Source organism: Actinokineospora sp. NPDC004072, assembly GCF_053604195.1.
This window is the reverse complement of record NZ_JBSGHB010000016.1, coordinates 1-115,343: the sequence shown is the minus strand read 5'-3', so window position 1 is coordinate 115,343 and position 115,343 is coordinate 1. Positions and strand designations below refer to the sequence as shown.

91 protein-coding genes (1 of these 91 running past the window's edge) are annotated in these 115,343 nt (G+C 74.3%); 25 read left to right on the top strand and 66 right to left on the bottom strand.

What is annotated here, in order from left to right; translation table 11 throughout:
- Both ACWEPX_RS24130 and ACWEPX_RS24125 read left to right on the top strand, forming a co-directional pair.
- On the top strand, positions 1-41 hold the 3' portion of the coding sequence (locus ACWEPX_RS24130; RefSeq protein WP_451899496.1) for a TIGR02680 family protein. The gene continues 4,030 nt to the left of window position 1, outside the view; the window shows 41 of its 4,071 coding nt (coding positions 4,031-4,071); its start codon lies off the left edge, out of view; it ends in the stop codon at positions 39-41.
- Positions 31-1,569 (top strand): DUF2399 domain-containing protein, encoded by a 1,539-nt coding sequence (locus ACWEPX_RS24125; protein WP_451899495.1) that lies wholly within the window; start codon positions 31-33, stop codon positions 1,567-1,569. Before ACWEPX_RS24130 ends, ACWEPX_RS24125 begins: the two co-directional genes overlap by 11 nt.
- Before the next feature lie 537 nt (positions 1,570-2,106).
- Here the strand turns inward: ACWEPX_RS24125 and ACWEPX_RS24120 are convergent.
- The 7 genes from ACWEPX_RS24120 to ACWEPX_RS24090 form a co-directional block, all read right to left on the bottom strand.
- On the bottom strand, positions 2,107-3,246 hold the full coding sequence (locus ACWEPX_RS24120; RefSeq protein WP_451899494.1) for a phosphotransferase family protein: 1,140 nt from the start codon (positions 3,244-3,246) through the stop codon (positions 2,107-2,109).
- A 174-nt stretch (positions 3,247-3,420) separates the two neighbouring features.
- Positions 3,421-6,774 carry a fibronectin type III domain-containing protein gene (locus ACWEPX_RS24115; protein WP_451899493.1) on the bottom strand — a complete coding sequence of 1,118 codons (3,354 nt, stop codon included), beginning with the start codon at positions 6,772-6,774 and terminating at the stop codon, positions 3,421-3,423.
- Between the two features lie 318 nt (positions 6,775-7,092).
- A complete protein-coding gene (gene nudC, locus ACWEPX_RS24110) occupies positions 7,093-8,241 on the bottom strand; it encodes an NAD(+) diphosphatase (RefSeq protein ID WP_451899492.1) in 1,149 nt (382 codons plus the stop codon).
- A 23-nt stretch (positions 8,242-8,264) separates the two neighbouring features.
- On the bottom strand, positions 8,265-9,617 hold the full coding sequence (locus ACWEPX_RS24105; protein WP_451899491.1) for a M16 family metallopeptidase: 1,353 nt from the start codon (positions 9,615-9,617) through the stop codon (positions 8,265-8,267).
- 33 nt (positions 9,618-9,650) lie between these two features.
- Positions 9,651-10,931, bottom strand: coding sequence for a M16 family metallopeptidase (locus ACWEPX_RS24100; RefSeq protein ID WP_451899490.1), 1,281 nt, complete (start codon positions 10,929-10,931; stop codon positions 9,651-9,653).
- 100 nt (positions 10,932-11,031) lie between these two features.
- On the bottom strand, positions 11,032-12,423 hold the full coding sequence (locus tag ACWEPX_RS24095; RefSeq protein WP_451899489.1) for an LPXTG cell wall anchor domain-containing protein: 1,392 nt from the start codon (positions 12,421-12,423) through the stop codon (positions 11,032-11,034).
- 86 nt (positions 12,424-12,509) lie between these two features.
- On the bottom strand, positions 12,510-14,204 hold the full coding sequence (locus ACWEPX_RS24090) for a DUF2207 family protein (RefSeq protein ID WP_451899488.1): 1,695 nt from the start codon (positions 14,202-14,204) through the stop codon (positions 12,510-12,512).
- Positions 14,205-14,270: 66 nt separating this feature from the next.
- Between ACWEPX_RS24090 and ACWEPX_RS24085 the strand changes: the two genes are divergently transcribed.
- Positions 14,271-15,470, top strand: a complete 1,200-nt coding sequence (locus ACWEPX_RS24085) for a neutral zinc metallopeptidase (protein ID WP_451899487.1) — start codon at positions 14,271-14,273, stop codon at positions 15,468-15,470.
- On the opposite strand, the gene ACWEPX_RS24080 is transcribed toward ACWEPX_RS24085, so the two are convergent.
- Genes ACWEPX_RS24080 through ACWEPX_RS24065 form a run of 4 tightly spaced genes read right to left on the bottom strand, consistent with a single transcriptional unit; the run spans position 15,467 to position 23,510 of the window.
- Entirely contained in the window at positions 15,467-15,874 is a 408-nt protein-coding gene (locus ACWEPX_RS24080; RefSeq protein WP_451899486.1) for a hypothetical protein, read from the bottom strand. The genes ACWEPX_RS24085 and ACWEPX_RS24080 overlap by 4 nt on opposite strands.
- Before the next feature lie 42 nt (positions 15,875-15,916).
- Positions 15,917-16,972, bottom strand: coding sequence for a potassium channel family protein (locus ACWEPX_RS24075; protein WP_451899485.1), 1,056 nt, complete (start codon positions 16,970-16,972; stop codon positions 15,917-15,919).
- A 59-nt stretch (positions 16,973-17,031) separates the two neighbouring features.
- The gene (locus ACWEPX_RS24070) at positions 17,032-20,292 is read right to left on the bottom strand and encodes an ATP-dependent helicase (protein ID WP_451899484.1); all 3,261 of its coding nucleotides are present in this window, start codon (positions 20,290-20,292) and stop codon (positions 17,032-17,034) included.
- Positions 20,289-23,510, bottom strand: coding sequence for an ATP-dependent helicase (locus ACWEPX_RS24065; RefSeq protein WP_451899483.1), 3,222 nt, complete (start codon positions 23,508-23,510; stop codon positions 20,289-20,291). The genes ACWEPX_RS24070 and ACWEPX_RS24065 overlap by 4 nt, the downstream gene beginning before the upstream one ends.
- Before the next feature lie 15 nt (positions 23,511-23,525).
- Between ACWEPX_RS24065 and ACWEPX_RS24060 the strand changes: the two genes are divergently transcribed.
- Positions 23,526-24,263: an alpha/beta fold hydrolase gene (locus ACWEPX_RS24060; protein WP_451899482.1), complete on the top strand. Its 738-nt coding sequence runs from the start codon at positions 23,526-23,528 to the stop codon at positions 24,261-24,263.
- Positions 24,260-24,553, top strand: a complete 294-nt coding sequence (locus ACWEPX_RS24055) for an MGMT family protein (protein WP_451899481.1) — start codon at positions 24,260-24,262, stop codon at positions 24,551-24,553. The genes ACWEPX_RS24060 and ACWEPX_RS24055 overlap by 4 nt, the downstream gene beginning before the upstream one ends.
- Here the strand turns inward: ACWEPX_RS24055 and ACWEPX_RS24050 are convergent.
- From ACWEPX_RS24050 to nirB, 7 genes are all read right to left on the bottom strand, one after another.
- On the bottom strand, positions 24,550-24,744 hold the full coding sequence (locus ACWEPX_RS24050) for a hypothetical protein (RefSeq protein ID WP_451899480.1): 195 nt from the start codon (positions 24,742-24,744) through the stop codon (positions 24,550-24,552). The genes ACWEPX_RS24055 and ACWEPX_RS24050 overlap by 4 nt on opposite strands.
- Before the next feature lie 207 nt (positions 24,745-24,951).
- A complete protein-coding gene (locus ACWEPX_RS24045) occupies positions 24,952-25,317 on the bottom strand; it encodes a tetratricopeptide repeat protein (RefSeq protein ID WP_451899479.1) in 366 nt (121 codons plus the stop codon).
- Complete coding sequence (locus tag ACWEPX_RS24040; RefSeq protein ID WP_451899478.1) at positions 25,314-26,258, bottom strand: pirin family protein; 945 nt, start codon at positions 26,256-26,258, stop codon at positions 25,314-25,316. Before ACWEPX_RS24040 ends, ACWEPX_RS24045 begins: the two co-directional genes overlap by 4 nt.
- A gap of 77 nt (positions 26,259-26,335) precedes the next feature.
- Positions 26,336-26,998 carry a sirohydrochlorin chelatase gene (locus ACWEPX_RS24035; RefSeq protein ID WP_451899477.1) on the bottom strand — a complete coding sequence of 221 codons (663 nt, stop codon included), beginning with the start codon at positions 26,996-26,998 and terminating at the stop codon, positions 26,336-26,338.
- The gene (locus ACWEPX_RS24030; protein ID WP_451899476.1) at positions 26,995-28,152 is read right to left on the bottom strand and encodes a uroporphyrinogen-III synthase; all 1,158 of its coding nucleotides are present in this window, start codon (positions 28,150-28,152) and stop codon (positions 26,995-26,997) included. Before ACWEPX_RS24030 ends, ACWEPX_RS24035 begins: the two co-directional genes overlap by 4 nt.
- Positions 28,149-28,475, bottom strand: coding sequence for a nitrite reductase small subunit NirD (gene nirD / locus ACWEPX_RS24025; RefSeq protein ID WP_451899475.1), 327 nt, complete (start codon positions 28,473-28,475; stop codon positions 28,149-28,151). Before nirD ends, ACWEPX_RS24030 begins: the two co-directional genes overlap by 4 nt.
- A complete protein-coding gene (gene nirB, locus ACWEPX_RS24020; protein ID WP_451899474.1) occupies positions 28,472-30,964 on the bottom strand; it encodes a nitrite reductase large subunit NirB in 2,493 nt (830 codons plus the stop codon). The genes nirD and nirB overlap by 4 nt, the downstream gene beginning before the upstream one ends.
- Before the next feature lie 208 nt (positions 30,965-31,172).
- Between nirB and ACWEPX_RS24015 the strand changes: the two genes are divergently transcribed.
- Positions 31,173-31,748: a hypothetical protein gene (locus ACWEPX_RS24015; protein ID WP_451899473.1), complete on the top strand. Its 576-nt coding sequence runs from the start codon at positions 31,173-31,175 to the stop codon at positions 31,746-31,748.
- Between the two features lie 57 nt (positions 31,749-31,805).
- Positions 31,806-33,404, top strand: coding sequence for a condensation domain-containing protein (locus ACWEPX_RS24010; RefSeq protein WP_451899472.1), 1,599 nt, complete (start codon positions 31,806-31,808; stop codon positions 33,402-33,404).
- Here the strand turns inward: ACWEPX_RS24010 and ACWEPX_RS24005 are convergent.
- From ACWEPX_RS24005 to ACWEPX_RS23975, 7 genes are all read right to left on the bottom strand, one after another.
- Positions 33,389-34,762, bottom strand: coding sequence for an MFS transporter (locus ACWEPX_RS24005; protein WP_451899471.1), 1,374 nt, complete (start codon positions 34,760-34,762; stop codon positions 33,389-33,391). The two genes, ACWEPX_RS24010 and ACWEPX_RS24005, sit on opposite strands and share 16 nt — an antisense overlap.
- Positions 34,763-34,787: 25 nt before the next feature.
- Positions 34,788-36,221: an FAD-dependent oxidoreductase gene (locus ACWEPX_RS24000; protein WP_451899470.1), complete on the bottom strand. Its 1,434-nt coding sequence runs from the start codon at positions 36,219-36,221 to the stop codon at positions 34,788-34,790.
- Positions 36,218-38,284 (bottom strand): molybdopterin oxidoreductase family protein, encoded by a 2,067-nt coding sequence (locus tag ACWEPX_RS23995; RefSeq protein ID WP_451899469.1) that lies wholly within the window; start codon positions 38,282-38,284, stop codon positions 36,218-36,220. The genes ACWEPX_RS24000 and ACWEPX_RS23995 overlap by 4 nt, the downstream gene beginning before the upstream one ends.
- Positions 38,285-38,458: 174 nt before the next feature.
- Positions 38,459-39,247, bottom strand: a complete 789-nt coding sequence (locus ACWEPX_RS23990; RefSeq protein WP_451899468.1) for a TIGR02569 family protein — start codon at positions 39,245-39,247, stop codon at positions 38,459-38,461.
- 113 nt (positions 39,248-39,360) lie between these two features.
- Positions 39,361-40,539, bottom strand: coding sequence for an adenylyltransferase/sulfurtransferase MoeZ (gene moeZ / locus ACWEPX_RS23985; protein WP_451899467.1), 1,179 nt, complete (start codon positions 40,537-40,539; stop codon positions 39,361-39,363).
- Positions 40,540-40,641: 102 nt separating this feature from the next.
- Positions 40,642-41,652, bottom strand: coding sequence for a DUF3152 domain-containing protein (locus tag ACWEPX_RS23980; RefSeq protein WP_451899466.1), 1,011 nt, complete (start codon positions 41,650-41,652; stop codon positions 40,642-40,644).
- A gap of 46 nt (positions 41,653-41,698) precedes the next feature.
- Positions 41,699-42,646, bottom strand: coding sequence for an alpha/beta fold hydrolase (locus tag ACWEPX_RS23975; protein ID WP_451899465.1), 948 nt, complete (start codon positions 42,644-42,646; stop codon positions 41,699-41,701).
- A 170-nt stretch (positions 42,647-42,816) separates the two neighbouring features.
- Between ACWEPX_RS23975 and ACWEPX_RS23970 the strand changes: the two genes are divergently transcribed.
- From ACWEPX_RS23970 to ACWEPX_RS23960, 3 genes are read left to right on the top strand one after another with little or no spacing between them, the layout of a single operon-like run.
- Positions 42,817-43,449, top strand: a complete 633-nt coding sequence (locus ACWEPX_RS23970) for a TetR/AcrR family transcriptional regulator (RefSeq protein ID WP_451899464.1) — start codon at positions 42,817-42,819, stop codon at positions 43,447-43,449.
- Between the two features lie 51 nt (positions 43,450-43,500).
- Positions 43,501-44,205 carry a PP2C family protein-serine/threonine phosphatase gene (locus tag ACWEPX_RS23965; RefSeq protein WP_451899463.1) on the top strand — a complete coding sequence of 235 codons (705 nt, stop codon included), beginning with the start codon at positions 43,501-43,503 and terminating at the stop codon, positions 44,203-44,205.
- A complete protein-coding gene (locus ACWEPX_RS23960) occupies positions 44,193-44,894 on the top strand; it encodes a hypothetical protein (protein WP_451899462.1) in 702 nt (233 codons plus the stop codon). Before ACWEPX_RS23965 ends, ACWEPX_RS23960 begins: the two co-directional genes overlap by 13 nt.
- Here the strand turns inward: ACWEPX_RS23960 and ACWEPX_RS23955 are convergent, their stop codons facing one another.
- Positions 44,895-45,902 (bottom strand): alpha/beta fold hydrolase, encoded by a 1,008-nt coding sequence (locus ACWEPX_RS23955; protein ID WP_451899461.1) that lies wholly within the window; start codon positions 45,900-45,902, stop codon positions 44,895-44,897.
- Positions 45,903-45,936: 34 nt separating this feature from the next.
- The gene (locus ACWEPX_RS23950; protein WP_451899460.1) at positions 45,937-46,848 is read right to left on the bottom strand and encodes an AurF N-oxygenase family protein; all 912 of its coding nucleotides are present in this window, start codon (positions 46,846-46,848) and stop codon (positions 45,937-45,939) included.
- A 77-nt stretch (positions 46,849-46,925) separates the two neighbouring features.
- On the opposite strand from ACWEPX_RS23950, the gene ACWEPX_RS23945 reads away from it, so the two are divergent.
- Positions 46,926-47,648, top strand: a complete 723-nt coding sequence (locus ACWEPX_RS23945) for a TetR/AcrR family transcriptional regulator (RefSeq protein ID WP_451899459.1) — start codon at positions 46,926-46,928, stop codon at positions 47,646-47,648.
- Between the two features lie 9 nt (positions 47,649-47,657).
- Entirely contained in the window at positions 47,658-47,984 is a 327-nt protein-coding gene (locus ACWEPX_RS23940) for a DUF4873 domain-containing protein (RefSeq protein ID WP_451899458.1), read from the top strand.
- 63 nt (positions 47,985-48,047) lie between these two features.
- Here ACWEPX_RS23940 and ACWEPX_RS23935 read toward each other — a convergent pair whose 3' ends face one another.
- On the bottom strand, positions 48,048-48,272 hold the full coding sequence (locus tag ACWEPX_RS23935; protein WP_451899457.1) for a DUF3107 domain-containing protein: 225 nt from the start codon (positions 48,270-48,272) through the stop codon (positions 48,048-48,050).
- Between the two features lie 128 nt (positions 48,273-48,400).
- Positions 48,401-49,060: a ferritin-like fold-containing protein gene (locus ACWEPX_RS23930; RefSeq protein ID WP_451899456.1), complete on the bottom strand. Its 660-nt coding sequence runs from the start codon at positions 49,058-49,060 to the stop codon at positions 48,401-48,403.
- 213 nt (positions 49,061-49,273) lie between these two features.
- Here ACWEPX_RS23930 and ACWEPX_RS23925 point away from each other — a divergent pair, with 213 nt between their 5' ends.
- The 3 genes from ACWEPX_RS23925 to ACWEPX_RS23915 are packed head-to-tail and all read left to right on the top strand — an operon-like array spanning position 49,274 to position 53,202.
- Positions 49,274-50,917 (top strand): DEAD/DEAH box helicase, encoded by a 1,644-nt coding sequence (locus tag ACWEPX_RS23925; protein ID WP_451899455.1) that lies wholly within the window; start codon positions 49,274-49,276, stop codon positions 50,915-50,917.
- 4 nt (positions 50,918-50,921) lie between these two features.
- On the top strand, positions 50,922-52,301 hold the full coding sequence (locus ACWEPX_RS23920) for an Rv3212 family protein (RefSeq protein WP_451899454.1): 1,380 nt from the start codon (positions 50,922-50,924) through the stop codon (positions 52,299-52,301).
- Positions 52,302-52,335: 34 nt separating this feature from the next.
- The gene (locus ACWEPX_RS23915) at positions 52,336-53,202 is read left to right on the top strand and encodes an alpha/beta fold hydrolase (RefSeq protein WP_451899453.1); all 867 of its coding nucleotides are present in this window, start codon (positions 52,336-52,338) and stop codon (positions 53,200-53,202) included.
- A 26-nt stretch (positions 53,203-53,228) separates the two neighbouring features.
- On the opposite strand, the gene ACWEPX_RS23910 is transcribed toward ACWEPX_RS23915, so the two are convergent.
- Together ACWEPX_RS23910 and ACWEPX_RS23905 are read right to left on the bottom strand one after the other, a co-directional pair.
- Positions 53,229-53,813, bottom strand: a complete 585-nt coding sequence (locus tag ACWEPX_RS23910) for a hypothetical protein (RefSeq protein WP_451899452.1) — start codon at positions 53,811-53,813, stop codon at positions 53,229-53,231.
- A complete protein-coding gene (locus ACWEPX_RS23905; protein WP_451899532.1) occupies positions 53,810-54,616 on the bottom strand; it encodes a RecB family exonuclease in 807 nt (268 codons plus the stop codon). Before ACWEPX_RS23905 ends, ACWEPX_RS23910 begins: the two co-directional genes overlap by 4 nt.
- A gap of 85 nt (positions 54,617-54,701) precedes the next feature.
- On the opposite strand from ACWEPX_RS23905, the gene ACWEPX_RS23900 reads away from it, so the two are divergent.
- Positions 54,702-55,046: an ArsC/Spx/MgsR family protein gene (locus tag ACWEPX_RS23900; RefSeq protein WP_451899451.1), complete on the top strand. Its 345-nt coding sequence runs from the start codon at positions 54,702-54,704 to the stop codon at positions 55,044-55,046.
- Here ACWEPX_RS23900 and ACWEPX_RS23895 read toward each other — a convergent pair.
- Genes ACWEPX_RS23895 through ACWEPX_RS23880 form a run of 4 tightly spaced genes read right to left on the bottom strand, consistent with a single transcriptional unit; the run spans position 55,043 to position 57,292 of the window.
- Entirely contained in the window at positions 55,043-55,651 is a 609-nt protein-coding gene (locus ACWEPX_RS23895; RefSeq protein ID WP_451899450.1) for a MarC family protein, read from the bottom strand. The two genes, ACWEPX_RS23900 and ACWEPX_RS23895, sit on opposite strands and share 4 nt — an antisense overlap.
- Positions 55,651-56,511 (bottom strand): PHP domain-containing protein, encoded by an 861-nt coding sequence (locus ACWEPX_RS23890; protein WP_451899449.1) that lies wholly within the window; start codon positions 56,509-56,511, stop codon positions 55,651-55,653. Before ACWEPX_RS23890 ends, ACWEPX_RS23895 begins: the two co-directional genes overlap by 1 nt.
- Positions 56,512-56,541: 30 nt before the next feature.
- Complete coding sequence (locus ACWEPX_RS23885) at positions 56,542-57,111, bottom strand: PH domain-containing protein (RefSeq protein ID WP_451899448.1); 570 nt, start codon at positions 57,109-57,111, stop codon at positions 56,542-56,544.
- Positions 57,112-57,130: 19 nt separating this feature from the next.
- On the bottom strand, positions 57,131-57,292 hold the full coding sequence (locus ACWEPX_RS23880) for a hypothetical protein (protein ID WP_189208286.1): 162 nt from the start codon (positions 57,290-57,292) through the stop codon (positions 57,131-57,133).
- A 166-nt stretch (positions 57,293-57,458) separates the two neighbouring features.
- Between ACWEPX_RS23880 and ACWEPX_RS23875 the strand changes: the two genes are divergently transcribed.
- Positions 57,459-57,860, top strand: coding sequence for an NUDIX hydrolase (locus tag ACWEPX_RS23875; RefSeq protein WP_451899531.1), 402 nt, complete (start codon positions 57,459-57,461; stop codon positions 57,858-57,860).
- Positions 57,861-57,865: 5 nt separating this feature from the next.
- Here ACWEPX_RS23875 and ACWEPX_RS23870 read toward each other — a convergent pair whose 3' ends face one another.
- Positions 57,866-58,981 (bottom strand): DUF2332 domain-containing protein, encoded by a 1,116-nt coding sequence (locus tag ACWEPX_RS23870; protein ID WP_451899447.1) that lies wholly within the window; start codon positions 58,979-58,981, stop codon positions 57,866-57,868.
- Positions 58,982-59,019: 38 nt separating this feature from the next.
- Positions 59,020-59,526, bottom strand: coding sequence for a MaoC family dehydratase (locus ACWEPX_RS23865; protein ID WP_451899446.1), 507 nt, complete (start codon positions 59,524-59,526; stop codon positions 59,020-59,022).
- Between the two features lie 355 nt (positions 59,527-59,881).
- On the opposite strand from ACWEPX_RS23865, the gene ACWEPX_RS23860 reads away from it, so the two are divergent.
- The gene (locus tag ACWEPX_RS23860; RefSeq protein ID WP_451899445.1) at positions 59,882-60,967 is read left to right on the top strand and encodes a magnesium and cobalt transport protein CorA; all 1,086 of its coding nucleotides are present in this window, start codon (positions 59,882-59,884) and stop codon (positions 60,965-60,967) included.
- A gap of 128 nt (positions 60,968-61,095) precedes the next feature.
- On the opposite strand, the gene ACWEPX_RS23855 is transcribed toward ACWEPX_RS23860, so the two are convergent.
- The 6 genes from ACWEPX_RS23855 to ACWEPX_RS23830 form a co-directional block, all read right to left on the bottom strand.
- Positions 61,096-61,917, bottom strand: a complete 822-nt coding sequence (locus tag ACWEPX_RS23855; protein WP_451899444.1) for an ESX secretion-associated protein EspG — start codon at positions 61,915-61,917, stop codon at positions 61,096-61,098.
- Positions 61,917-62,255 (bottom strand): hypothetical protein, encoded by a 339-nt coding sequence (locus tag ACWEPX_RS23850; protein WP_451899443.1) that lies wholly within the window; start codon positions 62,253-62,255, stop codon positions 61,917-61,919. Before ACWEPX_RS23850 ends, ACWEPX_RS23855 begins: the two co-directional genes overlap by 1 nt.
- Positions 62,256-62,266: 11 nt before the next feature.
- Positions 62,267-63,541 carry a hypothetical protein gene (locus tag ACWEPX_RS23845; RefSeq protein WP_451899442.1) on the bottom strand — a complete coding sequence of 425 codons (1,275 nt, stop codon included), beginning with the start codon at positions 63,539-63,541 and terminating at the stop codon, positions 62,267-62,269.
- A gap of 67 nt (positions 63,542-63,608) precedes the next feature.
- Entirely contained in the window at positions 63,609-64,385 is a 777-nt protein-coding gene (locus tag ACWEPX_RS23840; RefSeq protein ID WP_451899441.1) for an ESX secretion-associated protein EspG, read from the bottom strand.
- Positions 64,385-64,639 carry a hypothetical protein gene (locus ACWEPX_RS23835; protein WP_451899440.1) on the bottom strand — a complete coding sequence of 85 codons (255 nt, stop codon included), beginning with the start codon at positions 64,637-64,639 and terminating at the stop codon, positions 64,385-64,387. Before ACWEPX_RS23835 ends, ACWEPX_RS23840 begins: the two co-directional genes overlap by 1 nt.
- A 2,351-nt stretch (positions 64,640-66,990) precedes the next feature.
- Complete coding sequence (locus ACWEPX_RS23830; RefSeq protein ID WP_451899439.1) at positions 66,991-68,082, bottom strand: WXG100 family type VII secretion target; 1,092 nt, start codon at positions 68,080-68,082, stop codon at positions 66,991-66,993.
- A 149-nt stretch (positions 68,083-68,231) separates the two neighbouring features.
- Here ACWEPX_RS23830 and ACWEPX_RS23825 point away from each other — a divergent pair, with 149 nt between their 5' ends.
- Entirely contained in the window at positions 68,232-68,903 is a 672-nt protein-coding gene (locus tag ACWEPX_RS23825; RefSeq protein ID WP_451899438.1) for a metallophosphoesterase family protein, read from the top strand.
- The gene (locus tag ACWEPX_RS23820; RefSeq protein WP_451899437.1) at positions 68,893-69,756 is read left to right on the top strand and encodes a chromosome partitioning protein ParB; all 864 of its coding nucleotides are present in this window, start codon (positions 68,893-68,895) and stop codon (positions 69,754-69,756) included. The genes ACWEPX_RS23825 and ACWEPX_RS23820 overlap by 11 nt, the downstream gene beginning before the upstream one ends.
- A 43-nt stretch (positions 69,757-69,799) precedes the next feature.
- On the opposite strand, the gene ACWEPX_RS23815 is transcribed toward ACWEPX_RS23820, so the two are convergent.
- The 9 genes from ACWEPX_RS23815 to ACWEPX_RS23775 all read right to left on the bottom strand — a co-directional run bounded on the left by ACWEPX_RS23815 (position 69,800) and on the right by ACWEPX_RS23775 (position 77,730).
- Entirely contained in the window at positions 69,800-70,144 is a 345-nt protein-coding gene (locus tag ACWEPX_RS23815; RefSeq protein ID WP_451899436.1) for a peptidase inhibitor family I36 protein, read from the bottom strand.
- Positions 70,145-70,242: 98 nt separating this feature from the next.
- Positions 70,243-71,424: an ABC transporter ATP-binding protein gene (locus tag ACWEPX_RS23810; RefSeq protein WP_451899435.1), complete on the bottom strand. Its 1,182-nt coding sequence runs from the start codon at positions 71,422-71,424 to the stop codon at positions 70,243-70,245.
- Between the two features lie 3 nt (positions 71,425-71,427).
- Positions 71,428-72,258: a carbohydrate ABC transporter permease gene (locus ACWEPX_RS23805; protein WP_451899434.1), complete on the bottom strand. Its 831-nt coding sequence runs from the start codon at positions 72,256-72,258 to the stop codon at positions 71,428-71,430.
- The gene (locus tag ACWEPX_RS23800) at positions 72,258-73,202 is read right to left on the bottom strand and encodes a carbohydrate ABC transporter permease (protein WP_451899433.1); all 945 of its coding nucleotides are present in this window, start codon (positions 73,200-73,202) and stop codon (positions 72,258-72,260) included. Before ACWEPX_RS23800 ends, ACWEPX_RS23805 begins: the two co-directional genes overlap by 1 nt.
- Entirely contained in the window at positions 73,199-74,455 is a 1,257-nt protein-coding gene (locus ACWEPX_RS23795) for an ABC transporter substrate-binding protein (protein ID WP_451899432.1), read from the bottom strand. The genes ACWEPX_RS23800 and ACWEPX_RS23795 overlap by 4 nt, the downstream gene beginning before the upstream one ends.
- A 139-nt stretch (positions 74,456-74,594) precedes the next feature.
- On the bottom strand, positions 74,595-75,101 hold the full coding sequence (locus tag ACWEPX_RS23790; RefSeq protein WP_451899431.1) for a general stress protein: 507 nt from the start codon (positions 75,099-75,101) through the stop codon (positions 74,595-74,597).
- 48 nt (positions 75,102-75,149) lie between these two features.
- Positions 75,150-75,932, bottom strand: coding sequence for a hypothetical protein (locus ACWEPX_RS23785; RefSeq protein WP_451899430.1), 783 nt, complete (start codon positions 75,930-75,932; stop codon positions 75,150-75,152).
- Positions 75,929-76,498 carry an RNA polymerase sigma factor gene (locus ACWEPX_RS23780; protein ID WP_451899429.1) on the bottom strand — a complete coding sequence of 190 codons (570 nt, stop codon included), beginning with the start codon at positions 76,496-76,498 and terminating at the stop codon, positions 75,929-75,931. Before ACWEPX_RS23780 ends, ACWEPX_RS23785 begins: the two co-directional genes overlap by 4 nt.
- A gap of 35 nt (positions 76,499-76,533) precedes the next feature.
- Complete coding sequence (locus ACWEPX_RS23775; protein WP_451899428.1) at positions 76,534-77,730, bottom strand: acyl-CoA dehydrogenase family protein; 1,197 nt, start codon at positions 77,728-77,730, stop codon at positions 76,534-76,536.
- A 243-nt stretch (positions 77,731-77,973) separates the two neighbouring features.
- Here ACWEPX_RS23775 and ACWEPX_RS23770 point away from each other — a divergent pair, with 243 nt between their 5' ends.
- Positions 77,974-78,678 (top strand): carboxypeptidase regulatory-like domain-containing protein, encoded by a 705-nt coding sequence (locus tag ACWEPX_RS23770; RefSeq protein WP_451899427.1) that lies wholly within the window; start codon positions 77,974-77,976, stop codon positions 78,676-78,678.
- A gap of 8 nt (positions 78,679-78,686) precedes the next feature.
- Here the strand turns inward: ACWEPX_RS23770 and ACWEPX_RS23765 are convergent, their stop codons facing one another.
- The 11 genes from ACWEPX_RS23765 to ACWEPX_RS23715 all read right to left on the bottom strand — a co-directional run bounded on the left by ACWEPX_RS23765 (position 78,687) and on the right by ACWEPX_RS23715 (position 108,205).
- Positions 78,687-84,134 carry a non-ribosomal peptide synthetase/MFS transporter gene (locus tag ACWEPX_RS23765; RefSeq protein WP_451899426.1) on the bottom strand — a complete coding sequence of 1,816 codons (5,448 nt, stop codon included), beginning with the start codon at positions 84,132-84,134 and terminating at the stop codon, positions 78,687-78,689.
- A 568-nt stretch (positions 84,135-84,702) separates the two neighbouring features.
- Positions 84,703-87,804 carry a non-ribosomal peptide synthetase gene (locus tag ACWEPX_RS23760; protein WP_451899425.1) on the bottom strand — a complete coding sequence of 1,034 codons (3,102 nt, stop codon included), beginning with the start codon at positions 87,802-87,804 and terminating at the stop codon, positions 84,703-84,705.
- Positions 87,801-87,980 carry an MbtH family protein gene (locus ACWEPX_RS23755; protein ID WP_451899424.1) on the bottom strand — a complete coding sequence of 60 codons (180 nt, stop codon included), beginning with the start codon at positions 87,978-87,980 and terminating at the stop codon, positions 87,801-87,803. The genes ACWEPX_RS23760 and ACWEPX_RS23755 overlap by 4 nt, the downstream gene beginning before the upstream one ends.
- Positions 87,977-88,921, bottom strand: a complete 945-nt coding sequence (locus ACWEPX_RS23750) for a TauD/TfdA family dioxygenase (protein ID WP_451899423.1) — start codon at positions 88,919-88,921, stop codon at positions 87,977-87,979. Before ACWEPX_RS23750 ends, ACWEPX_RS23755 begins: the two co-directional genes overlap by 4 nt.
- A 9-nt stretch (positions 88,922-88,930) precedes the next feature.
- Positions 88,931-94,216, bottom strand: coding sequence for a type I polyketide synthase (locus ACWEPX_RS23745; protein ID WP_451899422.1), 5,286 nt, complete (start codon positions 94,214-94,216; stop codon positions 88,931-88,933).
- A 2-nt stretch (positions 94,217-94,218) separates the two neighbouring features.
- On the bottom strand, positions 94,219-97,500 hold the full coding sequence (locus ACWEPX_RS23740; RefSeq protein ID WP_451899421.1) for an amino acid adenylation domain-containing protein: 3,282 nt from the start codon (positions 97,498-97,500) through the stop codon (positions 94,219-94,221).
- Positions 97,497-99,755, bottom strand: coding sequence for a lantibiotic dehydratase (locus ACWEPX_RS23735; RefSeq protein ID WP_451899420.1), 2,259 nt, complete (start codon positions 99,753-99,755; stop codon positions 97,497-97,499). The genes ACWEPX_RS23740 and ACWEPX_RS23735 overlap by 4 nt, the downstream gene beginning before the upstream one ends.
- Entirely contained in the window at positions 99,752-102,712 is a 2,961-nt protein-coding gene (locus tag ACWEPX_RS23730) for a thioesterase domain-containing protein (protein ID WP_451899419.1), read from the bottom strand. Before ACWEPX_RS23730 ends, ACWEPX_RS23735 begins: the two co-directional genes overlap by 4 nt.
- Positions 102,712-106,005 (bottom strand): beta-ketoacyl synthase N-terminal-like domain-containing protein, encoded by a 3,294-nt coding sequence (locus tag ACWEPX_RS23725; protein WP_451899418.1) that lies wholly within the window; start codon positions 106,003-106,005, stop codon positions 102,712-102,714. The genes ACWEPX_RS23730 and ACWEPX_RS23725 overlap by 1 nt, the downstream gene beginning before the upstream one ends.
- A gap of 254 nt (positions 106,006-106,259) precedes the next feature.
- Complete coding sequence (locus ACWEPX_RS23720) at positions 106,260-107,135, bottom strand: HpcH/HpaI aldolase/citrate lyase family protein (RefSeq protein WP_451899417.1); 876 nt, start codon at positions 107,133-107,135, stop codon at positions 106,260-106,262.
- Positions 107,132-108,205: an HpcH/HpaI aldolase/citrate lyase family protein gene (locus ACWEPX_RS23715; RefSeq protein ID WP_451899416.1), complete on the bottom strand. Its 1,074-nt coding sequence runs from the start codon at positions 108,203-108,205 to the stop codon at positions 107,132-107,134. Before ACWEPX_RS23715 ends, ACWEPX_RS23720 begins: the two co-directional genes overlap by 4 nt.
- A gap of 100 nt (positions 108,206-108,305) precedes the next feature.
- Between ACWEPX_RS23715 and ACWEPX_RS23710 the strand changes: the two genes are divergently transcribed.
- From ACWEPX_RS23710 to ACWEPX_RS23700, 3 genes are all read left to right on the top strand, one after another.
- Entirely contained in the window at positions 108,306-109,175 is an 870-nt protein-coding gene (locus ACWEPX_RS23710) for an aminoglycoside phosphotransferase family protein (protein ID WP_451899415.1), read from the top strand.
- A 61-nt stretch (positions 109,176-109,236) separates the two neighbouring features.
- Positions 109,237-110,502 carry a magnesium transporter MgtE N-terminal domain-containing protein gene (locus ACWEPX_RS23705; protein WP_451899530.1) on the top strand — a complete coding sequence of 422 codons (1,266 nt, stop codon included), beginning with the start codon at positions 109,237-109,239 and terminating at the stop codon, positions 110,500-110,502.
- Positions 110,495-111,004: a DUF1003 domain-containing protein gene (locus tag ACWEPX_RS23700; RefSeq protein WP_451899414.1), complete on the top strand. Its 510-nt coding sequence runs from the start codon at positions 110,495-110,497 to the stop codon at positions 111,002-111,004. The genes ACWEPX_RS23705 and ACWEPX_RS23700 overlap by 8 nt, the downstream gene beginning before the upstream one ends.
- A gap of 7 nt (positions 111,005-111,011) precedes the next feature.
- On the opposite strand, the gene ACWEPX_RS23695 is transcribed toward ACWEPX_RS23700, so the two are convergent.
- Positions 111,012-111,473 carry a MarR family winged helix-turn-helix transcriptional regulator gene (locus ACWEPX_RS23695; protein ID WP_451899413.1) on the bottom strand — a complete coding sequence of 154 codons (462 nt, stop codon included), beginning with the start codon at positions 111,471-111,473 and terminating at the stop codon, positions 111,012-111,014.
- Positions 111,474-111,621: 148 nt separating this feature from the next.
- Here ACWEPX_RS23695 and ACWEPX_RS23690 point away from each other — a divergent pair, with 148 nt between their 5' ends.
- A complete protein-coding gene (locus ACWEPX_RS23690; protein WP_451899412.1) occupies positions 111,622-112,767 on the top strand; it encodes an Mrp/NBP35 family ATP-binding protein in 1,146 nt (381 codons plus the stop codon).
- Between the two features lie 175 nt (positions 112,768-112,942).
- Here ACWEPX_RS23690 and tatB read toward each other — a convergent pair whose 3' ends face one another.
- A complete protein-coding gene (gene tatB / locus ACWEPX_RS23685) occupies positions 112,943-113,329 on the bottom strand; it encodes a Sec-independent protein translocase protein TatB (protein WP_451899411.1) in 387 nt (128 codons plus the stop codon).
- A 42-nt stretch (positions 113,330-113,371) separates the two neighbouring features.
- Positions 113,372-114,853 carry a S1C family serine protease gene (locus ACWEPX_RS23680; protein WP_451899410.1) on the bottom strand — a complete coding sequence of 494 codons (1,482 nt, stop codon included), beginning with the start codon at positions 114,851-114,853 and terminating at the stop codon, positions 113,372-113,374.
- Positions 114,854-115,343 lie beyond the last annotated feature (490 nt).

Here is a 115,343-nt window from a genome sequence, read left to right as displayed (position 1 = left end):
CGACCTGGGACGGCGCGACATTGGACCGCGATGACCCCTGATCCGCGTCGGCCCGAGTACGAGGTGCTGTGGCGGCAGGCCAGGAAGGCGGTCCAGCGCGGGCAGGTGAAGCTGGGCTACAAACCATCCACAGGCCCGGCCGCGGCCGCCGTCTCGGCGCTGCTGGGGCGTACAGTCGAACTCGGGGTCGGCTCCACCATCCGCGTCGCGGATCTCGACGAGCGCGTCCGCGCAGTCTTCCACTGTGGACTGGCGGACGTGCTGGCCGCCGTGCACGGCGAACCGGCGCGCTTCCAGCCGGACCAGGCGTCGGTGGACGCCGCGCGCCGGGAGTGGACGGACTCGCTGCTGCGGTCCGCCCTGGCCGCCGCCGGCTTGGACGACGCACCGTGGGCCTCGGCGTGGATCGACCAGGTCCGCCGCTACGCCAAGATCGCCCCCGAACGCCTCGCGGTCCCCGCGAACCAGGCCGCCACCATCCTCAGCCACCTCAACCTCACCCCATCCCGCCCCACCCGCTGGCACTCCCGCGTCGCCCTGGCCCGCGCCGCGGGCGACGAGCACGCCTTGGACCCCGGCCGCAAGACCGCCGCCCTGGTCCTGCGCGCCGCCGCCCTCGCCCACGGCCTCCCCCTCCCCCGAACCCGCCAGGAGGAAACCCACCTCTGGGAACGCTGCGGCCTCACCGACGCCTTGGCCCACCCAGTCCTGGTCCACAACTTCCCCGGCACCCCCTACCCCGTCCACCTCCCCCTACGAGCCCTCCCCGAAGCCACCCCAGCACGACCCCTTGATCCAGCCGAGCCGGCGGCTACTTCGCCGGGTGGGCTGTCGACGGATGGGACGGCGGCGGGCGGCTCGCCGACGGATCGGTCGACGATGGCCGGCTCGACGGCGGGTGGATCGGCGCCTGGATCGACGGCTAGTGGGATGTCGGCGGATGGGTCGTCGGTGAGCGGGTCGGCGGCAGGTGGGCCGACGTTGGCTGGGTCGCCGGCGGATGGATTGTCGGGGGGCGAGTTGTCGCCGGGTGGGTCGACGGCTAGTGGGATGTCGGCGGGTGGGGTTCCGGTGGGCGGGTCGGCGACGGCGTGGTCCGCAGGTGGGGGGTTGGTTGGTGCGGGGGTGCTTGGGGTGGTGGGGATGCCTCGGGGGACGGTGTGGGTGTGTATGCGGGCTCGGGTGGTCGAGGCTGGGGTGGATGTTGGGGTGGGGGTGCCGATGGTGTGCTTGGGTGGACGGTTGAGTCCGGCTGCTCGGGTGTTGTTGGGGCGGTTGGTGGACAGCGGGTGCCGGGTGATGGCGCATGGGGACTTCGACGCTGCCGGGTTGGTGGTGATGCGGGAGGTCGTCGCGCTCGGTGGGGTGCCGTGGCGGATGGGGGCGGAGGATTACCGGGAGGCGTTGGAGTTCGCGCGGGAGCGGGACATCGACCTGCCTGCGTTGGACGGGGAGCCGGGGGCGGCGCCGTGGGATGCGGGGCTGGAGGCGGCGATGCGGGCTGGGTGGGCGGTGCCGGAGGAGGTTGTCACCGAGCTGTTGGTGGAGGACCTGCTAGCCCAGAGCTGAGTAGGACAGGGTGCCCGCCTGCGCATGCTGAAGGGAAGGCCGCCACACCCTGCAGTTGGTGGACCAGCTAGCCCGGAGCTGAGCAGAACAGGGCGCCAAGCTGGGCATACTGAAGGGAAGCCTTGGCACCCAGGCGGGTGCTGGCCGGGGCGAAGTCGGGCGCCGCGGTTGGGCGGGGTGGGGCCGGGCGTCGCGGTTGGGCGGGGCGAGGTCGAGCGCGACGGTTGGACGGAGTGGGGCCGGGCAACGCGGTTGGGCGGGGCGAGGTCGGGCGCGACGGTCGGGCGCGACGCTTTGGGCGGGGCGAAGTCGGGCGCGACGCTTGGGCGGGGTGGGGTTGGGCGCGGCGCTTGGGCGGGGTGGGGTTGGGCGGGGCGGTTGGGCGGGCGTGGGGGTGGCGGGGTGTCCGGACCGGCTTGCCAAGGTGGGGTGGGGCTTGTGGCGCGGGGTGATTCGTGGGTTTCTGGCCGTCGGGGGTGGGGTTCTCGGTGGGGTCCGGGTGCAGGGTTTGAGTACGGGGGCTGGGTGCCCAGCGGTTTATGGGGGTGGGGGGAGGTTTGGCTGGTCTGAGCTGAGCCAGGTGAGCAGGGCGTCTGCTTGGGCGCGTTGGAAGGGGCGGAGGGTGGGGAGGCCGGGTGGGGGTGGGGTGCGGGCGGCGTCGGTGAAGAAGCCTGCTAGGGCGGCGAGGGTGGCTACCAGGTCGAGTCGGGGGGTGTTGTGGGTGTGGGCGCGGGCGGTGAGCAGGGCGCTGGTGTTGTGGGTGTGGACGCGGGTGGTTGGCAGGGCGCTGGTGTTGTGGGTGTGGGCGCGGGTGGTTGGCAGGGCGCTGGTGTTGTGGGTGTGGGCGCGGGTGGTTGGCAGAGCGCTGGTGTTGTGGGGGTGGGAACGGCTGGTTAGCGCGGTGCTGGTGTTGTGGGGGTGGGTGCGGGTGGTTAGGACGGTGTTGGTGTGGGGGTTGTGGAGGCAGACGTTGACCAGCAGGAAGGTGCTGTCCAACCAGGACGGGCCGCGGCAGGCCCAGGGCCAGTCGACGAGGGTGGTGTGGTTGCCGATGAGGATGTTGTCGGCGCGGAGGTCGAGGTGGCACAGGGTGTCGCCGGTGAGGGTGGACAGGCTGTGGTCTGTTAGGGCGCGGAGGGTGTCTAGGTGGCGGGCTGCCCACGGGTGCAGGTCGGGGGGTGGGGTGTCGGCGATGCGGTGCCAGCCTGCGAAGTCGACCGCTAGGCGCTCGGCGGCGGTGGGCAGGTCGGGGACCGGTGACGGGGTTGCCTTGGCGGCGAAGTCGTCCAGGGTTGCGAGGACCGCGTTCAGCTCGTCGGGGCGCCACGGGGTGGTTGGGTGTTTGCCCTCGATGTCCTCGAACACCAGGGCCACCCAGTCGCCGTCGTCGTGGTGGCCGAGGAGGGTGGGTACGGGGGCCCACGCGGGCATCGCGGCGGTGATGCGGGCTTCTCGGCGGTGCAGGCGCGGGCTGTGCTCGTTGAGCGCCGTGCCGACCGCCTTGACGAAGGCGCGCCCGCCGCTCGCGGTGCGCACCCGGTCGGCGGTTCCCGGGGAGAAACCGCCGGGCTGCGACACGGCCTCGACGATGGTGTCGCCCAGGATCGCCTCGACGGCGGCCTGGACGTGTGCTGGGAGGTTCGCCCAGCCGATCCGCACTCCCGATGCCTCCGCCATGCGGCGATGGTGGCATCGCGGGGTGCTCTGAGCATCCGGATATACCGGGGAATGGGTGCCGACCCGCTTTCAGCTTACGGAGTTGGCGACGGGTGCGGGGTGGGTGCGAGATGGGCTGTGGATAAGTGTGGCCCCGCCGCTGGGAAGCGGCGGGGCCACGGGGTTGGGAAGAGATCAGCGGATGGGGCGCGGGGTCAGGGCGACCTCGATGGTGTTGCCCGGACCGGCGGTCAGCGCGCTGATCAGGCTGTTCAACACGCCGCAGCCCTGCAGGGCCGGGAGGGTGTAGGTGCCGGTCAGGGTGCCGCCGGACAGCGGGTCGAAGTTGGGCTTCGACTGCAGCGGGATGGTGGCCGGGCTCTTCGTCTGGCAGCTCGGGCTCGTGCTGATCGGGAAGCCGACCACGGCGACGCGCGGCATCTTCACGATCACCTTCGACGTCGACTTGAGCACCCCGCCCGCCAGCGAGCCGGTGGTGCGGCCCGCCTGCGCGAACTCGATCTTCGCCGAGACCGGGATGAAGCCGAAGATGCGGAAGTTGCCGCTCGTCGGGTTCAGGCCCAGGTCGGCCTCGAACGCGCCCGTGGCCAGGTCCAGCTCGGCGTCGATGCCGCCCGCGAGAGCGACCGTGCCGTTGGCGGCCTTGATCTTCGTCTTGCCGGTCAGGTCGTAGCCGTACTCGATGATGGTCGAGTCGCGCGGGGCGGTGCGGGCGGTGACGGGCGCCGACTTCGGCGAGACGTTGCCCGCGGCGTCCTTGGCCACGACGGTGAAGGTGTACTCGGTGTCGGGGGTCAGGTTGGCCACCGTCGCCGAGGTGCCGGTCACCGACGCCACCACGGTCGTCCCGTTGAGCACGTCGTAGCCGGTCACGCGGACGTTGTCCTGCGCGGCGTCCCAGGCCAGCGTGATGCTGGTCTGCGAGGCGCCCGTCGACCGCGGGTTGCCCGGGGCGGTCGGCGCCTGGGTGTCCGGGGCGGGAGCGGTGCGCGCGGTCAGCGGGGCGCTCGCGGCGGAGGTGTTGCCCGCGGCGTCGCGCGCCACGACCGTGAACGTGTAGGCGGTGTCAGCGGTGAGGCCCTCGACCAGCTTCGACGTGCCCGTCACCGTGCCCAGCGACGTGCTTCCCCGGAACACCTCGTACTCGGTGACGCCCACGTTGTCCCGCGCGGCGTCCCAGGCCAGCGCGATGCTGGTCGGGGTGGTCGCGGTCGCGCGCAGGTTGGCGGGCGAGTCCGGGGCCTGGGTGTCGGGCGCGGGCCGGGTGCGGGTGTCGACCTGGTTGCTGGGCGCGGAGGTGTTGCCCGCGGCGTCCTTCGCCACAACGGTGAAGGAGTACGCGGTGTCCGGCCGCAGACCGTCCACAGTGGCCGTCGTCCCGGTGGTGGTCTTGACGACCGAGCCGCCGGAGAGCACGTCGTAGCCGGTGACGCCGACGTTGTCGCTCGACTCGCCCCAGCTCAGCGTGACGCTGGACTGCGTGGTCTCGGTGGCGGTCAGGCCGGTCGGCGGGGTCGGGCCCTCGGTGTCGGGGGCCTGCTCGGTCCGCGCGGTCAGCGGACCGGCCGCCGCGGAGGTGTTGCCCGCGGCATCCCGGGCCACCACGGTGAACGAGTACTCGGTGTCGGCGGACAACTCGGTGATCGTGGTCGACGTGCCCGCGACCTCGACCGACTCCGAGCCGTAGGCCACCACGTAGCCGGTGACGCCGACGTTGTCCGAGGAGGCGTCCCACGCCAGGCCGATGCTGTTCTGCGAGGCGCCGGTCGTGCGCAGGTTGCCCGGCGTCGTCGGGGCTTCGGTGTCCGGCGCGGCCAGCGTGCGGACGGTGACGCCCGGGCTCGGCGCGGAGGTGTTGCCCGCGGCGTCCTTCGCCACGACGGTGAAGGTGTACTCGGTGTTGGCGGTCAGCCCCTCGACGGTGGCCGACGCGCCGGTGGCGGTGGCGACGACGGTGTCCCCGGAGAGCACCTCGTAGCCGGTGACGCCCACGTTGTCGCTGGAGGCGGCCCAGGTCAGCGCGACGCTGGTCTGGGTGATCGCGCCCGCGACCGGGGTGCCCGGGACGGTCGGATCCTGGGTGTCCGGGGCGGCCTGGGTGCGGGCGGTGACCGGCGCGGAGGCGGCGGAGGTGTTGCCCGCGGCGTCCTTGGCCACCACGGTGAAGGTGTACTCGGTGTCCGGCTCCAGCCCGTCGACCACCGCCTCGGTGCCGGTCGCGCTCTTGACGACCGCGCCGCCGGAGAGGATGTCGTAGCCGGTGACGCCGACGTTGTCGGTCGCCGCGCCCCACGACAGCGCGATGCTGCTCTGGGTGGTCGCGCCCGCGGTCGGGGCGCCCGGGGCGGACGGGGCCTCGGTGTCGGCGGCCGCGGTCACGGTGAAGGTGTGCAGGACGGTGGTCTGGCCGGTGGCGGGGGTGCAGTCGGCGGTGAAGGTGCCCAGGCCGGTCTCGGTGCCGTCGGCGCGGCGCGGGGTCATGGTCAGCACCAGGTCGTGCACGGACAGGGTGGCGGTGCCGGGCTCGTCGAAGCGCAGCGCGGGAGCCGTGCCCGCGGCGTCGACCACCAGGTCGTTGCCCACCGGCGGGATGGCCTGCTTCGGCACGGTCGTCGCCACGGCCACGGCCAGGTGGCCCTGCGGCGACTTCACCAGCGAGGTCGCCACGGCCTTGCCCTCCACCGTCTCGGCCCCGACCAGGCGCAGGCCCTGGGTGGCGGTCGCGCCTGCGTTGGAGATCGCGCTGATGTTGATGGCCGGGGTGAACTGGCCCGCGGCGATCTCGGTGGGCAGGTCCGCGTCGATGTCGACGGTGACGGTCTGGTTGCCGATCAGCGGGAACGGGCAGGTGTAGGTCTGGCGCAGCGGCGGGGTGTTGCCGACGCCCAGCGGCTCCTCCGGGGTCACGGCCGCGCCGGTCACCTGGTAGGTGTGCAGGGTGGTGTCCTGGCCGCTCGCCGGGGTGCAGTCGGCGGTGAAGGTGCCCAGGTCGGTCGGCGTGCCGTCGGCGCGCAGCGGGGTCATCTCCAGCACGAGGTCGGTGACCTCCAGGGAGGCGGTGCCCGGCTGGTCGAAGCGCAGGCCGGGGGCGCTGCCGCTGGCGTTGAGGATGAGGTCGTTGCCCACGGCGGGGATGGGCTGGTTGGGCACCTGGGTGGTGACCTGGACGGTCTGGTCGCCCTGGCCGCCGGGGCCCTTGACGGTGGAGGTCGCCCGCGCGACGCCCTGGATGGTCTCCGCGCCGACCAGGCGCAGGCCCTGGGTGGCGGTGGCGCCCGCGTTGGAGACGGCCGTGATCTCCAGCGCCGGGGTGAACGCCCCGGCTGCGGTGGTGTCGGGCTGCTCGGTGCGGATGTCGATGGTGACGGTCTGGTCGCCGATCAGCGGCAGGGGGCAGGAGTAGCTCTGGGTCAGCTCGCCCTGGGCGGCCGAGCTCATGCCCTGGCCGATCACGAGACCGGCGACCACCAGCACGGCGGTCCCCGCGGCGGTGAACGCCAGTCTCCGGGTATGTCTGTTGAGTCTCACGGTCATCCTCCCTGACGCCGAGCACGCGCCAGAAATAGGTCGGGGCGAAATAACGTGTTACGGGCACGCTACGGATCGCCAAATTAGCTACCGAGGAGTCAACGGCACAAGACCTCGGAATGCAGGGCGCAGAACGGTCAGCGTAATTGTCATTTCCAGCCAATTCCGGACGGCCGTCATTGCGCAGGTGAGACACCGTATGAGCTGGTCAGAGCAGCATGGACGGCTCAACCGCCAGAATAGGCCGGACGGCGCAGTTGCGCATTAGTCCGAGCATGGAGGATTAGCAGCAGGTGAGCAAGAAAGCGGAGAAGATTGTCACCGGGTGCGCAGATCGTTCTCGGCTTGGGCCCAGCCCGCGAGCATCTGCCCGGCAATGGAGGTCGCCCCCGGCAGCCGCAGCCCGGGGAGCTCCCCGCCCGCGGCGATGGCGGCGCGCACCCGCTCCCGGGGCGCCCAGAGCGCGTCCTCGATCTCCCCGTCGGCCGGGCGCAGCGGGGCGGCCCGGTCGGCCTGGGCGGCGAAGGCGATCATGACCGAGCGGGGGAAGGGCCACGGCTGGCTGCCCAGGTAGCGGATGCCGTGTACGGCGACCCCCACCTCCTCGGCGATCTCCCGCTCGACGCACGCCTCCAGCGACTCCCCCGCCTCCACGAACCCGGCCAGCACCGAGTACCGCTCCGGCGGCCAGACCGGCTGGCGGGCCAGCAGCACGTGCTCGCCGTTGACGCCCTCGCCGTCGTGGACGAGGCAGATGACGGCGGGATCGGTGCGGGGGTACTCCTCGCGGCCGCAGCCGGTGCAGACCGTCGCCCAGCCCGCGGCGATGCGCTCGACCGGGGCGCCGCAGCGGGCGCAGAAGCGGGCGCGGGCGTGCCAGCCCTGCAGGGCGACGGCGGAGGTGAACAGGCCAGCGGCGGTGTCGTCGAGGAGGCCGCCGATGGCGCGGAGGTCGTGCCACTCCTCGCCGGAGGTGGAGCGGGCCCCGGACCACATGCCCCAGGAGTTGGGCGGGGGCACGGCGTCGGCGGTCATGTCCTCGTCGGCGGGCACGGCCCAGTAGCCGACGCCGTCGACGGTGCCGAGGAGGACGGCGTCCTCGGGCCGCTCGGCCTGGATGTCCGCGGCGGGCCGCAGCGCGAGTGCCACATCGCCGCGCTTGGCCGCGCCGACCCGTCCACCCGCGACGGAGGGCTGGGACTGCCCCAACGACAGGGCGGCGGTGGCGTGCGCCGTCCCGCCCGGTGCGCCCGCCTGCTCGGCGGCAGGCGCACCGGCGGGGCCGGTCGCATGCTCGGGGGTCGGGGGACGCTGGATCGGCGTCCGGCCCTTGGGGTCGACGAGGAGGACTTGTCCGGTGGCCCAGAGGTTGTCCAACTCCGTCGGGGACTTGCGGGTGGTTTCGTCCCGGGTGTGGGCCGAGCGGGAGAGAGCGGGTGTTTCGGCCAGGCCGAAGGGGCGAACCACCGACGCGAGGTCCTTTCTCGTTGTCAGGCTTGGGTTACCTCGCCCAGCAGTTCCAGGTCCGGGAAGGTGGCGGGGTCGGCGACGATGACGCCGGTGAAGCGCGACGGGTCGAAGTAGCGCGCCGCCTCGGCTAGCTGGTCCCGGGTGACGGCCTTGATCCGCTCGGGGTGCTGGAGCAGCCAGTCCAGGCCGAGGCCGAGGGGGGCCAGGCCGGAGAGCTGGGAGGCCAGGCCCGCCTGGGAGGCCGTGGAGGTCAGCAGCAGGCCGATGGCGTACTGGCGGACCGTCTCCAGTTCGGACTCCGTGGGCGGGAACTCCACCAGGCGCGCCAGTTCGTGGCGGATCTCCTTGAGCGCGCCCGCCGTGACGCCGCTGGCGGTGTCGGTCTCGACCAGGAGGGTGGCGCCGCTGGGGGTGAACTCCGAATAGGACCGGGCGTGGTAGGTGTAGCCCTTGTCCTCGCGGATGTTCTCCACCAGGCGGGAGGAGAAGAAGCCGCCGAAGGCCAGGTTCGCCAGCTGCAGGGCCGCGTAGCCGGGGTCGGTGCGCGGGATCGACTGGGCCGACAGGCGCAGCTGGGACTGCACGGCGCCCGGGCGGGCGACCAGCTTCAGCGGGCCGGGGACCAGCTCGGGCAGCGGGGGCAGCACGGTGGCGGCCCGGTCGGCCGACCAGCCGGACAGCGCGGCGTCCACCCGGGACACCACGTCGTCGGGGTCGAGGGCGCCGACCACGACCAGGACCGAGCCGCGGGGCACGACCTGCTCGGCGTGCAGCGCGCGGACCTGGGCCGGGTCCACCCCGGCCACGTCGTCGGCCTCGGGCATCTCCCGGGTGAACGGGTGGTCGCCGTAGCGGTGCTTCTGCAGCGCCCTGCGCGCGATGACGCTGGGCTGCGAGCCCGCGACGGTGATCCGCTCGACCAGCCTGCCGCGCTCGCCCGCCACCTCGTCGTCGGCGTAGACCGCGCCGGTGAGGAGGTCGGCGAGGACGTCGAGGAGGGTGTCGAAGCCGTCGGCGAGGGCGTTGGCGGTGACCGAGAGCAGCTCCGGGTCCACCGACGCCGACATCTCGCCGCCGACCAGGGCCAGCTCGGTGTCCACGGCCACCCGGTCGCGCCGGGCGGTGCCGGTGGGCAGGGCCGCGGCCAGCACCTCGGCGCGGGCGGCGTGCAGCGGGTCGGTCCCGGCGAACGGCACGCGCAGCCGGACCTCGACCATCGGGACGGTCGGGTGGTGCACGGCGATCACCCGCAGGCCGCTGGCCAGCACCGCGTCGACGGCCGCGGGCGGCGTCGGCGGGCGCTGCTCGCCCAGCGGCGGCAGCGGGCGGGGGCCGAGCTCGGTGCGCCCGATCTCCTCGGCGGTACGGGTCACTGGGCTCCTCCTGCACACGTGCGAATGGTCATCTCAGGCTCCCGCAGGGGACACGGTCAGCACCGCGCGCGAGTCCGGGCGCAGCGACTTGGCGGCCGCGGACACCGCGTCGGCGCTGACGGCGGCGATCCGCTCGGGCAGCCTGTCGATCAGGGTGGGGTCGCCGAACATCAGCTCGAAGGCGCCGAGGGCCAGCGTGCGGCTGACGATGCGGTCGTGCTCCTTGTGCAGGCTCGCCTGCCAGCGCGCGGTCACCTTGGCCAGCTCGCCCGGCTCCGGCGGGGCGCCTGCCAGCCGGTCCAGCTCCTCGTCGACGGCGCCGAGCACGCGGTCGACGTGCACCTCAGGCGAGTGGATGGCGGTGATGGTGAACGTGTCGGGGTCGCGGGCCTCGAACGGGCCGAACAGCCCGCAGCCCGCGTTGACGTCGGTGACCAGCCGCTCGCCGTAGACCAGCCGCTGCTGCAGCCGGGAGCCGTCGCCGTCGGTCAGCACGCCCGCGAGCACCAGGTGGGCCAGGTAGCCGTCGAGGTCGGACAGCGGGTCGGGCACCCGGTAGCCGATGGCGACCGCGGGCAGCGGGGCCAGCGGGTCGGGGTGGTCGGCGCGCAGCTCGCCTGCGGGCGGCGGCTCGGCGAACGACGGGCGCGGCGGCCGCGGCCGGGCGGGCACGTCGCCGAAGTGCTTCTCCACCAGGGTCTTGGCCTGGTCGACGGTGAAGTCGCCCGCGACGGTCAGCACCGCGTTGGCCGGGGCGTAGTAGGTGTCGAAGAAGGACGCGCAGTCGGCGACGGTGGCGTCCTCCAGGTCCTCGAACCCGCCGTAGCCGTTGTGGGCGTTGGGGAAGGTCTGGAACAGCACCGGCGGCAGCAGGATCCACGGGAACCCGCCGTAGGGCCGGTTGAGCACGTTGAGCCGGATCTCCTCCTTGACCACATCGATCTGGTTGCGGAGGTTCTCCTCGGTGAGCTTCGGGGCGCGCATCCGGTCGGCCTCCAGGAACAGCGCGCGTTCCAGGGCGGCCGAGGGCAGCACCTCGAAGTAGTCGGTGTAGTCCGGGTGGGTCGACCCGTTGAAGGTGCCGCCCGAGGACTGCACGTGCCGGAAGTGCGCCAGCTTCTCCAGGCTCTCGCTGCCCTGGAACATCAGGTGCTCGAAGAGGTGGGCGAACCCGGTCCGCCCCTCCGGCTCGGAGCGGAAGCCCACGTCGTAGTGCACGCTCACCCCGACCACCGGCGCGGTCGGGTCCGGCGCGAGGACCACCCGCAGGCCGTTGGCGAGGGTGTACCGGTGCAGCTTCTCGGAAACGGTCACGGTTGCGAGCCTACGGGAGCGGCGGGAGTCTGCGGCACAGCGACTTCGCCGCCTGGGGACAACTCCGGGGACGCCCAGGTCGGGGCGTCCCCGGAGGGTCTTAGGCGCGCTTGCGGCGGGCGAGCAGCACCAGCCCGCCGCCGAGGCCGAGCGCGGCCAGGCCGAGCAGGACCATGCCGGTCACGGCCGCGCCGGTGTTCGGCAGGTCGTCCACCGGGTCGGGGCGGCCCTGCGGCGGCGGGGCGGTCGTCGTGCTCGGCGGCGTCGAGGTGCCGGTGGTGGGCGGGGCCGTCGTGGTGGTGGGCTGGCCCGCCACGCAGTCGACGGTGAAGTCCTCGCGCACCTGCTTGTCCGGTCCGGTCAGGGTGGCGGTGTAGGTGCCGTCCTCGATGCCCTCGTGCCGGATCCAGTCGTAGAAGCCGTCGCGGTCGGGGGCGACCACGGCGTCGAACTCCGGCCTGCCCGCGACCTTGAAGACGCGCCGCTCGTCGGAGGGGAAGAACCGGACGGTGACGATCGAGCCCTCGTCGACGCAGCGCACGGCGATCTGCAGGCCGTCGTCGTCCGGGACGACGTCGGCGCAGTGGTCGACCAGCACGTGCGCGGGGGTCTCGGTGCCGTCGGAGCCGATCACGGTCATGGGGTAGACGCCGCCGTCGAACGGCCCGACGTCCAGGGTCTCCTGCCACCCGCCGGTCACGCGGACCGACTTGGTGACGTCGCCGACGGTGACGGTGTACTCGGCGTCGTGGCGGTTGGGGTTGCCCACCGTCACGCTCACGATCGCGGGTGCGGTCAGGTCGGGCTTGTCATCGCACCGCGCGGTGGCGACCACGGTCGGCTGGTCCTTGGGCGCGCACTTGACGGTGAATTCCTTGCTGATCGGCTCCATGCCGTCGGCGCTGAGCACTGCGGTGTAGAGGCCGTCGTCGTAGAGGTTCTCCGAGATGCGCAGGAACATCCCCGGGAAGAGGTCGGGGATCCGGTACTCCTGGAACTCCTCGACGATCTCCAGGGTGTAGGCGCGGCGCTCCCCGGTGCTCGGGTTGGTCACCACGAACGTGGCGATGCCCCAGCCGCCCCGGCACGCGACCTCGACGGACAGCTGCGGCGCGGTCGGCCCGGTCTGCGCGCACGCGACGACCTTGACCGGCACCCCGTCGGACGCCTCGTGGTGCCCCTTCACCGACACGACGTACTCCCCGATCGGGACGTCGGCGAACACCGTCTCGTAGACGTAGTTGTCCTCGTTGAAGGTGGTCTCCTGCGGCTCGCGGTCGAGACCCGACAGGGTGACCAGGTACGGCCCGAGGTCGTCCAGGATGACCGACACGTCCGCGACCCCGTCGACCGCGCACTCGGCGACCGCGCGCACGATCGTGGTGGGGGGCGGGGTCGTGTCCTCCTGAGCTGCGGCGACGGGCGCTGCGGCGGCGGCCAGGGTGAGGCCTGCCGTCGCGGCGAGGACCGCTCTGGTCACGGTGGTGCGCAACGAGCCCTCCCTGATCGGGTGACGCAAATCCCGCGCACGGTACCCCGATCAGTGATAACGACTCGACACTCACCCGGATGAACCAGTCACCGCCTGCCGAACACCGCATCCAGCTCGGCCACCAGCGCCGGGAACCGCGCGGCGAAGCGCCGCGGGTCGAACCGGGGCTCCTGGGTGGCGTACCAGTACAGGCCCGCGGCCATGGTCTGGGTGTTGCGCTCCAGCCACTGCCCGGTCTCGTCCAGCGCGACGGCGTAGGGCAGCGACCTGGAGAAGACCATCTCGCGGTCTGCGGGCGGGACCTGGTCGGGACGGGCCGCGCGCAGGTAGCCGTGCAGGCCGCGGATCTGCTGGAGCAGCAGCCCACCGCGCTTGGTCCGGGCGGGCAGCAGCCGCGCGCCCAGCACCAGGCCGATGCCGCCGATCACCACGGCGACGCCCAGCAGCGCGGGCCCGCCGCTCAGCGCGAGGGCGGTGGTCAGCGCCGCGCCCACCGCCGCGACGGCGACCCCGGTGATCCCGACCTTGCCGAGGCCGCCGGGCTTGTGGGACAGCCAGTTTCGGGAGACCGCGTCGGCGTAGACGGCCGACTGCGCCTCGGCCAGCCGCGGCGGGGCCGAGCGCAGGGCGGAGACCGTCACCGCGTCCGTGCCCTCGGGCAGCAGCGCGGTGTAGACGGCGCGTTCGTAGGCGGTCAGGGCGTCGTCGGGGGCGTTGCGGCGCACGATCTGCCAGTCCGGCCCGGCTTCGGTGATCCACAGGTAGTTGCGCACCGCGAGGTCGACCACGGTGGCCGTCAGGTCCCGGGGGTCGACGCGCTCGTCGACGACCGTCCCCGCCTGGCCGGGCAGGATGCCGTCCGGGGAGGCGAACGCGACCCGCTCGCCCTGGCTGACCAGCACGTCGACCGGCGCGCCCTCGGCGGCCAGCGCCCTGGTGTCGCGCCCGCGCGCGGTCAGCACCACGGCGAACCCGCCGATCAGCAGGAGCAGGACGAGGCCGAGGCCGCCGCCGCTGAGCGGGGTCAGCGCGAACGGGCCGGTCCCCGCCCCGCCGCTGGTGAACTGGGCGGTCGCCGGGACCAGCCCGGCGTCGAGGCTGGCGGTGACGTCGACCCGGGCGCCCGCGTCGAGATCGGCGTGGACCACCCGCAGGATGCCCGCCGCGTCGGTCACCGCGGAGTCGCAGCGGTCCTCGGTGGTGGGCGCGCCCGCGAGGCAGACGAAGTCGTAGCCGGGTTTGGGCGAGAGCAGCGAGGCGCGCAGGAACACCAGCTTGGTGTCCCAGCCGCTGGCGACCTGCCAGCGGAACTGGAGCCGGTCGCCGAGGTCGGCGACGGCGCCGCCGAGCTTGTAGGTGACCGTGGACGCGCCTTCGCCGAGCTTGATCACCAGCTGCTCGCCTGCGACCTCGGCCGTGCCGTTGCCCTCGACCTTCGGTTCGGTGACGGTGAATAAGCGGTCGCCGACGCGCAGCGGCGCGGTGCGGGTCATGGTGCTCTTGGCCTGGACGATGACCTGCTCGACCACGCTGACGCTGCCGTCGCGCTCCAGCTTCAGCTGGACGGTGACGCTGCGCGGCAGCACGACCGGCACGCCCGGCGGGCGGGTGGGGCGCACCTCGCCGGTGGGCGGCTGCGGCTTGAGGTCCGGCGGACCCGTCGGCTCGACCGGGGTCGGCAGCGGGAAGTCGAAGGTCGGCGCGTCCGGCGGCGGCGAGAACGTCGGCTGGCCCGCGAGCGCGGCGACGAGCCCGGCGGCGATCCCCCATTTGGTCAACACGGCAGCGAACGATAGCCGAGCCCGCCTATGCTCACCGGCGATCTCGGACAAGTGGGGGAACCAGCCATGCACCAGCCGCCGCACGGACCTTGGCACCAGCAGCCGCCGGGCGGGCACCGGCCGCCGATGCCGCCGCCGCGGCCGGTGGCTCCCCCGCCGTACGCGCGGCCGCTGCCCCCGGGCATGCACCATCCACAGCAGACCTACGGGCAGCCGCAGTACGGCTACGCGCAACCGTGGCCCGCCTACCGCCCGCCCATGCCGCCGCCGAAGTCCAACGCCGGGGTGATCACTGCGGTGTCGCTGGTCGGCGTGCTCATGCTGGCCGCAGGCCTGTTCGGCGCCATCAGCATCGCCGACGCCTACGACTACGACGACGTGGGCTACTCCTCCCCCACCTACACCACGTCGTACACCGGCTACTCCTCCGCGTCGGCCTACCCGTCCACCACGTCATCGGAGTACCCGACCTCGACCACCACGGACTATCCGACGACGACCAGCACGACCACCACCGACCCGACGACCGAGACTCCCTCCGGGCCGCAACCGGTCTACACGCTCGCCGACAACCCCCTGCACGGCGACAACGGCACCAACGCGGCCAGCTGCACCATCAGCGGCTGGCCGAGCGACCCCGCCGCGGCGAAGGCGTTCTTCACCCGCGTCCTGCCGTGCATGGAGGCGGCGTGGGCGCCCGCGATGGAGCGGGCGGGCCTGCCGTACGAGACGCCCGGGCTGGAGTTCCCGAGCGGGACGAGCTGGGAGAGCCCGTGCGGCAGCACCAGCGGGGCCTCGGCGGCGGCGTTCTACTGCTCGCGCAACAACACCATCTACATGCCGTTCGAGGGGTTGCAGACCGGCGACATCGGCAACCAGCCGGGCAAGTACCTGGCCCTCTTCGGCCACGAGTTCGGCCACCACATCCAGTGGCTGGCAGGCGTGCTGCCGACCTACCACGAGGCCAAGTACGAGGCGGGCGACCAGACCGCCGCAGGCCTTGAGCTGTCCCGCCGCGCCGAGCTGCAGGCGTCCTGCCTGGGCGGGATGTGGTTCGCAGGCGCGTGGAACGGCGACGCAGGCCTGGCCGATGCGCACGTGCGCCAGTTCCTCGCCGACGGCTACGAGCGCGGCGACTGGAACTCCAACCTGCCGCGCGACCACGGCTCGCCGCAGAACAACGGCGCGTGGCAGGAGCACGGCTACCGCAACAACCGGGGCAACTACTGCAACACCTGGGCCGCGGACTCCCAGCACGTGTCCTAGGCGCGCCGGTACAGCGCGACGAACCCGGCACCCGCCATCCCGGCGAAGACGGCCAGCACGACGCCGAGCACCCGGGCGTCGGTCGCCGCTCCGGTGCGCGCGCTGGCCAGGTGGACCGAGTCGTCGGTGACCGACAGCAGCACCTCGTCGCCCGCGCTGTGCCCGCAGGCGTCCAGCTCGGCGCGCACGGTCTCGCCGTCGAGCTGGTACTCGACCTCCTCCGGCCCGCTCTCGGCGCACGACACCGCGGCGGTGACCGTGCCGGTCGCCTCCCAGGACTCCGCGGACACCGACCACATGCCGTAGGCGCCGAACACGGCCATGACGACGGCCACGACGACGCTCAGCAGCGCGACGACGCCCGCCTGCCCGGCAGGCGTCCCCAGAACCGGCGGCACACGCACCCCCGGATCGTCGCACCCCGGGCAAGCCCGGCGGGGGGCGGCTCAGTCCGACGCGGGGGTGACCTTGCGGATGTAGAGGAGCCGGTCGCCGCGCTCGATGGCGTCGGCCTCGGCGGAGTCGACCCGGTAGAGGGTGCCCGCGCGGACGATGCCCAGGACGATGTCGGCCAGGTGGCGCGGGGAGCCGCCGATCTCGCTCTCCTCGACCTCGCGCTCGGAGATGGCCAGGCCCTCGTCCGGGGTGATCAGGTCCTCGACCATGTCGACCACGGTCGGGGTGTGGGTGGCCATGCCGAGCAGGCGGCCCGCCGTCTCGCTGGAGACCACGACCTGGTTGGCGCCGGACTGGCGCAGCAGGTGCACGTTCTCGGTCTCCCGGACCGCGGCGACGATCTGGGCCTTGGGGGCCAGCTCGCGCGCGGTGAGGGTGATCAGCACCGCCGAGTCGTCGCGGTTGGCGGCGACGACGATCGAGCGCGCCCGCGGCACCCCGGCCACCCGCAGCACGTCGGAGCGGGTGCCCGAGCCGTGCACGGTGACCAGGCCGAGCAGCGACGCCGCGTCGAGCATGGCCTGGTCCGGGTCGACCACGACGATCCGGCTGGGGTCCACCCCGTCGGAGAGCACGGCGGCCACGGCCGACCGGCCCTTGGTGCCGTAGCCGATGACCACCACGTGATCCCGCACCTTCGACCTCCAGCGTTGGATCTTGAACGCCTGCCGGGAGCGCTCGGTGAGCACCTCCAGCGTGGTGCCGACCAGCACGATCAGGAACAGCACCCGCAGCGGCGTGATCACCAGGATGTTGACCAGGCGGGCCGACTCGCTGGCGGGGGTGATGTCACCGTAGCCGGTCGTGGACAGCGACACCGTGGCGTAGTACACCGCGTCGAGGAGGCTCACGCCGTCCTCGTTGACGTCGCGGTAGCCGTCGCGGTCGAGGTAGACGATCAGCACCGTGGCGGTCAGGGCGAGCAGCGCGCCCAGCACCCGGCGCATGATCGCGGCCACCGGGGTCACCCGGGACTCGGGCATCCGGATGATCCCGACCAGATCCTGCTCGGCCCGCTCCTGGATGAGCTTCCTGATCGATCTCACCGGCGTCCCCGGGCGATCTGCGTCACGGCGGAAGGTTAACCCCCGCGCCCACGCCCTGGTCAGTCGAGGGGCACCGAGCGCAGCAGGTCGCGCAGGCCGTCGGCGTCGAGCAGGTCCGCCGGGCGCAGGGTGCGGTCGCTGCGCACGTAGTGGAAGGCGGCGCGCACCTGGTCCGGGTGCACGCCGACCAGGCCGGCCCAGGCCAGGCGGTAGGCGGCCAGCTGCACGGTCAGCGCGGGCAGGCGCTCCTCGTCGGGCAGGGCGCCGGTCTTCCAGTCGACCACGGTCCAGCCGCCGTCCTCGTCGCGGAAGACGGCGTCCATGCGGCCGCGGATGGCGAAGCCGTCGATCTCGGTGGCGAAGGGGACCTCGACGTCGTGCGGCACGCGGTCGGCCCACGCCGAGCGCAGGAACGCCGCCTGCAGCGACTCCAGGTCCGCGTCCGGGGCGGCGTCGTCGTCGGCCGCGCCGGGCAGCTCGTCGAGGTCGATCAGGGTGCGGGAGCCGAAGCGGCGCTCCAGCCAGCTGTGGAAGGCGGTGCCGCGGCGGGCGACCGGGTTCGGCGGGTACGGCAGCGGCCTGCGCAGCCTGCTGGCCAGCGCGTCGCGGTCGGTGGCCAGCTCGACCAGCTGGCTGACCGAGAGCTGGTCGGGCAGCGCGACCCGCTCGCGCCGGGCCGCGGCCGCGGCGCGCTCGGCGAGCAGGACGTCGGTGTCGCGGACCCAGCCGTCGGGGTCGTCGGGCGGGTCCGGCGGCGCGTCGGCGAGCCGGGCCAGCTCGGCGCGGACGAGCTCGGCCCCGGCCACCACGTCGGTGCGGCGCCCGCCGAGCGGGTCGGCTGGCCACTGGGCGGTGGTCACCTTGGCCGCCAGCGGGTTCTCCGCGCCCTCCTGCGGCGCTGGCTCCCACAGCTCGACCGCCCCGGTGCCGTCGACCAGCTCGGCCAGCTCGGTGAGGAACTCCGACGGGCCGCTCGGGGTGGCCTTGGTCTTGCCCCACCAGTGCCCGGAGACGATCAGCGAGCGCTCGGCGCGGGTGATGGCGACGTAGCAGAGCCTGCGCTCCTCCAGCAGCGCGCGTTCGGCGAAGGCGTCCTTGTGGTCTTCGAGCAGGGCCTCCACCTCCTTGCGGTTGGCCGCCGCCGCCAGGTCGAGCCGGGGCAGGTCCTGGGCGTCGCCGCGCAGGTGGGCGGGCAGCTCGGTGACCGAGGTCAGCCAGGAGCCGCCGCGGCGCTTGCTCGGGAAGACCGAGTCGACCAGGTGCGGGACGGCGACGATGCGCCACTCCAGGCCCTTGGCCGAGTGGACGGTGAGGATCTGCACGCGGTCGGGGGCGACCTCGACCTCGCCGGGCTCCAGGCCGTCCTCGGCGTCCTCGGCGGTGCGCAGGTAGTCCAGCAGGGCGGGCAGGCTCGCCGACGGGGCGGCCCGCGCGTAGTCGGCCACCACGTCGGCGAAGGCGTCCAGGTGCGCCCGGCCCGCGCCGCCGCGGCGGGCGGTGGCCTCGATGTCGAGCTGCATGGTGCGCTCGACGTCGGCGACCAGCTCCGGCAGCGGCTGGTCCAGCCTGCGGCGCAGCGCGCGCAGCTCGCCGCCCAGGGCGCGGATGCGGCGGTAGCCCGACGGCGAGTACGCCTCGCGCTCGCCGGGGTCGTCGATGGCGTCGACCAGCCCCGCCTGCTCGACCCCCTCCCCCGCCAGCACGTCGAACGGGCCGTCGGGCTGGGGGGCGTAGGTTCCGGAGAGCTCCTTGGCGCGGGCCCACAGCGCGGCCAGGTCGGCCGCGCCCAGCCGCCAGCGCGAGCCGGTGAGCAGCCGGGCGGCCGCGGTGCCCGCGAGCGGGTCGATCAGCACGCGCAGGGCGCTGACCAGGTCCCGGATCTCCGGCTCGTCCAGCAGCCCGCCGATGCCGACCACCTCGACGGGCAGCCCGCGCTCGCGCAGCGCGGTGGCCAGGTCGGCCATGTCCGCGCGCCTGCGGACGAGGACCGCGGCGGTCGGGGCCTGCCCGTCGGCCTCCTTCGCCGCGTACCAGCGGTCGGCGACCTGGTTGGCCACCCACTGCACCTCGGTGTCCACATCGGACAGCAGGGCGAGCGCGATGTCGCCGGGCGGCGCGCCCGCGCGCGGGCGCAGCTCCTCGACGTCGAGGCCGTGGGCGCGCAGCGGCGCGGCGATCGCGTTGGCCAGGTCCAGCACCTCGGCGGGGTTGCGGAAGCTGGTCAGCAGGCCGTACTTCGCGGCGGGGACGAGCGATCCTCCCACCCGGCGCGGGAAGTCGGTGGCGAAGCGCGGCAGGTTGGCCGCGCTGGCCCCGCGCCAGCCGTAGATCGCCTGGGCGGGGTCGCCGACGGCGGTGACGGCCATCGGCTCGGCGTCCGGGTGGGCCTGGGACAGGCCGAACAGCGCGCGCAGCAGCACGCGCTGGGAGTGGCCGGTGTCCTGGTACTCGTCGAGCAGGACGGCGCTGTAGCGCGCCCGCTCCCCCGCCACCACCTCCGGGTGGGCCTCGGCGAGCCGGGCGGCCAGCGACATCTGGTCGCCGAAGTCGATCGCGCCCTCCCGGCGCTTGCGCTCGGTGTAGGCGTCCACCAGGGCCAGCAGCGCCACCCGGAAGCGCTGGGTGACGATGACCTCCTTGAGCTTCTGCGAGAGGTCCTGGCGCTGGCCCTTCGCGCGCGGCGCTGACTCGATGAGCGCGCACAGCTCGTCCGCCGCGCGCCGCAGGGCGTCCTCGTCCACCAGGTGCTCGGCCAGCTCGCCCGCCAGCTGGAGCACGCGCTGGGTGATCGTGGCAGGCACGAGGTCGGTGTCGAGGTCCTGGCTCCACGTGGCGACGACCCGGTGCGCGGCCTGCCAGGACGCGGTCTCGGTGAGCAGCCGCGCGCCCGGTTCGACCGGCAGCCGCAGGCCGTGCTCGGCGACCAGCCTGCCCGCGTAGGCGTGGTAGGTCAGCACGGTCGGCTCGCCCGCGTACACCGCGGCGCGGCGCTCGCCGCTGGGGTCCAGCTTGTCCAGCAGCCGCGCGCCCGCGAGCCTGCGCAGCCGGGCGCGCACCCGGTCGGCGAGCTGGCGGGCGGCCTTGCGGGTGAAGGTCAGGCCCAGCACCTGATCCGGGGTGACCAGGCCGTTGGCCACCAGCCACACCACGCGCCCGGCCATCGTCTCGGTCTTGCCCGCGCCCGCGCCCGCGACGACCAGCGCGGGCTCCGGCGGCGCGGCGATCACCGCGGCCTGCTCCGGGGTGGGCGCGGCGATGCCCAGCTCGTGGGCCAGTTCGGCGGGGCTGACCAGCGCGAGGCCCGGCAGGGGCAGGCTCATTCGGTCACCTGGCGCCCGCTGGGGTTGAGCGGGCAGGCCGTGCGGACCGGGCAGCGCGGGCAGTCGGGGTTGGCCGTGGCGAGGTAGTCGGGGCCGACGGTGGACCGGGCCGCGTCCTGGACGATCTTGAGCCAGTGCTCGCGCGCCTCGGCGTCCAGCGGGGCCTGGCCGCGCTCGGTCGCCTTGCCGCGCGCGCGTTTGGCCACGTAGAGCAGCTTCGCGCCGCCCGGCTCGCGGCTGAGCCCGTCCTCGGCGAACGCGCCGTAGGCCACGGCGAGCTGGTACACCGCCAGCTGCGGGTTCTCCTGGGCGGTCTCGGCCGACACCGGCGACTTGCCGGTCTTGATGTCCACGATCACCGGGCGGCCCTCGGCGTCGGCCTCCAGCCGGTCGACCCGGCCGCTGACGCCGACCCCGCCGGGCAGGTCGACGCGCACGTCCCGCTCCACGGCGACCTGGGTCAGCTCGCCGCGGGTCGCGTGCAGCCAGTCCAGGAACGTGTCCACCATCGCGCGGACGCGGTTCTGCTCGCGCTTGGAGAACCAGGGCGCGCCCGCGTCCACCGCGGACCACGCGCGGTCGAGCTCGCGCATCAGCTCCTCGCGCGACGCGCCCGCCGCCGCGGCCTGGGCCAGGGCGTGCACCAGGGTGCCGGTCACCGCGGCCAGCTCGGCCGGGTCGGCCCCGCCGTGGCGCTCGACCAGCCAGCGCAGCGGGCACTTGACCAGCACCTCGACCACCGACGGGGAGACCAGCACCGGGCGGGCGGCGTCGCGCAGCGGCGCCACCGTCGACATGTCCGGCAGGCCGTACCACTCGTCGGGGTGCGCGCCGGGCACGCCCGCGGCGGCCAGCCGGGCGAGCTGGCGGGCGGCCAGCGCCCGCCTGCCCGGCTCGGTCGCGCCGTCGCAGACCACCTGGCGCAGTTCGCCCACGAGGTCGGCCAGCACCAGCGCGCGCTCGGGCTTGGCGAGCGGGACCGGGTCGTCGGACTCCTCGGCCTCGACCCCCGCGACCTCGGCCAGGAACCGCGACGGCTGCTCCTCCTCCCCGCGCACGGCGCTGACCAGCAGCTTGCGCCGGGCGCGGCTGGCGGCCACCAGCAGCAGCCTGCGCTCCTCGGCCAGCAGCGGCGCGGTCGCCGAGACCTCCTCGGCCAGGTCGACCCCGGAGAGCAGGTCGACCATGCGCTCCACGCCGAGCAGCGAGCCGCGCAGCCGCAGGTCCGGCCACGCCCCCTCCTGCACGCCGGGCACCGCCACGACCGTCCACTCCCGACCGGCGGCGGCGTGCGCGGTCAGGATCGCCACAGCCTCGCCCTGGGGTGCGCTGGCGGCCAGCGTGTCGCCCGCGATCCGGTGGCCCACCAGGTGTTCGACGAACTCGCCCGGGCCGGAGCCGGGCAGCCGGTCGGCGTAGCGCTCGGCGGTGTGGAACAGCGCGACGATGGCGTCGAGGTCGCGGTCGGCCTGGGCGCCGACCGGGCCGCCGCGCGCGGCGGTGGCCACCCAGCGCGCCTCCAGCCCGCTGCCCTGCCAGAGGTCCCAGAGCACCCGCTCCAGGCCGATCCCGTCGGCGATGCCCCGGCGGGCCGCGGCGAGCAGCGCCGCGACCCGGCGCACCGGGCCTGCTTCGGCGTCGTCGAGGGCGGCGAGGCGGTCCTCGTCGTCGAGCACCTCGACGAGCAGCTCGTCGCTGGGCCGGTCGCCGCCCGCGGCGATCTCCAGCCTGCGCAGGCCGCGCCGCAACCGCCGCAGCGCCAGCGGATCGGCCCCGCCGAGCTGGGAGGACAGCAGCAGCTCCGCGGTGGCGGGGTCGAGCTGGTCGGGGGCGGCGGCGCAGCGCAGCAGCGCCAGGAACGGCCGCACCGCGGGCTGCTGGGCCAGCGGCAGCTCGTCGCCGGGCGCGGCGACCGGCACGCCCGCCGCGGCGAGGGCGCGGTGCAGCACCGGGACCGAGCGGGTCGCCGAGCGCACCAGCACGGCCATCTGCGACCACGGCACGCCGTCGATCAGGTGGGCGCGGCGGAGCTGGTCGGCCACCCAGGACGCCTCGGCCGCGGCGGAGGCGTGCAGCCGGACCAGGACGGTGCCGCCCTCGCCCTTCTCCTTCTCCGCGCGGGGGCGCGCGCCGGGCAGCCGGGCGGCCAGGTGGGCGACCGCGCGGCGGACCGCGGGGGCCATCCGGTGGCCGCGGCCGAGCACGACGGTGCGGTCGGCCTCGACGTCGCGGATCAGCCGCACATCCGCGCCGCGGAAGGAGAACACGCCCTGGTCGGGATCACCGGCCAGGACGAACTCCGCCGCCGACTCGCCCAGCGCGGTCAGCAGGCGGAACTGCAGCGGGTCGAGGTGCTGGGCGTCGTCGACGAGCAGGTGGCGCACGCGGGCGCGCTCGGCGGCCAGCAGCTCCTCGTCGGTGCGGAAGGCGAGCAGGGCGCTGGCGACCAGCTCGGCGGCGTCGAGCGCGGGCGCGGTGGTCTGGGCGATGCCGCTGTCCGCCGCGCCCTGCAGCAGCGTGACCTCTTCGTACTGCTGGCCGAACACGCCTGCGGCGACCCATTCGTCGCGCCCGTGCGCGCGTCCGAGCTCGATCAGGTCCTCCGGGCCGAGCCCGCGCTCGGCGGCGCGCAGCAGCAGGTCGCGCAGCTCCTCGGCGAAGCCGGGGACCTTCAGCGCCGGGCGCAGCCGCTCCGGCCACGCGCCCGCCCCGTCCTCGGCGTCGCCGTCGAGCAGCTCGCGGATCACCGCGTCCTGGTCGGGGCCGGTCAGCAGCCGGGGGCCGGGGCCGCCGTGGATCATCGCCTGGATGCGCAGGACCGCGAAGGCGTAGGAGTGGACGGTGCGCACCAGCGGCTCGCGGACCGTCCGGTTGCCCTCGCCGCGCTCGGTGAGCAGGGCGGTGACGCGGGCGCGCAGGTCGGCTGCCGCGCGCCTGCTGGTGGTGATCAGCAGCACCTGGTCGGGGCGGACCCCGCCCGCGATGCGGTCGGCGGCGGCCTCGGCGAGCAGGGTGGTCTTGCCGGTGCCCGGCCCGCCCACGACCCGGACGAAGCCGCCCGCGCCGTCGAGGACCGCCTGGGCGTCGGGCTCCCAGCGGGTGGCGCGACCGGCGACCGCAGGTCGACGGACGAGCTGCGGCGCGAAGGGGGAGCTTCCGCCTGCCACGCCCCCGATTGCACCACGCCGCCGCCGCGGACCCGCGCGCGGCACGCCCATGCGAGGATTCCGGCCATGGCCGACGTCCTGCACGTGCACGAGTTCGGACCGCCGGACGGGCCGCCCGTGGTGGTCCTGCACGGGGTCACCGGGCACGGCGGGCGCTTCCGCAGGCTGGCCGCCGAGCAGCTGCCCGGCCACCGGGTGATCGCCCCCGACCTGCGCGGGCACGGCCGCTCGCCGTCGCTGCCGCCGTGGACGCTGGAGCAGCACGCCGCCGACGTCGCCGCGGTGATGCAGACCCGCGGCCTGGGGCCGACGCCGGTGGTGGGGCACTCCTTCGGCGGGGTCGTCGCCCTGCACCTGCCGCCGGAGCGGGTGAGCGCGCTGCTGCTGCTCGACCCCGCGGTGTGCGTGCGTCCGGAGGACGCGCTGGCGAACGCGCTGGCCGCGGGCGGGGCCGTCGCGGATCATGCGCAAGCGCTTGCGGCCCAGCGCGGCGACTGGCCGACGGCCAGCGACGAGATCGTCGCCGAGGAGGTCGCCGAGCACTGGACGCGCTCGGATCGCGGATGGCATCCGCGCTACTGCCCGCCCGCGATCGCCGCGGCGTGGGGCGAGATGTGCAGGCCCGCGCCCGCGCCCCGCGTGCGCGCGGTGATGGTGCGCGCGCTGGGGGCGCAGTACGTGGGCGCGGAGTACCTGGCGGCGTGCGCGGGCGCCGATGTCGAGGTCGTCGACGTCGACTGCGGGCACGTCGTCTACCTGGAGCGGCCCGAGCGCGTGGGCGAGCTGGTGGGCGCGCTGGCGTGAACGAGGAACTGCACGAGCGCATCCGCGAGCTGGTCAGCGCCATCCCGCCGGGGAGGGTGTCGACCTACGGCGACATCGCCGCGCTCGCGGGCGCGTCGACGCCGCGGCTGGTCGGGCGCGTCCTGCGCGAGGACGGCCACGACCTGCCGTGGCACCGGGTGCTGCGCGCCACCGGCGTCCCCGCGCCGCACATCGTCCGGCGGCAGCTCGAACTGCTGCGCGCCGAAGGCGTGCTGGCGGACGGGGACCGGGTGGACTTGCGCCGCTACCGCTGGTCGGGTGGGGGTTAGGTCGTCTCGGACCCGCGGTGGCTGGCGTCGAGGCCGAGCATGTCGAGCAGCAGCCTGCAGTCCGTCGCGTCGGTGGCGTGGTCGGCCACCGTGCGCATCGCCTGGGCGCAGGCGCGCGCGTGGTGCCGTGTCTCCTGCTCGCGGGCCGCGGCACGACCGGTCACGGGAGCCGCATCATGGGCAAGCGTCATCGATTCCTCCTCGCGCAGGCCGCCGGGGAGAGCGTCGAGGTCGCTCTGGGGGAAACCCCACGGCGAAGCCTGCCGTGAACACAATTCACTCTTTCAGGGGAAAGTGATCGATTCAACCCCCCGAACAGACTCACCTCGCACCGTTATGGCCGAGTCACCGCGCGCAATCGTTTCCGATATGCGGCGCCACCGTGATCCCAGCGCTTCCTAGTCCGCTGTGGACACCCGCGATTCGGCGGTGGCGACGAGCTCGGCGAGTTCGGGGTCGGGGTCCATCGCCGCGGCCAGCCGCAGGTGCGGCAGGGCCTCCCGGTGCCGGTTGGCGCGCGCCAGCGACCGCCCGAGCAGCAGGTGGGCGTAGGCGTCGGAGGGGTCCATCGCCACCAGCCTGCGCGCGGTGCGCTCGGCGGGGCCGAGCGCGGCGGACTGGAACTGGGCCAGCGCGAGCTCGGTGAGCACGGCCCGCTCCGGGGCCAGCTCGGCGGCTTCGGCCAGCAGCCGGGCCGCCGTCGACGGGTCGCCGCTTTCCCGGTAGAACCGGCCGCGGGTGACCAGCTCGAGAATGTCGGTCATTGTTCTGCTCCCTTGTGGACGGGGATCTGGCCGAGCCTGCCCGCCTCGTAGTCCTCGACCGCTTGAATGATCTCCTTGCGCGTGTTCATCACGAACGGGCCGAATCGCGCGACCGGCTCGTTGATCGGCCTGCCGCCGAGCACCAGCACCTCCCACGCGGTCCGGGCGCGCAGGGTGATGGCGTCACCGCGGCCGAGGACCGCGAGCCTGCCCTCGCCCAGCGGCCTGCCCTCCCGGCCGACCTCCCCGTCGCCGGAGAGGACGTAGACCAGCGCGGTGAAGTCCGCGGGCCACGGCATGGCCAGCCGCGCGCCCGCGGCGACGCTCGCGTGCACGTAGGTGATCGGCGTCTGGGTGACGCCGGGCCCGCTGTGCCCCGCGAGGTCGCCCGCGATGAGCCGCACGAGCGCGCCGCCGTCGTCGCTGGACAGCAGCCGCGCGGCCGCCGCCGGGATGTCCTGGTAGCGCGGCTGGGCGAACTTCAGCGCGCGCGGCAGGTTGACCCACAGCTGCACGCCGTGGAACAGCCCGCCCTTGGCGACCATCTCCTGCGGCGGCATCTCGTTGTGCAGGATGCCTGCGCCCGCGGTCATCCACTGCGTCGCGCCGTCGGTGATCAGACCGCCGCCGCCTGCGGAGTCGGTGTGCTGCATCGCCCCGTCGATCATGTACGTGACGGTCTCGAAGCCGCGGTGCGGGTGCCACGGCGCGCCCTTGGCCTCGCCCGGGGCGTACTCCACCGCGCCCATGTGGTCGAGGAGGAGGAACGGGTCGGCCATGGCGAGGTCCACGCCCGGGAACGGGCGGCGCACCTGGAACCCCTCGCCCTCCAGGAACCGCTGGGCCACCACGGTCTTGGCGGTGGGCCGCCACGCGGTGGCGGCCTCCGGGAGCAGCGGGAGGCGGGGCAGGGTCAGGGTGTCGGCGGTGATGGCGGGCATCGCGGCCTCCTCGGTCCGCTGGCCGCCGGGGTGGCGACCGCTCAGCCCGACCAACCTCGTTGCGCTGGCAATTATTCCTAGGCCGCGGCGTAGGCGCGGGCCGCGGCGTAGCGGCGCACCACCAGCTCCGCGACGCGCGGGTGCGGGGCCAGCGGCGGGGTGACGACGCGCGCACCGCAGGCGGCCACCGCGTCGTGGAACCGGCCCGGGGCCAGCAGCCAGGACGCCACCGCCACCTCGGGACCGACCACCTCGGTGCCGACCACCTCGGCGACCCGGGGCACCGCGGCGACGCGGACCCGTTCGCCCGTGCGGGCGCCCAGGAGCAAGGCCGCGCGCCGGGTCTCCGCCACCGCCCGGGCGTCCGACGACTCCGCGGCGGCCAGGACGACGGGCATCCCCGGCCGCCAGCCCGCGGCCAGCAGTCGGCCGTGCAGAACCGCGACCAGCGCAGGGGAGGCACCGAGATGAGGGGTGATCACGGCCGCCGCGCCGGAGGCCGCGACCTGGGCGGGCACGTCCACCCGCACGTGGTAGCCCGCGGCCAGGAACAACGGCACCACAACCGAACGCCCGCGAACCTCGCGGAGGACGGACGCCACGTCAGGCTGGCGGACATCGGCGAAGGCCAGCCGGACGGGGACTGCGGGCAGCAGCCCGCGCACCTGCTCGGCCAGCTCGTGCGCCACCGCCGTCCCCGCCGACGACCGGGTCCCGTGCGCCACGACCACCAAGGTCATGGCAGAGGAACCGCCAAGCGGTAGCCGCGCTTGATGACGGTCTCCACCAGACCGGGATCGCCCAGCGCGGTGCGGAGCCTGCCGATCGCCGTCTCCACCGCGTGCTCATCCACTGCGGACTCCCGGCCCGAGTGGCGGCGCAGCACCCCGGCCAGGGCCGCGCGCGACAGCACGCGGCCGGGGGTGGCCGACAGGGCGCGCAGCACGGCCAGGGGCGCCGGGGTGATCGGGCGCAGGTCGCCGTCGAGCAGCACGGCCTGGCCGCGCAGTTCCAGCTCCCGTCCGCCTGCGGTGACGCGGGTCGCGCGGGTGGGCATGGTGTCGGCGAGGTGGCGGACCAGGGCGCCGATGCGGGCGCGGTCGGGCCAGGTGGTCGGGATGCCGCGCTCCAGCAGGGGCGCTGCGGTGATCGCGCCGACCGCGACCACCAGCACCCGCTCCCCCAGCGCCGCCAGCAGCGCGTCGAGCTTGCTCATGCGGTCGGCGGTGTCGAGGGTGCTGATCGCGGCCGGGGCGCTGGTGAAGGTGAGGGCGTCGAGCTGGCCTGCCACAGCGGCGTCGACCAGGCGCTCCAGCGGCGCCGGGTCGGCGGGGCCGGTCCAGCGGTAGACGGGGATCTCCACCACCTCCGCGCCCGCGCTCCGCAGCGCGCCGACGAAGTCCGGCAGCGGTTCGCCGTGCAGCTGGACCGCGACGCGCTTGCCGTCGACGCCTCCGGCGAGCAGGTGGGACAGCACCTCGGCGCTGGCCTCGGAGTCCGGGGAGAACGCCTCGACCAGGCCCGCCGCCCGCACCGCGCCCTTGGCCTTGGGGCCGCGGGCGAGCACGGCGGCCGCGGACAGCGCCGCGCGCAGCCGCTGGCCCAGGCCCCAGCCCTCGGCGGCCTCCATCCAGCCGCGGAAGCCGATGCCGGTGGTGGCGACCACCGCGTCGACCGGCGCGGCCAGCAGCCGGGTCGTGGCGGCCAGCAGGTCGCCGTCGTCGGCCAGCGGGATGATCCGGATGGCCGGGCCGTGCACGACCGCGGCGCCCCGGCGGGCCAGCAGGGCGCCCAGCTCGTCGGCGCGGCGGGCGGCGGTGACCCCCACGGTGTAGCCCGCCAGCGGGCCGGTCCCGGTCGCCTCCACGTCGCCCCCCTCCAGGAGCGCGGTCACGGGCGCCCCAGCTGGATGGTTCCACCCGCGACCCGGACCGGGTAGGTGGGGACGGCCACGGCCGGGTCGTCGAGGCAGCGCCCGGTGCGCAGGTCGAAGCGCTGCTTGTGCATGGGCGAGGCCACCACGGGCACGCCCCGCACCTCGCCGACGATGCCGCGGGCCAGCACCGCGGCCCCGCTGAACGGGTCGATGTTGCCCAGGGCGTGCAGGCCGTCGCGGGTGCGGAAGACCGCGACCTGGGCGCCGTCGGGCAGCAGCGCGGCGACCCCGGTCTCCAGCGGGACCGCCGCCAGCGGGCAGACGGGGATCCAGCCGGTCATCGGGCGGCCACCGGGACCGGCTGCCCGCGCTCGGCGCGGAAGGCGATCGTCGGGTCCGGCGCGCCGGGGGCGTTGGCGAAGGAGGCGAACCGGGCCAGCTTCACCGGGTCGGCGAGCACGCCAGCCCACTCGTCGGCGTAGCCGCGCACGTGCTCGGCCATCTGGGCCTCCAGCTCGGCGGCGATGCCGAGGCTGTCGGCCACCACGACGTCGCGCACGTGGTCGAGGCCGCCCTCGATCGACTCCAGCCACACCGAGGTGCGCTGCAGCCGGTCGGCGGTGCGGATGTAGAACATCAGGAACCGGTCGATCACGGCGATGAGCGCCGCTTTGTCCACACCGGACACGAGGAGGTCGGCGTGCCGGGGCAGGGCGCCGCCGTTGCCGCCGACGTAGAGGTTCCAGCCCGCCTCGGTGGCGATGACGCCGAAGTCCTTGCCGCGGGCCTCGGCGCACTCGCGGGCGCACCCCGACACCGCCGCCTTGAGCTTGTGCGGGGCGCGCAGGCCGCGGTAGCGCAGCTCCAGCTCGATGGCCAGGCCGACGGAGTCCTGCACCCCGTAGCGGCACCAGGTGGACCCGACGCACGACTTCACCGTCCGCAGCGCCTTGCCGTAGGCGTGGCCGGACTCGAAGCCCGCGTCCACCAGCCGCCGCCAGATCGCCGGGAGCTGGTCGACGGTCGCGCCGAGCAGGTCGATCCGCTGCCCGCCGGTGATCTTGGTGTAGAGCCCGAAGTCGGCGGCGACGGCGGCGATGGCCGCGAGCCCGGCCGGGGTGATCTCCCCGCCGGGGATGCGCGGGACCACCGAGTAGGTGCCGTTGCGCTGGAGGTTGGCCAGGTGGCGGTCGTTGGTGTCCTGCAGCCCGGCCTGCTCCCCCGCCAGGATGTGCCCGTTGCCCAGCGACGCCAGGATCGAGGCCACCACCGGCTTGCAGACCTCGCAGCCGCGGCCCGTCCCGTGCCGGGCCACCAGCTCGCTGAAGGTGCTGATCCCGGTGACGCGGACGATCTCGAACAGCTCGGCGCGCGAGTGGCTGAAGTGCTCGCACAGCGCGGTGGGATGCTCGACGCCGCAGGCGGTCAGCAGTTGCTTGAGCATCGGCACGCACGACCCGCACGCCGTGCCCGCGCGCGTGCACGCCTTGATCTTGGGCACGTCGTCGGCCGCCTGATCCAGGATCGCGGTGCGGATGGCGCCCTTGGTGACGGCGTTGCACGAGCAGATCTGCGCGTCGTCGGGCAGCGCGCCTGCCCCGACGCCGCCCCCGCCGCCCGGGGCCAGCAGCGCGGCGGGTTCGGCGGGCAGCGGGCGGCCGACCAGGGCGCGCAGGGCCGCGTAGTCGCCCGCGTCGCCGACCAGGACGCCGCCGAGCAGGGTCGTGGCGTCGGCGGAGACCACGAGCTTGCGGTAGCTGCCCGCCACGGCGTCGTCGACCACGACTTCCAGGGCGCCCTCGGTGGCCGCGTGCGCGTCGCCGAAGCTGGCCACGTCCACGCCCATCAGCTTGAGCTTGGTGGCGGTGTCCGCGCCGGTGAACTCCGCCGCGCCGCCGAGCAGCCGGTCCGCGGCGACCTCGGCCATGCCGTAGCCGGGGGCGACCAGGCCGTGGACCCGGCCGCCGGCCAGCGCGCACTCGCCGATCGCGTAGATGCCCGGGTCCGCGGTGCGGCACGCGGCGTCGACCACGATCCCGCCGCGCTCGCCCACGTCGAGGCCGCACTCGCGGGCGAGCTGGTCGCGCGGGCGGATGCCCGCGGCGAACACGACGAGGTCGACGTCCAGCTCGGTGCCCGAGGCCAGCCGGGCCAGCAGCCTGCCCCGGTCGGCTTCGACGGCGGCGACCGACGTGCCCGGGTGCACGGTGACGCCCAGCCGCTCGACCAGCCGCCGCAGCAGCGCGCCGCCGCCGTCGTCGACCTGCAGCGGCATCAGCCGGGGGGCCAGCTCGACCACGTGCGGGGACAGGCCCAGGTCGCGCAGCGCCTTGGCCGCCTCCAGGCCCAGCAGCCCCCCGCCGACGACCAGCGCCGCACCCCGGCCTGCGCCCGCCCGCGCCCCCAGCGCCGAAGCGCGGATGGCGTCGAGGTCGTCGACGGTCCGGTAGACGTGGCAGCCGGGCAGGTCGCGGCCGGGCACCGGTGGCACGAACGGCGCCGAGCCGGTGGCCAGCACCAGCGCGTCGAAGGGGCGCACCCGCCCGGCGGCCGTGGTGACCGTGCGCGCGGCGCGGTCGACCGCGGTCACCGGCTCGCCCAGGTGCAGCGCCACGGCGTCGTCCCCGGGGTACTCCGCGCCGTCGAGCTGGAGCCTGCCCGCGTCCCAGTCGTCCACATAGGACGTCAGCGCCACCCGGTCGTAGGCGGGCCTGGCCTCCTCGGCGAACACCTCGACCCGCCACGCGCCCGCGGTGTCGCGCTCGCGTAACGCCTGCACGAACCGGTGGCCGACCATGCCGTGCCCGACGACGACGGCTGTCCGCGCCATGCCGCGCCTCCCTCCGATCCCCTGCGGCGACCGCCGCGACGCCATGCTCCGATTCGCCGGTGTCACCGGGGATTCCCGGCTGTTTCCCCCCGGTTACGGCTGCCGCCCCGCGCGGACGGCCGACCCGTGCGGGTGACCGCCCCCACGATCGGCTGATTTCCCGGCGGTAACTTGGGGTTGGGCCAATCGGGGTCCTACCGTCGTCGCCGTGCGTTCCCGAACGAGCGCCGCGCCGCTGGTGGCCGCGGCCACCCTGGCGGCCCTCGCGGCCTGCGCGCCCGGCACGCCCGCCGGGCTGGCGCCCCGCTCGGTCGTGGCCGAGCCGGGGCCGCCGGTGTCGGCCGTGGCCGCCGCCGATCCCGCGGTGGTCGTCGCGGTGCCCAAGCGCGTGGGCGCCGTGGACTGCGCCCGGTTCGTGCCCGCCCTGGTCGCGGCCACGGGGGTCGACGCCCGGGTGCGCGAGCACGAGTCCACGCCCGAGCTGTGCCGCTACGAGCTGCCCTACAACCGGGGCATCACCACCGCGTCGGTCTTCTTCCGCGCCGAGCCGCCGGGCACGCCCAGCTACCGGCCGACCGAGGACCTCTTCGGCAACACCGCCTACGAGGTCGACGGCTCCGCGGGCAAGGACTGCGGCATCTCGGTGGCCATCGACGCGAGCAAGCAGGCGCACGAGCACGGGTCGCACCTGACGGTGCTGGGCACCTACGAGGCCGTCGAGGAGCCGTGCGTGGTGACCCGGCGCATCGCCGAGACGATCTTCGACGAGCTACCCGACGCCTGATCCCTCGACGGTGGAAGCACCGCCCGGCAAGGCTTTCCGCGCGCTACCATCCGCGCCATGTCGCTGCCGGTGCGCACGCTGTCGGTCCCGTTCGCCGTGCCGGGGGCCCGCTCGGGGCCGGTGGCGCTGGGGCAGCACAACGTGCTGCGGTGGCTCGGCGGCGACGGCGGCGACGCGCTGCCCGCGTTCGTGCCGGTCCCGCCGGGGCGCTCGGTCGAGGACGTGGCCGACGCGGTCGGCGTGGTCGTGGCCCGCCACGAGTCGCTGCGCACGGTCTTCGACGGGCAGGTCCAGCGGGTGCTGGGGACCGGCGCGGTGCCGGTGTCGGTCTACGAGCTCGACGGCGACGAGGTCGCCTTCGTCGGCGGGCTGGTGGTGCGCCTGCTGCGCGAGCCCTTCGACGTCGCCGCCGACCTGCCCGTGCGGGCGCTGGTGGTGACCCGCTGCGGCGCGCCGTTCATCGCGGTGCTGCTGCTCTCCCACGCCGCGGTCGACGGGACCGCCGCGACCCTGCTGGGCAGGCAGGTCGCCGCGCTGCTCGACGGCGACCGCTCGGCCCCGCCGGTCGAGCACCAGCCGATCGACCAGGCGCTGTGGGAGCGCTCGCCCGCGGGGCAGCGGCGGACGGCGGCCTCGCTGCGGTACTGGGCGGCCCGGTTGCGCGAGGCCCCGCAGGCGCTGTTCACCGTGCCGCACCCGGAGGGCGTGCCCGGCCACCGCGAGGTGCGGATGCTGTCCTCGGCGCTGGCCGGGGCGCTGGTCCCGGTGGTCGCGCGGACCGGGGTGAGCCCGTCGTCGGTGGTGCTGGCCGCGGCGGTCGGCCTGCTCGCCGCGCACACCGGGGCCGACCCCGGCGCGCTGGTGTCGATCTCGGGCAACCGGTTCCGGTCGGGCTGGCGGGACTACATCGGCCCGCTCGCCCAGGACGCGCTGGTGCCCTACGCCGTGGCGGGCAGCGGCGGGTTCGACGCGCTGGCGCGGCAGCTGGGGTCGGCGACGCTGGCGGCCTACCGGTGCGCGCACTTCGACTCGGTGGACCTGTGGGAGGTCATGGACGGCGTCGCGGAGGAGCGCGGCGTGCGCTTCCACCGGGACTGCGTGTTCAGCGACCTCGGCGTCGCCGAGCCGGAGCCGCCGGTCGAGCGGACCCGGTTCGAGCCGATGTTCGACCGGCCGCTGCCCACGGCGTTCTACCTGACCCTGGGCGCGGTGTCCGGGGCCGTCGACCTGCGCCTGCACACCGACACGCGCTACGTGCCCGACCCGGCCCGCTTCCTGGCGGCCGTCGAGCGGCTGGTGGTCGCCGCCGCGGAGCGGGACGTGCCGGTCGCCGGGTTCGCCGCCGCGTCGGGCGTCGACCAGGTGCTGCCGGGGCCGGGCTGGGCGCGGGTGGACTCGTGCTGGGTGGACCTCGCGCAGGTGGGCGCGCTGGTGGGCGGGGCCGCGTTCGTCGAGGACGGCGCGCTGGTCGCCTACGCGACCGAGGGCACGCCGGAGGAGCTGCGGGAGCGGTGCATGGCCGGGCTGCACCCCGCCGTGATGGCGCCGCACCGCTTCGTCGTGTGCGGGCAGGCGCCCGCCGACCCCGGGGACGCGGCGGCCTGGCGCCGGATGCCGGTGGTGGCATCCGGCTCCGGCCGTCAGACCCCCGCGTAGGCCAGGCTGGGGGCGCGCTCCACCGCGAAGGTCCGGCGCAGGTAGAACCACCACGTCACGCCGACGCACAGCCCGTAGAAGCCGATGAAGGCCAGCAGCGCCGGGGTGAGCGTCCGCGCGCCCTCCAGCGAGAACTTGAAGACCAGGTTCACCAGCACGCCGCCGAAGGCGCCCACCGCGCCCGCGATGCCGACGACCGCGGCGGCCTGGCGCTTGGCCCGCTTGCGCGCGGCGTCGGCGTCCTCGCCCGCCGCGGCGGCCCGGGAGCCGACCTCGGCGGAGAAGATCATCGGGATCATCCGGTAGGTCGTGCCGTTGCCCATGCCGCTGAGCACGAACAGCGCGATGAAGGAGCCGAAGAACAGCCCGAAGCTGCCCTGGGCGACGCTGGCGACGACCCCGGCCGCGCCGACGGCCATGCCGAGGAAGACCAGCAGCGTCATCCGCGCCCCGCCCACCCGGTCGGCCAGCCAGCCGCCGACGGGCCGGGCCAGCGAGCCGATCAGCGCGCCGATGAACGCCAGCGCCGTGTGGCCGCCGAAGGCGATCTGCAGCAGCGCGGGGAAGGCGAAGGAGAAGCCGATGAACGAGCCGAACGTGCCGATGTAGAGGAACGACATGACCCAGGTGTGCTTGTTGGCCAGGGCCTGCCGGTAGGAGGTGCCGTCGGGCTTGGCCGAGGTGATGCTGTCCATGCCGAACCAGGCGGCCGCGGCGGCCAGGATGATCAGCGGCATCCACATCAGCGCTGCGTAGGCGAGGTTGATCCCGGTGCCGATGCTGACCGCGATGGGGACGAGCAGCTGCGTCTGCGCCACGCCGAGGTTGCCGCCCGCGGCGTTGAGGCCGAGCGCGAGACCCTTCTTGCCCTCGGGGTAGAAGAACGAGATGTTGGCCATCGACGAGGAGAAGTTGCCCCCGCCGAAGCCCATCGCGGCGGCCGTGGCCAGGAAGAACCAGTACGGCGTGCCCGGGGTCAGCACGGCGGCGGCGAGCATGCCGCAGGGGACCAGCAGCAGCGCGGCGCTGACCGCCGTCCACGCGCGACCGCCGAAGCGCGGCACCGCGAAGGTGTAGGGCACGCGCAGCGCGGCCCCGACGAGGTTGGGCACGATGAGCAGCCAGAAGGTCTGCCCGACGGTGAAGTCGTAGCCGACGGAGCGGAGGTTGACCACGACGATGCTCATCAGCACCCACACGCTGAAGCCGAGGTTCTCGGCCAGGATCGACAGCACGAGGTTGCGGGTGGCCACCCGCCGCCCGGTGCCCGCCCAGAAGGCGGGGTCCTCGGGCTCCCAGTGGTCGATCCACCGGCCCGTGCGGGCGCTGGGCTGGCCGGGCGGGGCGGGGTTCCTCATGCGGGTTCTCCTGGGGGTGTGCGGGTCAGGGCTTCGCCAGCCAGTCGGCGACACCGCGGACCGCGGCCGAGCAGCCGCCGCAGCCGGTGGTGGCGCGGGTGGCGGCCGCCAAGTCGGCCACCGAGCACGCGCCGCCGCGCCACGCCGCGACGAGCTGGGCCTTGGAGACGGTGTTGCACCGGCAGACCACGGCCGACGCGGGCAGCTCGGCCGGGCTCGCGGCCGCGGCGGGCAGGGCGCGGCCGAGCAGGAGGGCGACGCGGTCGGCCGGGGCCGGGGTCCGGGCGTCGTAGAGCTGGGTGATGGCGGCCGCGGCGTCCGGGAGGCCGAGCAGGATCGCGCCGGTCACCCGGTCCCCGCGCAGGACGAGCTTGGCGTAGCGGCCGCGGGTGGGGTCCTGCACGGCCAGCACCTCGGCGTCGGGGTCGGCCAGGTCGGTGTGCACCTCGCCGAGGGCGGCCAGGTCGACCCCGCGCGCCTTGAGCCGGGTGACGACCGGGGTGCCCTGGTAGCGGGCGGCCGGGGCGGTCCCGGTGAGCCGGTCGGCGAGCACGGCCGCCTGCTCCCAGGCGGGCTGGACCAGGCCGGAGGGGGCGCCGGGGTGCTGGGCGCAGTCGCCGATGGCGTGCACCCGGGGGTCGCTGGTGCGCAGGGCGTCGTCGACGAGGACGCCGCGGTCGCAGGCCAGCCCCATCGCCGCGGCCAGCCCGGTCCGCGCCCGCACCCCGGCCGCGACGACCACCAGGTCGGCGGGGACGTGCGCGCCGTCGTCGAGCTTGAGGCCGTCGCCGGGGACGTAGCGGGCGGCGACGCGGCCCAGGCGGAACTCGATGCCCAGCCCGGCCAGCGTGCGGGCCAGCACCGCCCCGGCGCCCGGGTCGAGCTGGCGTTCCATCAGGTGGCCGACCGGGTGCACGACCGTCACCAGCGCGCCGCGGGCCGCCAGCCCGCGGGCGGCCTCCAGGCCGAGCAGGCCGCCGCCGAGCACCGCGACCGGCGCGCCGGGGCGCGTCCTGGCCAGGATGGCGGCGCAGTCGTCCAGGTCGCGGAAGGGCACCACGCCCGCGGCGAGCGCGCCGCCCTCGGTCCGCAGGCCCTCGGCCTGCGGCACCCACGCGGCGCTGCCGGTGGCCAGCACCAGCGCGTCGTAGTCCACTGTGGAGCCGTCGGCGAGGGTGACGCGGCGGGCTTGCGGGTCGACGGCGGTGGCGCCGATTCCGGTGCGCAGGTCGACGCCGTGCCGTTCGGCCCAACCCGGCTCCTGCAGGCGCACGGCGTCGGGGGTCAGCGATCCGGCCACCACCGCCGACAGCAGCACGCGGTTGTAGGCGGCGTGCGGCTCCGCGCCGACCGCGGTCAGCGCGACCCGCGCGCCTGCCGGGTCCCGGCGGCGGATCTCCTCGACCAGCCGGGCGCCCGCCATCCCGTACCCGACGACCACCACGCGGCGCGCGGTCATGCCCCGACCTCCAGGCGGACGGCGCAGACCTTGAACTCCGGCATCCGGCTCACCGGGTCGAGCGCGGGGTTGGTGATCAGGTTGGCCCGCTGCGCGCCGGGGAAGTGGAACGGCAGGAACACCGTGTCCTGGCGGGCGGAGGCGACCAGCCGCACCCGGGCGGTCGTCGCGCCGCGGCGGGAGACCACCCTGGCCAGCGCGCCGTCGGCGAGCCCGGCCCGGGCCGCGGTGTCCGGGTGCACCTCGACGTGGGCCTCGGGCGCGGCGGCGAGCAGCTCGGGCACCAGCCGGGTCTGCGCGCCGGACTGGTAGTGCGGCAGGACCCGGCCGGTCGTGGCCAGCAGCGGGTACTCCTCGTCCACCGGCTCGGCCGGGCCGCCGTGGTCGACGGGGGCGAACCGGGCCCGGCCGTCGGGGTGGGCGAAGCGGTCGGCGAACAGCCGCGGGGTGCCGGGGTGGTCCTCGGCCGGGACGGGCCAGAACAGCGCCTCGCCCGCGCGCAGCCGCTCGTAGGTGACCCCGGAGTAGTCGGCGGGGCCGCCGCGGGATGCGGCGCGCAGCTCGGCGAAGACCGCGGCGGGGTCGTCCGGGAAGCGCTGCGGCGGCTGGCCGAGGCGCACGGCGAGCCCGCGCAGCACCGACAGGTCGCTGCGGACCCCGGCGGGCGGCTCGACCGCCTTGGCGCGCAGCAGGACGCGGCCCTCCAGGTTGGTCAGCGTGCCGTCCTCCTCGGCCCACTGGGTGACCGGCAGCACCACGTCGGCGGCCCGCGCGGTCTCCGACAGGACGAAGTCGGCCACCACCAGGAAGTTCAATGAGGACAGCCGATCGGCGACGTGCCCGGCGTGCGGCGCGGAGACCGCGACGTTGCTGCCGAAGACCAGCAGCGCCTTCGGCCCGCCACCGGACCCGAGCGCGTCGAGCAGCTCGTAGGCCGAGCGGCCGACGCCGGGCAGGGACTCCGGGTCCACGCCCCAGATCCGCGCGACGTGGGCGCGGGCGGCCGGGTCGTCGATGCGGCGGTAGCCGGGGAGCTGGTCGGCCTTCTGGCCGTGCTCGCGCCCGCCCTGGCCGTTGCCCTGCCCGGTCAGGCAGCCGTACCCCGACCCCGCGGTCCCGGGCAGGCCGAGCGCCAGGGCCAGGTTGATCCACGCCGACGCGGTGTCGGTGCCGCGCGCGTGCTGCTCGGCGCCGCGGCCGGTCAGGACGACCGCGCGGTCCGCGCCCGCGAGCAGGGACGCGGCGCGGCGCTGGTCGGCGGCGGCGACCCCGGTCACCCGCTCGACGCGCTCGGGCCACCACGCCGCCGCGATCCGCCACGCGGCGTCGAACCCGGTGGTGCGCGCGGCGATGTAGTCGGGGCGGACCAGGCCGTCGGCGACGGCCGCGTGCAGGATGCCCAGCGCCAGCGCCAGGTCCGTGCCCGGGCGCGGCTGCAGGTGCAGGCTCGCCTGCTCGGCGGTGGCCGTCCGGCGCGGGTCGACCACGACCAGCCCGCCTGCGTCGGCCGCGGTGCGCAGGTGCTGCCGGAACGGCGGCATGGTCTCGGCGGGGTTGGCCCCGGCGAGCAGGACCGCGTCGGCCCGGGCGATGTCGGCCACCGGGAACGGCAGCCCGCGGTCGACGCCGAAGGCGCGGGTCCCCGCCGCCGCGGCCGAGGACATGCAGAAGCGCCCGTTGTAGTCGATCTGCGCGGTGCCCAGGGCGACCCGGGCGAACTTGCCGAGCAGGTAGCACTTCTCCGTGGTCAGCCCGCCCCCGCCGAAGACCGCGACCGAGTCCGGCCCGTGCTCGGCGCGCAGCGCCGCGAGCCGCCGGGCGACCAGGTCCAGGGCGTCGTCCCAGGAGGCGGGCACGAGGTCGGCGCCGACGCGGACCAGCGGGGCGGTGAGGCGGTGGGCGGTGGTGAGCAGTTCGCCCGCCGTCCAGCCCTTCTGGCACAGGCCGCCGCGGTTGGTGGGGAACTCGCGCGGCTCGACCCGCGCGCCCGCGAGCCGCATCCCGCATTGCAGGGCGCAGTAGGGGCAGTGGGTGTCGACGGCGGGGGCGGCCACGTGCGTCATGCCCGTCTCCTGATCCGGCAGCGTGGGGACGCTCCCGAACGTAGGCAGGCCGGGTTACCCGCAGGGGCCTTCGTGTTTCCGCCGTGCGAAATTGCCTGCGCGCAGCCGGTCCGGCAGCCGTGAGGGCTCCCGGCGCCGGGACGATCATAGCGTGATCGCGCTCACACGCCAGGGCTAGAGGAGATCGGTGACGAGGTTGGCGGCGCGTTCCAGGCCGCGCATGGAGCGCTGGGTGGACTTCGGGTGCAGGGCGTGCACCGCCAGGCGGAACAGCAGGGCGTGCAGGAGCGCCTGCGGCCAGTCCGCCAGGTGCGACCACCGGCGGGCGATGCCGTCGTCGGCCCCGCCCCACGCGATCGCGTCCACCACGACCACCGCCGCGGCCCACTCCGGCGGGCGGTGGTAGGCGGTGAAGTCGACCAGGCCGGGGGCGGCGTCGCCGTCGAACAGGACGGTGCCGAACAGGTCGCCGTGCACGACCTGCGGCGCGCTGGACAGCGCGCCGCGGCGCTCGACGAGCAGGTGGAAGAGCCTGCCGCCGAGGTCGGCGTCGAGGTCGGCGGTCTCCTCGCCCCACGCCACCCGGTCGGCCATCGCGAACACGTCGGCGCGCAGGTTGAGGAACCGCGGCCGGTTGAGCCCCCTGGTCGCCTCGTGCAGCCGCAGCGACGCCGAGACCACCTCGTCGTAGCGCGGCTCCGGCCTGCCGCTGACGTGCCGGAACGCCGCCCAGCCGCCGACGACGTAGCGCCCGTCGCTGGAGCGGACCGGCCGGGCGATGCGCAGGTCGGGCACGTCCAGCTCGCCGAGCGTCTGGGCCACCCACGACGCCTCGGCCGGGCTGCCCGCGGGCCGCAGCGCGATGTCGTCGCAGCGCCACACCGGCCCGCCGCCGATCAGGACCGGCTCGACGCCCCGGGCGCCGAACGCGGCCCGGACGTGCTCAGGGGGCGCAGTGCTCACGGCCGGGGACGCTACCCCCTCGCCCGCCCGTTTCGGAGCCGTGACGCGCGGAAAGCCGCACGTGGGCCGGTCCGGGGCCGCGCGGCGGCGGACCCCGGACCGGCCTCGCGCGGTCAGTAGGTGGGCAGGCTCGGGTCGACCTGCTTGGCCCAGCCCAGCACCCCGCCGCCGACGTGCACGGCGTCGGCGAAGCCGGCCTTGTGCAGCGCGGCCAGCGCCTCGGCCGAGCGCACGCCGGACTTGCAGTGCAGCACGATCGGCTTGTCCTGGGGCAGCTCGGCCAGCGCGTCGCCGGAGAGGATGCGGTCCTTGGGGATCAGGATGGAGCCCGGGATCTTCACGATCTCGTACTCGTTCGGCTCGCGGACGTCGATGAGGACGAAGTCGTCGCCGCGGTCGAACTTCTCCTTCAGCTCCAGCGGGGTGATCGTGCTGCCCGCCGCCGCGGTCTGGGCCGCGTCGGAGACCACGCCGCAGAACGCCTCGTAGTCGATCAGGCCCTCGATCGGCTTGGTCTCGGGGTCCTTGCGGATCTTGATGGTCCGGTAGGACATCTCCAGCGCGTCGTAGACCATCAGCCTGCCCAGCAGCGGCTCGCCGATGCCGGTCAGCAGCTTGATCGCCTCGGTCACCATGATCGAGCCGATGGAGGCGCACAGCACGCCGAGCACGCCGCCCTCGGCGCAGCTGGGGACCATCCCCGGCGGCGGGGGCTCGGGGTAGAGGTCGCGGTAGTTGAGGCCCTGGCCGTTGGGCGCGTCCTCCCAGAACACGCTGACCTGGCCCTCGAACCGGAAGATCGATCCCCAGACGTAGGGCTTGCCCAGCAGCACCGCGGCGTCGTTGACCAGGTACCGGGTGGCGAAGTTGTCCGTGCCGTCGAGGATCAGGTCGTAGTCGCGGAAGATCTCCAGCGCGTTCGACGAGTCCAGCTGCACCTCGTGCAGCACGACGTTGACGAACGGGTTGATCTCGGCGACCGACTCCTTGGCCGAGACGGCCTTGGGCTTGCCGATGTCGGACTGGCCGTGGATCACCTGGCGCTGCAGGTTGGACTCGTCCACCACGTCGAAGTCGATCACGCCGAGGGTGCCGACGCCCGCGGCGGCCAGGTACAGCAGGGCCGGGCTGCCCAGCCCACCGGCGCCGACCACCAGCACCTTGGCGTTCTTCAGCCGCTTCTGCCCGTCCATGCCGACATCGGGGATGATCAGGTGGCGGCTGTAGCGGGCCACCTCGTCCTTGGTCAGCTCCGCGGCGGGCTCCACTAGCGGCGGCAGGCTGCCAGCCATCAGTCCTCCTCGAACTCCGGCGAATCGCGCGGGATTGTCATCGCATTCAACGCAACCCTCCCACCCCGCCTTCCCGCTTCCCAGATAGCGGGAAGCGGCCGCTCAGCCCGCGGGCTGGGCTTGCGGATTCGGCCAGGCGTTCGGCCTGCACACCTTGCCGTCCTTCGGCACGCCCCCGCCGCCGAAGGACTCGTTGAGCCGGTGGACGTAGTCGTTGGCCACGCCGAAGGTCTGCTGCATCATCACCGGGGCCAGCTCGCCGGTCTTCGCGCAGCCCACGTGCCGCAGGTCGAAGACGTGGCCCACCTCGTGGTTGATCACGTACTGCCGGTAGGCGAGCTGGTCGCCCTCGAAGGCCACCGCGCCGCGCACCCAGCGGGCGAGGTTGATCACCACCCGGTCGTTGATCGCGCACGACGACTCGTACTTGATGGAGAAGCCGCAGACGTCGCCGCGGTGGGTGGTCTCCGGGGTGGTGAGGCTGACCTCGAAGTCGGCCTCCACGCCGGGCCCCACCCGCTGCACCGCCACCTCGCCCAGGCTGGTCCAACCGCGCGGGTCGGCCAGCGTGCGGTCCACGAGGTCGGCGAACAGCGCGTCGCCGCCGTACTCCGCGGGCGGGATGCCCTCCTCCACCTCGACGGTGTAGGTGTAGAGCCTGCCCTTGCCGACCTGCTTCCCGCTGCCCGGCAGCACCCGCCACGTGCCCTTGCCCGCCTTGGTGAACGACGCGCCGCCGGGCAGCTCGGCGGTCGGGATGTCCAGCTCGACGGGGGTCCGCTCGGTCAGCGCGGGCCCCGGCGTCGTGGTGGTCGGCCCCTCCCCGGGCACCGCCGGGTTCAGCCCCGCGGCGGTGGTCTCCGGCGAGCGGTCGGCCGCCGTTTGGACCACCACGAGCGCGGTCACGGCGAGCAGGACGGGGAGGGCGTAGACCCGCCAGCCGTAGGTGGCGAAGAAGCCGCGCTTGCGCTTTCTGCCGCCGCCCTCCGCGGGGGGCTCGGGTCGCCAGGATGCCGCCAGCGGCTCGGCGGTGGTGCGCCGGACGCCGGGGCGGTAGCGCTCCTCGTCGGGCTCCGCGGTCGCGGAGGGTGACGAACCGTCCCACTCACTCACGGGGTCAAGGGTGCCACACCTGCGCCGTGCGCTCCTGGTAACCGGGTCACCACCGCTCGCCCGCGGCGGCGCGCCACAGGCTCAGCACGGCCCTGGCGACGGTCGCGGGCCGCTCCATCTGGGCCACGTGGCCCACGTCGGGCAGCACGAGCAGCCGGGCGTTCGGGATGGCGCGCGCGGTGCGCGGGGCCTTGCGCACCGACATCAGCCGGTCCCGCGCGCCCCACACGACCAGCGTCGGCGCGGTGATCTTGGGCGCGGCCCGCCAGATCGAGCGCGGGCCGACCACCAGCCAGGAGCGGATCAGGCCGATCGTGCTGGCCTGCAGCGCCGGGTTGGCCCACGCCTGCTCGGCGCGCTCGGCGTACTCCGCCTCGGCCTCGGCGACCCGCTGCTCGGGCACCCGGTCCGGGTCGGCGAAGCACAGCTGCAGCATCTGCCGGGTGCGCTCACGCGGGGTGACGGCGGCGAGCTGCCTGCGCACCCGCTCGCCCAGCAGCGGCAGCAGCGCCAGGGCCATCCGCGGGTCGGAGAGCCTGCGCGGGTCGGGCCGCAGGTCGGGCACGGCCGGGGAGATCAGGGTCAGGGTGCGCACCGCGTCCGGGGCCGCGGCCGCGGCCAGCAGGCAGATCGCCCCGCCCATCGAGTTGCCCAGCAGGTGCACCGGGCGCCCGTCGAGGCCCCGCAGGACCGCGACCAGGGTGTCGACGTGCGAGCGCAGGGTGTAGTCGTAGCCGTCCGGCGGGGTGCTGCGGCCGAACCCGGGCAGGTCGACGGCCAGGCCGGGGGCGTGGCCGGAGAGCTGGTCGGCCAGGTCGGTCCAGTTGGTCGCCGAACCGCCGAGCCCGTGCACGTACACGGCCGGGACGTCGCCGTCACCCGGGGTGCGGCGCACGTGCAGCCGCACTCCCCCGATCGTCTCCTCCGCACCCGGCCAGGCGGGCCGGGTGGGGTCGATCGGGGGCAAGGGGGCATCGGAGAGCGAAACGGTCATCCCCATAGTGTGAATCGGGCTCGACCGATGCGCCGAATGGTGTCCTGGGTCACACCCGATACTTGTCTGGTCGGGTCCAGGGGGACGAGGATTCCCGCAATCGGCCTACCGGCTAGTAGTGTCGGACGTCGGCGCCGGTGACCGCGGTGGCACAGTGAGCGAGGGGACGCATGTCGGAGACGATTCAGCACAACGGCGGGCGCGGCGCGAGACTCCCGCGCACGGCGCGCCGAGCCCAGCTGCTGGCCGCGGCCCAGGACGTGTTCGCCGCCAACGGCTACCACGCCGCGGGCATGGACGAGATCGCCGAGCGCGCCGGGGTCAGCAAGCCGGTGCTCTACCAGCACTTCCCGGGCAAGCTGGAGCTCTACATGGCGCTGCTGGAGAAGCACGTCGACGAGCTGATCAGCCGGGTGTCCTCGGCGATGGAGACCACCACCGACAACAAGACCCGGGTGCGCAACGCGGTGCGCGCCTACTTCGACTTCGTCGACGGCGAGAGCCAGGCGTTCCGGCTGGTCTTCGAGTCCGACCTGCGCAACGAGCCGCTGGTCCAGGACGCGATCGCGCGGGCGACCAACGCCAGCGTCGACGCCATCACCGCCACGATCACCGCCGACGCGGGCCTGGACGAGAACCGGGCCCGGCTGCTGGCGGTGGGCCTGGTGGGGGTCAGCCAGGTCGCGGCGCGGGCGTGGCTGGACGACAGCCGCACCGTGCCCAAGGAGGAGGCCATCGCGCTGATCTCCACGCTGGCCTGGCGGGGCATCGGCGGCGGGTTCCCGCTGCAGGCGTCCGAATAAGGGGGAGCCCTCCCCCTGCCGTTCTCAGCATCCGGCCGGCACCGTGGAGATATGCGGCTTTTGGTAGCGGGGTGCAGCGCCCTCGGCGGGCGCGACACCAATCAGGACTCGTGGCACGCCGGTGAGCGGCTGATCGCCGTCGCCGACGGGGTCGGCGGCGCGCCCGCGGGCGAGGTGGCCTCCCGGTTGGCGATGGAGTCGGTCGTCGCCGCTGGCCCGGACATGGCGCCCGCGGAGGCCGCCGTGCGGGCCAACGCCGCCGTGCGCGCCTACGCCGAGACCGACCCGGCCACCCACGGCATGGCCACCACGCTGGTCATCGCGGCGCTGGGCGCCGACGGGTGGGTCCGCGGGGCGCACGTCGGCGACAGCGTCACGCTGGTGCAGACCGACCGCGTGGAGTTCCTCGCCTCACCGCACACGCTGGGGGCCGAGCTCGTCGCCGCGGGCCACCTGACCGCCGAGGAGGGCGCCCGCCACCCCAACCGCAACGCCCTGGTGCGGGCGGTGGGCATGGAGTCGACGCTGCAGCCGGACACCTGGTCGCGGCGCGCGGTCCCCGGCGAGCGCTACCTGCTGTGCAGCGACGGGCTCACCGACGCGCTGCCCCCGCCGGACTTCCTGGCCGCCCTGGCGGGCCTGCGCGCCGCCGACCCGCGCCAGTGCGTGGAGACCCTCGTCCGCCTGGCCTGCGACGCGGGCGCCCGCGACAACGTGACGGCGGTGGTGGGGGACGTGGCGGCTTGGCCGACCTGATCGTCGACTACCACGCCCTGCCGTCCCCGGTGCCCGTCCACCCGTCGACGCGGTTCGCCCTGGACCGCGACTTCCTGAGCGCGGGCGCCGACGAACGGGTCTCCCGCGCCCCGAACGCGCCGTACCTGCGGCACATGGACGGGCGGTGGTGGCTGGTCAACGGCCACGGGCGGCAGGCGCCGCTGGCGGTGTACGTGGTGGCCGAGAGCCGCCGCTTCACCGTGGGCGAGCGCTGCGCCTTCCCGCTGCCGGACGGGGAGTCCGAGGTGCACGTCTGGGACTCCCGCTACCGCGTCCACCTGGCGGTCTCGGGCAGCGCCGCGGACCCGGCGCAGGTCGTCGAGCTGGGCCCGGAGACGTCGATCGGCCTGTCGGGGGCGGCGGTGCGGGTCCAGCTGCTGCTGACCCGCAAGCCCCGCCACCGCACGGTGCTGGCCGCGTACTACCGGGAGTACTTCACCCCCGGCATCGCCTCCCCCGCCCCCCTCGGCCGCGCCCAGACCCGCCTCTGCCTCGGCCTGTCCTCCTTCACCGCCCTGGAACGCGCCCTGGACGAGGTGACCCGCGAAATCTGGGGCGAAGCCGCAGGCCACCGCCACGAACTCCCCGAATTCCTCATCCGCGAACGCCTCCTGGTCGCCGAAGACCAGAACCTCGTGCCGCACCGGCTGTGCAGGCACCGGTCGTAGTCAGACCGCGGCGTTGATCCGGTTGACCAGGTCGTCCGCGCGTTCGTAGGGGAGCATGTGGCCTGCGTTGGGGTAGACGACCAGGTCGGCGGCGGGGAGTTCGGCGGCGATCGCGCGGGAGTGGGCGGCGGGGATGAGGCGGTCGCGTTCGCCGGTGAGGATCTGGGTGGGGATGTCGCGGTAGACGTGGAGGGCCTCGGTGGCCGTGTGGCGGTTGATGGCCGAGCGCAGGGCGGCTGCTGAGCGGCGGTGGACGGCGTTGAGCTGGTCGGCGACGGATTGCAGGTCGGCCCGGTCGTAGCGGGCGCCGAAGACCAGCCAGCGCAGGAACGCCAGCTGGGCGCGCCGCTGCAGCGGGTTCAGCGGACGCGACGGCCGGGGAGCCGCCGCCAGGGCGGTCTCAGCCGTCGCGGGGCTGGTCGCAGCAGCGGAAGAGCCGGACGCAGCAGGCGCAGCCACGCCGGTGTCGACAGCCGAGGTGACGGACGCAGCGGCCATACCGGTCTCAGCAGCCCCGGAGCTAGACGCAACCGTGGGGGCGAGGCCGGGCTTGCGCTTGGGGGCGAGGTGCTTGCGCAGGGCCAGGGCGGCCTTCACCAGGGGGCGCGGGAGGCCGAAGGTGATCTCGGACATGCGGCCCGACGAGGTGGAGACGAAGAACGCGGCGTGCACCCGGCTGCGCACCAGGTCCGGGTGGCGGGCGGCCAGGGCCATCATCGCCATGCCGCCCATCGAGTGGCCCACCAGGAGCACCTTGCCCTCCGGCGCCAGCGACGCGATCAGCTCGGCCAGGTCGTCGCCCAGGCGTTCCAGGGTGGCTTCGCCGCGGCCGGAGGCGCCGTGGCCGCGGTGGTCGAAGCGGACCACCCGGTGGCGCAGGTGCGGGGCGACGGCGTCCCAGACGCGGTTGTCGCTGGTCCAGCCGTGGGTGAGCACGACGGTCACCGGCGACGCCGCGTCGCCGGTGACCGCCACGTGCAGGGGCACGCCGTCGGATGCCTGGAACATGCCCGCCAACCTACTATCCAGTAGCTTCCGCGGGCTACTTCGGCAGCAGCATCGACCGCCGCCACAGCACCATCGACGGGCCGCCCACCAGGTCCGCCTCCTTGAGGAACGCCATGATCCGCTCCCCCCAGTACGCGATCGTCTGCTGGAAGTGCGGGTTGTTCTTCGCCGCCTTCCACGCCTCCCGCCGGTTGAGCCCCACCGCCTCGTACACCCGCGGGTTCACCAGGCTCAGCGCCACGAAGTACGACACCACGGCGGCCATCACCCGGTGGTACTGCTTGGCCAGCCAGCCCGCCTCGGCCATCCCCTGTGCGACCTCCTGCCGGGCGAAGGTCACGTGCCGCGCCTCCTCCAGCACGTGGATGCGGTTGACCATGCGGATCAGCGGCTGCATGCCCTCGTCGGCCATGCTCTCCCGCTGCATGCGGTCGAGCACCTCCTCGGCGACCAGGATCGCCGCGTAGACCGACGGGCCGCGGCCGACCACCGGCAGCACCTTGGCCAGCGTCTTGATCCACTTCCGCGGGCCGTACGCGGGCACCCCGAAGCGCTTGCACGCCTTGCCGAACATCGTCGAGTGGCGGCACTCGTCGGCGATCTCGGTGAGCATGTAGTGCACGTGGTCGGTGGTCGGGTCGTGCTTGTAGACCTGCTTGAGCAGCATCTGCATGAGCAGCACCTCGAAGAAGATGCCGGTGCTGGCGATGCTGGCGGTCTCGTGCTTGCCCAGCTCGACGCGCTGCTCGGGGGTCAGCCGCTCCCACAGCTCGGTCCCGTAGAGGGAGATCCGGTGCTCGGGGTGGAAGTACTTGCCCTCGACGATCGGGGCGTCCCAGTCGATGTCGACCTCGGGGTCGTAGAACTTCTCGGCGGAAGACTTCAGCAGCCGCCCCGCCGTCCGCTCCCGATCGGCTACCTTGGCCACCTGCAGCGCGCGGCTCATCGTCGAGTCACCTTCCCCGTGCGTGGACGCTTCGTGCGTTACTTCCGGTAACAGTTACTTCTGGTAGCATGGGTGTCATGGCGGATCGTGTCAAGGGACAGCTGTCCGGGGACGCGCGCCGGGACCGGTGGAAGTCGCACCGGGCCGCGCGGCGCGAGGAGTTCGTGGAGGCGGCGCTGCGCGCGCTCGCCGAGCACGGTCCCGACGTGGGCATGGAGCACGTCGCCGCCGAGGCCGGGGTGACCAAGCCGGTGCTCTACCGGCACTTCACCGACAAGGCCGACCTGTTCGTCGCCCTCGGCCAGCGCGGCACCGAGATCCTGTTCGAGCGGCTGATCCCGGCGATGAACCGGGAGGAGGCGCCGCTGCCGCGCATCCGCAAGAGCCTCGACGCCTTCTTCTCCATCATCGAGGAGTACCCGAACCTCTACCGCCTTCTGGTCCGCCGCACCTTCGGCGACCGGCGCATCGACTCCGACATCGTCGCCGAGGACAAGGGCGTCATCGCGGGCGCGCTGTCGAGCCTGCTCGGGGACTACATGCGCGCGTTCAAGCTCGACTCCGGCGGCGCCGAGGTCTGGGGCCACGGGATCGTCGGCATGGTGCAGAACGTCGGCGAGTGGTGGCTGGAGCGCCGCACGATGAGCCGCGACTCGGTGGTGGAGTACCTGGCCCAGACCATCTGGGCGGCCATCGACGGGACGATGCGCGCCCACGGCGTGACCGTCGACCCCAACAAGCCCCTGGAAATCAACAAGATCGTGAAGCTGGGCGACGGCGACGGCGCCGCGGCCGGGTAGGAGCGCGAGATGAGCCACGACGAGCACCCCGAGGACGACGGCTACACCGGCCAGGCCACCCTCGTCATCGCCGACCAGGAGCTGCCCGTCCGGGTCGAGCTGCGCGGCCACTTCCAGCCGATCGACGGCTACTACCGCTGGTACGGCCGCATCCAGGCCGACCAGAAGGTCTCCGAGCTCGCGGGCGGCCGCAAGACCAAGGTCGTCCTGCGCACCCCCGGCGGCGAGGCCGCGGGCGAGCTGTCCGACCCCGACCCGTGGGACCGCTACCGGATCATGGGCACCAGCAGGCCGCCGTTCGTCGTGCAGACCACCCTCGACCACGCCGACGTCTGACGCCGCCAACGGCAGGAGGGGCGCACCCGGACCCGGGGGCGCCCCTCCTGCCGTCTTGGCCGATCAGGGGGCGAAGCCCACCTTGCGCACGTCCGCGCTGCCGATCTCCACGTAGGCCACCCGGGCCGAGGGGACGACGTAGCGGCGGCCCTTGTCGTCGGTCAGCACGAGCTGGCCGGTGCTGTTCTTGAGGGCGTCGGCGACCAATGCCTCGACCTCGTCAGGAGTCAGGCTGCTGTTCAGCACGAGCTCCCGCGCGGTGTCCGCGACACCGATCTTGACCTCCACGCCGACCTCCACAGTGGTTACCGTCTGCCTGCCGAAAGGCTAGTCGAGCGGGCCGCGGGCGCGCCGCACGGGGCGAGCGTGTTCACCACCCGCGTAATCCCCCGCCCAGGATCCCTGCCCCAGGAGCGCTAGCCCAGCCCCAGGGCGGTCATGCGCTTGCCGTGCTGCTGCTGGAGCTTGCGGAACAGCGCCGCGATGCCGGAGAGGTCGCCGGTGCCGGTGATGATCAGCTCGGCCAGGCCGTCGCGCTCGGCGACGACGTACTGGGCCTGGGTCAGCGCCTCGCCCAGCAGCCGCCTGCCCCACAGGGCTAGCCGGTCGCGCACGGTCCGGTCGCGCTCGATGGCCGCGCGGACCTCGCGCTCGGCGAAGGCGGAGTGGCCGGTGTCGGCCAGCACCTCGGTGACCAGCTCCGAGGTGGCCGGGTCCAGCCAGGAGCCGATCTCGCGGTAGAAGTCGGCCGCCAGCCCGTCGCCGACGTAGGCCTTGACCAGCGACTCCAGCCAGGAGCGCGGCGCGGTGGAGGCGTGCCAGGTGTCGATGTGGCCGATGAACGGGCGGATCGCCTCCTCGACGTCCACCCCGTGCCCGGCCAGGTGCCGGGCGATGGTCCGGTAGTGCCCCATCTCGGCGGCGGCCATCTCCGACAGCGCCGCCCGGCCGGACAGGGTCGGGGCCGTGCGCGCGTCCTCGGCGAGCCGGTCGAAGGCCGACAGCTCCCCGTAGGCGAGCACGCCGAGCAGGTCCACCACGCCCGGGGAAAGCGCCCCGACCTCCGCGTTCTCCATGCTGGCAGGGTATCTGCCCGCGACCCCGGGTAGACTCGGCAGGACACCCACCGCCGGGACCGGCGGAAACGGGTGGCCCCCGGCCCTCTGCGGCGCCGGGGCGGAGGGTGCGCGCAAGCCTCGCTGAGCCCTCCCGCGCGGTGGACCCGGGGAGTCCGCGGGCGCGGTCGAGCGGCCGGACCAGGGCCGTTGCGCGCTGGTGAACAGGAGAGGTTGATCACCCTGACGAACGAAACCACCGGGCTCGACCCGGTAATCCTCGAGCACGCCGAAGCAGGCGTGCCGGAGACCGACACATCGCATCCGCTGCAGGCTGGCGCGCCGGTGCCCACCGACGCCCCGACGTTCGCCGAGCTGGGCGTGCGCCCGGAGATCGTGCGGGCCCTCGGCGAGGCGGGCATCGAGCGGACCTTCGCCATCCAGGCGCTGACGCTGCCGCTGGCGCTGGCGGGCGACGACCTGATCGGGCAGGCCCGCACCGGCACCGGCAAGACGCTGGGCTTCGGCGTGCCGCTGCTGCAGCGGGTCACCAGCCCCGGCGACGGCACCCCGCAGGCACTCGTCGTGGTGCCGACGCGCGAATTGTGCCTGCAGGTCACCCACGACCTGAAGGACGCGGGCAAGCACCTGGGCGTGCGCGTGCTGGCCATCTACGGCGGGCGGCCCTACGAGCCGCAGATCGCCGCGCTGCGCAAGGGCGTCGACATCGTCGTCGGCACCCCCGGGCGGCTGCTGGACCTGGCCGAGCAGCGCCACCTGGTGCTGGGCAAGGTGCGCGGGCTGGTGCTCGACGAGGCCGACGAGATGCTCGACCTGGGCTTCCTGCCCGACATCGAGCGCATCCTGACGATGGTCCCCGACGAGCGGCAGACCATGCTGTTCTCGGCGACCATGCCCGGGCCGATCATCACCCTGGCCCGCACGTTCCTGCGGCAGCCGACGCACGTGCGCGCCGAGGAGCACGACCAGGGCGCCATCCACGAGCGCACCGAGCAGTTCGTCTACCGGGCGCACTCGCTGGACAAGATCGAGGTGCTGGCCCGCATCCTGCAGGCCGAGGGCCGCGGCCTGACGATGATCTTCACCAGGACCAAGCGCACCGCGCAGAAGGTCGCCGACGACCTCACCGAGCGCGGGTTCGCCGCGGGCGCGGTGCACGGCGACCTGGGCCAGGGCGCCCGCGAGCAGGCGCTGCGCGCGTTCCGCTCCGGCAAGGTCGACGTGCTGGTCTGCACCGACGTCGCCGCCCGCGGCATCGACGTCGACGACGTGACGCACGTGGTCAACTACCAGTGCCCCGAGGACGAGAAGACCTACGTGCACCGCATCGGCCGCACCGGCCGGGCCGGGCGCACGGGCGTGGCGATCACCCTGGTCGACTGGGACGAGGAGGCCCGCTGGAAGCTGATCAGCGACACCCTCGGCCTGGACAAGCCCGAGCCGGTGGAGACCTACTCGACCTCCGAGCACCTGTTCTCCGACCTGGGCATCCCGGAGAAGTCGACCGGGCGGCTCCCGCTGGCCAAGCGCACCCGCGCGGGCCTGGAGGCCGAGCCGGAGGAGGACCTGGGCACCCGCAAGCGCGGGGGCGGCGCCCGGCGCACCCGCCGCCGCGGCGGCGGCGCGGGCGAGGAGGCCCCGGAGAGCGCCGAGAAGCAGAGCAGCAGGCCGCGGCGCAAGCGCAGGCGGGCGGGCGTGGACGTCGCAGGCGAGGAGGCCCCGGCCGAGCAGGCCGCGCCCGAGGCCGGGGAAGCCCAGGCCAAGCCCGCGCGCACCCGCAACCGGCGGCGCAGGCGGGCCGGGGAGGTCGTTTCCTCGGGGTCCAACACCGGCGATACACCGGGGTCGGCAGACTGACGGGGTGAGCGCACCGGAGCCCCCCAGCAGCGAGGCCGGTTCCGCGCCTGCCGAGCAGGCGCACGGCGACGGGCTGACGCCCGGCGAAGACGGCTTCCCCACCTGGCCGGAGGACGTGCTGGCGGGCCCGCCGCCGCCTCCGGTCGAGGTCGGGCGGCGCACCCGGTTCACCCGTGCCCGCGATGTGGCCATCGCCGCCGGGCTGGTCGTCGCGGTCGCCGCGGCGTGGGTGCTGATCTGGCAGAACAGCGACTTCAAGGCCACCGCGGCCAGCCCGGGGACGGCCCAGCCGTCCCCGGCGCCGCCGCTGGCCTTCCCGCCGTCGCTGGGCGAGGCGTGGCGGGTGGAGAGCCCGGCCACGCCCAAGCCGGTCGCCGCCGGGCCGGTCGTGGTGACCGGCCAGGACGGCGAGGTCGTCGGGCGCGACCCGCTGACCGGCGACCCGGTGTGGCGCTACCGGCGCGACCTGCCGCTGTGCACGATCACGGGCGCGTGGGAGAACGCCGTGGCGGTCTACCGCTCCGACGGCGGCTTCCTGCCCGACGACGCCCCGCGCGGCGAGGGCGGCTGCAGCGAGGTCACCGCCCTGCGCGGGACCGACGGCACCCGTGCCGCCCAGCGCAACTGGGACGCCGAGCTGGGCGCCGAGCTGGTCGGCGACGGCACCTACCTCACCGCGGCGGGCCAGCGGCTGATCACCTCGCTGCGCTCGGACCTGGTCGAGACCATGGAGTACGGCCAGGTCCCGGCCCAGGTGGTGCCCGACCGCCAGCCCAGGACGGGCTGCACCTACGACTCGGTGTTCATGAACGCCGGGCGGATCGGGGTCGTGGAGCGCTGCCCGGACGACCTGGGCAGGCGGCTGACGGTCTACAAGGCGACCGGCAAGGACGCCGACCGGCCCGAGGTCGTGTTCAGCGAGGTGCTCGACGGCGACTCCGCCAATGTCGTGGCCATGACCGAACGGCTGACCGCGGTCGCGGTGCCCGGCCCGCCCCGGCTGCTGATCTACGGCGACGACGGCCTGCGCACCGCCGAGGTGCCGCTGCCTGCCGGTGAGCTGCGCCAGGACGGCCCGGTCGCCGAGACCGTGCCGGGCGTGGGCTCGCTCTACTGGTTCACCGGCTCGGCGACGGTCGCGCTGTCGATGGAGGACCTCAAGCCCCAGTGGAGCGTGCCCGGCGCGCTCGGCCCGGGCGCGGTGTTCGCCGGGCGGCTGCTGGTGCCCGTGGCCGACGGCCTGGCGGTCATCGACCTCAACGACGGCAAGCGGGTGGGCACGTTCGCGGTTGACCGCGGCGGCTACGCGGGCCCGGTGGCGCTGGCGGTCCTCGGACCGATCGTGCTGGAGCAGCGCGGCCCGCTTTTGGTTGCTTTGCGATAAGACTCACACCGGGTTCGAGGCGCACACTGGTGCCATGTCCGAGGTACCGGTGTATTCGCAACTGACCCCGCACCGCGCGGTCCCGGTCGAGCTGCCTGGCCACTACGCGGCCCTGCGCACGACCGGCGACGGCCCGGTGGTCCTGTTGGTGCCCGGGTACACCGGGTCCAAAGAGGATTTCGCCCCCCTGCTCGACCCGATCGCCGAGGCGGGCTACCAGGCGGTGGCCATCGACCTGCCCGGCCAGATGGACACCCCGGGTCCGGCCGACGAGAACGCCTACCTGCCCGTCTCGCTGGGCGCGGGCCTGGCCGAGCTGGTGGAGAAGCTGGCCGCGGACGGGCGTCCCGTCCTGCTGCTCGGCCACTCCTTCGGCGGCCTGGTCGCCCGGCGCGCGGTGCTGGCGGGCGCGCCCGTCGCCGGGCTGACGCTGCTCGGCTCGGGCCCCGGCGAGCTGCCCCAGGGCCTGCGCAGGCAGGTGCTGGAGCTGGGCGACCCGCTGCTGCGCCAGCACGGCGTCGAGGCCGCCTACCAGGCGCAGGAGGCGCTCAACCGGGACAACCCGCGCTGGCAGGGCCTGCCCGAGCCGCTGCGCGAGTTCTACCGCGCCCGATTCCTGCGCAACAACCCGGCCGCCCTGCTGGGCATGGGCCGCGGCCTGCGCACCGAGCCCGACCTGGTGGCCGACCTGTCCCGGCGGCTGCGCAGCACCAGCACCGGCTGCCTGGTGGCCTGCGGCATCGCCGACGACACCTGGCCGCCCGCGGTGCAGCGGGACATGGCCGACCGGCTGGAGGCCGACTACGCCGCGATCGTCGGCGCAGGCCACTCCCCGGCGGTCGAGGCCCCCGAGGCCCTGCTGGACGTGCTGCTGCCGACCTGGAACACCTGGCTGTACTGAGCTGCTGTCCTCTCAGGACAGTCCACTCAGGCCCACCAGAAGTACCAGAGCGCGGCGCAGGCGGCGATGGCCACCACGAGCACGGCCAGCGCCGCCTGCGGCCCGCGGCGGCGGTCGGCCACGCGCTGGGCCAGCACCGCGACCACGGCGGCGCCCACGTGGCCGAGCAGCGCGACCAGGCCGGGCCCGGGCACGTCGGGCTGGGTCCAGGCGTAGACCTGCAGGCCGAGCACCAGCAGCGCCAGCCCGCAGACGCCGATGGCCAGCGCGCCGGACACCTCGCGCACCGGGCCGCCGGGCCGCTCCCGCTGGCGGGGCAGCTCGGCGGTGGTGTCGTCCGGCCGGGGCAGTCGTTCGGTGGGACCGGTCACGCCCCCAGCATCGCCCATCGCCTGCTGCCCCGCGCTTCGGGGCGGGGCGACGGGCCGGGTCGCCCCGGTCTGCTCGCCCGGCCGCCCGGCAGGGCCGGGCGTCCGCCGCTGGTCCGCGGGCGGGGTCGCGCCGGCGCGGGGGCCCAGGCTTTCGGTGGGGCCGGGCGTCCGCCGCTGGTCCGCGGGCTGGGGCGGGGTCGCGCCGGGGCGGGGGCCCAGGCGTTCGGTGGGGCCGGTCATGGCGCCAGCATGGCCCAGGGGTCGAGGGCGGGGCCGGTGGCCTGCCCGTCGGGGCAGCTGCGGCGGAAGTCGCACCAGCCGCACTGGCGGCCGGGCTGGGCCGGGAACAGGATGTCCGGGTCGCCGCCCGCCGCCAGGGTGTCGGTGGCCAGCTGGAACTCGTCGGCGATCTCCTCGGCGCGGCGCAGGTGGCGGGCCAGGGACTCCTCGGTGTGCTCCCAGGCCGCGACCGTGCCCGTGGGCAGGTGGTGCAGCTCGACCTTGGTGCACGGCCTGCGCAGCGTGCGCCGGGCGGCCAGGACGTAGAGGGCCAGTGCCTGCGAGCCGCGGGCGTCGTCGGTGGTGAGCGCGTGCCTACCGGTCTTGTAGTCGACGATGACCACCTCGTCGCCGCGCTGATCGATGCGGTCCACCCGGCCCTCGGCGACGATCGTGCCCACCGGGGCCGAGACCCACCGCTCCAGGCCGACCGGCTCGTGGGCGACGTCCAGCTCGGCGACGTAGTCGTGCACCCAGCCCGCGGCGCGGTCGCGGAACTCCGCGGCCTGGGCGGCGTCGGCGAAGCCGTCGTCCTTCCAGTGGGTGCGCACCAGGCCCGCCGCCGCCTCCGGGTGGCGGGCGCGCACGGGCAGGTCGAACAGGGCCTTGAGGGCGTTGTGCACGACCGCGCCGAGCGTGCTGTGCGCCCAGGGACCGCCGCGCGGCGGGGTCGGGCGGTCGACGTAGGCCATGCGGAAGCGGCGCGGGCAGTCCGCCCACACCCCCAGCCGCGACGGCGTCACCTTGATGAGGCGCTTGGGCATGGCGTCGAATCCCAGCTGACCTTGCACGGCACACACGGTACGCAGTGCCACCGACACGATCCGCGCGGGCGTGCACAATTGCACCGTGGAGATCTGGCACAACCCCCGCTGCTCGAAGTCGCGCACCGCCAAGGCCGCGCTCGACACCGCGGCGCCCGGGTACACCGAACGCCGCTACCTCGACGACCCGCCCACCGAGGCCGAGCTGGACGAGGTGCTCACCAAGCTGGGCCGCCAGCCGTGGGAGATCACCCGGCTCAAGGAGCCCCGGGCCAAGGAGCTGGACCTGGCGAACCTGCCGCGCGAGCGCGCCGCGTGGATCGCCGTGCTGGCGGCCAACCCGGTGCTGATCGAGCGCCCGATCATCATCACCGACGACGGCCGCGCGGTGCTCGCCCGCAGCCAGGACGCCATCGACGAGGTGCTCTAGCCCGCCATGAAGCCGCGGACGGCGTCCGCGACCAGCTGCACGGCGATCGCGGCGAGCAGCAGACCGGCGATCTTGGCCAGCAGGGTGATCCCGCTGTCCTTGATGAACCGGATGACCGCCCCGGAGTAGCGCAGGCACAGCCACAGGAACAGGTGCACGGCCACGATCGCCGCGGCCAGCGCCAGGTACGAGCCGACGTGCCCGCCCGCCTGGCGGACGAACACGATCGTCGCCGCGATGGCGCCCGGCCCGGCCAGCAGCGGGGTGCCCAGCGGGACCAGCGCGACGTTGACGTCCTCGGCGATCTCCGGCTCGGTCGAGCCGCGCCCGGTGAGCAGGTCCAGCGCGATCAGCAGCAGGAGCAGCCCGCCCGCGCCCTGCAGCGCCGGGATGCCGATGCCCAGGTAGCGCAGGATCACCTCGCCGCCGACGGCGAACAGGCTGATCACCAGGAACGAGACCAGCACCGCCTGGCGGGCGGCGGCGAGCCGGGTCTGCTTGGACTTGCGCCCGGTGAGGCTCAGGAACACCGGGATGGTGCCCGGCGGGTCCATGATCACCAGCAGGGTGATCGTGGCCTCGGTGAACAGCGCGACGTCGAACATCAGCCCACCAGGATCTCCGCCCCCGTGGCCCGCTCGCCGATCGCGGCGAGCATGTCGGGGTGGGTGGTCTCCGCGCCGATGGCGGTGGTCTTGTTGGTGCCGTGGTAGTCGCTGGAGCCGGTGACCAGCAGGCCGTGCCGGTCGGCCAGCGCGCGCAGCCGGGCCCGGGCGTCGGCGTCGTGGTCGGGGTGGTCGACCTCCACCCCGTCGAGCCCGGCGCCCGCGAGGTCGGCGACCACGTCGGCGGTGATCGTGGGGCCGCGGCGGTGGGCGAAGCCGTGGGCCAGCACCGACACCCCGCCCGCGGCCTTCACCAGGTCGATCGCGTCGACCACGGGTGTCTTGTGGCTGGGCACGTAGTAGTGGTTGCGGCCGTGCAGCAGGGTGGCGAACGCCTCGGTCACCGAGCCGACCACGCCCGCGCGCACCAGCGCCTGCGCCAGGTGCGGGCGCCCGGCCGGGACGTCGGGGTCCAGCTCGCCCAGCAGGGCGTCGGCGTCGACGGGGTAGCCGTCGGCGGCCATCCGCCCGGCCATCCGGTGCAGCCGGACGCGGCGCTCGGCCCGGATGCGGGCGTGCTCGGCGGCCATCGCCTCGGAGTCCGGGTCGAACAGGTAGGCCAGCAGGTGCACGGTGCAGTGCCCGCCCCGGCCGTCCTCGGACACGCAGGTCAGCTCCGCACCGCGGACCAGGGCCAGCCCCGGCGGCAGCGCGGCCGCGGCAGCGGCCCAGCCCGCGGTGGTGTCGTGGTCGGTGATCGCCACCGCGTCCAGCCCGGCCCGCGCGGCCGCCGCGACCAGCCCGGCCGGGCTGTCGGTGCCGTCGGATGCCGTCGAGTGGCAGTGGAGGTCGATCCGCACCTGTCCAGTGTGGCGGATGGGCCAGGTCACCTAGACCTTGCCCGCCGCCTTCCGCTTCCCCCGCGCGATCCGCTGGGCCTTGATCATCGAGAACCGCTCGGCCTGGGCCTTCTTGTCGCCGAAGGTCAGCTCCGAGATGGCGTCGTAGACCTGCTCGGGCCTGGGCAGGTAGTCGATGCGGTTGAGCGCCTGGATCTGGCCCGCGGACTCCACCACCATCGTGCCGTAGCCGAGCATGCGGCCCACCCAGCTGCGCTCGAAGGTCAGGTCGGTGACCTTGCTGATGGGCATCATCAGCACCCGGATGGTGAACACGCCGGTGGTCATCATGAACCGCTTGTCGGTGACCACGATGCGCTCGACCCACCACTCGATGACCTGGTAGGTGAAGCGCAGCAGCACCGCGAGCGCGACGTACCACAGCACGTTCTGCACGACCCAGGCGTTGGGCGGCAGCACGTACGAGATCATCACGCAGGCCGCGAGCAGCGCGACCGCCTCGAACACCTGCCAGGTGAGGTAGGCCCAATGCCTGCGCACCCGGATGACCCGACGCTCGGAGTCGAGCAGGTACTCGTCTGGATCCCGGGGCGCGAACATGGTTCGACGCTACCCGGTGTCAGCTGAAAACAGTACGGACGAAGGTGATGATCGCTTCCGCGCCCTCGCGGAGGGTGGTGATGATGGAGTTGACGATTCCCGCGGACGCGACCGGTTGGGTGACCAAGAAGAACACCAGCAACGCGGCCCCGGTCAAGATGAGAACCTTCTTGACGTCCACTGCGATCTACCCCGCTCCCTGACGCACCTGAGACATGGCGCTGTTGAAAACCGTTGTACCGCACTCCGCTGACTGGCGGGAGTCCAGTCCCCGGGATAGGTCAACGCGCAGGGTGATCTTGGAGTTGCGGCTACGCTCAGTGCTCGTGGACCCAGGCGGAAAACCGATCATCCGATGCGTCGGAGCGGTCGTGCACGACGCTGCCGGACGGCTGCTGCTCATCCGCCGAGCCCGCCCGCCGGGTGCCGGATTGTGGTCTCTACCTGGGGGGAAGGTGGATCCCGGCGAGTCCGACGCCGAGGCGGTCCGGCGCGAGGTGCGCGAGGAGACCGGCTTGGAGGTCGCGGTCGGGGCGTTCGTCGGCCGGGTCGAGCGGCCTGCGCCCTCCGGGGTGTTCGACATCCACGACTACGCCTGCGTGGTGACAGGCGGTGATCTGCGGGCGGGCGACGACGCGGCAGCCGCCGTTTGGGTGGATCTTGCGACGTTCACCACAATGCGAACTTCCGGCGAACTGGTGGACGAACTCGCCGAGACCCTGGACGGCTGGGGCGCCTTGCCCCGTTGAGGCAGCTAGGGCAGCCAGGTGAGGCGTTCGCCGTGCAGCGCGGTGCGGGCCAGGACGGCGGTTTTCGGACTCCCGGTTTCCCACGTGGTGAGAGCCAGTAGTCCGAATGCCGCAGTTCCCGGCGCCGGCGCCAAATCCCCCCGATCGGGCACGAGCAGAGAAAGTGCCGCCGGATATGCCTCATGGCTGAGCCACCACGCGGGCCTGCGCGCGGCGAGTTCGCCAACGGCATTGATGAACAATGCTCGCTTTTCTTCCGGGAGATAGGGCAGCACGTTCGAGGTCAGCACGACCAGCGGGACGTCATCGGGCACCCGGGCGGCGGCGAGGGCCAGGTCGTCCACCGCGTCGCCAGCGACCACCGGCGGCGGGTCCTTGCGCAGCAGGGTGATCGCCGTGGTCAGCAGCCGCTGCCGCTCCGGCTGGTCGGCCCACACGCACGCCTCCAGCCAGGCCACCGCGTCCTCGTCGTCGAGGTCGACCGGGCTGCGGTCGAGGCCGACGCGGGCGGCGACGGCCAGCTTCTTCGGCAGCAGCGGCAGGGCCGCCCCCGGGGCCAGCTCCAGCGCGCAGTGCAGCCCGACGGTCGTCTTGGCGGGCCCGGCGACGACCTGCCCGGACTGCTCGGTCTGGTAGCGGTAGGCGTAGCGGTCGACGCCGAGCAGCAGGCCCGCGCTGCACCCGACCTCCAGCAGCCCGATCGGGCCCATCGCCTGCTTGGCCGCCAGCGCGAGCGCCGGGTAGAGCAGCGCGGCGCGGCGCACCTCGTTGGTCTGCGTGGTCCGGGTGGCGACCAGGGCGCGGACAGCCTCGGCGTGGTCGAGGACGAACGCGCGGAACAGCGGCCAGGTGCCGCCGTCGAGGCCGTAGGTCCCGCCCATCGACGGGTAGTAGTTGACCAGCTCGTGGAACGGGTTGGCCTGCAGCACCCGGTGCGCGGCGGCCAGCAGCAGCGTGGGCCGGGCCTGCTCGGGCGGGGCCGCGGCCAGCAGCGCGGCGACGTCCGGGTCGTCGGCGGCCCGCCCGGCCAGGTGGGCGTAGAGCGGGGACTCGCCCGCGGCCTCGGTGTCGGCGAAGGCGCGCAGCCTGCGCCGGATCTCGTCGAGTTGTGCGGTCGCCACGCCCGGGAACGCTAGCCCACCGGACGTGGCGGAGACCACTAGCGGGGCTTGGGCTCCGGCCTGCCGGGCTGCTCGCCGCCCCGCGCCTCGCCGTAGGAGCGCTTGGGGACCATGACCTTGCGCCGGAAGACGCACACCACGGTGCCGTCCTGCTTGTACCCGCGCGTCTCGACGTGGACCACGCCGCGATCGTCCTTGGACTTCGAGGGGGTCTTGCCCAGCACCTCGGTCTCGCCGTAGATGGTGTCGCCGTGGAAGGTCGGCGCGATGTGGCGCAGCGACTCGACCTCCAGGTTGGCGATGGCCTTGCCGGAGACGTCGGGCACCGACATGCCCAGCAGCAGCGAGTAGATGTAGTTGCCCACCACCACGTTCTTGCCGAAGTCGGTGGTGCTCTCCGCGTAGTGGGCGTCCATGTGCAGCGGGTGGTGGTTCATGGTGATCAGGCAGAACAGGTGGTCGTCGTACTCGGTCACCGTCTTGCCCGGCCAGTGCTTGTAGACCGCGCCGACTTCGAACTCCTCGTAGTACCGCCCGAACTGCACAGGTCCTCCACTAAGTGACTGGCGAGTAGCACACTTCTACGGCCCGCCCCGGCGGCCCGCAACCGCTGTGTGAGGGAGTCCACCGAACCTGCCCACGGCCACCCGGTCGGTGCGGGTATCCTCGTGCGGGGCGATCACACCGCCCGCCACCGGCTCCGAGGAGGTGAGGACGCATGGGCGACAAGCCAGGTCATGAAACCGCGACCGGATGCAGTAGTCCCCGCGTCCTTACCGGGGAAGCCGCCGCTCGCTAGCGCTTCCACGTCAACCGGCTAGGACGCTCCGCCACCGGAGCGGCCCGCGCGCCCTCCGGTCCCGTCGCGTCCCGCCGCGACGTGTTCCCTGGAGCTTCGCGATGCCCTCCATCCCATCGCTGGGCGGCCGCAAGGGCCGTGCCAACCGCGCAGCCGACCGGGTCGTGCCCCCGCTGCCGGTGCCGCTGTCCGCCTACGTCGTCGACTGCGGCGTCTACGTCGACGGAACCCGCCTGCCCGGGCGCTGGACGCACACCGAGGCCGTCGCCGAGGTGCGCGCCCGCGGCGAGGGCTTCGTCTGGATCGGCCTGCACGAGCCCGACGAGCGCCAGATCCAGGGCGTCGCCGAGACCTTCGGCCTGCACGAGCTGGCCGTGGAGGACGCGGTGCACGCCCACCAGCGGCCGAAGCTGGAGCGCTACGACGAGAACCTGTTCATGGTCCTGAAAACCGTGCGCTACGTGGAGCACGAGTCGCCGACCACGGCCAACGAGATCGTGGAGTCCGGCGAGATCATGGTGTTCCTCGGCAAGGACCACGTGGTGACCGTCCGGCACGGCAAGCACTCCGGGCTGCACGGCCTGCGCGCGGAGCTGGAGGCCGCGCCGGAGCGGCTGCGCGGCGGCCCGGCCGCGGTCCTGCACGCGATCTCCGACCAGATCGTCGACAGCTACCTGGCGGTGAGCGCGGCGATCCAGACCGACATCGACGTCATCGAGCGCGCGGTGTTCGCCCCGCGCAGCCCGGTGAGCGCCGAGCAGATCTACCTGATGAAGCGGGAGATCCTGGAGCTGCGGCACGCGGTGATGCCGCTGGCCGGTCCGCTGCGGCGGCTGGCCGAGGGCTGCTCGGCGCTGGTGCCCGAGGACGTGCGGTCCTACTTCCGCGACGTCGACGACCACCTGACGACCGTCACCGAGCGGGTGACCGCCTTCGACGAGCTGCTGACCACGCTGGTCAACGCGACGCTGGCGAAGATCACCCTCCAGCAGAACGCCGACATGCGCAAGATAACCTCGTGGGCGGCGATCATCGCCGTGCCGACGATGGTGGTCGGCGTCTACGGCATGAACTTCGACTACATGCCGGAAACCAAGTGGCGCTACGGCTATCCCCTGGTGATGGTCGCGATCCTGCTCGTCTGCTTCGTGCTCTACCGGATCTTCCGCAAGAACCGGTGGCTGTAGCCCCGCACCCGCACACCCCCGATGGGAGGTCTCCCCGTGGCCCGGTTGTTGTCCAATATCAAGTTCTGGCTGCTGGCCAGCGTCTGCACCTGGATCACGGTGGTGACCGTGCTGATCGCCCAGGCGCCCTAGCGGATCCGCGCGGCCAGCGCGCGCAGCTGCGCCCGCAGCTCCTGCGGCGACAGCGGATTGACGCTCATCCAGTCCGCGTCGTCGTCGGCGGCGAGGCGGTAGCGCCCGCGCGGGGTGTCCAGCCAGGTCAGCTCGGTCCCCACCCGCCGCCACTGGTCCTCGGTCTCGTCGCGGCGCGCCACGCCCGCCTGCCCGCTGCCGGTGGTGGGGGTCAGCGCGGCGACCATCCGGCCTGCCACGCGGTCGGTGATCCCGTGCGCGCGCAGGAGTTCGTCGATCTCGCTCGCGGTCATCGGCTCCGGATCGCCGCCGTCCTCGGGCATCCGGGCGACCATCGCGTCGAAGGCGCCGCGAACAGCCTTCCTGGGCAAGGTGAACGGCGTGGTCACCGGGGTCTCCGCGCGCGGGATGAGCCGGGCCAGCCCGGCGACCGCATCGTCCACTGTGGTCGGCAGCATGCGCACCATGCCGAACTGGTCTGCCGAGTCCTGGCTGACGACCAGGGCGTCCTCGCGGGCGGCCAGCACCGCGACCGAGCGGGTGCCCTCCGCGGTGGTGACGACCATGTCCAGCACGCCGGAGCAGGCCCGCAGCAGGTAGACGAACTCCTCGGCCACGTCGAGCGGCCCGCGCTCGTCGGCCAGGCCGCGCTCGCGCATCCGCTCGGCGGCCTCGCGGTAGAGCAGGGCGCGCTCGACCTCGGACTCGCCGGTGGCGGGCACCTCGATCGGGAACGGCGCGTCGACCTCGGCGAAGGTGCAGAGCAGGTCGACCTCGACCGGGTGCAGCGCCGTGCCCGCGCGGTCCACCAGCTCCATCACGTGAAGCGGAAGCGGTCGGCGGCGTTCTCGTCGCTGCCCTGGTAGCCCTGCGCGCTCTTCTCCGCGCTGGCCACGAACTCCTCCATGTGCCGCAGGGCGGTCTCCAGCTGGCCGCGCAGGCCGTTCTCGCCGGAGAGCCGGTCGGTGAACTTGGCCGAGAGCTCCTCGCCGACCGGGCTGGTGCCCAGCATCGGCTCCAGGCCGGGGCTGGCCAGCGCGGCCACGTCGGCCAGGATCGCGTCGAGGTCGCGGCGCACGTCCTCGACCGCGGCGGCGAACTCGCGCACCTGGTCGGGGTCGACCTGCCACCCGCCGCTGGCGTTGTCCACGTACATCCCGGGTCCTCCTACAGGCCGATGACCGGCGGTGCCGCCCGCAAGTCGTGCGGGGTGAACGGGTCCTCCTCCAGCGGCACGCGCCTGCGGTGCTCGCCGTCCTCCTCCTTGCGGCCCCCGGCCGGGTTGGCCCCGTAGCCGGAGCCGAAGCCGGTGCCCCGGCCGAAGCGGCCCCCGGCGCCGCGCTGGCGGTCGCCGATCGCGCCGCCGCGGCCCATGCCGCCCATGCCCGCCGCGCCGCGGCCGGCGCCCATCGCACCGCGGGCGCCCGCACCCGCCCCCATGCCGACGCCGCGGGCCCCGCCCGCGCCGGGCAGGCCGCCGAAGCCGAGCGGGGTGCTGCCCGCGCCGCCGAGGCCGCCGGGGTTGGCGCCCGCGCCCGGGCCCTGGCCGAAGCCGGTCAGCGACTGCCAGCGCCGCTCCCAGCCGGTGTCGAAGCCGGGCGCGAGGCTCGGCGCGGTGCCGATGTCCGGGATGGGCATGGGCGGGGGCACCTTGGGGCCCGGGCCCAGGACCGGGGGCTGGCTGCCGCTGGGCGGCGGCACCCCCGGGCCGGGGACGCCCGTGCTCGGCGGGCGGGGGTTGCTGGGGTCCGCGCCCGGGTCGATGCCGCGGGTGGGGTCGTTGAACTGCGGGGTGGTGCCGTCGATGCCCAGCAGCGCGGTCTCGTAGCGGCGCATGGTCTGCACGGCCTTGCGCTTCATCTTCTTCTTGTTGCTGCCGAAGCCGAACGCGCTGGCGATCCCGCCGATCGCGGCCCCGAACGCCGCGCCGACGGGCCCGCCGACCGCGAAGCCCGCCGCGGCCCCGCCGCCGACCGTGGCGTACCACGGGCTGCTGGGCGAGCCGCCGGGCATCGTGCTCTGCGCCGAGCGCAGCGCGCCGCCCGCGTCCTGGATGGGGTCGGCCATGCGGGCGGCCGTCGAGGCCGTCTCGGCCAGCCAGGCGCAGTTGCGCAGGACGGCGGCGTTGGCGTTCTCGGCCGCGGCGCCGGACCAGAACTGGAGCAGCCGCTGCAGCGAGCGGCTGAGGTCGGTCGCGCCGTCGCTGATCCGCTGCCCGTGCCGCGCCCACTCGTCGGCGAGCATGTCGAGCTGGTTGGCGTTGGCCTTCTGGGCGACCATGCGCTGCAGGGACTTGAGGCTGTAGCCGTCCCAGTGCACGCCGCCGGTCACCCAGCGGTCCTCCGCCCCGCGGCGGGACCGCCGGTCCTGCTCGGCCACCGCGGCGGCGCGCTGCGCGGCCGCCTGGAAGCGCTGGACGAGCTGCTCGACACTGCCGATCATGCCCGGCTCCCTCGACACTCGGTTCCGACCGTCACGGTAGCGGATGCCCCCGACGGTCCGGGATGCTTCACCACAGTTCTTCCGCCAGCGCGCGGACCTGCGCCCGCAGCTCGTCGGGCCCCAGCGGGTTGACGCTCATCCACGGCCCGTCGCCGAGCCGGAACCGCCCGCGCGCGGTGTCCAGCCAGCGCAGCTCCTCGCCCGCCCTGGTCCAGCCGGTGCCGCGGCGGACGGCGACGCCCGCCTGGCCGTTGCCCAGCACGGGCTGCAGGTGGGTGACCATCCGCCGGGCGGTCTGGTCGTCGAGGCCGTGCGCGGCCCGCAGCCGGTCGAGGTCGTCGGGCCCGAGCGGGCGCGGGGCGGCGACGATGGCCTGGTGCACCCTGTCTAGCGCGGCGCGGGGGACGCTGAACGGCGCGGCCATGGGCGCGGGGTGGGCGGGCACGTGCCGCAGCAGCCCGTCCACCGCGTCGCGGACCGGCAGCGCGAGCAGCTGCACGGCCCCATTGGTCTGGTCCATCGCCTGCTCGACCAGCACGGCCTCGTCGCGCTGCGCGAGCACCACCGCCCCGGCCGCCTTGCCCCGCCGCGTCACCACGAGGTCCAGCGCCCCCGACCCGTGCCGCAGCAGGTGCACGAAGTCGGCCGCGACCCCGCGCGGCCCGTCCGGCCCCGCGAGCCCCCGCTTGTCCAGCCGCGCCCGGGCCTGCGCGAACCCGGCCCGCCGCTCCTCCTCCGTCTCCCCCCGCGACCGGATCCGCATCGGGAAGGGCGCGGCGACCCCGGCGAAGGTGCAGAGGAGATCGACCTCCTCCGGGTGCAGCACGGCGATCCGCTTGTCCATCAGCCCCGACCCGTTTGCCGCAAGGCCGCCTCCGCAGCCGCATCCGCCTCGGTGTAGGAGTCGCGGACCGCCTCGGCGCTGTTGATGAACTCATCCATCCGCCGCACGGCCTCGGCCAGCAGCGTCCGCAACCCGGCCTGGCTGTTCAACCGATCATCGAACTTCTGCGCGAGCTGCTTCCCCACCGGACTGGTCCCGAGCTTGGGCGTGTAGGCATCCCCTTGCATCTGGCTGACCAAGGTCTGCACGGTCACCAATCCAGTCCGCGCCGAGGCGACGGCGGCGGCGAACTCGTGCAGCTGGTCGAGGTCGACATCCCACTTCCCGCGGGACTCCCCCGCCCCTTCCCCTTGCCCAGCCTTGCCCTGCCCGCCTGCCCCACCTTTCCAATCGCCGCCCCCAGATCCAGCCGACCCACCGGAACCAGCCGACCCCCCACCGGAGCCACCTGACCCACCAGAGCCGGCCGACCCTCCACCAGAACCAGCCGACCCACCGGAGCCGGCCGACCCACCGCCAGCCCCACCACCGGCCGAGCCTCCAGCCCCACCACCCCATCCACCGGACCCGCTACCCCACCCGGAGCCGCCGCCCCAGCCGGAGCCACCCCCCGACTCACCAGACCCGCCACCCCACCCACCGGACCCCCCGACCGCTCCCCCGGGAACCCCAACCACACCTCCAGCGGACTCCTCAGAGCCCCCCGCCGAGCCACCGCCCCCAGCCCCACCACTCGACCCACCGGGCCCCCCAACCGACCCACCGGGCTCCCCCACCGACCCGCCAGGCCCACCAGCCGACCCACCGGGCTCCCCAACTGAGCCACCAGACCCACCAGCGGACCCGCCAGGCCCTCCATCCGACCCACCAGGCTTACCAGCCGACCCGCCAGCGTCCCCAGCCGAGCCGCCAGGCCCACCAACCGACCCGCCAGCGTCCCCAGCCGGACCGCCATCAGCCCCGCCAGCGGAACCGCCACCGCCCGCAGCGCCACCAGATCCACCAGCGTTCCCACCCGACCCGGAGGAGCCATCGCCCCCACCGGTCGAGTGCCCGGGCTCCCCTGCCGATCCATCGGGACCGCCACTCACCCCACCCGGCGCCCCAGAGGGGTCGCCGGTGGAGGTGTCGGGACCGCCCGGCGCGCTGCCGGGGTTGGCAGAACCGTCGAGGGCGGATGGGTCGGGTTGCGCGGACTGGTCCGGTGGGGCTGCCGGTCCGGGGTCGCCGGGGAGGTCGTCGCCGATGGGGTTCAAGGTTTCGCCGATGCCTGGGGACGGCGGACCGCCCACCGGGGGTTCGCCGCCTGGCTGGCCAGTTCCGTCGCCGGGAGTCGGAGACTCCACACCGGACGGCGCTCCTGATCCTCCGGGCGGGGGACTACCAGCCGGGGCAGGCGGTTCGACCGTCGGCTGCATGGCGGGGGCGCCAGCGGGCACGCCAGGTGCGGTCGGGGGCACGGCACCGGGGTGGACGCCCGCAGGCGCAGCGGGCCCAGCCGACGGCGGGCCAGCTGCAGGCTGGGGCGCCGGGTTGCCCGGCCCCCCAGGCGTTGCGCCACCCTGCTGCCCGCCGTTCGCCACCCACGGCGGAAGCGGCCCAGCCTCAGCAGCCCGCGCCGCGTTTGCGGCACCCGCCATCCCAGCGGCATCAGACGCACTGCTCGCCACGGTCCCCGGCCACGAAGCAGGCACAGTCCCGCCCACCGGCGCAGCAGGCGCGAGCCCACCACCCCCAGCCCCCGGCCACGCACCAGGAGTACCAACCCCAGCAGCACCCGGCTGCGGAGCCGCACCGGCCCCAGCCCCCGGCATGGCCCCTGGCCAAGCAGCGGAAGCAGGCACCCCGCCACCCCCGGACCGCGAAGCAGCCGCGCCACCCGAAGCAGCCGCGCCACCCGGAGCAGCCGCGCCACCCGGAGCAGCCACACCAGCCGAAGCAGCAGTCCCAGCACTCAGCCCAGTCACACCAGGACCACCGGGCCGCACAGCGGACGCACCGCCACTCAGGACGGCAGGCCCGGAGGCCGGGTGGGGCAGTCCAGCCGCGCCTGGCTCACCGGTGATCGGAGCAGCAGGCCATGAAGCGGGGCTGACGAGTCCGGCTGCACCAAGGTGCGGAGCGGGCTCGCCCGGTATGGGTGGGGTTGGCTGCTGCCAGGGGGCGGGGGGTGCGGTCGAGGGTGCGGTCGAGGGTGCGGCTGGGGGCCAGGCGGCGCCGGGAGTGACGGCCGCCGCAAGATCCGGCCAAGGGGCGTTCGCACCCGGCTGGCCTGCGGAGGGTCCGCTTTCGGCGGCCGGGTGGGCAGTGGGGCTGCCAGTTGGGCGGGTCAGGGCGACAGTCGTGTCAGCGGAGTGGGGCAAGGCGACGGTGGTGTCGGTGGGGGGCCAGGTGGGGGTGATGGTGCTGTCGGGGGCGGGGGGTGGGGTGAAGGGGGGTGCGGGGGTGGGGGTGGCGGCCTGGGCTGCGGTGGCGGCGCCTGGCTGGGTGGGGAGGGGGAAGGCGTGGGTGCTGAAGGGGGCGGCCTGGGAGGGGGTGGGCCACGCGGGGAGCGTGGGCTCGGTGCGGGGGGTGTCAGCGGCGGTGTTGTCGTGCATCTGTCCCCCTAGAGGCCAATCACAGGCGGTGACGCCTTCTGGTCGTTCGCGAATGGGTTCTCTGCGTCGTACGGGTAGCGCCTGCGGTGTTCGGCGGAGTCGTTGGCTGCGCCTGCGCCCATGCCTGCGCCCATCGGCATGCCGCCCATGCCTGCGCCCGCGCCGGTGCCGCTGGCGGCGATGGCGCCTGCGGCCGGGGCCGCGGGGCGGTTGCCGGGGTTGAAGGTCTCGGTGAGGCCCACTGCGGGGCCGCCTGCCAGGGGCTGGCGGGGTTGGCCCGGTTGGGGGCTCTCGGTGATGCCGGTCGCGCCGCCGGTGAACGCGGGGGCGCCGCCGCCTGTCGGGGTGGGGCGGTAGGCCGGGTCCTCGCCGCCCGTCGCCGAGGAGGTGGTGCCGCCCGTGGTCAGCTCCTCCCAGCGCTGCTCGTCGGTGGGCTTGGGGCGCTCGGGTGGGGCCGTCGGGGGTGGGGTCGGCACGTTGGGCTCGCGGGGTGCGAAGGGGCCGGGGCCGGTCGGCTCGCTGAAGGCGGGGGTGGCCTCGTCGATGCCGATGGCCGCGCCCTCGAAGCGGCGCATCGCCTCGACGGCCATCTCCTTGAGGCGGGCCTGCTCGGCCTCGGCGGCGAAGGCGCTCTCCGCGCCGGTCGCGGTGCCGGAGATGGCCGCGCCCAGGGGGCCGCCGTTGGTCAGGCCGGCGTCCGCGCCCTCCACGGAGCGGGCGGGCGGGACCAGGGGGTCGGCCGGGAGGTCGGGCATCGCGTCCTGGACGGCCTTGAGCGCGCCCGCGGCCTCCTGGATCGGGTCGCCGATCTGGTGGGCGGTCTCGCCGAGGTCGCCGAGCCAGGCGGCGTTGGCGGCCACGGCCTCGCGGGCCTCCTGGGCCGCGTAGCCCGACCAGAACGCCATCAGCTGCTCCAGCGCGCCCCCCAGCACGGTGGCAGCGGCCGTGACCTCGTTGCCCGCCTGCCGCCAGTCATCGGCCAGCTGTTCGAGCTGGGCCGGGCTGGCGTGGTCGGAGACCATCGCGATCAGCGCCTCCAACGTGTACGACTCCCAGTTCACCCCTCCGACGACGTACCTGTCGCCGCTTCCCGCGCCCATCGCCCGATCTCCCCTCGATGGCGGCAGACGATCGCTTTCGACGATCACGCTAGCCGGTCCGACGCGCGGACGGCATCAACCGTTCCCCGCCGAACTACACCTCGTTCCACCGGCCCGCATCGATACGCCACCCGTCGTACGCTCGGCTGGTGCCCAAGGTGCTCGCCGTCTCCGACGAGGTGGTCGACCAGCTCTGGACCGACCAGGTGCGCCGCCACCAGGTCGACCTCGTGCTGGCCGCGGGCGACCTGCCGTTCGACTACCTCGAATTCCTCATGGACGCCCTCGACCGCCCGTGCGTGTTCGTGCCCGGCAACCACGACGCCGACCTCACCGGCTACGACCGCTCCGGCGGCGGCCTGTGGACCCGCGACGGCCTGCCCGTCGAGTGGCCCGGCCCGGCTGGCGCGGTCAACGCCGACGTGCGGGTCGCCGACGTCGCGGGCCTGCGCATCGCCGGGCTCGGCGGGTCCATCCGGTACAACCGCGGGCCGAACCAGTGGACCGAGCGCGAGATGGCCCGGCGGGCGCGCAGGCTGCGCCGCCGCGCGGCCCTGCGCAGGCTGCGCGACGGCCGGGGCGTGGACGTGCTGCTCACCCACTCCCCGCCCCGCGGCGTCGGCGACCGGGAGGACCCGGCCCACCGCGGCTTCGCCAGCCTGCTCACGACCGTCCGCAAGCTGCGTCCCCGCTACCTGGTGCACGGCCACATCCACCCGCACGGCGAGCCCGTGCCCGACCGGGACATCGGCGGGACGCGGGTGATCAACACCGTCGGCTACCGCATCCTCGACATCCCGGAGGCCACCGATGCCGCGTGACACGGGCTTCCCGCACGCCGACGCGGAGAACGACTTCCTGCGCATGCGCAGGCGCCAGGTGCTCTCCCGCCTCGGCGCGTGGCTGCGCCGCGAGCCGGACGACGTCAACATCATGCTGCCGTTCGACGAGGTGGTCGCCGCCCTGGGCCGGGTGGGCGAGCGCCGGTTGGGGCTGCGGACCATCGAGCTGGACTCGATCGTGGGCAGCGTCGACCGCACCAGCGACTTCGACCGCCGGTTCCGGCCCACCTCCGGCCGGGCCCGCCAGCGCTGGGAGCGGCTGGCGCTGGCCCAGCGCCGCGGCGAGGCCGTCCCGCCGATCTCGGTCTACCGGGTCGGCGACCTGCACTTCGTCATCGACGGCCACCACCGGGTGTCGGTGGCGCACGCGATGAACCTGCGCACGATCGACGCCTACGTCACCGAGATCATCACCCGCCTCTCCGCGGAGGGGATCCGCCGCCGGGGCGACCTCATCGTCAAGGACTACCGGCGGCTGTTCCTGGAGCGCGTCCCGCTGCCGGAGGAGGCCCGCGACCGGATCCGCCTGCCGGACCCCTGGGAGTACTCCGAGCTGAGCGAGGCCGTCGAAGCCTGGGGCTTCCGGCTGATGCAGGACGAGCAGACCTTCCTCGACCGCACCACCGTCGCGCGCCGGTGGTACGAGGAGGAGTTCGTCCCGGTGGTCACGATGGTCCGCCAGGCCGGTCTGATCGACACCCAGACCGAGGCCGAGGCCTACCTCTGGGTCATCGCCGAGCGCTACCGCCTCATCCGCTCCCACCGCTGGGACGACGAGGTCTTCACCGCGCTCCGCCAGCACCCGCGCCAGCCCCGCCGCATCGGCCTCTGACCCCGCGAGGGCGAGACCACCCGCAGTTGCCGGGGAACCCCGGTCAGTGCGACCAGATCTGCACCCCCCGGACGACGAACGGCGCCGAGGGCACGTACGTCCCGCCGCCCGGATAGGTGTCGAACTCGCCCTCGGTGGCGCATTCGAGGCTCTGGTACACCGACACCGGCCGGTTCAGCCGGTTGATGAACGAGTGGGCCATCACCCCGATCGGCACGCACTCGGCGAGGTTCGTATCCGCCAGCGTCAAGCGGATCATCGTGCCGCGGAAGGACGTGTCCGACCACAGGCACAGCTCACCGCGGCTGCAATCCACGGCAGCGGACGCAGGCGTCGTCAACGACGCCAAGGCCACGACGGACAGCACGGCGAGGGCGAAAGCACGCATGGAAACCTCCTGGAATCCCGGGGCGCCCCGCCGGTCGGGGCGCCTCCGGGTCCAGGTTCGCGCATCCGGCGGCTCAGCCGCAGAAGTTGTCCACAGGCTCAACCGGAGTACGTGAGGTTGCGCCCGTTGGCCGGGTCGAACAGGTGGATCTTGTCGGCGTCGTACCAGATCCGGGCGGGGGAACCCTCCTTGGCCTGCGACGACGCCGACAGCCGGGTGATGATCTGCGTCCCCTCCGCGCTCAGGTCCGACGCGCCCGCGTCCGCGGCCAGCTCCTCCAGCTCCGCCGACGTCGCCATCTCCCCCTCCAGGGTGAAGTAGGCGAACTTGTCCGACCCCATCGACTCCAGCACGTCCACCGTCGACTCGAACGCCGCGCCGCCTGCCATCGCCGACTCGTCCAGCAGGGCCGCGTCCTCGAAGTGCTCGGGCCGCAGGCCCATGATGACCTCGCGGGGCGCGTTGGCGTCCTCCACGAGGGTGCGGATGCGGTCGGTCAGCTGGAAGGAGCCCAGCGGGCTGGACACCCCGCCGTTCTCCAGGCGCGCGGGCACGAAGTTCATCGACGGCGACCCGATGAACCCGGCCACGAACAGGTTCACCGGCTGCTCGTAGAGGAACTGCGGCGACCCGATCTGCTGCACCAGCCCGCCGCGCATCACCACGACGCGGTCGCCGAGGGTCATCGCCTCGGTCTGGTCGTGGGTGACGTACACCGTGGTCGTGCCCAGCCGCTTCTGGATCTTCGACACCGACGTGCGCATCTGCACCCGCAGCTTGGCGTCCAGGTTCGACAGCGGCTCGTCCATCAGGAACGCCTTGGGGTTGCGCACGATCGCGCGCCCCATCGCCACCCGCTGGCGCTGGCCGCCGGAGAGGTTCGACGGCCGCCGGTCCAGGTGCTGGGTCAGGTCGAGGATGCGGGCGGCCTCGTCGACCTTCGCCCGCACCGTCTTGTCGTCCACCTTCGCCAGCCGCAGCGGGAAGGCCATGTTCTCCCGCACGGTCATGTGCGGGTAGAGCGCGTAGGACTGGAACACCATTGCGATGTCGCGGTCCTTGGGCGCCTTCTCGTTGACCCGCTCGCCGTCGATGCGCAGCTCGCCGGAGGTGATGTCCTCCAGCCCGGCGATCATGTTGAGCGTGGTCGACTTCCCGCAGCCGGACGGCCCGACGAGGATGATGAACTCGCCGTCGGCGATCGTGATATCCACATCGGACACCGCCAGGGCCCCGTCCGGGTACCGCTTGCTCACCTTGTCCAGAACGATCTCAGCCATGTCTCAGCCCTTCACGGCGCCCGACGTCAGCCCCGCGACGATGCGGCGCTGGAAGAACAGCACGAACACGATGATCGGGATGGTGATCACCACGGCGGCCGCGGAGATCGTCCCGGTCGGGTCCTCGAACTGCGACGACCCGGTGAAGAACGACAGCGCCGCGGGCACGGTCCGCGACGCCTCGGTCGAAGTGAGCGAGATCGCGAACAGGAAGTCGTTCCAGCAGAAGATGAACACCAGGATCGCCGTGGTGAACACCCCCGGTGCGGCCAGCGGCGCGATCACCCGGCGGAACGCCTGCGCAGGCGTCGCGCCGTCCATCTTCGCCGCCTTCTCCAGCTCCCACGGGATCTCCCGGAAGAACGCCGAGAGGGTGTAGATCGCCAGCGGCAGGGCGAAGGTGATGTAGGGCAGGATCAGCCCCGGCCAGGTGTCGAACAGCCCGAGCGAGCGCTCCATCTCGAACAGCGGCGACACCAGCGACACCTGCGGGAACATGGCGATCAGCAGCGACACCCCGACCAGCGCCCGCTTGCCGGGGAAGTCCAGCCGGGCCACCGCGTAGGCCGCCATCGTGCCCAGCACGACCGCGATCAGCGTGGAGATCAGGGCGATGCCGATGGAGTTGGCCAGCGCCCGGAGGAACGTGGTCGTGCTGAAGATGTCGGCGTAGTTCTGCAGCGTCCACTCGCGCGGGATGAAGTTGCCGTCGGTCAGCGTGGCGGGCGTCTTGAACGACAGCGACACGATCCACAGCACCGGCACCAGCGCGTAGATGACGACGACGAGGTCGAGCAGCGCCCACCGGGCCTTGGTCCCGGTCGTGATGGCCATCAGCGCCGCCCCCCGTTGTCGCTGCCGGGCGCGGCGGTGCCGAACACCTTCACGAAGATGAACGCGATCAGCGCCACCGCGAGGAAGATGAGCACCGACATCGTGGAGCCGATGCCCAGGTTGAGCCCTCTGATGAGGTTGTTGTAGGTGATCATGGAGACCGACGAGGTCTCCTGCGCGCCCGCGGTCAGCACGAAGATGTTGTCGAAGATGCGGAAGGCGTCCAGCGTGCGGAACAGCAGCGCGACCAGGATCGCGGGCTTCATGACCGGCAGCATGACCTTGGTGAAGCGCTGCCAGGCCGTCGCCCCGTCCATCGACGCCGCCTTGAGCAGGTCCTCCGGCACCAGCGCCAGGCCCGCCATGAGCAGCAGCGCCATGAACGGCACGGTCTTCCAGACCTCGGCCAGGATGATGATCGACAGCGCGGGCACCCGCTCGGTCAGCAGGGCCGAGTCGGGGGCGACGAGCTGGGCGAGGTAGCCGGTGTCCTGGGTCCAGGCGTAGCGCCAGGAGAACGCGGCGACGACGGTCACGATGCCGTACGGGATCAGCGCGACCGTGCGCACCAGGCCGCGGGCGACCAGGGTCCGGTGCATGATCAGCGCCAGCGCCATGCCCAGGACTAGCTCGATGACCACCGAGATGACGGTGATCAGGGTGGTGACCCAGAAGGCGTTCCACCAGTAGCCGTTGGACAGCACGGTGACGTAGTTGTCGAACCCGATGAACTGGCGCTGGTCCGGGAACCGCAGGTCGTAGCGCTGGAGCGACAGCCAGACGGAGTAGGCGATGGGGTAGCCGGTCACCGCGACCATGACCAGGGCGGCGGGCGCGCACAGCAGCCAGCCGAGCTTGCGCTCGGCCCGCTTGCCCTCGCTCACCCTCGCCTTGGGCTTCGGTTCGGCGGGCCGGGTGGATTCCGGGGCGACCGCGCTGCTCACGGCATGACCCCCTTCGAGTCGATGGCGTCCTGCACCTCGGAGCGCAGCCGCTCGGCCGTGCGCGGCGGGTCGATGTCCCGGGGCGGGGAGAGGATGGTGGAGATCAGCGTCGAGACGTTCTGGTAGGCCGGGGTCAGCGGCCGCACCGCCGCCTTCTTCAGCTCGGCGAGGATCGTGTCGCGCATCGGGTACGCCTCGGCCATCTCCGGCTCGGCGTAGACGGACTCGATCGTCGGCGGCACGCCGGAGTTGATCGCGGAGTACTTCTGGCTCTCCGCGCTGCGCAGGCACTTGGCCACCTCGAACGCCTCGGCCTTGTGCTCGGAGTAGGCGCTGACGGCCAGGTTGAACCCGCCGATGGTGGCCGTGCCGGTGTTGGCCGGGTCGATGGCCGGGTACGGCGCCCAGCGCAGGGTCCTGGTCAGGTCCGGGTTGGCCTCGGTCATCGCGGCGTAGACGTAGGGCCAGTTGATCTGGAAGGCGGCGTCGCCGTTCTGGAAGACCAGGCGGATGTCGTCCTCCTGGGCGTTGGACAGCGACGGGCTCGCCACCGGGGACACCGCGAGGTCGCGCAGCGCTTCCAGCGCGGCGACCGCGCCGTCGTCGACCACCGCGCGCGTGCTGTCCTCGGACAGGATCCGCCCGCCCGCGCCCGCGACGAGGGTGTTGAACTGCACGACCAGGCCCTCGTACTGGGCGCCGGTCATCAGCACGGTGCTCGGCTTGCCCTGGGCGCGCAGGCCCTCGGCCATCTCCAGCATCTCCGCCCACGAGCGGGGCGGGCGCGGGGTGAGGTCCTCGCGGTACCAGAGCAGCTGGACGTTGGTGTTCTTCGGCGCGGAGTAGAGCTTGCCGTCCCACCGCGCCGTCTCCAGTGGACCTTCGAGGGTCCCCGCCTCGACCTCGGCCTTGTCGGCGCCGGTCCACTCCTCGATCCAGCCCGCCTCGGCGAACTCGGCCACCCAGGTCACGTCCAGGCCGAGGACGTCCATGTCGGAGTCGCCCGCGGCCAGCCTGCGGACCATCTGCTCGCGCTGGGCGTCGGCGGTGCGCGGGAGGACGTTGAACGCGATCGCGTAGCGCCCGCCCGCCTCCTCCTGGCAGCGGGCGACGACCTGGTCGAAGTTCTGCTCGGTGGAGTAGTACACGTTGATCGTCATCGGGCCGCCATCGGACCCGCATGCGGCCGTGGCCGCCAGCACCGCGGAGGCCAGCACCGCGGGGAGGCGACGGCGGCCGGGGGGATGCTTCATTTCGCCCTGCCTCCTTCCGACGGACACGTCGGGGGAAGCGCGCACCGCGACGTGCCGCCGGTGCACCCGGGGGGCCCGCGCGCACCGGTCACCCGAACCTAAGTCCGGTGATCAGCACCCGCAATTCGACCCGGGCGCGCTAGCTGGGGCGCATGGCCAGCTTGGCGAGCAGATCGCGCCCGCGCTCGGCGTTGCGCGGCTGGGCCAGCACGTCGTAGCGGCCCGCGACGAGCTGGGTTGCGGAGGCGAAGTCGCGGCTGCGCGTGCTGGCGTACCCGACGGCGGCGAAGACCAGGCCGAACACCACACCGGCGGCCAGGCCGACCAGGATCGGGGCGAAGGAGGCCTGCTGGGTGCTGAACAGGCCCAGCAGCAGGCCGACGAACAGCCCGAACCAGGCCCCCGACAGCGCCCCGGTGCCCAGCACCTTCGGCCAGCTCAACCGCCCGATCACCCGTTCGACCAGCATCACGTCGACGCCGACGATGGTGACCTCCTCGACCGGGAACTCATTGCCAGCCAGGTGCTCCACGGCGCGGTGGGCCTCCTGGTAGGTGGCGTAGGACCCGATCGGCCACCCCGTGGGCGGCGTCGGGACCTTGGGCAGGCCCTGGTTGCGGCCAGAGCCGGAGAACGCACCGGTCATGCCACCATAGTGCCAAGTAGCCCTGACCGGTGCGAACCCGATACCGGCCTACGTGATGACCGCGCCCACCTCGGCGCCGTTGGCGTCGTAGGCGGTGACCCGCACGTCGGCCTTCGCAGGTGACTTCCAGTCGGTCCCGTGCAGGAACCGGACCAGGTAGGTGCCGTTGGCGACGGTGGCGTCCGCGGTGCGCCCGTCGCAGGTGACGGTCACGCGCACGACCCGGTCGTCGAAGATCCGGCCCGCCACCACCTGCGAGCCCCGCAAGCCCAGCACCCGCTCCCCCGGGCTGGAGGTGGCCAGGTCGAGGGTCACCGGTCCGGGGTCGGGGTCGACCTGCTGGCCGAAGACGGTGAACCCGCCGGTGTAGTGGCCGTTCGGCTCGACGGAGCACTGGACCATGCGGCCGGCGCCGACGATCAGGACCAGACGCCCCGCCTCGTCGTCGAGCAGGTTGCGCAGCCGGATGGTCTCGGCGGTGTCGCTGCTCTCGGGGGTGGGCGGGGTGCTGGACTCGTAGTTCGTGATCAGGGCGCAGCCGCGCTCCATCTCCTCCACCATCCGCGAGGACACCCCGGGGAACCCCGAGGACGGGCCGGTCACCGTCGGAGCCGCCGTGGTGGCGACCCCGGGGCTCGCGGCGGGGTCGATGGGCGCCGTGCCCTCGCGGGGCACGAGCCACACCGCCACCGCGGCGGCCGCGGCCAGCCCGGTGGCCAGGGGGGCGATCCAGCGCCGCCGGGGCGGGCCGTCCACCGCGCGGACGATCTCGGCGCGGATGCGGGCCTGCCGGTGCGGCGGCAGGTCGCGGGGTGGGGGCAGCTCGATCATGCGGTCTCCTCGGTGGCGAGTGCGGCGACGGCCGATGCCGCGAGCAGGTCGGCCAGCCGGGTCCTGGCCTTGCTCACCCGCGCCCGGACGCTGGCCTCCGCTATCCCCAGGACCGCGGCGGCGTCCGCGTAGGACACCTCCGACCACAGGCACAGCGCGACGGCTTCGCGTTGGGCTCGGGGGAGTTTGGCGACCGCGGCGATGACCTCGGCCATGCGGCGCTGGTCGTCGATGCGGCCTGCCACGTCGTCGGCGTGGTCGGGGGTCGGGGGGTCGGCGGGGACGCGGGTGGCGAGGCGGAGCCTGCGGGCGAGCGAGCGGCGGTCGGCGCGCACGACGTTGGTGGCCGCGGCCAGCAGCCACGGCAGCAGCGAGTCGCGCTGGAGGACCACCTGGTCGCGCTTGCGCCAGGCCAGCAGGAACGTGCTCTGCGTGTGGTCCTCGGCCGCCGCCCACGAGGCGGTCAGCCGGAAGCAGTGGTTGTAGACCGCCTTCGCGTGCCGGTCGAACAGCACGGCGAAGGCGGCGCCGCTCCCGGCCGCCCACAGCTCGCTATCGGTCGTCATACCCGGTTGTGCCCGCCGGGGCCCCGGGTGTTGCCTCAGCCGCGCGACCGGTACTCCCGCAGCAGGCCGCGGGAGATGATCGTCTTCTGGATCTCGCTGGTGCCCTCGCCGATGAGCAGGAACGGGGCCTCGCGCATCAGCCGCTCGATCTCGTACTCCTTGGAGTAGCCGTAGCCGCCGTGGATGCGGAAGGACTCCTGGGTGACCTCGGCGCAGTACTCCGACGCGATCAGCTTGGCCATGCCCGCCTCGACGTCGTTGCGCTGGCCGGAGTCCTTCAGCCGGGCCGCGTTGACCATCATCAGGTGGGCGGCCTCGACCTTGGTCGCCATCTCGGCGAGCTTGAAGGCCACCGCCTGGTGCTCGGCGATCGGCTTGCCGAAGGTGCGCCGCTGCTGGGCGTAGTCCACGGCCAGCTCGAAGGCGCGGATGGCGATGCCGCACGCCCGCGCGGCCACGTTGACCCGGCCGACCTCCACGCCGTCCATCATGTGCGCGAAGCCCTTGCCCGGGGCGCCGCCGAGGATCTTGTCCGCGCCGATCCGGTAGCCGTCGAAGACCGCCTCGGTGGTGTCGACGCCCTTGTAGCCCATCTTGTCGATCTTGCCGGGGATGGTCAGGCCGGGGGCGACCTCGCCGAAGCCCTCGGGCTTGTCCACCAGGAAGGTGGTCAGGTTCTGGTGGGCCTTGGGCGCGCCCTCGTCGGTCTTGACCAGCAGGGCGATGAGGTTGGACGAGCCGCCGTTGGTCAGCCACATCTTGGCCCCGTCGACGACGTAGCCCTCGCCGTCGCGGCGGGCGCGGGTCTTGATCGCGGCGACGTCGGAGCCCAGGTCGGGCTCGGACATGGAGAAGGAGCCGCGGATCTCGCCGGTGGCCATCTTGGGCAGGTAGTGCGCCTTCTGCTCGTCGGTGCCGTGCTGCTTGAGCATGTGCGCGACGATGAAGTGGGTGTTGATGACCCCGGAGACGCTCATCCAGCCGCGGGCGATCTGCTCCACGACCAGCGCGTAGGTCAGCAGGGACTCGCCGAGGCCGCCGTACTCCTCGGGGATGGTCAGGCCGAACAGCCCCATCTCCCGCATGCCCGCGACGATGTCCGCCGGGTACTCGTCGGCGTGCTCCAGCGCCTGCGCGTGCGGGATGATCTCCTTGTCGACGAAGTCCTTGACCGTCGCCAGGATCTCCTGCTGGACGTCGGTGAGACCGGCGGTCTGGGCGAGGCGGGCCATGCGGGCTCCCTATGAGACGGGCCGAGGTTACCCGGCAGTATCGCGCGGTCAACGCCCGTTCGCGCCCCGGAAGTGGGCGGGACCACTGGCTCTGTATCGGTTCGCCGCGCTGTGGCACGATTGCCCAACTTGATCACTGGGGGGCTTGCCCATGCGCGCATTCGCCACGTTCTCGGCCTGCGTCCCCGGTCGACTTCCACCTAGTGGTGACCAAGCACACCGGCGGCCTGGCTGCGGGTTTAGATGGGTCATCGACAGGCGCGGCATCGAGTTCGGCTTCCCCGGCTGCTCCGCCGACGACGACTACCTGCGCCGGAGGTCGACCCCGATGACGAGGGGTTCGTCCCGGTCATCCGCGGGACGGTGGTCGACTCGGCCACCGGTGAGCCGGTGCGCAACGCCTACGTGCGGCTCGACGGGGAGTGGACCGCCGACACGGCGACGACCGACGAGAACGGGGTGTACGAGTTCGTCCAGGACCCCGACGGCCCGCTGCCGGTCACCGGGCTGACGATCGACGTCGACGCCCAGGGCTACCGGGGCCACGTGGCGACGCTCCAAGGCGCCGACGACCACGCCCTGGTGCACGACGTGCGGCTGGCGTCGGTCGCCCCGCAGGCGCCCGGGCCGCCCGCGGTGGTGTGGATCACGAGTGGGTCGGCCGCGGCGCTGGGGCTGGCCGCGGTGGCAGTGCTCCTGCTGGTCCGCAGGCGGTCAGCTGGCGCGCAGTTCCAGGGGTTCGCCGCAGTCCCGGCAGTCCTCGGCCAGGACATACACGTCGGCTCCGCAGGAGGCGCAGTCGCGGAAGCTGCGGGACATCAGGTCGTCACGACGTCGGCGGCCGGAGAACAGGGACCGGAGACTTCGGCCCTCCGCGTCGGCGAGGCGGTGTCTACCCATGCGGACATTCAGGCGGATGCGGCGGACCAAGGCAAGCCGTCGTCGTGATCTGTGCGTTATCTCACGGCAACCTCTGACTCCCCGTCACGTCCCTGACCTGCTGCGTCATCCTCCGGTGACAAATCGGTCATAGTCACGGACCGGTGACGGGCCAGCCGATTGGCCCGTTCCTGGGCTCCGACCAGGTCATCCGGCAGCGAGTCGGGCACCTCGGTGTCGAAGCGGCGCAGCGTCCGAACGGCCCAGCCGCCCGCGGTCACCAGGACCAGCAGCACGCCGAAGACGACGTAGGCGAAGCCGATGCCGCGGCCCGGCCCGGTGCCGATCACCGCGCCCACGGTGCCCGCCAGCGCGCCGTCGGGGGCCAGCATCGGCTCGAACGCGGCGGTGGCCAGCGGGGCGAGCAGGGCGAAGCCGATGGGCAGCGTCGACCAGGACAGCGTCTGGTTGATCGCGAACACCCGCCCGTGGAACCGCTGGGGCACCTTGACCTGCACGATCGTGGCGTAGACGCCCTGGGCCAGGGCCATCGACATGGCCATGAAGAACACGCCGGCGCCCACCGCGACCACCGACGGGTGCACGCCGATGGCCAGGCAGCCCAGCGCGGTGCCCAGGTTGAAGCACAGCACGCCGATCATCCGGCGACCGCGCGGCCCGCCCCACACCGCCATCGCCAGGCCGCCCGCCAGCGCGCCGACGGCCTCGGCGAGGGCGATGGTGGCCACGTCGCCGATGTCGCCGAAGGAGAGCACCAGCGGGGTGGTCAGCACGAGCGCGGGGGCGAGGAAGACGTTGCCGAGGGCGAAGTAGCCCAGCATCAGCCGGAAGCCGCGGTGGCGCCAGGAGTAGCGCAGACCGTTGAGGATGGCGGTGGCCAGCGGCTCGCGCGGCCGCCAGCCCAGCATGTCCGGGAAGCGCACGAGCAGCACCGTGACGATGGCCAGGACGTAGCCGCCGACGTCGATGAGCACGATCCCGCGCAGCCCGATCTGCGCCAGCAGCCCCGCGGCCAGGATCGGCATGAGCAGCAGCGCGAACCCGCTGGAGAGCTGGGCGATGCCCATCGCGTGCCCGAGGTAGCGCTTGGGCACCAGCTGCGGCACCGACGACTGGAACGCCAGCCGCTGGAAGGACGCGGCGACCTGGCTCAGCGACACCAGGACGTAGATGTGCCACAGCTCGATGCGCTCGGTCCACAGCAGCCCGGCCAGCACCAGCTGGATGGCCCCGGACGCGCAGCTGGCCGCGAGCATGACCCGCCGCCGGTCCACCCGGTCGATCACCCCGCCCGCGATGGGCAGCATGACCACCCCGCACAGCAGCGCCAGCGCCCACAGCAGGCCGAGGTCGGTGACCGAGCCGGTGCGGGTGTAGAGCCAGATGGGCAGGGCGAAGGCGGTCAGCGCCGCGCCGGTCGTGGCGATGAGCTGGCCGAGGGCGACGGCGAGGAAGCGCGGCATGCTCGGGGTGACCGACGACGGCGCCCGCGTGCCCACCACCTGCCAGTCCCGCAGGTCCCACGGGGCGTCGTCGCCGCGGTCGGACAGCTCCGCGGTGTCCCCCGCGGCGATCGCGCGGTGCGTGCGGGAGACGATCTCGGCCAGCTCGTCGGCGCGGTACTTGAGGAAGAAGTGGCCCGCCTCGTCCAGCACGACCAGCCCGAGGGTGTCGCTGAGGAACTGCCACTCGGCGTAGCGCTCGGCGTAGTAGTCGGTCACCGGGTCCTGCGAGCCCACCACGGAGATGACGGGGGCGCGCAGCTTGTCGGCCCCGCGGTCGAGCAGGTCGGTGAAGTAGTCCTCGGCGGCGCGCGAGTCGGCGCGCATGTTGCTGATGATCCGGTCGGCCTGCTCGGGGTCGATCTCGTCGGTGTCGACGCCCATCGACTTCAGCCAGCTCGCGTAGTGCCGGTTGGAGCGCAGCTTCTCCAGCTTGGTCCGCGCGGTGGCGAACGGGCCTTTGGGGCGGGCGAACGGGAACATCGCGCCGATGTAGACCGCTTCGAGGTCGCGCCCGGCCGTCTCCAGCTTGCGGGCGACCTCAGCGGTGATGGCGCTGCCGACGCCGCAGTGCCCGTAGAGCGCGAGCGGGCCGGTGACGCGCTCGCGGATCTCGTCGGCGATGCGGGTGGTCAGCTCGTCGAAGGGCAGGGCGGCCTCGTCGAGGCCGACGTCGTGGCCGGGGATGGCGACGCTGAACAGGGCGTGGTCGTCCGGCAGGGCGTCGGCGAGGGGCTGGTAGACGATGGCGCTGCCGCCGCCGTAGGGGACGCAGACGTAGGTCAGCGCGGGGGCCTTGGCCTTGGTCAGCTCGTAGAGGAGCTTGCGGGGGCCGCTGTCGGTCCCGCCCATGAACTCGGCGAGGTCGCGGATGGTGCGGTGGGTGAACAGGTCCATCACGCCGACCGGGCGGGCGTCGGGGATCTTCCTGATCCTGGCGACCACCTGGGTGGCCAGCAGGGAGTGCCCGCCGAGGTCGAAGAAGTCGTCATCGATGCCGACCGCGGGGATGGCGAGCACGTCGGTCCAGATGGCGGCCAAGGCGCGCTCGGTGTCGGTGCGCGGCTCGACCAGCTCGCCGCTGCGGGTGACCTGCGGGGCGGGCAGGGCCTTGCGGTCGAGCTTGCCGTTGGGGGTCAGCGGCAGCGCGTCGAGGTCGACGATCGCCGTTGGCACCATGTACTCGGGCAGCCGCTTCTTCAGCGCGGCCTTGACCTCGGCGTGGTCGGCCCCGCCGACGAGGTAGGCGGTCAGGCGCTGGTCGCCAGGGGTGTCCTGGCGGACGATGACCGCCGCGTCGGCGACCTCCGGCAGGTCGCGCAGGGCCGACTCGATCTCGCCCAGCTCGATGCGCAGGCCGCGCAGCTTGACCTGGTGGTCGAGGCGGCCGAGGAACTCGACGGTGCCGTCGCGCCGCCAGCGGGCGGAGTCGCCGGTGGCGTAGCGCCGGGCGCCCGGGGCGTGCGGGTCGGGGACGAACTTCTCCGCGGTCAGGGCCGGTCGGCGGTGGTAGCCGCGGGCGACGCCGACACCGCCGATGTGCAGTTCGCCCGCGACGCCGATCGGGGTCTCCACGCCGTGCTTGTCGAGGATGTGCACGCGCAGGTTGGCGATGGGCGCGCCGATGGGGACCGCGGTGAGGCCGTCGAGGTTCGCGCAGTGCCACGCGGTGACGTCGATGGCGGCCTCGGTGGGGCCGTAGAGGTTGTGCAGCTCGGTGTGCGGGAAGCGGGTGATGAACTCGCGCGCGGTGGCCAGCGGCAGCTCCTCACCGCTGCAGATGACCCGCCGCAGGCTCGGGCAGGCGGCCTGCTCGCCGAGGAAGACGCCGAGCATCGACGGCACGAAGTGCGCGGTGGTGATGCGCTCCTGGTCGATCAGCTCGCGCAGGTAGGCCGCGTCCTTGTGGCCGCCCGGCTTGGCCAGCACCAGCCGCGCGCCGGTCTGCAGGGGCCAGAAGAACTCCCAGACGGAGACGTCGAAGCCGAAGGGGGTCTTCTGCAGGACGCTGTCGGTGCCGTCGAGCCGATAGGCGTCCTGCATCCAGTCCAGGCGGTTGACGATGCCCCGGTGGGTGTTCGGGACGCCCTTGGGGCGGCCGGTGGAGCCGGAGGTGTAGATGACGTACGCGGCGTTGTCGGGCGTCGCGCGGCTGTCCGGGTTGTGCGTGGGGCAGTCGGCGAAGTCGTCTTCGAGGACGAGGACGTTCCCCGCGGTGCTCTTGAACTCGCGGGTGGCCAGGACCACCGGGGCCTGGGCGTCCTCGATCATGAAGGTGAGGCGGTCGGCCGGGTACTCCGGGTCCAGCGGGAGGTAGGCCGCGCCCGCCTTGAGGATGCCGAGCAGGGCGACCGGGAGCTCCAGCGACCGGTTGGCGCAGACGGCGACGAGGGTCTCCGGACCCGCGCCCCGCTCGATGAGCCGGTGGGCGACCTGGTTGGCCCGGGCGTTGAGCTGGGCGTAGGTGAGGGTGCTGCCCTCGAAGGTGACGGCCGGAGCGTCCGGGGTGCGCTGGACCTGGGCCTCGACCAGGGCGTGCAGGGTCGTGTCGGGGAAGGGGCGCTCGGTCGCGTTGGCGGCCGCCGGGACGGCCCGGTCTGCCGCGGCGCGGATGTCCACTCGGGACACCTGGGCGCCGGGGTCGGCGGTGAGGGCGGTGAGCAGGGCCTTCCAGCGCTCGGCGATCAGCTCGACGGTGGCACGGTCGAACAGGTCGGTGTTGTAGACCAGCTTGCCCCACAGGCCGCCGGTGACCTCGACGACGTGCAGCTCGAAGTCGAACCGGGTGGCCCGCAGCTCCATCGGGGTCCACTCGAAGGTGACGTCGCTGGCCGCGGCGTCGTCGGCGAAGCGGCCCATCTCGTAGTTCTGGAGCACGAACATGCTCTGGAAGACCGGCGAGCGACTGACGTCGCGGGGGACGCCGAGCTCCTGGACGACCCGGGCGAAGGGCACCTCGGCGTGCTCGAAGGCGTCGAGGACGCTGCGCTTGGTGCGGGCGAGGAGCTCGGTGAAGGTCGGGTCGTCGGCGAGGTCGGCCCGCATGGGCAGCATGTTGATGAACATGCCGACGACGTTCTCCAGCTCCGGCGCGGACCGGCCTGCCGAGGAGACGCCGACGGCGAAGTCGTGCTGTCCACTGTGGCGGGACAGCAGGACCTGGTAGGCGGCGAGGAGGGTCATGAACAGCGTGCCGCCGTGGTCGGCGGCCAAGTCGCGGAGCTTGCCCGCGATCTGTTCGCTGATCGTGAATTCGACGAAATCGCCTTGATATGTCTGGGTTGCGGGTCGAGCATGGTCGGTGGGGAGGTCGAGCGGCTCGACCCCGGAGAGGCGGTCGCGCCAGTAGTCGAGATGCGCCTCCGCGGGCCGGTTCGCCTCCCAGTGCGCGAAATCCCCGTACTGCACGGGGAGTTCGGGCAGCACGCGGCCGTGGTAGCTGGCGATGAGGTCGCGGAGCAGGACGTCGACGGACCACCCGTCGCCGACGATGTGATGCTGGGTCAGAAGGAGGATGTGGTCTACTTCGGACAACTGAATGAGCAGGGCGCGCAGCAGCGGCCCCGCGGCGAGGTCGAACGGCTCCAGCACCGCCTGGTCGACGATCGCCTGCGCGGCGGCCTCATCGGCGGCGCTGGCATGCCGCAACGGCACGTCGACGTGCTCGGCGACGACGGCCATCGGCCTGCCGTCGGCGTCGGCGGGGAACCGGGTGCGCAGTGCCTCGTGCCGGTCGGTGAGCGCGGCGAGCGCGGTTCGCAGCGCGGCCTCGTCCAGCGGTCCGCGCACGCGCAGCGGCACGGCGATGTGGTACGCCGCCTCCCCCGGGGCGATCTGGTCCATGAACCAGACCCGCTCCTGGGCGAACGACAGCGGCGGCGCCACCCCCTCCGGCCGCCGCTCGATCACCGCCCGCGGCGCAGCCGCCCGCTTGCGCAGCCGCTTGGCCAGCAGTGCAGCGGCAGCCGCCGAACGGTCGGTGGCCTCGGGGGCGGCGGTCATGCGGCATGCTCCTCGTCGCTAGCTGACTTCGTGCTGTGCCCAGGGGCAGTCCCGGCGACCGCCCCACCACGGGCGCGACCCGCAGACGCCCTCCGGAGGGCGCTGCCCGCACACGCCCGCGGGAAGGCACCGCCCGCAGCCACCTGCGCGAAGGCGCGGCCTGCTGACGCCGGCGGGAAGGCGCTGTCCGCAGACGCCCGTGGGAAGGCGCTGCCCGCGAACGGCCGCTCGAGGGCGAAGTCCGCAGACGCCCGCCGGAGGGCACTGCCCGGAGACGCCTGCGTGAGGGCGCGGCCTGCTGACGCCCGCGGGTAGGCGCTGCCCGCAGACGTCCGTGGGAGGGCGCTGTCCTGCGCGTCCCGGGCGGGCGGCCGCGCACCGGGGGTGGTGGCGCGTGCGCTGCGGTCGGTGCGGGGAGGCTGCGCCCATTCGCCTGCGGGAGGGGTGGTTCCCTCCCGTGAGGTGGCGATGACGCCTGCCCACTGTTCGGGGAGGGAGGCGCCTACGGCTGGGACCGTGCGTGGGGTGGTCCCTGGCGTGGGTGGGTGCGGCGTTGGGTGGGGGCGTGTCATGGGGTGGGGTCCTGGTCGGCCAGGAGGGCGGCTACCTCGGTGTCGGAGAGGGCGGCGACCTCGGCGGCGATGGCCTTGTCGATCTCGGCGGCCAGGTCGGCGACCACCGGGTGGGTGAACAAGGCGCGCATGGGGACGTCGACCTCGATTTCGGCGCGGATGCGGGCCATCGCGCGCATGCCGCGCAGGGAGTTGCCGCCCAGTTCGAGGAAGTGGTCGAACGCGCCGACCTTCGGGAGGTTGAGGATGTCGGCGAACACCTCCGCCACCAGCTCCTCCGCCGGGGTCCGCGGCGCGACGTAGCCGCGCTCCCTGCGGGTGGGCGCGGGCAGGGCGGCGCGGTCCAGCTTGCCGTTGGGGGTCAAGGGGATCGCGTCGACTGTGAGCACGTCCGAGGGGACCAGGTGCGGTGGGAGGACGGTGGGGAGGGTGTCGACGGCGGGGCCGGGGTCGCCGACGACGTAGGCGACCAGGCGGGCGTCGTCGGGGGTGCCTGCGGAGGTGTCGGCGGGGGTGTTGTCGTGGTGGGCGATCACCACCGCCGCCTGCACGCCAGGCAGGGCCAGCAGGGCGGCCTCGACCTCGGCGGGCTCGATGCGGATACCGCGCAGCTTGATTTGCTGGTCGGCGCGGCCCAGGTACTCCAGCACCCCGTCGCGGCGCCTGCGGACCAGGTCGCCGGTGCGGTACATGCGGGAGCCCGGCTCGCCGAACGGGCACGGCAGGAAGCGCTCGGCGGTCAGGCCCGGCCGGTTGAGGTAGCCGCGGGCCAGCTGGGCGCCCGCGAGGTACAGCTCGCCCACCACGCCGTCGGGCACCGGGGCGAGCGCGGCGTCGAGCACGTACGCATCGGTGTTCCACGTCGGCGTGCCGATCGAGACCGGGCCCGGCGGCAGCTCCGCGCCCGGGGCGATCACCGCGGCGACGCTGCCCACCGTGACCTCGGTCGGCCCGTACTCGTTGACCACCGTCGCGCCCGGGTTGGCCGCGCGCCAGGGCCGCAGCTGCTCGGCGGTCAGCGCCTCGCCGCCGAGCACGAGGTCCGCGCTCGGGGAGCGGGCCGCGTCCAGCAGCGGGAGCTGGCCGGGCGTGGCCTTGACGAACGCGGGCGGCTGCGGGCCTGCGGGCTCATCCAGCCCGGCGAGGCGGATGGTGCCGCCCGCGGTCAGGGTGCCGAGCAGGCCGGTGACGGTGAAGTCGAACGTCACCGGGGAGTGCAACAGCACCTCGCCCGCCAGCCCCGGGTAGGTCGCCCGCGCCCACGCCAGGTACGCCGCCAGCGCCCGGTGCTCCACGACGACGCCCTTGGGCAGCCCGGTGGACCCGGAGGTGTAGAGGACGTAGGCGGGATCGGCCGGGAGGACCGGGGCGGCGGGCAGCGGGTCGGCCGCGTCGAGCGCCACCGCCAGCGTCGGAGTGTCCGCGGGGAGGAGAGCGGCGGTGTCCGCCGTGGTCAGGACGAGGGCGGGGCGGGCATCGGCGAGCAGGGCGGCCAGCCGGGCCGGGGGGTGGTCGGTGTCCAGCGGGAGGTAGGCCGCTCCGGAGTGGAGGGTGGCGAGGACGGCCACGACCAGTTCCGGCGAGCGCGGCAGGGCCAGGGCCACGATGTCGCCGCGGCCGACCGCCATCTTCGCGCGCAGGGCGTCAACGCACGCCTGAAGCTCCGCATAGCTGAACGTGCGTCCCCCGCACACCAGTGCCGGGGCGGACGGGCTGCGGGTCACCTGGGCGGCGAGCTGGGCGGGGACCAGCTCCGCCGGGAGGTCGCGGACCTCGCCCCGGCTGGCGGCCAGGACGGCGGCGCGCTCCTCCGCCGACATCAGCGGCAGCGCCGACACCCGGGCGTCCGGGCTGGCGACCGCCGCGTCGAGCAGGCGGACGTAGCGGGCGACGATCGCCTCCGCCGTGGCCCGGTCGAACAGGGCCGTGCGGTAGAGCAGGCGGCTGGTGCCGGTGGTGATGTCGAAGGCCAGGTCGTCCTTGGTGGTGCCCAGCTTCACCTGGTCGAACCCGGAGTCGGGGACGAAGTTGAAGGCGACCTGGAACAGCGGCTGCACCGCGGGGTCGTGGCGGGTCACCAGGTCGGCGACGACCGCCTGGAACGGGGTGTCGCCGTGGTCCATCGCGTCGGCCAGCGCGGCGCGGACGCGGGAGACCAGGTCGGTGAAGGCGGGGTCGCCGGAGACGTCGGCGCGCAGGACGACCGGGTTGACGAACATCCCGATCAGGTCGACCAGCTCCGGCCGGTCGCGGCCCGCGGTGGAGACGCCGACGACGATGTCCTCGCTGGCCGACAGCCGGGCCAGCAGCGCCGCGTAGGCCGCCAGCAGCACCATGTACGGGGTCGCCGACAGCGACGCCGCCAGCGCGCCGACCCGGTCGAGCAGGCCGGGCGGCAGGTCGAACCACACCTCGTCGCCGTCGAAGCCCATGCGGTCGGGGCGGGGGCGGTCGGTGGGCAGGGCGATGACCGGCGGCGCGCCCGCCAGCGTCCGCCGCCAGTGCTCGACCCGCCGCGCCAGCTCGTCGCCCGCGATGTGCTCGCGCTGCCAGACGGCGAAGTCGGCGTACTGGATCTCCGGCTCGGGCAGCGCCAGCGCCTCCCCGCGCAGCGCGGCTTGGGCGCGGGCGTGCAGCTCGCCGTCGTAGATGACCTGGGAGCGGCTGTCGAACACCGCGTGGTGCACGACCAGCAGCAGCGTCCACCGGCGCTCCCCGCGGCGCACCAGCTCCGCGCGCCACAGCGGCGGCTGGTCCAGCGGGATGGCCGTGCGGGCCAGGCGCGAGGCCAGCTCATCGATGTGCGGGGGCTGCTCGTCGTAGGGGATGTGCCGCAGGTCGACCACCGGCGGGTCGACCTCGACGCGCTCGTGCACGACCTGCGTCAGCGCGTCGCCGTCGAGGGCGAAGTGCGTGCGCAGCGACTCGTGCCGCTCGACGACGGCCGCCAGGACCGACCGCACCTGCTCGTGGGTCAGCCCGTCGGGCAGCTCGGTCGGGGCCGAGACGTTGTAGACCGGCGACGCGGGGTCGAGCTGGTTGGCGAACCAGACCCGCTCCTGGGCGTAGGAGGCCGGGAACGACCACTGCCTGCTCACGACGCCTCCCGCACCGAGCGCGGGCGCATGTCCACCCACACCTGGTCGATGTGGGCCAGGCACGCCGCCTGGTCGCCGGTGAACCCGGTGGACCGCCACCCGGCCGGGAGCGGGCGGTCGGCGGCCCACACCGAGTACTGCTCCTCGTCGTTGACCACGACGGTCATCTGGCTCATCCCTGGCTCCCGTGCGGTTCGGCCATCGCGACGGCGATCTTGCGCGGGCCGGTGAACGGCTCGCGCCCGTGCGCGGCGGTCATGTTGTCCACCACGAGCACGTCATCGCGGTGGTAGTCGAATCGGGTGGTCGCGGCCCGGTAGGCGCCGCGGACGTGGTCGAGCACGTCGGCGGGGATCTCGGCCCCGTCGCCGTAGAAGGTGTTCGTGGGCAGGTCGTCCGGGGCGAACATCGACCGCAGGCCCTCGCTGAGGTCGGCGGGCAGGGTGCTCACGTGGAAGAACGCCATGTGGTTGAACCAGCGCGGCACGTCGGAGCCGGGCCGCAGGTGCACCGCCCGGCGGACCGCGCGTGTGCGCAGCCCGTCCTTTCCCTGCCACTGGCAGGTGATCCCGTTGGCCGCGCAGTACTGCTCGACCTCGGCGCGGTCGGTGGTGTTGAACGTGTCCTGCCAGGCCGCGCCGAAGTCGGGGTGGAAGTTGCGCACGAGCATCCAGCCGCGCGCCTCGAACTCGGCGCGCACCTGCGGATCGATCAGCCGGTAGACCTCGCGCACGTCGGCCAGCGGGGTCGCGCCCAGGGTGGTGGGCGGCTCGACGCAGTAGAAGAACAGCGTCAGCGGCCAGGCCGCCTGGTAGGAGTTCTCGTTGTGCAGGAAGATCTCCTCGTCCGGCGGGTAGTCGGTCGAGGTGTAGACGCGGCCCTTGATGGTGCTGCGCGGCGATGAGCGCTCGGTGTAGAGCAGCGGCTCGCCGGACAGGGCGCGCACGACGGCGTCGAAGCCGTCCACCCCGCCCACGTCGAACCCGCGGAACAGCAGCGCCCCGCGGTCGGCGAGGGCGGCGCGCAGCTCGGCGCGCCGGTCGGTGATCAGGTCGGTGATCGCGCGCCCGTCGGGCTCGACGAGCAGCGGCAGGGCCGCGGTGTCCAGGTCGGTCATGACGTCCTCTCAGGCGCGGGGGAGGCGGCGGATGGTCTGGGTGGGTTCGGGCTCGGGTTCGGCCTCGGCGCGCAGCTCCTCGATCCGCTCGGCCAGCCCGGCGACCGTGGGGACCTCGAACAGGCTGCGCATCGGCAGCCGCACGCCGGTGGCGTTGCGCAGCGCGGCGATCAGCTGCACGGCGACCAGGGAGTTGCCGCCGAGGGCGAAGAAGTCGTCGTGCACGCCGACGGCGGACACGCCCAGGCTCTCCTGCCAGGCGCGCACGATCACCGCTTCCAGCTCGGTGCGCGGGCCTGCGGAGGCGTCGCCCTCGACCGCGGCCGCGACCGGCTCGGCCTCGGCCGGGGCGCCGGCGCGGGCGGCGATCTCGGCCAGCGCCACCGGGGTGATGACCACCTGCGGCCCCAGCCCGGCGGCCAGGCTGCGGTGGAAGGCGGCCACGCCGTCGGCGGGGGCGATGTCGCCTGCTGCCGGGTCGCGCCGCCGGGCCGGGGCGGGCGCTGCGCCCAGCCCGCCGGTCACCGCGCCCTGGTCGACGCGGCGCAGCAGGAACTCCGAGACCGCCACCAGCTCGCGCCCGTCGTCGTCCACAACGGACAGGTCGGCCACGACCACCTCGTCGCCGTCGGCGGGCCGGTAGCGCAGGTGGCTGTGGAAGCGCTCGGGCAGCCGGTCGCGCACGACGACCCGGCCGTAGGACATGGGCAGGTAGGTCCCCGACCCGCGGCCCGCGCCGAAGGCGGTGGCCACGTCCAGCAGCGCCGGGTGCAGCACCCAGTCGTCGCCCGCCGCCGCGGGCGGGGCGACGATCGTGGCCAGCTCCTCATCGGCCCCGGCCCGGTGCTCGCGCAGCGCCGCCCAGCGCGGCCCGAAGGCCAGCATGCTGGTGCGGCCGGTGCCGAAGCCGGTCGTGGCGTCCAGCGGCGCGGTCCGCGCGGCGACGGCGGAGACATCGATCTTCTCCCCCGCTGGCTCGGCCCACTCCGCCGTCCCCGCGACGTGCTTGGTGACGACGCCGCCGCGCCTGCCCTGCACCAGGAACTCGGCGGTGCCCCCGGAGACCGACAGCACGACCTCGTAGCGCGCCGCGTCCCCGTCCGGGACGGCGAAGGGCTCCAGGAAGGCGACGTCGCGCAGCTCGACGCACCCGCTGCCGGGCACGGCGGCGGCGAACGCGGCCCGCGCGCACTCCAGGTGCGCGGTGCCGGGCACGACCGCCGTCCCGCCGATGCGGTGCTCGTCGAGCACCCAGTGCGTCGCGGGCGTGACGATCCCGTGGGCGACCGCCTGGTCGCCGGTCACCGCCAGCGTGGTCAGCACCGGGTGGTCGATGGCCGACTCCACGGTGACCGTGCCGGACTGGGCCAGCGCCGCGGTCTCCACGGCCATGCCCAGCTCGGCCCAGCCGCCCCAGTTCTGCGACAGCAGCGGTGCGCGCCAGCCGCGGCCCGCGCGGGCGTGCGCGTCGAGGAAGGCGTTGGCCGCGCAGTAGTCGACCTGGCCGAACCCGCCGAGCACCGCGGTCACCGACGAGCACAGCACGACGAAGTCCAGCTCGTCGCCGCCGAACACCGACGCCAGCGCCAGCGTCCCGGTGAGCTTGGGGGCCAGCACGCGCTCGGCCGCCGCCCGCTGCTTGACCTCGGCGACGCCGCCGCCCGCCACGCCCGCGGCGTGCACGATGCCGTCGAGCCCGCCGAAGGCGTCGACCGCGGCGGCGCGCACCCGGCGCAGGCTGTCCACATCGGTCACGTCGGCGGCGAGCACCAGCACCTGCGCCCCGGCCGCCTCCATCCGCCGGATCGCGGCGATGGCCCGCCCGATGCGGGAGGTCGGGCCGTCGCCGTGCACGGCCAGGTGGGTGTCCCACTCCGCGCGCGGGGGCAGCCCCGCCCGCGCGGTCAGCACCAGCTTGGCCTTGGCGCGCACGGCGAAGTCCTCGGCCAGGGTGATGCCGATGCCGCCGAGGCCGCCGGTGATCAGGTAGCGGCCGCCCTCCCGGACGCCGTCGGCGGCCTCGGGCAGGCCCAGCTCGTCGAACCCGATCACCCAGCGGCGGGCGCCGCGCAGCGCGACCTCGCGGTCGGTGGTCGGCCTGCGCAGCTCGTCGAGCAGCGCGGAGCCGGTGTCGGCGTCGATGAGCCGCAGGTCGAGGTCGGGCAGCTCGGCGGGCACGACGCGGGCGATGCCGCGCAGCGTGGCGTGCTCGGGGTGGGTCAGGTCGTCGCCGCGGACGTCGCCGATGCCGGTGCAGGCGATGTCCAGGCGCACCGCGCGGTCGGCCAGCGCCTGCACCAGGGCCAGCGCGCTGTGGAAGCCGCGGTCCTGGGCCGCCCACACCGCCGCGGGGTCCTCGCCCGCGGGCGGGGCGTCGAGGGCGAAGGCGTGCACGACGTGCCCGGGCAGGTCCGCGCCCAAGGCCGCGACCAGGGCGTCGTAGTCGGCGCGCTCGCCCGGCCGGACGGTGTAGCCGTCGTCGGTGCTGGCGAAGGCCTCGCCCGCCCGCACGCGCACGGCGTCCATCGCGGCGGCCAGCGCGTCGGCGCGCGGCCCGTCGCCCAGCAGCAGGACGCGGCCCAGCTCGCCGCGCGGGGCGGTGGTCACCGCCTGCCGCCACACCGGGACGGCGAACCAGTCGGCCAGCCCGCGGGGCCCGCGCGGCTTGGCCACCGCCTCCTCGGGGTCGGGGTCGACCCAGTAGCGCTTGCGCTCGAACGGGTACACCGGCAGCGGCACCCGACCCGCGCCGGGCGCGGCGGGCAGCCGCACCGGGACGCCGAGCGTCCACAGGGTGGCCGCCGCGGTGGCGAAGACCTCCGGCTCGCCCTGGCCGGGCAGGCTGGTCAGCGGGGCGAGGCCGCGCTGGGCCGGGTCGGCCTTGGCGACCTGCATGCGGGCCAGGCCCGCGAGCTGCCTGCCCGGGCCGACCTCGACGAGCTGCCACGGCCCGTCGGCGGCGAGCAGGGTGGCCACGGCCGCGCCGAAGCGCACCGGCTGCCGCAGGTGGTCGGCCCAGTAGGCGGGGTCGACGGCCTGCTCGGCGGTCAGCCAGCCACCGGTCACATTGGACAGGACGGGGATGGCGGGCGGGTTGAGCGGCACCGAGCGCAGGAACTCGGTGAACGCGGGCAGGATCGGGTCCATCATCGCCGAGTGGAAGGCGTGCGAGGTGCGCAGCGCCTTGGCCTTGACCCCGCGCTCGGCCAGTTCGGCGGCGTAGGCGTCGATGGCGGCAGGCTCCCCCGCGACCACGCACGTGCCGGGGCCGTTCACCGTCGCCACGGACAGCCCGTCGGGCAGCTCGACGGCGGATTCGTCCAGCTGGACCGCCAGCATCGAGCCCGCGGGCAGCGACTGCATGAGCCTGCCGCGCTCGGCCACCACGCGCAGCGCGTCGGGCAGGCTGAACACGCCCGCGACGGTCGCCGCGGCATACTCGCCGATCGAGTGGCCCAGCAGCGCGGCGGGCCGCACGCCGACCGACTCCCACAGCTTGGCCAGGGCGTATTCGACGGTGAACAGGGCGGGCTGGGTGTTGGCGGTCTGGTTGACCAGCTCGCCGGTCCCGGCGTCGAGCAGCAGGGCGCGCAGGTCGTCGCCCAGCACGGCGGTGCACTCGTCCACCGCGGCGGCGAAGACCGGCTCGCGCTCGTAGAGCGCCGCGGCCATGCCCGCGTACTGCGAGCCCTGGCCGGAGAACAGGAACGCCACCCGCGGCGCGCTCGCCTCCCCGGTGATCCGGCGGCGCTTGGCCTTGAGCGCCGCCGCGGCGTCGGCGGTGTCCGCGGCGACCACGGCGACCCGGTGCGCGTGCTCGGCGCGGCCCTCGCGCAGGGTCATGGCCACGTCCGCCAGGGCGGCGTCGGAGCCCGCGAGGTGGTCGGCGAGGTCGGCGACGGCCCGCTCCAGCGCCGCCGCGCTGCGCGCCGACACCTGGACGACCTGCGGCCCGGCCGCCGCGGGCGCGGGCTTGGGCGCGGGCGCCTGCTCCAGCACGACGTGGGCGTTGGTGCCGCCGATGCCGAAGGAGCTGACCCCGGCCCGGCGCGGCCCGTCCGGGGTCCAGCGGGTCAGCGAGTCGGCCACCCAGAACGGGGTGGCGGCGAAGTCGATGGCCGGGTTGGGCCGCTCGTAGTTGATCGTCGGCGGGATGAGCCCGTGCTCCATCGCCAGCACGACCTTGATCAGGCTGATGATGCCCGCCGCCTGCGACAGGTGCCCGATGTTGGACTTGACCGAGCCGATGCCGCACCAGCCGCGGTCGGCGACGCCCTGGCCGTACACCGACGACAGCGCGGCGACCTCGATCGGGTCGCCGACCGCGGTGCCGGTGCCGTGCGCCTCGATGTAGGTCACGCTGCGCGGGTCGACCCCGGCCATGGCGACGGCCTGCGCGATCGCCTCGGCCTGCCCGTCCTGGCTCGGCGCGGTGAACCCGACCTTGCCCGCCCCGTCGTTGTTGATCGCGTTGCCGAGCACGACCGCGCGGATGGTGTCGCCGTCAGCGATGGCGTCGGAGAGCCGCTTGACCAGCGCGACGCCGACGCCGCTGCCCCACACCGTGCCGTTGGCGGCGGCGTCGAACGGGCGGCAGTGCGCGTCCGGCGAGGTGAAGCCGTCCATGCCCAGGTAGCCGACGCCGTGCGGCAGCTCGATGTTGACCCCGCCCGCCAGCGCCATGTCGCACTCGTGGTTGCGCAGCGCCTCGCAGGCCAGGTGGAAGGCGACCAGCGAGGTGGAGCACGCCGTGTGCACGGTCATGCTCGGCCCGCGCAGGTCGAGCTTGTAGGCGGGCAGCGTGCCGACGTAGTTGGGCGAGTTGCCCGTCGCCAGCGACACCACGTTGTAGGGCGACGCGCCGACCGCGGCGTTGCGCAGCACGTTCTCCCACAGGTAGTCGTTGCCGCCGGTGCCCGCGTAGACGCCGATGGGGCTGTCGTAGCGGGCCGGGTCGTAGCCCGCGTCCTGCAGGGCGCTCAGGCAGGACTCCATGAACAGCCGGTGGTTGGGGCTGGTGATGCGCGCCTCGTGCTCGGACATGCCGAACAGGCCCGCGTCGAACTCGTCGAACCCGGTGACCACCGGGGCCGCCGACACCCAGCCCGGGTCGTCCACCTCGGCGGGCTTGGCGCCCCGGGCGATCTGCTCGTCGCGGGTGAACCGGGTGACCGACTCGACGCCGTCGACGAGGTTGCGCCAGAAGGCCGCGGTGTCGGCCGCGCCGGGCACCCGGGCGGCGACGCCGACGATCGCGATCGGCTCGACGCCGGGGGTGTCTTCGGGGTGGGTCATCGTCAGTCTCCTTGGGCGCCGCGGCGCGGGGCGGGTCGGGTCGGGCGGGGCCGGGCGCGCCGGGCGGCGGCGCGCTGGGCGGCCTTGGCCAGCTCGGGTTGGCCGCCCGCGCCGTCGAGGTGGCGGGCCAGCGCCCGCACGTTGGGGTGGCGGAACAGGTCCAGCAGCGGCACCTGGCGGCCGGTGGCCTGGGTCAGCCGCGCGTGCACGGCCGCCATCGCCATCGAGTCGCCGCCGATGTCGAAGAAGTTGTCCGAGGCGCGCACGGGCCTGCCGAGCACCGCGCGCCAGATCTCGCCGACCAGCCGCTCGGTCGCCGTCTCCGGCCCGCCCGCCGCCGCGTGCTCCGCGGCGGGCCTGGCCATCGCGCCGGGGGCCGCGGTGCGCACGGCTGGCCGGGGCAGGTGCGCGGCGACCTCGGCGGCGGGGCGGTCCGGGTCGGCGGCGAGCGCGCCAGCCAGCTCGGCCAGGTCGGCCAGCAGGGCATCGATGCGCTCGGCGTCGAAGAGGTCGGGGTTGTGCACGGTCTCGACGGCGACCTCCGCCGGGTCGAGGTAGAGGGTCAGGTCGAACGGCGACCCCGGCTTGGCGACCCGCACCGGCTCGGCGGCGCACCCGGGCAGGCGCGCGGCCGGGTCGGCGAAGTCCAGGACGTTGACCAGGACCTGCACCAGCGGCGCGTGCGACGGGTCGCGGCCCGCGCCGAGCGCGGCGACGATGCGGTCCAGCGCCGCGGCCGGGTGCGCCGCGGCGGCCCGCACCTCGTCGGCGACCCGGGCCACCCGCTCGGCGAAGCTGCCGCCGCCGCGCAGCCGCATCGGCACGGTGTCGACGAAGAAGCCGACCACGTCGTCGAACTCGGCGTGCCCGCGGTCGGCCAGCACCAGGCCGACGACGTGGTCGGCGCCGCCGGTGAGCCGGTCGAGCAGCTCGCCGAACGCGGCCACCAGCACCGTCGCCGGGGTCGTCGCCAGCCTGCCCGCCAGCGCGCGCACGGCGTCGGCCCGCTCGACCCGGGCGCGGGCCTCCGCGCCGCGGTAGGTCGGCGTCGGCGGGCGGGGGCGGTCGCGGGGCAGGTCGAGCACGGTCGGCGCGCCCGCCAGGTGCTCGGTCCACCAGGCGAGGTCGTCCGGGCCCTGCCTGCGGTCGCGTTCGGCCCGCCAGCGGGCGTAGTCGGCGTACCCGGCGCGCAGCGGGGGCAGGTCCTTCCCGGCGTAGGCGTCGGCGAGGTCGCGGTAGAGGGCCTCCTGCGACCAGCCGTCGAACACCGCGTGGTGCAGGGTGATCCCGAGGACGTGCTCGTCGGGCGCGACGCGGTACAGCCGCGCCCGCCAGGCGGGGCCTGCCGCCAGGTCCAGCGGGGCGGCGGCGTCGGCGGCGAGCAGGCGCGGGATGTCGTCGGCGGTCGCGTGCACCACGTCGAGCGGGACCTCGGCGGGTTCGTCGCGGACGGCGTAGGGCACGCCCGCGGTCTGCAGGATGCGCCAGCGCAGCACGTCGTGGCGGGTGGCGACCGCGGTGAGCGCGCGGCGCAGGGCCGCGACGTCGAGGTCGCCGCGCAGCCGGGTGGCCAGCGCGATGTTGTAGGGGGCGTGGTCGGGGGCCAGCTGGTCCATGAACCACAGCCGCTGCTGCGGCGGGGACAGGGCGGGCTCGCTGCCGGTGGGGACGGCCGGGCCGGTCAGCGGCTCGGCCTTGGCCACCCGCTCGGCGATCCCGGCGACGGTGCGCCCCTCGAAGACGGCCTCCACGGCGACGCCGACCCCGAGGGCCGAGCGCAGCGCGGCGACCAGGCGCATGGCGGCCAGCGAATGCCCGCCCGCGGCGAGGAAGTCCGCGTCGCGGGTGGGCGGGCGCCCGGTGGCGGCCGCCCACGCCCGGGCCACCGCGGCCTCGACCGGATCATCGAAGTCCACTGTGGACGTCTGGGCCAGCACCGCGCGGTCGACCTTGCCCGCCGGGGTCAGCGGCAGCGCGGGCACCCGCACGACGCGGGCGGGCACCAGGGCGGGCGGCAGCCGCTCGGCGAGCCGCTCGACCAGGTCGTCCGGCGCGGATTCCGGGGCGACGACGGCGACCAGCGCGTCCCCGTCGACCAGGACCGCGCACTCGGCCACACCCTCGATGCCCGCGAGCGCGGCCTCGGTCTCGGCGGGCTCGACCCGCTGGCCGCGGATCTTGACCTGGCGGTCCAGCCTGCCCAGGTAGGCCACCTGCCCGTCGGGCAGCAGCCGCACCCGGTCGCCGGTGCGGTAGAGCCGGGCGCCGGGCTCGCCGGAGAACGGGTCGGGGATGAACCGCTGCGCGGTCAGCCCCGGCTCGCCGTGGTAGCCCCTGGCCAGCCCCGGACCGCCGACGAGCAGCTCCCCCTCGTCGGCCGGGCGCAGGTCGGCGTCGACCACGTGCAGCCGGTGCCCGCCGGTCGCGGCCCCGATGGGCAGCACGGATTCGGCCCCGGTGGCCTCCGCGGCGGTGACGGAGACGGTGGTCTCGGTCGGGCCGTACAGGTTGAAGAACCGGCGCTGCCCGGACCGCAGCCAGCGCCGGGCCAGCGCGGCCGGGACGACGTCGCCGCCGCTGAGCACCGTCGTCCAGCCCGGGACCTCGTGCGGGTCGACCAGGCCGAGCACGGCCGGGGTCAGGAAGCCCCAGTCGACGCCGTGCGCGCGGACGAACTCGGCGAGCCTGCGCGGGTCGGCGCGGTCGGCCTCGCCCGCCAGCATCACGCAGCCGCCCGCCGCCAGCGGGACGAGCAGGTCCACGAAGCTGGCGTCGAAGCCGACCGACGAGGCCGCCAGCGCGCGCGTTTCCGGGCCAGCGCCCAGCAGCCGTCCGCTCTCGACCACGTAGTCGCGCAGGCTGGCGTGGGTGACCAGCACGCCCTTGGGCGCGCCGGTCGAGCCGGAGGTGTAGAGCACGTACGCCAGCGCCGACTCGGCCACCGCCGGGTCGAGGTCGGCGACCGCGTCGGACACGGCGGAGACGACGGCGACCGCGCCCGCATCGGTCAGCAGCTCCTGCTTGCGCGCGGCGGGCAGCGCCGGGTCGATCGGCACGTACGCCCCGCCGCTGAGCAGCACGCCGAGGAGGGCGACGACCAGGTCCGGGGTCCGCTCCACCGCGACGCCGACCCGGTCCTCCGGGCGCACGTCCAGGCTGGCCGCCAGCCCGCAGGCGCGCGACCAGAGCTGGGCGTAGGTGAGGGTGGTGTCCCACTGCCGCACGGCGGGCGCGTCGCCGCGGGTGCGCGCGTGCTCGGCGATCAGGTCGAGCACGGTCGTCATGCCGCACCTCCTGGGTAGGGGACGGGATCGGTGATCTGCAGGCGCAGCTCGCTGACGTACCCGCGGCCCGCGGCGTCGGTGAGCCAGCTCTGCTCCAGCGTCGGCAGCAGCTCGGTGAACACGACCGCCACGTCCGGGCCCGCCTCGGCCTGGGCGGTGCGCAGCATCGAGGCGAACACCTGGGCGTGCAACGGCCCGGTGAGGTCGAGGTAGCACGGCTTGGTCTCGGTGCCGATCTTGGCGAACACCCGCTCCGGCAGCCCGAGCCGCGCCTTGAGCCGCCGCAGCGCCAGGTACCGCTCGGCCTCCCCGGTCACCTCCGCCAGCCCGGTCTCCCCGACGGTCGTGCGCCAGGTCTCGCGGGCGACGACCAGCTCGCCGATGGTGATGCGCGGGGTGTGCGCGGCCGGGGCCAGCAGCTTGAAGCTGTCCATGAGCTTGGCGCTGAGCAGGTCGTGGAACGCCTCCAGCAGCGGCCAGCTCGACCCGTCGGGCAGCCGGACGACGAGTTCGCCGTCGACGTCCTCGACCAGGCAGGCGGTCGCGGGCACCGTGCGGGCCAGGTCGGCCCCCTCGGTGTCGCCGATGCCCAGCTCGCGGTCCAGCGGCCCGTCCAGGCCGTGCCGGGTGCGGCCGGTCTGGCGGGGGAAGTCGGCCGGGTAGAGCACCCGCAGCCGGGCCGGGCCGAGGTCGGCGTCGAGCCCGGCGCGCAGCGCGGCCGGGTCCGGGTGCCACACCGAGAACAGGGCGCTGTCGACCGGCGTGCTGGCCGGGTGCAGCTCGCCGAGGACGAACTGGCACTCGCCCCGGCCGACCGCGGCGGCGTCGGCCGCGCCGATCTGGATGTCCGGGCTGTGCACGCGCGCCGACGGCCAGCCGGGCGCGGCGGCCGGGAACAGCTCGGCCGCGCGGGCCAGCGCCTCGGCGGCGGGCACGGCGACCGGGCCGGAGCCGAGTCCGAACAGGACCGACCAGCGGCGGGTGAACTCCGCGGCGATGCGGTTGGCGGGCTGGTCGTCGCCGGTGAACAGCAGGCCCTGGCTCAGCGTCCACAGGTCCGACAGCCGCACCGGCCCGGGCTGCTCGGCGTGCAGCTCGCGCAGCCCGGCGGCGATGGCCGCGCCCAGTTCGGCGGTCAGCCAGCGGGCCGCGCGCAGCACCACGGCCAGCGGCTCGGCGATGCGGTCGAGCAGCGCGGGGCCGACCACGACGTCGACATCGCGCAGGGTGTCCTCGTAGACCAGCGTCCGCCCGGCGTAGGCCATGCCGCTGCGCCTGCGCGGCGGCGCCCCGGTCACGGCGACGAACTCCACGTCGAGCTCGCGCAGCGCGTCGGCGAGCCTGTCGGGGGCCACCCGGTCGCGGGCGGCGCGCAGCCGGGCGAACGGCTCCTCGGCGCGCGCCCGGGCCGCGTCGTCGCCGATGGCGGCGATCCGCTCGGCCAGCACGTCCTCGGCGCGCGGGCTCAGCGGCAGTCCCGCGTCCCAGTGCAGCACGCCCCTGTCGACGAAGCGCTCCAGCAGCAGGTAGGCGTCCGACGGCGTGCGCAGCAGCCCGGCCTCGGCGACCTCGCGGGCCGGTCGGCCGTCGCACAGCGCCAGCACCGCGGCCTCCAGCGCGGACAGCTGGATGGGCGGCAGCAGCGGGACGACGACCCGCTGCCCCTCGATGCTCACGTGCGGGCGCGGCCGCACCGGCCACCACCGGCGGATCTCGGGGTCGGCGGCGAGCCGGTCGGCGAGCGCGGCCATCGCCCACGCCTCGAAGAACACCCGCCTGCCCCGCACGGCGCGCTCCCCCGGCGTGACCAGCAGCGGCGGGGCGCCGTCCTCGACGCGCAGCCAGGCCACCGGGCCGAAGAAGCCGATGGTCTCGCTCTTGCCGCAGTAGCGCTGCCAGTAGCGCAGCAGGGCCTTCTCCCGGTCCCGCCGCCGCACGTTGCGCCGCTCGCCGCCACTGACCAGCCCGTCCAGCGCGACGAGCACCGCCGGGTTCTGCCAGGTCACCGCCTCGCGCAGCACCGGATCAGCCGCGGTGGCGGTCGCCGCGGCCGCGGACCGCTCCACCGAGTCGGCGAACGCCTTGGCGAACACCTCGCGGTCGCCGGTGCCCGCGATGGCGGCGTCGGCGACCGGCGCGAGGTCCGGGTCGGCGAAGCGGTCGAGCCCGGCGGCGGGGAAGCCCGCCGAGCGCAGCAGCCCGTCGCGCCAGACCAGCCAGCCGGTGCCGCCGAGGTCGACCAGGTGCCCGCTCATGATCCGTCCACCACGTGCAGCCGCAGTTCGGCGGTGTAGCGCCTGCCCTGGGCGTCGGGCACCCACGACTGGTCCGGCCCGGGCAGCGCCTCGCTGACCGTCACCGACACCTCACCGCCGCCGTGGGCCGCCGCCGCGCGGACCATCGCGCACAGCGACAGGGCGAAGACGGGCGCGGTGAAGTCGACGTAGCAGGGCTTGGTCTCGGTGCCGATCTTGACGTAGACCCGCTCGGGCAGGCCCAGCCGCGCGCGGAAGCGCCGGGCGGCCAGGTAGCGCTCGGCGTCGCCGGTGGCCTCGACCAGCCCGGTCTCCGCGGCGGTCGTGCGCCAGGTCTCGCGGGCCACGACGAGCCGGTCCACGGTGATGCGCGGGGTGTGCGGGGCCGCGGCCACCAGCTTGAACGCATCGACGGCGTGGGTGGACAGCAGCGCGGAGAACACCTCGATCAACCGCAGCCTGCGCCCGTCGGCCAGCACCGCGACCAGGTCGCCGTCCGCGCGCTCGACGCGCACCGAGGTGGCCGGGACCAGCCGCGCCCGGTCGGCCCCGGGCGCGGGCGCGAAGGCCAGCTGCAGGTCGCCGCGGCCGACCAGGCCGTCGCCGAGGCGGCCGGTGCGCCGCGGCCAGTCGGCCGGGAACAGCGGGCGCACGCCCGGCCCGCCCAGGTCCTCGGCCAGCCGCCTGCGCAGCCGGTCGGGGTCGGGGTGCCAGGAGGCGTACACCGGGCAGTCCAGGCTGGCCCACGCGGTGTGCAGCTCGCCGAGCACGACGGTGTGCTCGCCGCGGTTGATCTCCTCCACCGAGGAGGCGCAGATCTGCAAGTCGGGGCTGTGGATGACGCCGCCGGACCAGCCCGGGCGGTCGGCGGGGAAGGCCAGCGCCGCGCCTTCGGCGAGGTCGGCCGTGGTGAACCGGACGCTGCTCGCCTGCGGGTCGGTGATGCCGAACAGCCGGGCCCAGCGGGCGGCGAACTCGGCGGAGACCGCGTCGACCGGGCGCGGGCCGTCGCCGAAGAACAGGCCCTGGGCCAGGAACCACAGGTCGGCCAGGGACACGGGTCCGTCGGCGGCGAGGTCGTCGTGCAGCTCGGCGAGGGCGGCGGTGTAGGCGTCGGCGAGGGCGTTGGTCAGCCAGCGGGCGGCCCGCAGCAGCAGCGCCAGCGGCGCGGCCACGGCGTCGAGCAGGCCCGCACCGACCACCACGTCGAGATCGCGCGCGGTGTCCTCGTAGACGAGGGTGCGCGCGGCGTAGGTCCGCCCGCCGTCGCGGGTCGCGTCGCGGCCGGTGATGGCGGTGAACTCCGCGCCCAGCGCGGTCATCGCCGCGGCGAGCGCGGCGGGGTCGCCCGCCGCCGCGGCCACGGCGTCGCGGGCGGCGAACAGCCGGTCCAGAGTGGACTGGGCGGAGCTGCGCACCGCCTCGTTGCCAATCGCCGCCACCCGCAGGCGCAGCACGTCTTCGGCTTGCGGGCTGATGGGCAGGTCGGCGTCCCAGGTCAGGATCTCGCGCTCGACCAGCCTGCCGAGCACCGCTTCGGCGTCGCGCACGTGCTGGGCGAGGTCGGCGATGACGTGCACGGCCGGTCTGCCGTCGCACAGCGCGACCGCGGTCGCCTCGGCCGGGCTGAGCGGCAGCGGCGGGCGCGCCGGGCGCAGCACGGCCCGGTCGCGCACGGTCAGGTGCGGGGCCAGCCGTGGCGGCAGCCACGCCCGGACCGCCGGGTCGGCGCACAGCGCCGCGCCCACGGCGGCCAGCGCCCACGCCTCGAACCGCACCGCGCGCCCGCGCACCAGGCCGGGCCCGGGGACAGCGGTCATCGGCGCGGCGCCGCGGGCCACGCGCGCGACCAGCTCGGGGCCGAAGAAGCCGATCGTCTCGTTCTTGGCGCAGTAGCGCTGCCAGTACCGGCCCAGCACCAGCCGCTGCCTGCGCCGGGTGCCGGCCCGCTGCGACAGCCCGCCTGCGAAGCGCTCGGCCAGCTCGGCGTTCTGCCAAGTCAGGGCCTCGGCGAAGAACGGGTCGGCGAGCACCTTGCCCAGCCGCTCGTCGGTGCGGGCCAGCGCGCCCGCGAGGTGGTCGGAGAAGTCGGCGGCCCCGGCGTCCGCCGCCGCGGCCAGGTCCGGGTCGGCGAACCAGTGCAGGCCCTCGACCGGGAAGCCCGCGGTGCGCAGCTCGGCGTCGGGCCAGACCGACCACTCGGTGCCGCCGAGCCGGACGCGGTCGTCCAGCGGCGGCGGCAGGATCTCGGCGGTGATCGCGGCGAGCAGCGCGGCCTCGTCGTCGTGCAGGAAGAAGTGGCCGCCGTCGAACTCGCGCAGGGTGAAGCGGTCGGTGTGGCGCGCCCACTCGCCCGTGTGCTCGGCGCTGACGGCCCGGTCGCCGCGGCCGTGGCAGGCGGTGATCGGGATGGGCAGCGGGGGTTCGTCGGTGTGGGCGTAGTCGTCGATCCAGGCGAAGTCGGCGCGCAGGGCGGGCAGCAGGAGGTCGACCAGCTCGGCGGAGGCGGCGACCTCGGCGGGCAGCCCGCCGCCGTCGGTGAGCCTGCGCACCAGCTCCCCATCGTCCACCTTGGACAACCCGTCGAACACCGTCGCGGCGGTCAGGTGCGGGGCCCGGCAGCCGCCGACGATGAGCCGCTCCGGCAGCGCCCGGCCGGTGCGGCGCAGCTCGCGGACCACCTCGAAGCCCAGCCGCGCCCCCATCGAGTGCCCGTAGAGGGCGAAGGGCCGGTCGGCCCGCTCGGCCAGCGCGGCGGCGACCTCGGCGACGGTGAACCGGGGGTCCTCGCCGATGCGCCGCTCCCGGCCGGGCAGCGCGAGCACGTGCACCTCGACCCGCGGGCCTGCCGCCTGCGGCCAGGACGCGAACGCCGACGGCCCGGCCCCGGCGTAGGGCAGGCAGAACAGCTGGACGTCCGCGCCGGGGCGCGGGACGCGGGTGGCGAACCAATCCACTACGGCACTTCCTTGCCTGGCGGGTCAATCCAGTGGCGCGAGCGCTGGAACGGGTAGGTCGGCAAGGGGATGCGGCGCACCGGGAGGCCGTCGAACCGCTGGACCACCGGCTCCCCGGCGACGAGGACGGGGCTGGCGATCGCCGCGTCCAGCGCGGCCAGCACCGTGGCCTGCGTGCAGGCGACCTCGACCCGGCAGGGGAAGGCGCGCCTGCCGACCGCCAGCGTGTAGGCCACGTCGGCCAGGCGGGGGGCGTGCTCGGCGATGTGGTCGCGCAGCCGCACGAGCGCGGCGCGCAGGGCGATCGGGTCGCGCGCGGACACCGGCAGCGTCCACCGCTGGTCCGGACACGGCCCCGGGGTGTCCTCTTCGGACTGGCGGACCAGCACGTGGGCGTTGGTGCCGCCGACGCCGAAGGCGCTGACGCCCGCCACCCGCCGCCCAGCAGGCCAGGCGGTGAGCTTGGTCGGCACGGTGAAGGGGCCGAGGTCGACGTCCGGGTGCGGGGCGGTGAAGTGCAGGCTGGGCGGGATCTGCCCGTGCCGCACGGCGAGGATCGCCTTGATCAGGCCCGCGATGCCCGCCGCCGCGTCGAGGTGCCCGATGTTGGTCTTGACCGAGCCCAGCGCGCACCGCTCGACGCCCGCGAACACCTCGGTGAGCGCGGCGGCCTCGATGGCGTCGCCCAGCGGCGTCCCGCTGCCGTGCGCCTCGACGAAGCCGACCTCGGCCGGGTCGAGCTGGGCGGCGGCGAGCGCGTCGGCGATGGCCTCGGCCTGCCCGGCCGGTCCGGGCACGGCGAAGCCCGCGCGGTCCGCGCCGTCGTTGGTCACGCCCCAGCCGGGCAGGACGGCGTAGACGTGGTCGCCGTCGGCGCGGGCGTCGGCCAGCCTGCGCAGCACCACCACGCCGACCCCGGAGCCGAAGCCGGTGCCCTGCGCGGCGGCGTCGAAGGCCCGGCAGCGCCCGTCCGGGGAGGCCATGCCGCCCGCCCGGTGCCGCGGCCAGGTCACCGCGACCCCGCCCGCCAGCGCGATGTCGCAGCGGTAGTCGGCCAGGTTCTGCGCGGCCTCGCAGACCGCGACCAGCGCGCTGGAGCACGCCGACTGCACCGCCACCGCGGGCCCGGTCAGGCCGAGCCGGTAGGCGACCTGGCCGGGCAGGTGGTCGGCCTGCTGACGGCCGAGCAGCCTGCCCTCCCAGTCGTCGGGGTCGAGGTCGGCGACGGCGGGGTTGCCGAAGAGGTGGTAGAGGAAGTACCGGTTCACCGACGCCGCGGCGAACACCCCGATGCGGCCGGGCTCGGTCGCCGGGTCGTGGGCCGCGTCCTCCAGCGCCGCCCACGCCGCCTCCAGGAACAGCCGGTGCTGCGGGTCGGTGGTCGCGGCCTCGCGGTCGGTGAAGCCGAAGAAGTCGGCGTCGAAGTCCTCGATGCCCGCCAGCACGCCATGTCCGCGCACGTGCGCCGGGTCGGCGCGCAGGCCCGGGCCGATGCCCAGGGCGGCCAGCTCGGCGTCGGTGTGGTCGTGGATGGAGTCCACGCCTGCGCAGAGGTTCCACCAGAACTCCGCGGCGTCGGCCGCGCCGGGGAACCGGCAGGCCAAACCCACTACAGCGATCTCATCGCCGGTCTCGTCGCCGCTCTCCGCCCGCTCCGCCACCGCCTGCTGGCGCGGCTCGGGGGCGGCGTCGAGGAAGCGGGCCTGGGCGGCGACGGTCGGGTGGCGCAGCAGCGCGGCGATGCCGATGTCGGCCCCGGTCGCCGCCGACAGCCGCCCGCGCAGCACGCCGAGGCTCAGCGAGTGCCCGCCCGCGTCGAAGAACGCCACGCCCAAGCCGACCGAAGCGACCCCCAGCACGGCGCACCAGGCGTCGTGCACCAGGCGCTCGGTGTCGGTCATGGCGCGGGCGGGCCGCTCCGGCTCGGGTTCGGGCAGGGCGCGCTCGTCGACCTTGCCGGTGACGGTGAGCGGGAACGCCTCGACCGCGACCACGGCCTGCGGCACGCAGTACGGCGGGAGGGCGTCGGCCACGGCGGCCCGCAGCGCGGCCGGGTCGGCCGCGGCGGACTCGACGTAGCCGAGCAGGCGGCCGCCGCGGGCGATGACCCGGGCGCGGGCGCCTGCCGCGGCGGACAGCACGGCCTCGACCTCGGCGGGCTCGACCCGGTGGCCGCGGACCTTGACCTGGCGGTCGATCCGGCCCAGGCAGATCAGCGTGCCGTCGTCGGCGCGCCTGCCGAGGTCGCCGGTGCGGTAGGTGGGAACGCCGTCGACGGTGGTGAAGCGGTCGCCAGGACCGCTGAGGTAGCCGGGCACCACGTGCTCACCGCTGATGGTGATCTCGCCGTCCTCGGAGAGATCCACGGTGTAGCCGGGCAGCGCGGCGCCGATCGGCACCGGGCCGTCGTCGTCGGGGAGGTCGGCTGCGGCGATGTGGAACTGGGCGGCGAAGGTGACCTCGGTGGCGCCGTAGCCGTTGACGAACACGCAGCCGGGCGCGAACCGGTCCCGGCCGCGGCGCAGGTCGGCCCAGGTGGCCTGCTCCCCGCCGAGCAGCACGGCCCGCACCGACGGCAGCCGCGCGCCGGTGTCGACCAGATACCGGTACAGGGTCGGCGTGGAGTGGTAGACGGTCGCGCCGTGGGCGTCGAGCAGCCGGGCCGCCTCGGCGACGCCGACGGCCCGCACGTCGACCGGGACCACGGCGGCTCCGGTGACCAGCGCCGGGAAGAGGTCGGGGATGGCGGCGTCGAAGGACAGCGAGGCCACCAGGCTCAGCCGGTCGCCCGGGCCGATCCCCAGGGCGGCGACCTGGTTGCCCACGACGTGGCGCAGGTTGGCGTGGGTCTGCGCGACGGCCTTCGGGTCCCCGGTCGAGCCGGAGGTGAACAGCACGTAGGCGGTCTCGCCGGGCTCGGCGACGACCAGCGGCGCCTGCGCGACCTCCTCGACGCCGATGCCGGGCATGCCGCTGGCCGCGTCGGTGATCGTGGTCGCCAGGCCCGCGATCTCGGCCATCCTGGCCCGCCGGGCGGCGGGGAACGCCGGGTCGACGGGGACGTAGGCCGCGCCTGCGGCGAGCACGCCGAGCACCGCGGCGATCGCCTCCGGCCCGTGCGGCAGCGCGACCCCGACCCGCGCGCCGGGGCCGATCCCGGCCAGCGCCCGCGCGATCCCGCCCGCCCGGGCCGCGAGCTCGGCGTAGGTCAGCGGGCGGGGGCCCGCGACCGCGAGCGCGTCCGGCCACCGCCGGACGGCCTCGGCGAAGTCCCCCACGACCGTCGGTCCCATGCGCGCACCGGTCCGGGCCAGGTCGGGACGTCGTCGTCCCCTGCCGCTCACCGGCTTTCCCCTTCCCCCTGGTTCAGATGGCGGGAAGGCTAAACACCGAGTCCGCCATCCGAGTCACCCTCGGGGAAAGTTGGGCAGGACGCCTCAACCGTCCTAGGCCAAACAGCCGCAATTCTTCACGGTTCGTTGCCAGTTAGCCGAAGATCTTGGGCCAAGCGAGGGAAGAACGGCCACCAAGCGCCACTAAACGATCATCACGCTCCGTCGCGGGCAGCGGTGATCGCCGCCGCGACGTCCAGGACGCGGCGGGCGTTGTCGACGTGCAGGTTCTCGATCATGCGGCCGTCGACGGCGACCACGCCCCGCCCCTGCTCGGTCGCGGCCTCGAAGGCGGCGATGACCCGGCGGGCGTGCTCGACCTCGGTATCGGACGGGGCGAAGATTTCGTTGCACGGCCCGATCTGGCCCGGGTGGATGAGGGTCTTGCCGTCGAAGCCGAACTCCCGGCCCTGGCGGCACTCCGCGGCGAACCCGTCGAGGTCGCGCACGTCGTTGTAGACCCCGTCGAGGATGACCTTGCCCGCCGCCCGCGCGCCGAGCAGGGCCATCGACAGCCCGGTCAGCAGCGGCGCGCGCCCGGGCACGTGCTCGGCGTGCAGCTCCTTGGCCAGGTCGTTGGTGCCCATGACGAGCACGGTCAGCCGCTGGCTCGCCGCGGCGATCTCGTGGGCGCGCAGCATCGCGATCGGCGTCTCCACCATCGCCCAGATCGCGGTGCGGTCCGGCGCGCCCGCCGCCTCCAGCGCCCGCTCGATCGCGTGCACGTCGGCGGCGGAGTTGACCTTGGGCACGACGACGGCGGCCGGACCGGCCTCGGCGGCGGCCCGCAGGTCGTCGGCGTGCCACCGGGTGTCCAGCCCGTTGACCCGGATCGTCAGCTCGCGGTGGCCGTAGCCGCCCGCGCCGACGGCCTCGCAGACGCGCTTGCGGCCCTCGGCCTTGGCGTCGGGGGCGACGGAGTCCTCCAGGTCGAGGATCAGCGCGTCGGCGGCCAGCGTCTTGGCCTTCTCCAGGGCGCGCTCGTTGGCCCCGGGCATGTAGAGCACCGAGCGGCGGGGGACGTAGGTCATGCCGACGCACCGCCCTCGGTGGCCGCGGCGTAGGCGGCGGCCAGCTCGGGGTCGCGCGCGGCCAGCGCGTCGGCGAGGTCGGCCACGACGCGGCACTGCTTGACCGTGGCGTCGTCCTGCATCTTGCCGTCGATCATCACCGCACCGGTGCCGTCGCCCATCGCGGCGATGACCCGGCGGGCCCACGCGACGTCTTCCGGCGAGGGGGAGAACACCTTCTTGGCGATGGCGATCTGCTTGGGGTGCAGGCTCCACGCGCCGACGCAGCCCAGCAGGAAGGCGTTGCGGAACTGGTCCTCGCAGGCCACCACGTCGGCGATGTCGCCGAAGGGGCCGTAGTAGGGCAGGATGCCCGCCGCCGCGCAGGCGTCGACCATGCGCGCGACGGTGTAGTGCCACAGGTCCTGCTGGTAGGTGGTGCGGCCTGCGGTGATGTCGTCGCCGGTCGGGTCGGTGCGCACGAGGTAGCCGGGGTGGCCGCCGCCGACCCGGGTGGTCTTCATCCGGCGGCTGGCGGCGAGGTCGGCCGGGCCCAGCGAGATGCCCTGCATGCGCGGGCTGGCGGTGGCGATCTCCTCGACGTTGGCCACGCCGCTGGCGGTCTCCAGGATCGCGTGCACCAGCAGCGGCCTGCGCAGGCCCGCCCGCGCCTCCAGCTGGGCCAGCAGCCGGTCGACGTAGTGGATGTCGGCCGCGCCCTCGACCTTCGGGACCATGATCACGTCGAGCTTGTCGCCGATCTCGGTGACCAGGGTGATCAGGTCGTCGAGCACCCACGGCGAGTCCAGGCTGTTGATCCGGGTCCACAGTTGGGTGTCGCCGAAGTCGGTCGCCTTGGCGATCTCGACCAGACCAGTCCTGGCGGCCTCCTTGCGGTCGGCGCGCACCGCGTCCTCCAGGTTGCCCAGCAGCACGTCGGCCTGCGCCGCCATGTCGGGAACCTTCGCGGCCATCTTCGCGTTGCTCGGGTCGAAGAAGTGAATCATCCGGGAGGGCCGCAGCGGCACCTCCCGCAGCGGCTCCGGTGCGCCGACGGCGAGCGGGCGGAAGAAGTCCTTGGGGGAACGCATCGGGCCTCCGAGCTGTCTACCGACCGGTAACTGCCTAGATGTTCTAGTCGACCACGGTCCCCACCGGAGCGCCATCGTGACCAACGACATGGGAGAGCGCGTGTTCGACATCCCTCCGGCCTTCACCACCGCCTTCGCCAGGCGCGAGGGCGAGGCGGGCCGGGCCTGGCTGGCCGGGCTGCCCGCGCAGGGCGCGGCCATGCTCGACCGCTGGGCGCTGACCCCCGACGGCCCGTCCTGGTTCGGGTTCTGCTCGGTGGTGCAGCCCGTCCGCCGCCCCGACGGCACGCCCGCGGCGCTCAAGATCGGCTGGCCGCACCCGGAGGCCGAGGACGAGGCGCGGACCCTGCGCCTGTGGGACGGCGACGGCGCGGTCCGGCTGCTGGCCGTGGACGGCTGGAGCCTGCTGCTGGAGCGCCTGGACGCCGACCGCACGCTGATGGACGTCCCGCTGGCCGACGCCCTGGCGGTCACCGGCGACCTCATGCGCCGCCTCGACCGCCCCGCGCCCGCGGGCATGCGCCACCTGCGCGACGTGGCCGAGCGGTGGACCGCGGAGCTGCCCGCCGCCAACGCCGAGCTGGCCGCGACCGGCGACCCGATCGACCCCGAGCTGATCGAGCGCGCGGTGGCCTACTGCCGCGAACTCGGGCCGCGCAGCGCGTCCCGGCTGGTCAACGAGGACCTGCACTACGAGAACGTGCTCGGCGCCGAGCGCGAGCCCTGGCTGGTGATCGACCCCAAGCCGCTGGCGGGCGACCCGGAGTTCGGGCTCATCCCGCTGCTGTGGAACCGGCACGACGAAGGCGACCTCGGCGAGCGCGTGGACATCCTGGCCGAGGCCGCGGGCCTGGACCGGGCCAAGGCCCGCAGGTGGACCTTCGTGCGCGCGGTGGAGTCCTGGCTGTGGTCCGACGACGACGACCCGGCTGGCCAGGGCGTCGACCTGATCATCGAGGCGCTCAGCTGATCCGTCCACACCGGACGGACCGGCCGGGTTTGGCCGGTGCGCGGCCCGATCGGCCGCTAGCCTGACCGGCGTGGCTACCACCAGGGTGTTCGCGGCTCAGCTGGTCGGTCTGCCGGTGTTCGGCCCGGACGGGGAGTCCATCGGCAAGATCGGCGACCTGGTCGCCGGGCTGCGCGGCGACGGGGCGCCGCCCCGCGTCCTCGGCCTGGTGGTGGAGCTGGCCACCCGGCGGCGCATCTTCGTGCCGATGCTGCGGGTCGCCGCGATCGAGCCGCAGGCGGTCACCCTGGCCACCGGCCTGGTCAACATGCGCCGCTTCACCCAGCGCCCGCACGAGGCGCTGGTGATCGGCCAGCTCCTCGACGCCCGGGTCACCGTGCTGGAGACCGGGCGCACCGCGGTCGTGGTCGACACCGCGATGGAGCCCACCCGCACCCGGGACTGGGTGCTCAGCCGCATCGCCGTGCGGGAGCGCACCGGCAGGCTCGGCAGGCGCGGGCCGGTCGAGGTGCTGGACTGGTCGCAGGTGCGGGCGCCGGGGGTGACCGAGCTGGTCGGCCAGCCGCAGGACGCCCACCGGCTGCTGGCCCTCTTCGAGACCATGCGCGCCGCCGACGTGGCCAAGGCCATGCAGGAGCTGCCGCCCAAGCGCCGCTACGAGGTCGCCGACGCCCTCGACGACGAGCGGCTGGCCGACATCATCGAGGAGCTGTCCGAGACCACCCAGACCGACCTGCTGCGCCACCTCGACGAGCAGCGCGCCGCCGACGTGCTGGAGGCGATGGCCCCCGACGACGCCGCCGACCTGCTCGCCGAGCTGTCCGAGCCGGACAAGAACCGGTTCCTGGAGCTGATGAACCCCGAGGAGTCCGAGCCGGTGCGGCGGCTGCTGGAGTACAGCCACGACAGCGCGGGCGGGCTGATGACCCCGGAGCCGATCGTGGTCACCCCGGACTCCGCCGTCGCCGAGGCGCTGGCCCGGGTGCGCAACCCCGACCTCACCCCGGCGCTGGCCAGCATGGTGTTCGTGTGCAGGCCGCCCAGCGCCACCCCGACCGGGCGCTACCTGGGCTTGGTGCACATCCAGCGGCTGCTGCGCGAGCCGCCGTCGGACCTGGTGGCCGGGCTGGTCGACCGGGAGCTGGACACGCTGCGGCCCGGGGACTCGCTGCTGGACGTCACGCGCTTCTTCGCCACCTACAACCTGGTGTGCGCGCCGGTCGTGGACGACGGGGAGCACCTGGTGGGCGCGATCACCGTCGACGACCTGCTCGACCACCTGCTGCCCGAGGGCTGGCGGCACACCGAGGGGGTCACCGGTGCCTGAACCGTCCTACCGCCGCAGGCTCGACCAGCCCCGCACGCCCCGCGGCCTGCGGGTGCGCTTCGACCCCGAGGCGTTCGGCCGGTTCTCCGAGCGGCTGGCCCGCTTCCTCGGGACCGGCAAGTTCCTGTTCTGGCAGACGCTGATCGTGGTCGTGTGGATCACGCTGAACCTGGCCGCGGTGTCGCTGCGCTGGGACCCCTACCCGTTCATCCTGCTCAACCTGGCCTTCTCCACCCAGGCCGCCTACGCCGCCCCGCTGATCCTGCTCGCCCAGAACCGCCAGGACGACCGCGACCGGGTCTCCCTGGAGGAGGACCGCGCCCGCGCCGCGCAGACCAAGGCCGACACCGAGTTCCTGGCCCGCGAGCTGGCGGCGCTGCGGCTGGCCGTCGGCGAGGTCGCCACCCGCGACTACCTGCGCGGGGAGCTGGAGAAGCTCAAGGTCGCCCTGGCCGGGGAGGCCAAGCGGCGGGCGGCCCGCGACGACGCGCAGCGGCCCTGACGGGCGGTCACAGCGGCTGGTCGGCCAGGTTCCCGCAGATGCGGCCGATCTCGGCCAGCGCGTCGGCGTCGAGGTGGGCGACGAAGTGGCGCACGATCCCGGCCAGGTGGGTGTGCGACGCCGTCCTGAGGGTGTCCAGCCCGCGCTCGGTGAGCGCGGCCACCACCCCGCGCCCGTCACCAGCGACGCGCTCGCGGGCCACCAGGCCCGCCCGCTCCAAGCGGTCGACCAGCCGCGTCACCCCGGAGCGCGACAGCAGGACCGCGTCGGCCAGCTCGGCCATCCGCAGCCGCCGCCGGGGCGCCTCGGCGAGCTGGAGCAGCACGTCGTAGGAGCCGAGGGACAGCCGCTGCTCGGCGACCAGCTCGGCCTCCAGGTTGCGGGTGATCCGGGCGTGCGCGCGCAGGAAGTTGCGCCAGGCGGCGAGCTGGTCTCGGGTTGGCCGGGCGGACTGCTGCGGCACGGTCAACGGCGGCCTCCTTCACTCGGAGAGAGTGCCGATAGTACGGAGCGTGCACGAGGCGGCTGCGATGAGTCCCGGGGCCGGGCGCTGTGAGCGTCGCCTCGTCGGGCATGCGCGCCGCCGTCGCCCGCAGGCGGCGACGTAGCATGGCCGGGTGACTTCCACGCAGCAGGTCCCCAGCGTCGAGGCCGTGCGCACCGCGCTCGCGGGCGTGCAGGACCCGGAGATCCACCGGCCGATCACCGAGCTGGGCATGGTCAAGGACGTGACCGTGCACCCGGACGGCCGGGTGGACGTGGGCGTGTACCTGACGGTCGCGGGCTGCCCGCTGCGCGACAAGATCACCCGCGACGTCACCGCCGCGGTGTCGGCCCTGCCCGGCGTGCAGTCGGTGGCCGTCGAGCTCGACGTGATGTCCGACGAGCAGCGCACCGCGCTGCGCAAGTCGCTGCGCGGCGACGCCGAGGAGCCGCGCATCCCCTTCGCCGAGGCCGGTTCGCTGACCAGGGTGTACTGCGTCGCCTCCGGCAAGGGCGGGGTCGGCAAGTCCAGCGTGACGGTCAACCTCGCGGTCGCCATGGCCGCCCGCGGGCTCAAGGTCGGCATCGTCGACGCCGACATCTACGGCCACTCCATCCCGCGCATGGTCGGCGCGACGGAGAAGCCGACCAAGGTCGAGAAGATGATCCTGCCCCCGCAGGCCAACGGGGTGAAGGTCATCTCCATCGGCATGTTCACCCCGGGCAACACCCCGGTCGTCTGGCGCGGCCCGATGCTGCACCGCGCGCTGCAGCAGTTCCTCGCCGACGTCTTCTGGGGCGACCTCGACGTGCTGCTGCTCGACCTGCCGCCGGGCACCGGCGACATCGCCATCTCGGTGGCCCAGCTGATCCCCAACGCCGAGATCCTGGTCGTCACCACCCCGCAGCAGGCGGCGGCCGAGGTCGCCGAGCGCGCGGGCGCGATCGCCCTGCAGACCCGCCAGCGGGTGGCCGGGGTGATCGAGAACATGTCGTGGCTGGAGATGCCCGACGGCACCCGGATGGACGTCTTCGGCAGCGGCGGCGGCCAGGCCGTCGCCGACTCGCTGACCCAGGCCGTCGGCTCCGCCGTGCCCCTGCTCGGCCAGGTGCCCCTCGACCCCCGCCTGCGCGAGGGCGGCGACGCGGGCGAGCCGATGGTCAAGTCCCAGCCCGACGCCCCCGCGGCGAAGGTGCTGCACGACATCGCGGGCAAGCTGACCGTCCGCGCCCGCGGCCTCGCGGGCCGCATGCTCTCGGTGAGCCCGGCAGGCCGGTAGCGGTTCCCGGGCTCGCCCCGGCCCGGGACGCGCGGTTCCGGGCCAGGCGGGGGTGGGCCGTCAGCGGCGTGTGAAGGCGGTCGAGACGCGGAAGGCGGCCGCCGGGGTCGGCGGACCGAGCCGGGAGCGCCAGTCCGACCGCGAGTGCGTCAGGGGGCGTCGAGCCCGCTGGCGATCAGGTGGCGTCGGTGTCGAAGCCGGGCTTCTTCTCCGGGGCGGGCGGCGGCGGGGCGGCGGGCCGGATCTGCGGGATCGGGGGCTGCGGGGCGTAGCCGTTGGGCTTGGTGCCGTCGTGGTCGTCGCCGAAGAGGTGGTTGGCCATCATCTGCTTCGGGTCGAAGCTGCGCAGCCTGCGCAGGTCCTCCAGGGGCTTGCGCAGGTCCTCGTACTCCGGGCCGAGCTCGTTCTTGAGCTGGTCGCGCGCGCCGGTGGCGAACTCGCGCACCTTGCGGATGCTGCGGCCGAGCCAGGCGGCGGCGTCGGGCAGGCGTTCGGGGCCGAGGATGAACAGGCCCGCGATGCCGAGAACGAGGATCTCGGCCCAGCCGATGCTCTCGAACACCTGAGATACCTCCGCACTCGCTCCTGACCCCAGACTAGCCAATCAATCCGATCCGAGGGTCACCTGAATCGTCAGCTCCTGCCCCTGCCTGGCCAGCACCACGGGCACGGTGTCGCCCGGCCGGTGGGCGCGGACGGCGACGGTCAGCTCCGCGGCGGTGCGGACCTGGCGCTCGCCGACCTTGCGGATCACGTCCCCCTCGACGATGCCCGCGCTGTGCGCCGCGCCGCCCTCGGTGACGTTGACCACCTGCGCGCCCTCGGCGGTGTCCGCGGAGACCGACCGGACGTTGGCGCCGAGGTCGGCGTGGGAGACCCGGCCGTCGCGGATCAGCGCCTCGGTGATGCGGCGGGCGTCGTTGGACGGGATCGCGAAGCCCAGGCCGACGCTGCCGGTGTTGCCCGCGCTGCTGCGGATCGCCGAGTTGATGCCGACCAGCGCCCCGGTCGAGTCGACCAGCGGACCGCCGGAGTTGCCCTGGTTGACGGCCGCGTCGGTCTGGATGGCGTCGTAGGTGATGGGCGCGGTCCCGTTGTCCCCACCCGCGACGACGGGCCGGTGCAGCGCGCTGACGATCCCCTCGGTCACGGTGTCGGTCAGCCCGAGCGGCGACCCGATGGCGATCACCCCGTCGCCGACCTGCAGCTCGTCGGAGTTGCCGAACTGCAGGACCGTCGGGTTGTCCACGTCCACCTTGATGACCGCGAGATCGGTCTTGGGGTCGGTTCCGACGATGCTCGCCTTGGCGCGCGTGCCGTCGGTGAACAGCGCGGTGATCTGCGCGCTCTCGTCAGCCCGCCCTTCGAGCGTGACGACGTGCCAGTTGGTGGCGATGTACCCGGCCCCGTCGATCACCACCCCGGACCCGAACCCGCCGCCGCCCTGCGCGAGCTTCACCTCGATCGACACCACCGCGGGCCGCACCCGGGCCGCGAGGTCGGCCACCGACCCCGGCGGCCGCTCCTTGCCCGGCTGCACGTCGGCGAGCGTGACATCGCTGGTCAGGCTGTCCCCGCCGCGTGCGAGCAGCCACCCGGCCACACCGCCCGCGGCCCCGATGAGCAGCGCCACCACACCCAGCACCACCAGCGCGGTCGGCTTGACCCGCCTGCCGAAGACCACCTCGGGCAGGCTGAGCTGCCGCCCGACCTCCCCGGGCTCCCCCTTGTCCGCCTCGACCTCCCGGTCGAGCGCGGGCGGCCCGATGACGGCGCCCGCGCCCGGGTCGCGCCACGGGTTGTGCTCAGCCGCCCACAGGGGATCGCGCTGGTCGTCGTCCGCGGGCCGCTGGCCCGGCGGCCGCTGCAGGGTGTCCACCTGCCCCTCCGGCCGCCCGAACGCCGACGCGAGCGCCTCGCTGGTCGGCGGGGCCTGCCGAACGGGGTTGAGCTGGGTCCGATGCCCCGCGAACGCCCCCTCGACGCCTGCGGGCCTGCCGAACACGGCTTGCTCCGCGGGGTCGACCGCAGGCCGCAGCAACGGCCGCGGGGTGACGCGCTGGTCTGCGGGGATCTGCTCGCTCATCGCGTTCAGGATGCCTGGGGGGTGGTGAAGCCCCTGTTCGGGGGGCGTGGCTGGAAGGCGGCTGTGTCGGCGGCGGCTGGCGGTGGCTGCTGCTCGGCGGCCGGCTGCTGCTGCTCGGCGGCCAGCGGTGCCTGCTGCTCGGCTGCTGGCGGTGCCTGCTGCTCGGCTGCTGGCGGTGCCTGCTGCTTGGCTGCTGGCTGCTGCTGCTTGGCTGCTGGCGGTGGCTGCTGCTGTTGCTCGGTGGCTGCTCGGGCACCGTGTCGCCAGCCTTGGTCTTGTCGCCAGCTTGGCCTGCGCGGCGGCCTGGCCTTGTCCCGGGGTTGGCCTTGTGCCGGGGTTGGCTCTGAAGGCGGCTGGGGTGCGCGACGTGCGGTGGGGTCCGATGGGGTGAACCTGCATTCGCGGGGACCCCTAAGCGAAACGCCGCTTGGGCGTGAAGGCGGTGAAGGCGGGCGGAGCCCGTTCACGCCCTCGCAAGTTTAGCGGCGTT

What these genes read in the sequence shown, in the direction of transcription:
- nirD (WP_451899475.1), bottom strand. Translation starts at nt 28,475, where the DNA reads ATGACCGGCTGGATCCCCGTCTGCCCGCTGGCGGCGGTCCCGCTGGAG.
- ACWEPX_RS23840 (WP_451899441.1), bottom strand. Translation starts at nt 64,385, where the DNA reads ATGGACAAGCGGATCGCCGTGCTGCACCCGGAGGAGGTCGATCTCCTC.
- ACWEPX_RS23965 (WP_451899463.1), top strand. Translation starts at nt 43,501, where the DNA reads ATGCGGCTTTTGGTAGCGGGGTGCAGCGCCCTCGGCGGGCGCGACACC.
- ACWEPX_RS23715 (WP_451899416.1), bottom strand. Translation starts at nt 108,205, where the DNA reads ATGCGTTCCCCCAAGGACTTCTTCCGCCCGCTCGCCGTCGGCGCACCG.
- ACWEPX_RS23735 (WP_451899420.1), bottom strand. Translation starts at nt 99,755, where the DNA reads ATGAGCGGGCACCTGGTCGACCTCGGCGGCACCGGCTGGCTGGTCTGG.
- ACWEPX_RS24045 (WP_451899479.1), bottom strand. Translation starts at nt 25,317, where the DNA reads ATGACCGACATTCTCGAGCTGGTCACCCGCGGCCGGTTCTACCGGGAA.
- ACWEPX_RS23780 (WP_451899429.1), bottom strand. Translation starts at nt 76,498, where the DNA reads ATGACGACCGATAGCGAGCTGTGGGCGGCCGGGAGCGGCGCCGCCTTC.
- ACWEPX_RS23770 (WP_451899427.1), top strand. Translation starts at nt 77,974, where the DNA reads ATGGGTCATCGACAGGCGCGGCATCGAGTTCGGCTTCCCCGGCTGCTC.
- ACWEPX_RS23915 (WP_451899453.1), top strand. Translation starts at nt 52,336, where the DNA reads ATGTCCGAGGTACCGGTGTATTCGCAACTGACCCCGCACCGCGCGGTC.
- ACWEPX_RS23970 (WP_451899464.1), top strand. Translation starts at nt 42,817, where the DNA reads ATGTCGGAGACGATTCAGCACAACGGCGGGCGCGGCGCGAGACTCCCG.
- ACWEPX_RS23795 (WP_451899432.1), bottom strand. Translation starts at nt 74,455, where the DNA reads ATGAAGCATCCCCCCGGCCGCCGTCGCCTCCCCGCGGTGCTGGCCTCC.
- ACWEPX_RS23995 (WP_451899469.1), bottom strand. Translation starts at nt 38,284, where the DNA reads ATGACGCACGTGGCCGCCCCCGCCGTCGACACCCACTGCCCCTACTGC.
- ACWEPX_RS23955 (WP_451899461.1), bottom strand. Translation starts at nt 45,902, where the DNA reads ATGTTCCAGGCATCCGACGGCGTGCCCCTGCACGTGGCGGTCACCGGC.
- ACWEPX_RS23845 (WP_451899442.1), bottom strand. Translation starts at nt 63,541, where the DNA reads ATGATCGGCAGTGTCGAGCAGCTCGTCCAGCGCTTCCAGGCGGCCGCG.
- ACWEPX_RS24120 (WP_451899494.1), bottom strand. Translation starts at nt 3,246, where the DNA reads ATGGCGGAGGCATCGGGAGTGCGGATCGGCTGGGCGAACCTCCCAGCA.
- ACWEPX_RS23820 (WP_451899437.1), top strand. Translation starts at nt 68,893, where the DNA reads ATGCCGCGTGACACGGGCTTCCCGCACGCCGACGCGGAGAACGACTTC.
- ACWEPX_RS24060 (WP_451899482.1), top strand. Translation starts at nt 23,526, where the DNA reads ATGGCCGACGTCCTGCACGTGCACGAGTTCGGACCGCCGGACGGGCCG.
- ACWEPX_RS23855 (WP_451899444.1), bottom strand. Translation starts at nt 61,917, where the DNA reads ATGGAGCTGGTGGACCGCGCGGGCACGGCGCTGCACCCGGTCGAGGTC.
- ACWEPX_RS23745 (WP_451899422.1), bottom strand. Translation starts at nt 94,216, where the DNA reads ATGACCCACCCCGAAGACACCCCCGGCGTCGAGCCGATCGCGATCGTC.
- nirB (WP_451899474.1), bottom strand. Translation starts at nt 30,964, where the DNA reads ATGGCGCGGACAGCCGTCGTCGTCGGGCACGGCATGGTCGGCCACCGG.
- ACWEPX_RS23810 (WP_451899435.1), bottom strand. Translation starts at nt 71,424, where the DNA reads ATGGCTGAGATCGTTCTGGACAAGGTGAGCAAGCGGTACCCGGACGGG.
- ACWEPX_RS23830 (WP_451899439.1), bottom strand. Translation starts at nt 68,082, where the DNA reads ATGGGCGCGGGAAGCGGCGACAGGTACGTCGTCGGAGGGGTGAACTGG.
- ACWEPX_RS23775 (WP_451899428.1), bottom strand. Translation starts at nt 77,730, where the DNA reads ATGGCCCGCCTCGCCCAGACCGCCGGTCTCACCGACGTCCAGCAGGAG.
- ACWEPX_RS23950 (WP_451899460.1), bottom strand. Translation starts at nt 46,848, where the DNA reads ATGAGCCGCGCGCTGCAGGTGGCCAAGGTAGCCGATCGGGAGCGGACG.
- ACWEPX_RS23910 (WP_451899452.1), bottom strand. Translation starts at nt 53,813, where the DNA reads ATGACCGGCCCCACCGAACGCCTGGGCCCCCGCCCCGGCGCGACCCCG.
- ACWEPX_RS24125 (WP_451899495.1), top strand. Translation starts at nt 31, where the DNA reads ATGACCCCTGATCCGCGTCGGCCCGAGTACGAGGTGCTGTGGCGGCAG.
- ACWEPX_RS24070 (WP_451899484.1), bottom strand. Translation starts at nt 20,292, where the DNA reads ATGAGCCTGCCCCTGCCGGGCCTCGCGCTGGTCAGCCCCGCCGAACTG.
- ACWEPX_RS23790 (WP_451899431.1), bottom strand. Translation starts at nt 75,101, where the DNA reads ATGACCGGTGCGTTCTCCGGCTCTGGCCGCAACCAGGGCCTGCCCAAG.
- ACWEPX_RS23895 (WP_451899450.1), bottom strand. Translation starts at nt 55,651, where the DNA reads ATGTTCGACGTCGCGCTGTTCACCGAGGCCACGATCACCCTGCTGGTG.
- ACWEPX_RS23850 (WP_451899443.1), bottom strand. Translation starts at nt 62,255, where the DNA reads ATGTACGTGGACAACGCCAGCGGCGGGTGGCAGGTCGACCCCGACCAG.
- ACWEPX_RS23930 (WP_451899456.1), bottom strand. Translation starts at nt 49,060, where the DNA reads ATGGAGAACGCGGAGGTCGGGGCGCTTTCCCCGGGCGTGGTGGACCTG.
- ACWEPX_RS23975 (WP_451899465.1), bottom strand. Translation starts at nt 42,646, where the DNA reads ATGACCGTTTCGCTCTCCGATGCCCCCTTGCCCCCGATCGACCCCACC.
- ACWEPX_RS24010 (WP_451899472.1), top strand. Translation starts at nt 31,806, where the DNA reads ATGTCGCTGCCGGTGCGCACGCTGTCGGTCCCGTTCGCCGTGCCGGGG.
- ACWEPX_RS23765 (WP_451899426.1), bottom strand. Translation starts at nt 84,134, where the DNA reads ATGACCGCCGCCCCCGAGGCCACCGACCGTTCGGCGGCTGCCGCTGCA.
- ACWEPX_RS23940 (WP_451899458.1), top strand. Translation starts at nt 47,658, where the DNA reads ATGAGCCACGACGAGCACCCCGAGGACGACGGCTACACCGGCCAGGCC.
- ACWEPX_RS23720 (WP_451899417.1), bottom strand. Translation starts at nt 107,135, where the DNA reads ATGACCTACGTCCCCCGCCGCTCGGTGCTCTACATGCCCGGGGCCAAC.
- ACWEPX_RS23755 (WP_451899424.1), bottom strand. Translation starts at nt 87,980, where the DNA reads ATGAGCCAGATGACCGTCGTGGTCAACGACGAGGAGCAGTACTCGGTG.
- ACWEPX_RS23860 (WP_451899445.1), top strand. Translation starts at nt 59,882, where the DNA reads ATGCCCTCCATCCCATCGCTGGGCGGCCGCAAGGGCCGTGCCAACCGC.
- moeZ (WP_451899467.1), bottom strand. Translation starts at nt 40,539, where the DNA reads ATGGCTGGCAGCCTGCCGCCGCTAGTGGAGCCCGCCGCGGAGCTGACC.
- ACWEPX_RS24000 (WP_451899470.1), bottom strand. Translation starts at nt 36,221, where the DNA reads ATGACCGCGCGCCGCGTGGTGGTCGTCGGGTACGGGATGGCGGGCGCC.
- ACWEPX_RS24035 (WP_451899477.1), bottom strand. Translation starts at nt 26,998, where the DNA reads ATGACCTTGGTGGTCGTGGCGCACGGGACCCGGTCGTCGGCGGGGACG.
- ACWEPX_RS24005 (WP_451899471.1), bottom strand. Translation starts at nt 34,762, where the DNA reads ATGAGGAACCCCGCCCCGCCCGGCCAGCCCAGCGCCCGCACGGGCCGG.
- ACWEPX_RS23815 (WP_451899436.1), bottom strand. Translation starts at nt 70,144, where the DNA reads ATGCGTGCTTTCGCCCTCGCCGTGCTGTCCGTCGTGGCCTTGGCGTCG.
- ACWEPX_RS23905 (WP_451899532.1), bottom strand. Translation starts at nt 54,616, where the DNA reads ATGCCCAAGCGCCTCATCAAGGTGACGCCGTCGCGGCTGGGGGTGTGG.
- ACWEPX_RS23750 (WP_451899423.1), bottom strand. Translation starts at nt 88,921, where the DNA reads ATGACCGACCTGGACACCGCGGCCCTGCCGCTGCTCGTCGAGCCCGAC.
- ACWEPX_RS23945 (WP_451899459.1), top strand. Translation starts at nt 46,926, where the DNA reads ATGGCGGATCGTGTCAAGGGACAGCTGTCCGGGGACGCGCGCCGGGAC.
- ACWEPX_RS23785 (WP_451899430.1), bottom strand. Translation starts at nt 75,932, where the DNA reads ATGATCGAGCTGCCCCCACCCCGCGACCTGCCGCCGCACCGGCAGGCC.
- ACWEPX_RS24065 (WP_451899483.1), bottom strand. Translation starts at nt 23,510, where the DNA reads ATGGGCGTGCCGCGCGCGGGTCCGCGGCGGCGGCGTGGTGCAATCGGG.
- ACWEPX_RS23885 (WP_451899448.1), bottom strand. Translation starts at nt 57,111, where the DNA reads ATGTTCGCGCCCCGGGATCCAGACGAGTACCTGCTCGACTCCGAGCGT.
- ACWEPX_RS24085 (WP_451899487.1), top strand. Translation starts at nt 14,271, where the DNA reads ATGCACCAGCCGCCGCACGGACCTTGGCACCAGCAGCCGCCGGGCGGG.
- ACWEPX_RS24050 (WP_451899480.1), bottom strand. Translation starts at nt 24,744, where the DNA reads ATGACGCTTGCCCATGATGCGGCTCCCGTGACCGGTCGTGCCGCGGCC.
- ACWEPX_RS23805 (WP_451899434.1), bottom strand. Translation starts at nt 72,258, where the DNA reads ATGGCCATCACGACCGGGACCAAGGCCCGGTGGGCGCTGCTCGACCTC.
- ACWEPX_RS23680 (WP_451899410.1), bottom strand. Translation starts at nt 114,853, where the DNA reads ATGAGCGAGCAGATCCCCGCAGACCAGCGCGTCACCCCGCGGCCGTTG.
- ACWEPX_RS23740 (WP_451899421.1), bottom strand. Translation starts at nt 97,500, where the DNA reads ATGACGACCGTGCTCGACCTGATCGCCGAGCACGCGCGCACCCGCGGC.
- ACWEPX_RS23725 (WP_451899418.1), bottom strand. Translation starts at nt 106,005, where the DNA reads ATGGGACCGACGGTCGTGGGGGACTTCGCCGAGGCCGTCCGGCGGTGG.
- ACWEPX_RS24040 (WP_451899478.1), bottom strand. Translation starts at nt 26,258, where the DNA reads ATGCCCGCCATCACCGCCGACACCCTGACCCTGCCCCGCCTCCCGCTG.